We start from the raw sequence: 115,343 nt of genomic DNA on the forward strand, positions 1-115,343 counted from the left end.
GACCGTGAAACGACTCTACGCCGATGATAGTGCGGATTCCCGTGTGAAAGTAGGTAATCGTCAGGCTCCCTAAGCCAAGAACCCCCGCCCGAAAGGCGGGGGTTTTTGCATTTCGGCGGCGGAAATGCGCGATGTGCCCGGCATGGGTTGCAGCTCGTGCTGAAAGGCTCGCGGCAGCGGGCCTGAGTGACCGGCCGGCTGCAATTGCAGAACACTCGTTGCTTGTCACAGTTACTAACGGTGCTGAGTATCGGGCACCAAGCTACCTAGACGGATGGTGGCGTGCTGACCTGCCCCCGGTTTTAGTCCGAACTGCAGTTAGAGTCCGAGGTTAAAAACTGCTGCTTTGCATCGTGCGCCCGCGCGAACTGCGCAGGCGTCAGATATCCCGGGATGAACACCTCGTTTGCTTGCGCTACTGTTGGCAGCCTACGAGAATGCGATGCGCGGTATTGTGAATTTCGGGGATTTTGGACTCTTCAAAACACTGCGAGAATGTTCTCGATTTCCTATAGATGAGGCTGCGCCCTCGGATCTTTTGGGATGGACGAATATCGAGCACGTTGCAATCGCTCGAGCGTTGTACCGCGAGATTGTTGCGCTAGTTTCACAGACTTTGTAGCTTCCTTTCTTTGCGTATCAAGTCACTGTGTCGGTTCGTGCCACTACCGAACGCCGGGCGGTCGCGTACGTCCGCATGTCCACGGAGCATCAACAGTATTCGACCGAAAATCAGCTGGACGTCATTCGCGTATTCGCGGAGACACGAGTCGCACTTACTCTGGCGCCCTACGTCTGACGCCACTGGAATTATGTCGGGTGTCGTAAATGTTGAAAAGTCGCCCCATTGAATTTATTGGAGTTTTTCACTAACTCTGTCACGGCGTTTCGAGCTTTTTGACGCGAATAGTGAAAAAACTCGGCAGTCACGCCACAAAACGTGAAAATTTTTGCGGGTGGACCGCAGAGGCTCGCGGCACAAGGCTCTGCGCCGCGCGAACTGAGAGTCGAACTGATAGGCGTGAATCGCACGAGCATCGCGAGCGGCGGAAAATCTGCGAGGGTGGGACGCCGCGTCCCGCGAGCTGGCTTCAACTGACCCTGGCCCCGAACACGGCCGACCCCATTGTGAATCCTCTGTGGAGTACGGCCATGAAATCGGATCGGATCTGTGCCGCCTGCGGCACACCCTTCACTCCGCTCTCACACATCCCTCATCAACGCTTTTGCTCGGCCAAGGCATGCCAGCGTGCTCGCCGGCGTGCATGGCAGCACCAGCGCATGCGAGTCGATCCCGACTATCGCGAGAACCAGATCCGCGCCCAGGCCAGCTGGCGGGCCCGACATCCTGACTACTGGCGGCACTACCGCGAGACGCACCCGGCCTATCGCGATCGCAATTGCGCGATGCAGCGACGACGAAATGCACGGCGGACTGCTGGTGCCATTGCAAACATGGACGTGTGGCCGGCCTGTCGCCCGTTGGCATCTGGGTTCTACATCCTGCGCAACGCGGTTGAGGCAGGCGTTGCAAAGATGAACGCGTGGACGGTGCACATCGCCGTGCTATCTGAGCCAAGGCCGGTTCCGGCGTGATTGCAAAGAGATGACGTGTACGAAAAGAGTCTATGGCCTGCTACCTTGGCTGTGTACTCGCTCGCATTCGACGTCATTGCAAGGCGCGACGCGTTCGCCGATACAAATCCCCTAATCGATGCCGGGGATGGCGCAGCGAGGGGCGGTTGCCAGTCGGAGCTGGATCGTGGACCTCGATTGCACATGCGAATCCGTTGACGAGCAGGCCTGCAGGATGCGGGCTGCTGAATACGTTCGGATGTCGACGGAGCACCAGCAATACTCGACGGAGAATCAACGTGATCGCATTCGCGACTACGCTGCTCGTCGCGATCTTGAGATCGTGCGGACCTACGCCGACGAAGGTAAAAGCGGTTTGCGTATCGATGGGCGCCAGGCGCTGCAGCAACTGATCCGGGACGTGGAAACCGGCATGGCCGATTTCCAGGTCATCCTCGTCTACGACGTAAGCCGCTGGGGACGATTCCAGGATGCAGACGAAAGTGCCTATTACGAGTACATCTGCAGGCGTGCAGGCATCCAGGTCGCCTATTGCGCTGAACAGTTCGAGAACGACGGCTCGCCAGTTTCGACGATCGTCAAAGGTGTGAAGCGTGCGATGGCCGGTGAGTACAGCCGCGAGTTGTCAGCGAAGGTCTTCGCAGGTCAATGTAGGTTGATCGAGCTCGGTTTCCGGCAAGGCGGCCCGGCAGGCTATGCGTTGCGCCGGATCCTGGTCGACGAGCATGGCCTCATGAAAGGGGAATTGCAACGCGGTCAACACAAGTGCCTGCAGACGGACCGCGTCATTCTGATGCCGGGCCCGGATAGCGAGGTGCGTATCGTCAACCTCATTTACAGCTGGTTCATCAATGAGTCACTCAATGAGCACGAGATCGCCGCACGCCTGAACGGCATGAATGTTCAGACGGACCTTGGGCGTCCCTGGACTCGGGCAACTATTCGGGAGGTGCTGACCAACGAAAAGTACATCGGCAACAACGTCTACAACCGTGTGTCGTTCAAGCTGAAGAAATCGCGCGTCACGAATCCGTCGGAGATGTGGATACGCAAGGAGGGGGCGTTCGAATCCATCGTGCCGAGCGAAACGTTCTATACCGCGCAGGGCATCATGCGGGCGCGCGCGCGGCGCTACTCGAGTGAGGAGCTTATCGAGCGTCTGCGAAACCTGTATCGAAGCCGAGGCTTTCTATCGGGCGTCGTGATCGACGAAACGGAGGGCATGCCGTCCACCTCGGTTTATGTGTATCGCTTCGGTAGCTTGATTCGTGCGTATCAGACGGTTGGCTTCACGCCAGGACGTGACTATCGTTATATCGAAACGAATCGCTTCATTCGGCAACTGCACCCAGAGATCGTTGCCGAGACGGAAAAGAAGATCGCAGATCTCGGCGGATCCGTGTCGCGTGATCCGGCGACAGATCTGCTGACCGTGAATCGGGAGTTCACTGCCTGCATCGTGCTGTCACGGTGTCAGGTGCGCAGCAGCGGCCGTAACCGCTGGAAGGTCCGGTTCGACACGAGCCTACTGCCGGATATCACCGTGGCAGTCAGGCTGGACCAGAGCAACTCGACTGCGCTCGACTACTACCTGCTGCCGCACATCGACTTTTGGCAACCTCGTATCAGTCTCGCGGACTGGAATCCGATCGAGTTCGAGAGTTATCGCTTCGACACGCTGGACTACTTATACGGTATGGCACAGCGAGCTCGGCTGAGGAGAAGAGCATGACTCAGCGTGAACAGCCCGGTGAGGTTCGGATGATCCCCATCAGCCAGATCGAGGTGATCAATCCTCGCGAGCGTAATGGTCGAGTTTTCGACGAAATCGTCACCAACATCAAGACAATTGGCCTGAAGAAACCGATTCTGGTCACGCCACGGGCAACGGCAAGTGGCGTGGAGAAGTATCTCCTCGTGTGTGGTGAGGGGCGACTGAAGGCGTTCCGATCGCTCGGAGAAACGACGATACCAGCGCTGGTGGTGAGCGTGAGCGACGAAGATGCGTTCATCATGAGCCTGACGGAGAACATCGCGAGACGACAGTGCCGACCGCTCGAGCTGCTCGCCGGCATACGCGAACTGCAGGAGCGCGGATACGCCCCGAAGGCGATCGCCGAGAAGACGGGCCTCACGCAACACTATGTGCAGGGCATCTTGACGCTGCTGCATCAGGGTGAAGAACGCCTTGTGATCGCCGTCGAGAAAGGTCGGATTCCGCTGAACGCGGCGCTTTCGATCGTCGGTGCCGGCGACGACGATGAGGCGATCCAGGCCGCACTGCAGGAGGCATATGAATCGGGGAGATTGCGTGGGCGCCAGCTGATGGACGCTCGGCGCGTCATCGAGCGGAGGAAAGCGCTCGGCCGCATGGCGAATCGAAACATGACGCGTAAGGTGATGGACGTGACCACATCGAGCCTCGTTCGAACGTATCAGCATGAAGTCGAGCGGCAGAAGACGATGGTGCGGAAGGCCGAGTTTACGCAGCAGCGATTGCTCTTCATCGTCGGAGCCCTCAGGCAGCTATTTGCCGATGAGAACTTTGTCAATCTGCTGCGCGCGGAGGAACTGGCGACGTTGCCGAAGTATCTGGCAGAACGTGTATGGCCGAGCGGGAGCCCAGCATGACCGGCGTAGCACTTGGGTTCATTCCGGAACCACTCTCTGTTCCGATCGCGAGCATCCTGCCATCACGACGCACGCCTGCCGGCATGATGAACTCGCGAAAGTTCAAGCAGATCAGAAGCTCCATCGAAGAGGTGGGCTTAATCGAGCCGCTTTCGGTGACGCCGGTCGACCAGGCGTCGGGCAACCACGTCCTGCTCGATGGGCATCTGCGACTGATCGCGTTGCAGGAGCTCCAGTTCGACACCGTGTCGTGCCTCGTTGCCACGGACGATGAGAGCTACACGTACAACAACCGCGTCAATCGACTATCGACCATCCAAGAGCACTTCATGATTCGTCGGGCCGTTGAACGAGGGGTGTCCCCGGAGCGACTCGCGAAGGCTCTGTCCGTAGATGTGTCGCAGATCATCAAGAGGATGGCATTGCTGGATGGGATTTGCACCGAAGCGACTGAACTCCTGAAGGACCGGCAGTTTTCGCCGGAACTCGCGCGAGCTCTGCGGAAGATGAAGCCGACGCGGCAAGTCGAATGCGTCGAGCTCATGGTGGCAGCGAACAACCTGTCTGTCTCGTACGCTGAAGCGTTGCTCGTTGCGACGCCGGCTTCGCGGCTGGTCGAAGGGAAGAAACCGAAGAAGCTTGCCGGCGTGAGCCCCGAGCAAATGGCGAAGATGGAGCGGGAGATGAGCAATCTGCAGGGGCAGTACAAGGTGGTCGAGCAGACTTATGGACAGGACGTGCTCAACCTCGTGCTCGCAAAGGGCTATCTTGCGAGGCTGCTTGAGAACGAATCCGTGCGCCAGTACCTGCAAGCCCAACAAGCGGATTTGCTATGCGAACTGCAGTCCGTCGTCGATACGATCGCCTTAGAGCAGCCGGCCCTCGATCCCACTGTCTGAGCTCAGATAGTTTGGCGGAGTATCGTTTCAAAAATCGGTCTGCTGATCACGAAAATTGCGTGATCCAAAATTCGTATGTTGAGACGTTGCGAATTCGTCTAAAGAATTTTACCTTTATGTCGTTATGCGCTTAAAGGGGCTCACTGCGTGTTGCAGTCGAGTGGTTCTATAGCCTAGATCGTGAAAATAATGAGCAATATGACTTGTACTCACTGCCGCACTGGGGTTCCGCGCGGCGCGACGGTTTGCACCGGGTGTCAGGCTGAAGTTGAGTATGGGCCCGCAAGAGGACTTTTCGGCGCGGCGCTACTTGCTGCCGCGTTCGCGGGCTATCAAGCGCATCGCCACCTGCCCGAGTCCATGTCAGTAGGTGGCTGGGTTGCAGGTGCAGTGGTGTTTGTTGGGCTTAGCCTGCTCATACAAAAGATGTTCGGCGACCGCGTCGTGTTTAAGCGCGTGTACAAAACCCGGCGATAGCTGCAGAGCATCACGATTTCTCAGTCGGCCATGTATCGGTGAGGCCGCTCATATGTGCCTGTCATGGTTCGGAATGAATGCCCTCTTCTAACTACTGCCGGCAAGTAGACCGAGCGCCTCACGAAGTAGCGCTATCGACATTTCAATTTGCGAGGCGGATGCATCGCTTCGTCCTGCGAGCGACAAATACGCTTCGTGCACTGCATTCGAATGTTTGGCCAGAGCTACCAGATGTGGGCCGCTTGGTCCCCGAACCGCAGAGAGCCAGTTCTGTACGGTGCGCTCGCTAGCACCCGTCCACCGCGCCAGTGTTTTTATCGCGCGCCGTGAACCTCCCACTTCTCCTTTGAGCGCAAGGGCGATGACGAGTGGGTATTCGCTTCCCACCTTTGATGTCTCGTTGTCGTGCAACTTCTTGCTTGTTTTCGGCAACATTTTTCGCGTCTCCAAAACTATAGTCGTTTGACGGAGTGTCTTGACGCAGGCGGGCGTGGGGTAGCTTGCCGGAGGGAGGCAGCGTGGTCCGCTCGACGCGACAGGCAGCGCATGAGGGCTCGGATACCGAACGCCGGGCGGTCGCGTACGTCCGTATGTCCACGGAGCATCAACAGTATTCGACCGAAAATCAGCTGGACGTCATTCGCGTATTCGCGGAGACACGAAACTTCGAGGTCGTTCGTGTGTATGCCGATGAAGGGAAAAGCGGTCTACGTCTCGACGGCCGGGATTCGCTTAAGGCATTGCTGCGCGATGCAGAGTCAGGCAACGCGGACTTCTCTGTCGTATTGGTCTACGACGTTAGCCGATGGGGGCGATTTCAGGACCCGGACGAAAGTGCCAGCTACGAGATTCGATGCAAGCATGCGGGGGTGAAAGTTCTCTATTGCGCCGAGCAGTTCGAAAACGACGGGAGCCCTGTCTCCAGCATCATCAAGAGTGTGAAACGGACTATGGCGGGGGAGTACAGCCGTGAGCTCAGCGTGAAGGTTCATGCTGGGCAAAGTCGGCTGATCCGTTGCGGAAATCGACAGGGTGGTCCTGCCGGCTATGGTTTACGCCGCGTGCTGGTCGACCACGCTAGAGAAATCAAAGGCACGCTCGAGCGCGGCCAGCAGAAATCCATCCAGACTGATCGAGTCATCTTGTCTCCCGGACCGGCAGAAGAAGTGGATACCGTTCGCGGTATCTACAGTGCCTTTGTCGAGGACGGACGAACCGAGACCGAGATAGCTGCGTCACTGAATGCCGAAGGCCTTCGGACAGATAGGGGGAGATTGTGGACGCGTGGCACGGTACATCAGATTCTCATCAACGAAAAATATGTCGGGCACAACGTTTGGAACCGCACCTCGTTCAAGTTGAAACAACAGCGGGTTAAGAACCCACCCGAGCAATGGGTGCGAGCGGACAACGCGTTCAAGCCAATTGTCAGTCCCTTGTTGTTCGAAGCTGCACGGCAGATCATCATGGCACGCTCATATCGTATGAGCGACGCCGAGATGCTCGAGCGCTTGCGTCAGCTTCTTCTGAAGAATGGTTTTCTGTCAGGCATCGTCATTGACGAAGCTATCGGCTGCCCGTCCAGCAGCGCGTACATGCACCGCTTCGGGAGCCTGCTGCGAACCTATGATCTGATCGGCTACTTGCCGAGTAGAGACTATCGCTACGTGGAGATTAATCGGCAACTGCGCCGACTTCATCCTCAGATCGTCGCTCAGGCGATACACGCTATGACGGAAGCCGGAGCAGATGTCGTGAAGGATGCGCGATCCGATCTGCTATGGGTCAACGACGAGTTTCGTGTTTCTCTCGTTCTTTCCCGTTGCCGGCCGACCGCAGTCGGAAGCAATCGGTGGGTGATCCGCTTCGACAATGCGCTACTGCCCGACATCACTGTCGCGGCGCGTATGGAGTTCGATGCCAAGTCGATCCGCGACTACTTCTTACTGCCTGCAGTCGAACTGCGGGTTGATATGGTGCGCCTTCAAGACTACAACGACTTTGGGTTCGAGGCATATCGCTTTGACGATCTTGATGTGCTCTGCCAACTCGGGCGTCGTGCGGCACTCAAAGGAGTTGAGTATGAATGATCGACTGGACAGAGTCGGGTCAACACTCGCGCGTAGCGACGCGATTGTGCAAATTCCGGCGAACCAACTTCGAGTGCTGAACCCGCGTACACGAAACCCATATTTCTTCTCCCAGCTAGTCGAGAACATTGCCACGGTTGGACTGAAGCGGCCTATCACTGTGGCCAACGGAGGTAAGAACGAGGAAGGAGATTGGTACGAGGTGCTATGCGGGCAAGGGCGACTCGAGGCGCTCAAGGCCTTAGGCGAGACGATGATTCCGTGTTGCATCGTCGAGGCCAGTCAGATCGATCGCTTTTTGATCACACTGACCGAGAACATTGCCCGGCGGCGGCACTCCGCAGTGGAACTCATGAACGGCCTGCAAGTACTTCGAGCCAAAGGCTACACAAATGACCAAATCGCAAGAAAGACGAACTTGGATCCCGCTTACATAAGCGGAATTCTTGTGCTGCTCGAAAGAGGCGAGCAGCGGCTGCTACAAGCCGTCGAGAAGCGTGACATGCCACTGTGGCTCGCCGTTGAAATTGCGCGCTCGTCTAGCGAGGATGTGCAAGCAGCTATGCTTTCCGCCTATGAGTCGAAGACGCTGAAGGGCGAACAACTGATTCGAGTGCGGCGAATCATAAGTAAGCGGGAGGCCACCGGAAAGAAGATGAGCGGCCGACTGCATTCCAGGGACAATACGACACCGCAGAAGCTACTCCGAACATATCAGACGGAAGTGCGAAGGAAAAAAATCGTGCTCCAGAACGCGAGAATTCAGGATCAGCGTCTGCTGCTCATCATCTCTGCAATCAAGCGCTTTTTGTCCGACGAACATTTCCGAACATTGCTCCGCGCGGAGGGAATAAAGGACATCCCCGAAGCGGTTGCGACGCGACTACCGCAGGAACTGCTGCCATGACGACCGTCAAGCGAGCCTTCGAGGAACGAATCATTGAGGTGTCGGTTGAACTGATCCACTCAGGCTCACCCCTGTCAAAGGGTATGGTCCTGACGCGCAAGTTTGGCTCGATCATGACCTCGATTGAGAAGTTGGGCATCATCGAACCGTTGGCTGTTTTCCCGTCAACTGAGCGCCTGGGACACTATGAATTGCTGGATGGGCGTTTGCGGCTTGAAGCGTTGAAGCAGCTTGGTCGCGCTGTAGCACCGTGCATGATTTCGACGGACGATGAGGGATTCACGTTCAATCGGCATATCAACCGCCTGTCCGCAGTGCAGGAACACAAAATGATTCGGGCCGCTCTCACGAAAGGCGCGTCCGAAGAGCGCATTGCAGAAGTCTTACGGACCGATGTTCGTAGTATTCGTGAGCGAGCGACGATGCTCGACGGCGTCGCGCCTGAAGCTGTTTCTATCCTCAAGAACCGGCAGGTACTGCCCAAGATATTCATTCTGCTCAAGAAAATGAAGCCGTATCGGCAGATCGAGGCGGCCGAAATGATGGTGGCGGCGAACAAGTTCACAGTCCCATACTTGGAGATGATCCTCGCGACAACCAGGCCTGAAGGATTGAATGACTTCGCGAAGCCGAAGAAAAAGAGCGAGATATCGCCGGAGGATCTAGCTCGCATGGAAGCGGAGATGGAGCGCCTGCGTGAAGACTGCCAAGCTGTTGAGACGGAAGTGGGCGATACCATGCTCGCGCTGGTCGTCGCCAAAGGGTTCATGAGCCGCTTGCTCCGTAACAACAATATCCACGGGCATCTGAAACGGTATCACGGCGACTTGCTGGACAGCCTCGTCTCGACGATGGACGCCATAGCAGCCGACAATCGGGCATCGGAACAGGAGTAGCCCTACACGGACTCCCTCACTTCATCACCATTGTGCCTAACGCGCATGTGAATGTGGAAGCGGTCGGGCCGAGCCGCTTACGAAAATGATAGAAGTTATGCAAAAATTTGCGACGCAATTCGAAGATGCCAAGTCACTTGCGGGTGAGTTCGATCGAGATATATTCGGCTGGTATAAAACTCAACGGAAGCAACGTACGGAAACGAGAGCGGTCCTTCCTGAGGGGATCGTGGTGCCATTGGGATAGCGATGATTGATCGAATTTTGATGGCCCATGCTTGCTCGGGCGACAAAGGAAATTTGTCAATTTAATTTGTCGCCGTGATATTTTGATGGGCGAAATTGATCGTAAGTTAATTCACGGTCGTTTTTGAGGTGGCGTGGTTACATGGGATTACTCCCTCTAGAGTCGGGAGAATAGCCTTTCGTTCGTCCACGTTTAAAAGGCGTATCGGCCGTGCTTTCGTGCTTGAGCTATTTTTTGAGCCCCAAATGCTAGTGAAAATATACGCTTTCGATTGATCTGGGCCAACAAATACAATTTTCCTCAATGGGCCAGAAGCGGGATCTTCTCCAGTGCATGCCTTCTCATCCAGCATATCGAACTCCCATGCCAATTTAGAAATTGCTAGTGTTTCAATGTCTGACATTCCTATTGCGTTTTGGGCGCCGTACGAGAGACAAGTTGTAAAGAAAGCTGCTATTGCGGTCGCGGCAGCAATGATGCGTACCTTGACGGGAGCTCTCTTGTTCTTGATTTCAAATAGGCCAAAAAGTGGAAAGATAAGGGCTTGAAGTGCTAGGAGGAATAGTGCTGTCCAAAGCGACAAAATGCCAATTGACGACATGAATACACCCGCACTGAAGGCAATGGGAAGGTGCATTGATGCTCCAAGGAAGTGCGCAGAAATCCGACTGGTCGCGTCGGAGTGCCCAATCCATATTAATATTGCCAACCCTGTCCATCGAATCCAAGCACAGAACGGACAATTTAGTGCTTCGACTAGAGTGTCTCTTCTGCAAAAATGAACCGCGAGTGCTGCTAACGGCAGCATGCTCATTGCGATCAGTGTAATCATGGCGTTGAAGACATCGGTTTCTTTGTAATATAGAAAAAATAGTTTAAGGGCAGATGCGAAGAGGATCGTGTACAGTAGGACTACACGAGGCATAGAGAACTCTTTTGTAATGGATTCACTGAAGGCATCCATCTTTTGACGAATATAGTTTCTCTCAATAAACAGCCTAATTCTCTTTCCGATAAAAATCGCACAGTGCGTCATGCTGGTGATGATCCAGCTGCGTCTGATAAATTGTAAGAACTTGTTCAGTATCAGTATCGTTGAAATTGCGGCGCCTGGTGTGGCCAACACTAGAAGAGCGCCGATTATAATTTTGATGGCATAGGCAATCATTTTGTTTTAAATGAATTGTGTGTGATGGTATCGTCGGGTTGCTGATTCAAATATCGTTTCCGAGATGCAGGGGGCAACCCCTAACCTTTGGTAAGCATACGTTGTGCGTGGGCAACATAGGCGAGCGGGCGATTCATCGGAGCACGATTGCCTCGAATGCTGTTGATCGCTTGATAGGCGGCACCTGCGAGCGACAGTGCGGCACCCGCATATGCAGTTACGTTACCTGAGTCTGTTGCCTGAAGTGTCAGACCGGCACCACATAATGGGATTAATGCTCCAAGGGCTACCGATCCGAACGACGGGCGCATAGCATCCTCGATTTCAGCGATATCGGATTTGCAGTTCCGCAAAAATGCTTCGTTAGCACCAACACGATCGTCAGCATCCGGAAGAGTTGCAACATAGACACAATGCGCTTCGATCCGAGCGCGCAGAGGGGGGAGAAGATGGCCGTATTGACTCTTGAATCGCAGAAGCTTGTCCAACTGCACGGGGCCAGTTGGCGTCGGAAGTAGGTGCTGCAACACGACTTCTCGAGCTTTTTGGCGATGAAGGTCCCGTGCCGACGACTTAGGGCGAGCCAGTAACCCGGCGGCAAAAGTCATCTTATTGGTCACGGGCGTTGCATTGACCTCAGGGATCGCCCCCAAGCATGCAGCCAGATAGGACATGAACATGGTCGCTGTGGCTGTCTCCACGTCGTACCATGGCCAGTCGACTTCCTTGGCCAGGCCAACCTCCACTAAGAAGCGAGGTATTTCACCAAGCTTCTCTGCATGAATTCGGGTGAACGTGTGTCGGGGGGGATGTTCTGGGGTGCGCAGGCGGAGCCACTTCAGCCGGTGTTCAATCAATGCGATGAAGCTGTCATCGAAGCGGTCTAAACGATGGATGTACGCAGCAGGTATTACTGGTTCCACAAGGCCTTCGTTGAGTAACACCCTCATGAACCAGTTCATCTGTTCGGGATGGTTCATATGGTCCATCGGAACGATGGATGATAGTTTGTCCCAATACAAGAGCGACTTCACTGTCCACGCGTCGTCAGGAAGCGTGATGTAGGGAAAATAGAGTGCGTTGGCGCGCATGTGGTTCTTGTGACCTATAGTTGCGTCGATTTGCAACGAGGTGGTATGTCTTGCGACTAGCGCAAGCCGATAGCACGCTCTATTGCTTCTTGGCGGGCCTGGAGAATCTGCCGTCGCTCCGCTTCGGAATCAACTGCAAATTGAAGCAGATATTCGAAGGGATCGATGCCCAAACTTTTCGCAACTTCCCCCAAGGCGGTAGCAGCTTCGATTCGGCGGAGTTCGTCAAGATCAGCACCAATGATATTGGCAACTTCTTGAGATAACTTGTCGACACGTGCCCTGGCCGCAGGAAATTGTGACAAGAATCGTTCGTAGCCGACGGCGATTTGTTGAGCTGATAGCAATGGTGAACTCATAGATGTATGTTCAGTGTCGAAGAGGTATTCCGAGAAAGATTCGATCCCAGTTGATAGAGTGCATCGAGATGCCGGAGCACGAAACAGTCGAGGCCAGCTCAAGAAAACATGTCTAACATATATTCAAGTGGGTGACTGTAATGTGGCGTGCTCCGTACGGGGTTGACTCATCTATTTTGACTCGAGTTAATGAGAGCGTCCTGAGGAAACGGTAGGTAAATTTCATCCGAGGACGTCTTCATTCAGTTTTCACGATAGCAGATTGCGCCAAAGACGAACATAAAGGCGGCCGTAGCCACCAGCCAGGGAAAGACCTGGGTTCCATGTATGGCCGGCCACTTACCAATTAAGAGAACCAACGTTGCTGCCGAACAGTGAGTCAAGATCGAAGATACTTCGTCCGATATCTTGCCCGAGAAGCGGACGGCCCATTGCTCCATCTTAATTGGACGTCCTCTGCCAAAGCAGCGACTTAATTTAATGCAGACGTAAAGGAAAATGATGAAAATTGTGTCGACCAGGATTGCTGCGGAGCCGATCAGAAAGACGGCCGTTATGTCGATCGGTTGGTCGGTGCCAATGTTTCCTACCACGAGAAACGGAGAGGTAAAGCTGCGTCCGAGCTCGTTGAACGCGCTGATGAACAGTGAGGTTCTCAACAGGACTGCGACGACGGCCCATATTACAAGAACCTGTGGCACCCTCCTCTTCATGAACTGACTGACTCTCGAGAGAGTAACGAAGTTCTTCATGATCTGCCGCCCGTCGATTATCTGCCACTCGTCTTTTTTGGGCTTTGTGCTGTTCATTTTTGGTTGGTCCCCGATTCGTATGGATTTTTGCATAGTACACCCAGCAAGAACTTTATTTTCACTGTTCTGGACGTAAATCGAACGGATATCACATACCTTTGTACTTCCTCAAGGCGCAAATTATCAACATATCAAGCGTTACGCTGTTGGTACTCGTTGATCGAACACGCCGCGGCGGTCCAAGGGCATCGGGTGCGCCACTCGGGGAAAGCGACCAAAATATGGCCATCGCGTACGACGGCACGACCGGTTTCAGGGTCATCGAGAATTTCCGCCCGCGCGTCGCCATCCTCGAGATTGATTTATCTGGTATGAACGGCTTTGTCCGCATTCGCGTCCACCGTGGGGTGCGCTCCGGTGATATTTTCAGGGCCGCTCAGGTGGACGACCTGAGCCGTGTTGCGAGGACATCAACTGCGAGTGGCGGGTCCGAGCGATGAATCATCGCGTGACAGTTGGCGCACAAAGGGATCAAATCCTTAATCGGATCGATGACGTACGAAGCGCCGACCGAACTCAGCGGCCGCAGGTGGTGCACGTGAATGTAACCGCGTCCGATGTCGCCGTAGACTGCCTCGAAGTCAAAGCCACAAGCAGCACACCGATAGCCGTGGAAGGCTAGACAGGCCTTGCGCGCGACGGGGTTACGTTCGTAAGCGTTTACCGTCACGCGCTTCAGCGCACCTTCGAGGATCGTGGGTGGTACGGCGGCAGCCACGTCTGTCGGAATTTCCTCAGCCGAGGTGCCTTCACCTCCATGGGCGGCGTTCGTAAAGCGCCAGCGCACTCGAGCGGGTATATCGTCCAATACAGATATGGCGCGGCCCAGACCGGCGTACGTGAAGCTGTCGCGATCATTCTGGCGCCAGAAAATGTGAACTTCCGCGCCAGGCGCAGTCATCTTGGCAATCATCGGCTGAGTTCGATGACTCCTGGTTTTGCCGCTCCAAACCAACTCATCGCCCTCGAAGCGGTTACCGTAATCGTGCCCAGTCCGGCCCGGCGTCCCAACGCCGCAAAAGACGAGATAGGTTCCATCATGTTGGACGTATCCCGTGAGCCAACTTCCGCCGCTCGGCAGATCGGGAAGTCCAACTGCCAGCGCGACATCACGACGGCTATAGCTGCCTCCCACATCGAACTGAAATTTCATAGATTATCGTTCCCCGGACACGCCTCAGTTTGGTGTCATGCTACCGCATAGGCTTTCAGGCGACCGCCGGTGCATTGCGATGTGTGCAACTGGCATTTGAAAGGTGCAATCCAGCACAGATGCTTTTCGGGGCGTCTTTGGACACGAGACGGAGCCGGAACGAAAGTCAGCCGGAATCGTAGAGCGGTAGTCTCACCGTTGATCAAACGGACGTCGGCAAAGGCCCAAACCGTGCCCGTCGCTATGGACTCAATGTCGTTTGCGATAATCCGTTAACTATATACACACAGACGGTCGCCAAAAGCCTCGAACAATAACGACAAGAGGAGAAACAGATGAACGAAGCATTCAAGTCTGCCAGCACGGGGTTGCCCATGTGGACGTCGAAGGAAGACAAGCGTGGCCTTGATCCGCTGGGCATGCAGACCACCAGCATCGCCCTTTATCAGGAACTGCTTCCGGGCATTAGCAACGTGACGTTGCGCATGCGTTATTACGGCTTCTATGCGTGGATCGCGCAAAACTACGCTGAACGGATCGGAGAGACATCGGTGGAGCGCTGGTGCATTTGTCTGCGACGTGCTGAAGCGCTGTACGCTCTCGTCGCGGCGGTGGCGGACAGCGAGCGTGGCGTGGCAGGCGTCATCTGGGCGAGCAACAAGTTGGCGCAAACCGCGTCGGGAGATCTGGTGTTTCACCCGAACACAGATCGGGGCAGCCATCCGCAGTATCTGAAGCAGAAGTTCGGTGCCTTTGGTGCGGCTTATGGCTCGCAACTTATCGAAATCGGGGCGCTTGAGTACGTCGACGCGCATCAGGTGCCGGTACCGACAGCGGATGTCGGCGACCAGCTTGCGAAGCTGTTCAACGCGTCGGTCGGCGACGCCGCCGAAGTCTTCTGGCATGCCGCTCAAGAGGGCACGGTCTCGCGGCAAGAGCTTGTAACGCTGGCGATCATGCTGCCGTCGCACATCGAAGCGGGTAGCGAGGAATGCCGTTTGTACCAGGACTTGCTGTTCGCCAAGCTTCACCCGAAGCGGCCTGCAGCGGTCGTGCGCAGCCAGACCTTGCGCCTGATCCTGCGCGCGGCGCAGGCGAATGCCTCTGGCATCGACGTGGAGCAGGTGCGCTGGACGCTTTATGCCGGACGAAACGCGGATGGCGAAGCATTCGATGACGTTCCCTCGACCGAGGACGAACGCTGTTTCGCGTGGAGCGTATATCACGCCAACGATCTCCTGCACGTCGCCTACGAGGCGATTCTCAGGTTCGTGCTCGATGTGCTTGCACTTACGCCCGCTGGCCTGCCACTGGAACACCTGGTCGTAAGAGTAGCCGAACGGCTGACTGACGCGCTGGCGCACCATGAGGCTGGCACGTGGGACTTGCTCCTGACGAACATCCGGCTCGCCACCGACCCGTGGTCTGACAGCGATGCACTCTCCGAATATCGGCTTCACAACGACGTGCTCGCCATCAGCGATTCGGACGAAACCGATGGCGATGCCATCGCCGCGCGGGCGGTCTTGCTGCTGGCCGTTCTGCACAAGCGGTGGGAGGACCGGTTGGAGCGCGTCAAGCTGTGTTGCCCGGTCGTCACGGAAGGCGAGTTCGTACAGTCAATCGTGACTGAGCTGTCCGACCTGCGCGCGCATGCACATCTCCCTCTGCCCGAACTGCTCATGCGGTTGGTTCGGTGCAGGATCGTCGAGCGGCACCTTTGGGTGGCGATTCAGAAGTTCCGTGGACAGGGCGATTACACTTTCCTGCTCGAATGCGATGACGGACGCGTGCGGCTGCGTCAGGGTACGGGGCCGGTACTGACTAATCCGCGTCTGTCGTCCGCAATTACTTTTCTTAGAGACCTGCACCTATTGAACGATGCAGGTCCGACTACCGCCGGCCTTGAGGTACTCGCCGCATGAAGCTCTTCAACTCCTTTGCGGAAACTGGCTATCACACCACCATCGTGACGACCTTCGGCGTGGACTTTGCCGCCTACGAGTCGATCGCGCTGCCGCGCTTACGCGAGGCGGGCAGCAGCAACAATGTTTTAGTCGCCGATGCGCGGATGGTCGCGCAGGCCATGGAAGGCGGCCTCCGGCGACCGCGGTTCGCTGGCCGCCGCTATTCGGTTGTAGGCATTCAGCCGGCTGGCGTCTTTCATCCAAAGCTAATCCTTCAGCTCGGGAATGCGTCGGGACGGCTGATGGTCAGTTCCGCGAATATGACCGCGGCAGGCCTCGCGGGAAATCTCGAGGTCATCGGGGAAGTCAGGACCGATGAAGCCGATCCGTCTGCCGTGCCGATCCTGCGCGCTGCACTCGACTACCTTGAGCGTTTGCTGCCTGAGGTGTCGGTGGCGCGACGTCAACTGGATTGGGCTTTGAAGCGGACACGCTGGCTGGCGGAGGCAACGCCTGGCAATGGCACCGTGATGTCCGACGACGGTGGCGTGCTGGCATTTCTCGCCAGCGGCGGGAGCCGCGGCATCGGCGCGCGCTTCATCGAGCGGATCGGCGCGCGACGGGTCACGCGCTTCATTGCGGTCAGTCCATACTGGGACGCGGACCTCGGCGCGCTCGATCGCTTCAGGCATGAACTTACGCCTGCTAGGACGGCAGTCCTGCTGCGCCCCAACACGCGGCTTTTTCCCGTGCATCGATGGCGGAACGACTCGAACGTGAGCCTACACGACCTCAAGGACGTAAAGAACGCAGGCTCCAGCCGCTTCGCGCACGCTAAGATTTTTATCGCCGAAACGGAGACGGCCGACTGCATCCTGTTCGGCAGCGCCAATTGCACGACGGCGGCCCTGGGCGCGGAAGAAGGGGACGGTGTCAATGAAGAAGCGTGCTTGTATCGCGAGACCGCGCCGGGCCGGGCGGCCGAGTTGCTCGGGCTGGATAGTGCACTGATCGATGCGACGGCCATTTCACCGGAGACGGTCGCTTCATACCAGCCCGCCGACGATATCCCGATGGCAGAGTTTCAACGCCGCCTGCCAGGACGCTTCGAACTCGTCGGCGACCGGCTGTACTGGTGGCCGCCAACTGGGCTGGATGCAACTCACGCGGAAATCGCCCTGTTCGACAGCACTGGCGCGCGCCTGACGGTTAGCCTTGAGCGCGTTGGAAGCGGTGCCGAACGTTTTTGCTATCGATGCCGTGCTGAGGCAGTACCGCACTTCGCGCAAGTGAGCGCGGACGGCTTTGAGTCGTCGCTCGCTATCGTGACCATCGAGCAAGCCCTCAAGGAAGCGCAACGCCGCTCTAGGAGCCGTGCCGTCGATAACGCGCTCGCGTTACTGGACGACGAGGATGCCATCGAAGGGCTGTGGCTGCTTGAAGTGATTCAGAAACTTCAAGCAGCGGAGCGCGAGGCCGAGGCCACAGCCGGAGGTCGGGCATCCGGTCACGAAAGAGAGGAGCGCGACCGGCAGGGTGAAAAGGATGAAGGCGTTTCGCGCACGCTGAGTTACGAGCAGTTTATCGCTGGCCGCAGAGAGGCCGCTGCCGGAGAAGACGATGCATTGGTCAGCCATCTGACATCGTCGCATCAGGAGTCGGTGCGCGGGTTCCTGAATGCGCTCATCGGGCGCGGACGGCTGCCCGTTGAGACCGGCGACGAAGACGACGCGGCGGGCCAGAACTGGTCGCTTGGCGATGAGACGGCGAATGGCGACGGCGCGCTGGATAACGACGACCGGTTCGGCTCGGACGATCTGGTGTCGTCAATTAATGTCGATGCCGCCACGCAGCGTTTGCGACGTCAGCGCCAGTACGTCAACGACACGCAGAAGAGTCTCATCGAAGCCGTTGAAGACTTCATCAAACTGCTCCAGAGCGAGGCCTCGAAGCGTGATCTAGATGTGGTGGACTTACTGCGTTTGCGTGCGCTGCTCGTCGTCGTGTTGGGCGCCGGCAGCCGGAAATCCAACTTGATGCCCGGGGATACCAATGCGAAGGTGTCGCGGCAGCAAGTGCTGCCGAGTGCGGGCGATGCAAGCTGGCAGCGACGTGTCACCCGGCTGCTCTATGAGCTGTTCCGCACGAGGAGCGGCGGACAGCCACTGATTGCGCGAGTTGTCGTAGATCCCGGCCTCGGCGGCGGACTGCCTGAGGATGTGCTCGAGTGCTGGGCGACGTGCTTCTGGGCCCTGTGCGCAATGCGCGTCTTTGTTAGCGAAGAGGGAGTCCCGGTACAGAACGGGCACCGAGAGGATCGATTGGCTGCGGCCCTCTATCGCTTCGCCTCTCTGCTGCCAGAAGAAGCACTTGGCGATGCAGTGAGAGAGGTCTTCGCAGGCATGTCCCATCGTTACGGAGCGCGCCTCGGTGTAAACGAAGCGGCGGTGCTTGAGGAGCATGCCCGCCTTTGCACACAAGCGCAGGAGGTAGCTCAATTTGCGTGACGACCAAGGACACTAGCGAGAATTGTTCGTCGGCGACACGTCAGTATTGCTTCAGCGGGGCGAGGACCTACGAAGACTAAGTGCGGTCGCCTAGAATGCTATTGGGTACCAGCCCAAGTGGTGATGGCGTAATCTCGATCCGTTTCTGCGAAGTTGAGTCTAGCCATGAGCAAGAGGACAACGATATTCCTCGACATCGATGGAGTTCTACATCCAAATTCTGTGGGCGAGCTCGAATACGGGCCCAACGGACCGGTGGTGGTCGGGCAGGGAGTTTGTTCACTGCAGACCAAGCTGGCCGAACGGGTCAGCGGGAAAGCAGTCGACATCGCAATCCACAGCACCTGGATCTATATGTTCGACCTCAAACGCTTGCAAGATGAGTATCTGCGCGAGCTGAGCGCAGCTACCAAAATTTATCTCACGAACCGGCGTATCGAGAGCCGCTCGCTACGGATAACGGACTATATGCGAAGGCATCGGCTGACTTTAGCCGATGTCCTGATTCTGGATGACGCCCCCAAGGAATTCGCATCCGCCCCGGAACTACTATCCCGCCTCGTCGTATGCGATCCGGCCCGCGGGATAGACGATCCCGCCGTACTTCGACAGATTGATGAGTTCGTTTCCTAAGCGATACTGATCTCTGTCAGTCGGGGCTCGATTTCGCAGGATGCGTAGACGCAGGTCTATCTTGCATCGCGTAATGCAGAGCGCGGGCATCGTGTAGTGCATGGTGGCGACCGCCGAACTGTTTGTAGTAGGACTCCAACCGAACCTGGTCGATCTGGTCACGTATGAGAAGCCCCTGCCAGCCACTGGGGACACCATCGAGGATATCTACAAGAAGATCCCAGTCTCCTGCGAAGTCCATGCAGAAGATGCCGCCCTTGAATGGGTGCAGCCACTCGTGAAGCACCCGCTGGAGATCTTGGCGAGAGAACACTCGGTCAGGATATTGACCTAGTTGCGGCAGCACCGCTTCATGGACAAATGCACTACAGGCGCGTCGATCGAAGTCGTTGCACTCGGCGTAGAACTCCTGGCCATCATCGGCGACCAACGCAACGCTGATTAGATGGCAGTCGATGAAGTCGGTGAACTCTGTATCAACAAAGATTCGCATTGTCCCCCCTTGGTGTTGAGCACCAGATTGGTAACGACATAAGGATGACGTTTCGCGTTCGCCATGTAGGCTCGCGTTACTCTGTCGGCGCAGGCGCGAGCCGTGACTCGACGATCGAGAGAAACTCTACAATCGAAAAATCAAGTCCTCTGCACAGCGCCACGACGGTGTCGAGCGTTGGCGAACGGCGGCCCTGCTCCAAGAGCGATATGTACGTCCGGTCTAGGTTTACAGCAAACGCCAGCGTTTCTTGCGTGAGATTTTGCGATGTTCGGAGCTTTCGCAATGTGAGGCCGAATGCGACGTTATGATTGCCGCGAGCTGGATAGGTGTCTGACTTAAGACGATAAGGAGTATCGCTTTGAGATGCACTGCTTTGTATTTTCTCAAGATCGATAGGTTCGATTTTCATTGGATGTGAAATTGTAGGTCCGATTCTCAACTGCGCGAATCGTTGCCGGGCGAGATCGCCCAGCGACGATTCGTGCTCTTGCCGGTTCCTGCAGTAGTACGCGGCTACTTGTTAAGTGGCAGAGACGTCCGCAACGCGATAGAAATACTGCCGTGAGCGATCCACGGACGGCCCCGTGATCGCGTCGACCCCCCGTTCGCTGAGGCGGCGCAGAGCCGCCTTCGGAGAGACGTTCCAACGTTTGGCAATATCGACCAGTGAGACGTAGGTTGATCGGAACTTCACAACGTCATCTTTAGTGACCAGATCTATCGCTCGACCATTGACCCGATACACATCATGAGGCAATAGACCAGATCGGATCAGGTGATACGCAACCTCCTCCTTTATTGAAAGCACCTGTGCGACTACCTGGGCGCTCATCGTCGATGGTGGAAGACGCTTTGCACCGCAGATAACCGAGCGGACGTCGTCCTTGTGCACCAGATATGCTCCAATTCCGCGGACGCCTGAGGCCTTCCCGAAGGATCGTACTGCACCGCTAAGCAGCGACTCAATGACGCTCACGAACACCGCATTATCTCTACACATGTGCCGGAGTACATGCCTGAGCAGCAGGGCCTCCTCGGGCGAATGGTCCGCGCGGTCGCATGTTGGAAGGTCAAGCAGGCGGCGCACTTCGTGCACAGATATAGACCACTTGCTCCTATGATAATTCGGAGCTTCCCCGATCAAGCCGGCGCTCAGCAAGATGCGAATGCGGCGACGACTTATGCCGAGTAGTTCACTAGCTGCGTGTAGATCGATGACATCGCGAAGAGCGGCCCTCGTCTGCGCAACACTATTCGCGTCCGCGACAGCAAAGCGTCGTCCCATAGGACTACGTAAAATACGAGCATTGAGTCCGCCAGTCGAAATCAACCGCCAGATCACGCCACGCGAGCACCCCAATTCTCGACGAATATCGGCTGCGGAAAGCACGGTGTGCCACTTTCGCTTGCTGAATGCGCGATGCCGTCCATCGATTGCCCCATACCAGTGGCCATCGAGGTAAGCCTCGAACTCTCGCCTCATGAAGTCGAATTCATTGCCCGCGAGTGTCTTGTAGAGTAAGCGATAAAGGCCGGAGTATTTTCGACGAATGCTCGTTTCTGTCGTGGTCTTTTCATCGTACTTGGCCATCATAGTCTGGAAGCTATATGGCCAGTGCAGCAAAAGTTGAGCGCATTGATCCACATAGTTTGCGGCCGTGCTCAAATTCTGAAGCCCGGGTGTCCGACCATGACGATGTGTAGGGCGAGCGGATATGTGCGGCGCCAACGCATGGAGCAGGCGCAAGAGTTGAGTCTGTGAAAGGCGTGCAAAAGGCGTGACAAGACGGCGCGACGCTCGTTGCTCGGAACTGACTAGCTGCCTCGAGCCGTTACCGCTGTACCACTGCATTAACGTCGTATGCGTTTCCGGTGCTCGCTCCATTGTCATCTCGGTAAACCTCCGACCACACGTGCACTGCATGTGGGATCCGCTCCTCCACGTCAGCACCTTGCCGCATGCATCGCACGACTCTCTTAGCATCGTGTTGTGTGTTGGGCATGCTACGAAAATGCTTAGCGACCATGCTGACCTCATGTAGTGGTCTTCGGCCAGGCATGCTGGGCACCAGCGCATACGGATTCTATTGAGCCACGACTCCTTCTCAGGCGAAGCGGTATTGCCCTCCCGTTTAATCCATGAAGGCCACGGCTCCGGCAGGCAGTTCAGTTGTTTGGTCGAAATGAAGGTTAGATCGGTAAGATCTTCGACAGTGACGGGATTTTTTTGAAGGATGTCCTTGACGAAATCGAAGCTTCCTGGGTATCCATTGATACCCAGGAGCCGGCGCAGATATTCAGTGAGATTCTCGTCTTTGTGAGGTGGATCGCGGAGTAAGAGAGGTGCGCGGCTCATCTTGCCCCCCTCCTCGACTGACGGCTCGTCTTGGGTTTCACATCAATGCTCTCTGCCGCAAAGGGTTCCAGCCGTCTGTCTAAGCGACGAAGACAGAAGTCCTTGTTAAACGGATTAAGTTGGCCATAGCCAGCCTCCCAAATTTGTTCGACGAAGGATTGTTCTAGGATGGCTTCTGAAACTGTTGTCGAATCGGAGCGGAATGCAAGCATCAGCGCGCGTTGAAATAGCGAGACCAGATACCCGATCCGACCATCGGTCGCGTAGTACAGTCGCTCGAGTGCCTCATACGACGATAGCTGGAGTGCACATTGAATTGGTAGCGCGTCGAATAGCGTCGACACAAGAGTCACAAATTCCTGAACCCGTGTCTCGTTGTCGAACGTCATCGGGTTCATGGGTAGAGCTGCCGAAAATCGACGTCGAAGCTGCCCGTTCGTAGCGACAAGTACCTCAGCACGACGAATGCCGACGAGAACGACGGGCTTCGCGATTCGATCCGCAAAGTACTTGATCCAATCACCCACCTTGTAGATCGTCGGTGATTGCCCTCGATCGTGGACATGCTGCAATTCGTCAAGTATGACCATGTCGACCGAACATGCGTGAATTAGGCCGATCAACCGCTCGGTCTTCGACGAGTTGGTCCCTTTGGACGGAGCCGGGTCTCCGATTTTTGTCAGCAGGCACTCGGCAACCGAGCTGATAGTCGCAAGCGCCGGGATGGAAGCATAGAGAACAGGTACGACGTCTCGGTGGGGTTCAGAGTAGCGCTGATTTTCGCCCTCGATAACTTTGCATACCGTAGTTTTTCCACATCCAGTTTCGCCGTACAGCGCCATACATTCGACGAGCCCAGTTTTTCGGTACAGGGACAGCGATTCCGATATGCTGCGATAGGCGGTCTCGAATTGTGGAAACATGAGGGTTTCACGGCGAAACCGATCCAAGGCATCCAACTGCTTCGCAGACAAGGCTGAGATTTCCTTCATTTTTCCACCCGTTAGATGATGTTTCGCTGGATTCGATTTAGCTTTGCAGTGGAATCCAGGGTGTTTACTGGGGAGGTCATCACAAGGGATTTTTGAGGAGGCGGAGGGCTCGGCGTTGCGTTTCCGGACGGGTTTTCGTTGCTCACTCCTAGCGCCTTTGCCGCCTTTCGGCGCTGCCGGAGATGCTTCGAGTTTGCGAGGCCAGATAGGGCCTCGGCAATCTCGATGCGCGCTTCCATTAGGCTTGTAGCGTGTTCGCCGCTTTCCTCGCTATCGCGACAGTACTTCCTGATCAATCTATGCTGTGCCAAGCGAAGTCCGTTCGCGTAGTCTGCTTGGACGGCCGGCACGCGAATTTTCTCTTGCCCGTCGGGCGCCCAAAGCCATATAGAGCCGAGGTCTTCTGGGTCGTACGCAACTCGAACACGTACGCCTATGCCGTAGGTCGAGATGATGGGTAATAGATCGTCGCTAGCGTAGTAAAGGCCGTTGAGCAACACGCCGTCATGGCGTAGGCTGCGCCTTTTGTAGATTCCAAGGTGCAAAGCGATTTCTTCGGCTGATGCGGGAAGTTTCTGAGATACACCGACGATTCCCTCTTCCCACTTTTTGCTCGGAGTAGTACCGATACCCTTGTGTACGGTTTGTGCGTAGACGTCAAGAAGCCACTTCTCAAACAGATGGGTGAATTCCGAAATTGTCAGGACGGCGCAGGTAAGCGGATCGTAGTCGCCGCGAGCTGAGAAATGTGCGAGGCTGGTACCCGGCAATCTATGGGCAAAGGAATAATTGCAAGTTTTTAGAAAGCGCTCTATCACACCTTTGAACTGCGGTTGTTTCTTTGGACAAAACAACAACTGCATTTGCAAATCGAAGCAGGCGGCGGCCAGTGAGTCGCTGTGAAATTCGAGGCCGTTGTCGCACACCAGCATTTCGAACCGACCGAAGCAAGGCCAAGGGTTCTGTACAGTCAGGTTTGGGACGACGGCTCTAGCTGGCTTCTTTGGGAGAAGTGCATGTCGGACTGCGCGCATGACCGCCAGCGTCGACGTGTCATCAAAGCTAATGTAATAGCCTAACGGCATTCGGCTGAAGACGTCGATCAGCATTGTCAAGGTTGGTCGACCACATGGAAGCCATGTTCTTTCGTCTACGAGAAATACGTCGAATGGTGTATGGTCGACTTCTACCCGCTCAAGGACGCGGGACACCTGTACACCTCGTCGAACTATTCGATATCGTCGGTCAGCGGCAGATTTTCCTTCATTGAGTAAAGTGATGTCATACTCAGGTACTCTGTCGAACAATCGGTACAGAGTTCTCGTATTGGGAATCTGAAGATGCTCGTTTGCCGGGAGAAAGTGATTGGTTTGGGAAATCTTTTTCGACAGGCGATCCTCAACGTTCTTTATCGCAAGTTTGCAAGCGATGGCTGCTTCCTCAACAATGCTTTCCATGAAGAGGTCAATGACTTTCTGGTTCGTTCGGGGTTTGCGCGGGCCTTTGAGATCGTGTCTGGGTATTAGCCTACGTGGATCGTTTGAAACTCCAATAGCTTCGCACCAGCGATAAACAGTTGTGGGACTCGGAGGTTTTTTATCGTTGAGCGTCTGGGCTACTTTCAGTATGAATGGACGTAAAATTTTTGGTGTGTATGATGGGCGGCCATTTGATAAAATGAGATCTACGTAGGCTTTGCGCCGGAGTGCAGCTACTTGCACTGACTTTTTAAGCTCGCAAAACGGACGGCCATATCGGGATCGCAAAGCGCTTTCGTTAGATGGGACATCTGCTTCTGTGAGGCGTCGGGGTACGGCCACCACTCGTCCCTCCGCGTAGGCCTCCAAAATCTCCTGCCTTGTCTTACGAACGAGATCCAACGTCTCGCAATTCTCAAGTGTGATACTTCCGTTATCGAGTGTGCGATCGATACGAAATTTCGCGCCATCGATCTTAAAAACCTGTCCTGTCGTCAATGAGAAACCATTCATGATTACTCTCCAGAGATAGGTTGACGGGCGTGTCATGGCTGAGTGGACGATCGAGGGGACATGTCGCATGTCCACGCATAAGAAGATCGACGACGGCGCTCGAACCCAGAATTTTGATTAGTTGTTCTAATGTATAGATTTCAGGACGAGGTATCGTCCCTAGGCCGCGGCGAATCGCATCGTAGTCGACTGTAGTGAGCGGCGCTTCATATCGCAGGCGCCTGAGGTTTGTCAATCGTGGTTGCGCGCGGATGACCTCATCCGTCAGAACTAGGAAGGGCAATCCGAGTCGATGCATGTGTTCTTCGATGTGATCGAATTTGGCCCGGATCTCCGGGGCAGCCAGACGACGCGCTGGCTTGATCTCGACAAGGAATTGCCGGCCATCCTTCAGTTCTAGCTGATAGTCGGGGGTGTAAAGGCGGCTCCGGTCTCCATCGGGAAAGGAGATGCGTATTGGCTGTTCCCGATAGGACGCGATTTGGGGGGACATCTCGAATAGGACACATGCATCTGCTTCAAGTAAGTGTTCATATCCGACCATTCGGTTGTTTTTGCGACTCGGGAAGAGTCCACGTGGAATTCCGCCAGACCGCGTCACGATTTTGCGGACCGGTTCGTGTCCAGCGGCCCATGGAAGCGGTATCGAATACCTCGTTTTCACTGCTGCTCCTTTTCAGGCGTGAGCTACCCCCTCGACAACCAACCGTTGTCGAGAATTGCGCCAACGATGGGCGAGCGCTATCCACGACTCGACAAAGGTTGCTCGAATCGCATGGGGTGGCGGATCGACAGGAAAAAGAAGGGCTTGACTCTGAGGGCGGAACGGAAGAGACTCGGCGGTGACTAAGCGACGGATCTCTATAGGTCCCGACCAAAGAGCGCTGCAGGCCCTTCCGGTCTGTGGCGCTTTTTCTTTACATGGCCCCTCCTTCGATCACGTCGGCATTGTGTAGAGCGTCTGGTTTTCGGTTTCGCACCAATGCCGCGTGAACGCTTGCGATAACCTCTACGTCTTCAGGACTCAGCTGCGGTAGGTCCTCCGCGATTGCCATGAACACTGCGTGCTTGCGGGGTGACAGCTCTTCGGGCAGGCGGAAAAATCGCTGAGATCTGCGCGCCACGTTGAATAGCTGGTGAATTCGATCGCTGTCGAACTCCAGGGCTCGACCTAGCATCTCCAAGAACGGCGACCCGTCTGGCGTCCGCCGTCCAGTCTCTACTGCGCTGATGTAGGTGTCGTCGACGCCGATACGTGCCGCAAGCGCGGCCTGCGTGAGACCGAGCTCGATTCGACGATCTCGAACGAAGTTTCCGAGGGCGGTCATTGGTCGACTACATTTGGAAGGTGGGACGGTAACCTAGGATAACTAGCCCTTCATTCGCCAGCAATCGATGGGCATTGGCACGGGCCATTGATAATGAAGCGGACAGAATGTGATGGTCGTCTTTGTTGAGGCAAATTAAATATTTGTTTTTGTTCCAAAGATGAATCTTCCTGCCAATATTCCGACGGCGGAGCTTGTCTTTTGTTAATTGTGATGTCCGCCAGGCTGTGACATCTTCAAGTGAATTTGCGGGTACAACTCGTGACCCTTCGCACGCGAAGGTATGCTCCATGGGCGATAATATTTTTCTATCGTCACTCGATTTTGTTAGGTGTATTCGTGGTGCTTCATGCGTTGCTTCACCGTCAGTTGATCGACGACGTATGCGTCGAATAGGGAAATGATTCGAACGGAAAATGCGGCTTAGTAGCGGGGCCGAAGCTCGCGCACCGACGACAGCGTGGCGGTTCGAAGTGTCCTCAAAATCTGCCGGTAACTTGTGCGTTTCGGCGAACTCAGCGGGGCGGGTCGACGCAGCAGCTTTAGCCAAAATGCTTAATTTTTGTGCGGTGATAGCCTCGCATCTTCCAAGTGTCGTCATCGGAATAGATATGCGAGCGAGGCGCCAGCATGACTGGCGGCGGACAGAGGTTTTGATCGTTGCGTGATCGCACGTCTTCTGGAATCGCCCCATCGCCTGCAGCACGGATCAGGGTGCAAATGGAAGCGTACGTATCCGTCAACGGTGCCCCGTGCCCAAGGGTATGTGCCGAAGTCTCGATGTACGGCGTTGCGTGCTCGTACTGGTCTTGCAGCTATCCTTTCTGGGAATCGTCCGCGTGCACATCTGTACCTTGAGTCGGTACTTGCCATCGATCGTTGATTTCCCGATGGTTTTCCCCACCGGTTCTTCTTCGTTCCGCCCGGGCTCGCTGCACCGGCAGAACGGTCTCGAAGAGGCATCAGTGCTCTGTCGCTGGCTCTGCCCGCAAACCGGGGCCAACCTCAGGTCTGACGGTCTGCTCAGCCGGTCTCGGAAAGATGACCGTCGAGCGACAGTCAAAGCGCTGATTGCCCCGATTGTGCCGGGCTGTACCGATATAATCCGAGGTCTGCAACACGCGGAAGCAGGCATGCTGCGTGTCGTTGATCCAATTGGATCAAGGAGAGCTTGAACGAAGCAGCCAATGGGCGCGCCTGACGTGGTTTTGATGAACTACCCGTGGCGGGCTGTCCGCCAAACCAACGGGCCATCTACCGCAGGAACAAATTCATGACCTCGACAGAAAATCAGGTCGAACAGGACCTGATCACCAAGCTCGGTGATCTCAAGTATAGCTACCGGCCCGAAATCCGCGACCGCGCTGCTCTCGAAGCCAACTTCCGTGCAAAATTCGAGGCGCTCAATCGGGTGCGACTGACTGACAGCGAGTATCACCGCCTGCTCGATAGCATCACCACTCCCGATGTCTACAGCGCTGCTCAGACGCTGCGCAACGTCAATAGTTTCGAGCGCGACGATGGAACGCCGCTGAACTACACCCTCGTCAATATCCGCGACTGGTGCAAGAACGATTTCGAGGTGATCAACCAGTTGCGTATCAACACCGACAACAGCCATCACCGGTACGACGTGATGCTGCTGATCAACGGTGTGCCCGTGGTGCAGATCGAGCTGAAAACCTTGACCGTCAGCCCACGTCGAGCCATGCAGCAGATCGTCGACTACAAAAGTGACCCCGGCAACGGGTACGGCAGGACGCTGTTGTGCTTCATCCAGCTCTTCATTGTTAGCAACCGCACCGATACTTGGTACTTTGCCAACAATAACTCGCGCCACTTCAGCTTCAATGCAGACGAACGATTCTTGCCCGTTTACCAGTTCGCGAGCGAGGACAACAAGAAGATTACGCAGCTGAACGGATTTGCCGAGAAATTTCTTGCCAAATGCACGTTGGGGCAGATGATTAGCCGCTACATGGTGTTGGTGGCCAGCGAGCAAAAGCTGCTCATGATGCGGCCGTACCAAATCTATGCTGTCAAGGCCATCGTGGACTGCATCCACCAGAACTGCGGCAACGGCTACATCTGGCATACCACTGGCAGTGGCAAGACCCTTACGTCGTTCAAGGCCTCCACCCTGCTCAAGGACAACCCGGACATCGACAAATGCTTGTTCGTGGTTGACCGCAAAGATCTGGATCGCCAAACCCGCGAAGAATTCAACCGTTTTCAGGAAGGGTGCGTCGAGGAGAACACCAACACGGAAACGCTGGTGCGTCGCCTGCTGTCTGATGACTACGCGGACAAGGTCATCGTCACTACCATTCAGAAGCTAGGTTTGGCGCTCGATGGCTCCAACAAGCGCAACTACAAGGAGCGCCTTGAGCCACTGCGCAACCAGCGAATGGTGTTCATCTTTGACGAATGCCATCGCTCGCAGTTCGGCGAGAACCACAAAGCCATTAAGGAATTCTTTCCAAACGCCCAGTTGTTTGGCTTCACCGGCACGCCCATCTTCGAGCAGAATGCCAGCTATCAACAGGTCGAGGGGCAACAGGCCAGCTACCGCACCACAGATGACTTGTTCCAACGCTGTCTGCACCAGTACACGATCACCCATGCCATCGAAGACCGTAATGTTTTGCGGTTCCACGTGGACTACTTCAAGCCAGAAGGCAGGAGCCTGCCCAAGCCAGGCGAAGGCTTGGCTAAGACTAGGGTCATCGAGACGATCCTCGCCAAGCATGATGCGGCCACCAATGGGCGCAAGTTCAACGCGGTATTGGCCACTGCTCGTATCAACGATGCCATAGAGTATTTTGACGCTTTCAAAACGCATCAGGCCAAGAAGCTGGAAGAGGACGACACTTTCCAGCCGCTAAACGTGGCTTGCGTGTTTTCCCCTCCCGCCGACGGCAACAAAGATGTGCAACAGATTCAGGAAGACCTGCCTCAGGAAAAGGAAGACAACCAAGAGGACCCAGAAGGCAAGAAAGCCGCGCTAACCCGCATCATTAGCGACTACAACGCTTGCTTTGGCACCAATCATCGCATCAGCGAATTTGACCTGTATTACCAGGATGTGCAAAAGCGCATCAAGGATCAGCAGTACCCCAATGCTGACCTGGCGCACGCGCAGAAGATTGACATCACCATCGTGGTGGATATGCTGCTCACCGGCTTCGACTCCAAGTATCTCAATACCCTATACGTGGACAAGAACCTCAAGCACCACGGGCTGATTCAGGCGTTCTCGCGTACCAACCGCGTGCTCAACGACAGCAAGCCCTACGGGAACATTCTGGACTTCCGACAGCAGCAAAAGCCCGTGGAAGAAGCCATTGCACTCTTCTCTGGCGAGAAGATCGACAATCCGCGCGAGATCTGGCTGGTGGATTCTGCGCCCAAGGTCATCGATGGTCTGCAGTCCGCTACCCAGAAGCTGGCCGACTTCATGCGATCGCAGGGCTTGGCCAATACACCCGAAGACGTGGTCAATCTCAGGGGAGATGCCGCGCGCAGCCAGTTCGTCAACCTGTTCAAGGAAGTGCAGCGCCTCAAGACCCAGTTGGATCAATACACAGACCTGAACGGGGAGCAGAAGGAGCAAATCGCCCGGATTGCACCACCTGACCAGTTGCAAGGCTTCAAAGGGATGTACCTAGAGACTGCCAAGCAGCTCAAGGAACAGCAGGACAAGCAAGGTGACCAAGCTTCGCCTGAAGTACAGCAGCTCGATTTCGAGTTTGTGCTGTTTGCATCCGCAGTCATCGACTACGACTACATCATGGGGCTGATTGCCCGCATGACGCAGCAAAAGCCGGGCAAGGTCACCCTGAACCGCGAACAACTCATCGGCTTGATCCAGTCCGATGCCAAGTTCATTGACGAGCGAGAGGATATCGCCGAGTACATCCGTCGCCTCCCAATAGGGCAGGCGCTCGACGAAGCCACCATTCGGGCCGGCTATGAGCGCTTCAAGGCCGAGAAGAAGGCCAGCGAACTTACTGAGATCGCCGCCCGATACGGGCTGGCTGCCGAGGCGCTGCAATCCTTTGTCGACGAGGTACTTCGACGCTGCGTCTTCGACGGGGAAGCTCTGAGCGAACTAATGGTGCCTCTGGGTTTGGGCTGGAAGGCGCGCACGCAGAAAGAATTAGCGCTGGTGGAGGAGTTGACGCCGCTACTGCGCAAGCTGGCGCAAGGGCGAGAGATTTCCGGATTGAGTGCATATGAGCAATGAGGACACGGGCGCAATGAACGAAGCGAACAACGAGAAACGCGCGTTGGTGCCACGACTGCGTTTTCCTGAATTTCAGCAGGCGGGGGAGTGGGCGGAGAAGCTTCTGAGCGATGTATGCGAGATTAATCCCGTCAAGACGACGAAGCATGACCATGACTCGGTAAGTTTTGTTCCTATGGCCGCGGTTTCCGAGGACGGTGGAATTAGCTGGTCAGAAATTCGAGCTTACGGTGATGTAAAAAGAGGCTATACATCCTTTGTCGATAAGGATGTGATTGTGGCAAAAATTACGCCGTGCTTTGAAAACGGAAAGGCGGCACTGGCCATTAATTTGGAAAATGGGGTGGGATTTGGAAGTACGGAGTTCCATGTTTTTCGCGCACGAAATAAATGCCTCCCGGAATTTTTGTTCTTTCAAATTTATCGCGATGAGGTAAGGAGGATTGGAGAGAGAAATATGGTTGGGAATGCCGGGCAACGGCGTGTCCCATCATCGTTTTTTGAATCTCTTCCGTTTTATTTGCCATGCAGCGCGGAGCAGAAAAAAATCGCCGATTGCCTGTCTTCACTTGATGGGCTGATCGTGGCGGAAGGCGAGAAGCTGCGGGCTCTCAAGGTTCATAAGGATAGCCTGATGCAGCAGCTTTTTCCGCGCGAAGGCGAGGCTGTTCCCCGCCTTCGATTCTCGCTGTTCCACGGGGCGGGGGAGTGGAAAAAACGAAAGATATCCGCCTTGCTCGCAAGATCGATTAATCCGGTCGATGTGGATGACGATGCGACGTATCAGGAGATCGGTATTCGCTCGCATGGGAAAGGGATATTCCACAAGGAATTTGTGAGTGGGAAATCTCTTGGGGCAAAAAGGGTTTTTTGGGTTAAGGAAAATGCTTTTGTTGTAAATATTGTTTTTGCTTGGGAGCAGGCTGTTGCAGTAACGTCGGCGGCAGAAGGCGGAATGATTGCCTCACATCGGTTTCCTATGTATGTGGCGAAGACGGGTAAGGCGAATGTTGAATTTATAAAATACTTTTTCCTGACAAAAAGAGGAAAGGAATTATTGGGAATTGCGTCGCCGGGCGGCGCCGGTAGAAATAAGACTTTGGGGCAAAAGGAGTTCGAGAATTTGGAATTTATGTTGCCACCCACGGTGGCTGAGCAAAATGAAATCGCGAATTTTCTATCTTCACTGAACGCCCTGATTACTACCCAAGGTCAGAAGGTCGACGCACTCAAGATACACAGGAAGGGCTTGGCGCAGCAGCTGTTTCCAGTGTTGAACGAGGTGCAGGGATGAGGCCGGACCAAGCCTACGCCAATCTGCCAGCGCTGGCCGCGCAGCTGCGGCAAGTATTGGAAGACAAGAAGACCATTCTGCTCTATGCCTACAACGGTACAGGCAAGACACGGCTGTCGATGGCATTCAAAGACATCGGCAAGGAGGGCGACGCTCGCGACACGCTCTATTTCAACGCATTCACCGAAGATCTGTTCCACTGGGACAACGATCTGGACGGCGACAGCGACCGCAGGCTCACGCTCAACGACGCCTCGCGTTTCTTCGCCGGCTTGGCTGAGCTTGAGATGGATAACCGTATCCGCCCGTTATTACAGCGCTATGCTGACTTCGATTTCCGAATCGACACGCAGGAATGGGCGGTGCGCTTTTCGCGCACTATGGCCGGACAGGTTATCGACAACATTAAGGTTTCGCGGGGAGAGGAAAACATTTTTGTCTGGTGTTTCTTCCTTGCCGTCGTCGAGCTGGCTATGGACCCTGAAATCGAGGCTTACCGCTGGGTCAAGTACCTCTATATCGACGATCCGATTTCATCACTGGACGAGCACAACGCCATTGCTGTGGCCAACCACCTGGCTCAACTGCTCAAACGGCCCGATAGCAAGCTCAAGACCGTTCTTTCGACGCACCACACGCTGTTCTTCAACGTGCTGTGCAATGAGTTGAAGAATGCTAAGCGGTATTTCATCAACAAGAACTCAACCGGTGGCGGCTACGTGTTGCGGGAGGAGACGGGGGATACACCGTTTTTTCACCACGTTGCTGCCTTGGCCGAGCTGTATCAGGCCGCGCAGGACGACCGTCTGTTCACCCACCATTTCAATATGCTGCGCACGATCCTGGAGAAGACGGCGAGCTTTCACGGGCACAAAAACTTCTCGGCGTGCATTAAGCAAGAAGATGACGATCAGGATGGCATCTTGCATGCGCGCCTGATCAATATCCTGAGCCACGGCAATTATTCGCTCTACGAACCCCAGCAGATGCTGGACGAGAACAAAGCCTATTTCAAGAAGATCCTGCATGACTTCTTGAGCCGCTATCCCTTCAATTCAGAATTATTCCCTCAGGCCGCTGAGGCAGCAGACACGCAATGACCGAATTCGAAAAAGAGAAACTGGGCAAGATCCTCTGGGCAATCGCCGATCAACTGCGCGGAGCGATGAACGCGGACGACTTCCGCGATTACATGTTGGCCTTCTTGTTCCTACGGTATCTATCTGACAATTACGAGGCCGCGGCACAAAAGGAACTAGGGCCTGACTACCCCACCCAGTGTGATAGCTCAGTTTCCACGCCGCTGCAGCTTTGGTATGAGGGCAATCGAGAGGACGTGTCCGAGTTCGAAAAGCAGATGCGTCGCAAGGTGCATTATGTGATTGAGCCGCAATACCTGTGGGGCAACATCGCGAAGATGGCGCGCGAACAGGGTAAGTACCTGCTGGACACGCTTCAAAAGGGCTTTGAACACATCGAAACAAAGTCCTTCGCCAGCACCTTTCGGGGACTATTTTCCGAGATCAATCTAGCCTCGGACAAGCTCGGGAAGAGTTATGACGAGCGTAATGCGCGTCTGTGCAAGATCATCAGCGAGATTGCCAAGGGGCTGATGCAGTTTTCCACTGACAGTGACGCGCTGGGCGATGCCTACGAATACCTGATTGGCCAGTTTGCCGCTGGCTCCGGCAAGAAAGCGGGAGAGTTCTATACGCCACAGCCCATTTCCAGCATCCTCTCGGCCATCGTTACGCTAGATGGGCAGGAGCCGGCGACCGGTCAGCGCAAACATATGGACAGCGTGCTGGACTTTGCCTGCGGCTCGGGGTCGCTGTTGCTAAATGTGCGCCACCGCATGGGGCTACATGGTATCGGAAAGATTTACGGGCAAGAAAAGAACATTACGACCTACAACCTGGCGCGCATGAACATGCTGCTGCATGGGGTGAAGGATTCCGAGTTCGAAATCTTCCACGGCGACACCCTGCTCAACGAGTGGGACATGCTGCGTGAGACCAACCCAGCCAAGATGCCGAAATTCGACGCGGTGGTTGCCAATCCGCCATTCAGCTATCGCTGGGAGCCGTCCGAAGCACTTGGTGAGGATGTGCGCTTCAAGAACCACGGCATGGCGCCGAAATCGGCAGCAGACTTTGCTTTTCTTCTGCACGGCTTCCACTTCTTGAGGCAGGACGGCGTGATGGCCATCATCCTGCCGCACGGTGTGTTGTTTCGTAGCGGGGCAGAGGCACGCATCCGAACTAAGCTGCTCAAGGACGGTCACATCGACACGGTGATCGGGCTGCCGGCCAACCTGTTTTTCTCCACCGGTATTCCGGTGTGCATCCTTGTGCTGAAGAAGTGCAAGAAGCCGGACGATGTGCTGTTCATCAACGCGGCTGAACACTTTGAGAAGGGCAAGCGGCAGAACCAGCTGCTACCTCAGCACATCGACAAGATCATCGACACCTATCAGTTCCGCAAGGAAGATGCACGCTACTCGCGGCGAGTGAGTATGGAGGAAATCGAGAGGAACGATTTCAATTTGAACATCTCGCGCTATGTGAGCACGGCGGAGATCGGGGAGGAGATCGACCTCACGGCAGTGCATGCTGAATTGGTTTCGCTGGATAAGAAGATCAGGAAGGCCACCAAGCGGCACAACGAGTTCCTCGCAGCCTTGGGACTGCCTTTGCTGCCATGACTATCCAAGGGCCGATGCTTAGTCTGCGGTGGACCGGGCTAAATCTGACCTGCTCCACTCGACAATGGGGTTTTCGGTGCGATATGAAATCCCGGCGTGTAACCGAATCTATCGAAATTCGTGTGCGGCCCGAGATGACGGACTAGTAATTGATTTTCAGGGGTTTTGATCCGTTGCCGAAGAACTCTTCGGAATCGAGAGCATTGATCGGGTGGGCCTAGGTAGATAGAAGCTTCATTCGCAATGCGAAGGCTGAAAATTTGGTCTTCCTCTACAAGAAAGGGCTACAAGCGTTAGCTTGTAGCCCTTTGCATTTGTCGACGAGTGGGACGAATTCAGACTCGCACACAACGGCATCAAAATGCCGGCTGACGCGCCACATCAGCTCATTTTCGACCTGTTCAGGCGCCGTCAGAGAATGCTATACAGCGATCGGACCTCTCTCTCGAGGATTTTCATTTATTCCGTCGTCAATTTTCAACATTTGTGGCATATTTTTCACTTAATGTGTCACTCGACAAATTAATATGCGTCAGACGTCGATGTTACCCGCGCGCAACGCGTTGGACTCGATAAATGCTCGCCGCGGCTCGACCTCATCCCCCATAAGGGTAGTAAAGATCCCATCTGCCGCAATCGCATCCTCGATCTGCACACGCAGCAGTCGCCGCACCGCCGGATCCATCGTCGTTTCCCACAGCTGCTCAGGGTTCATTTCGCCGAGACCCTTATAACGCTGTTTCGACACGTTCCGCTCTGCATCTGCAAGCAACCACTTCATCGCATTCTTGAAATCTGTAACGGCCATGCTGCGCTCACCGCGCTTGATGACCGCACCTTCTCCAATAAGCCCCTTGAACGTATTCGCGGTGGTCACAAGCTGCTGATAATCCGCCGTGTGCTGGAATTCCTGGTCGATGACCGAAACCCGCACATTGCCGTGATGTGTCCGTTCGACATGCAGCGCCCGCTGTTCGCGAACCGGGTCATACGAAGGCACAACCCGCACTTCGTTCTTCAGCGCTTCATCATGCAATGCAGCATGCAGCGCCTTAGCCGAAGCCTCAGTCGACTCCTCATTGGAAAGATCAATCACCACGCCGTCCATGACCGCTTCCAGCGCGGCCGGGTCATACAACCGGCTCAACCGCTCGATCACGCTCTGCGACAGCAAATACGACCGCGCCAACTCCCCAAGCGCATCGCCCGAAATCGCCGCCGCATTCTCACCCGGCACCAGCTCCGACCCTTGCAGCGCCAACCGCAGCATATGCGCGTTGAGCTCCACGTCATCCTTCAGATACCGCTCGTCCTTGCCCGCCTTGATCTTGTAAAGCGGCGGCTGCGCGATATACACGTACCCGCGCTCGATCATGTCCGGCATCTGGCGATAGAGGAACGTGAGCAGCAGCGTCCGGATGTGCGCACCGTCGACGTCCGCGTCGGTCATGATGATGATGCGGTGATAGCGGAGCTTCTCGAGGTTGTAATCGTCCTTGCCGATCCCGCACCCAAGTGCGGTCACGAGCGTGACGATCTGTTCCGACGACAGCAGCTTGTCGTAGCGCGCCTTCTCGACGTTCAGCACCTTGCCGCGCAGCGGCAGGATCGCCTGGAACTTGCGGTCGCGCCCTTGCTTGGCCGACCCACCTGCCGAGTCACCCTCGACGATGTAGATTTCGCACTTCGCCGGGTCTTTCTCCTGGCAGTCCGCGAGCTTGCCCGGCAGGCCGACGCCGTCGAGCACGCCCTTCCGACGCGTCATCTCACGCGCCTTCCGAGCAGCATCACGCGCACGCGCGGCCTCAACGATCTTCCCGCAGATGATCTTCGCGTCGATCGGCGTTTCCAGCAGGAACTCTTCCAATGCCTTCGCCACAACTTCCTCAACCGGCGCACGAACCTCGGAAGAAACCAGCTTGTCCTTCGTCTGCGAGCTGAACTTCGGCTCCGGCACCTTCACGGAGAGCACGCACGACAGCCCTTCGCGCATGTCGTCGCCGGTCGTCTCGACCTTCGCCTTCTTCGCGATTTCGTTGTCGGTGATGTACTTGTTGATGACGCGCGTCATCGCGGCCCGCAGGCCGGTCAGGTGCGTGCCGCCGTCGCGCTGTGGAATGTTGTTCGTGAAGCACAGCACGTTTTCGTTGTAGCTGTCGTTCCACTGCATCGCGACTTCGACGCCCACGCCGTCCTTCTCGCCGTTGGCGAAGAACACGGTCGGGTGCAGGTTGGTCTTTGTCTTGTTGATGTACTCGACGAAGCCCTTCACACCGCCGGCGAACGCGAAATCGTCTTCCTTGCCGGAACGCAGGTCGGTGAGGCGAATCCGCACGCCGTTGTTCAGGAACGAAAGCTCGCGCATCCGCTTCGCGAGGATGTCGTAGTGATACTCGACGGTCCCGAAAATGGTCGGATCGGCCATGAAATGCACTTCGGTGCCGCGGTTCTCGGTGTCGCCGGTCACGAGCATCGGCGACACTTCCACGCCGTCCACCACTTCGATCACGCGATCCTGCGCGACGCCGCGGTGGAACTCCATGAAACGCTTCTTGCCGTCGCGGCGCACGGTGAGGCGCAGCCAGCTCGACAGCGCGTTCACGCACGACACGCCCACGCCGTGCAGGCCGCCGGACACCTTGTAGCTGTTCTGGTCGAACTTGCCGCCGGCGTGCAGCTCGGTCATCACGATCTCGGCGGCGCTGCGCTTCGGCTCGTGCTTGTCGTTCATCTTCACGTCGGTCGGAATCCCGCGGCCGTTGTCGACCACGGAAATCGAGTTGTCGGCGTGAATCGTCACGTGGATGTCGTTGCAGTACCCGGCCAGCGCTTCGTCGATCGAGTTGTCGAGCACCTCGAACACGAGGTGGTGCAGACCGGTGCCGTCCGACGTGTCGCCGATGTACATCCCGGGGCGCTTGCGCACCGCTTCCAGACCTTCGAGGATCTGGATCGACGAGGCGCCGTAGCTGCTGTTATCGGGTTGCGAATTGTGCTGTTCACTCATGGATATCTTCCGGTTCTGCGGGGCCACTCTCGTGGCGGCGCGGTGCGTTTCAGCGAGAAATCGCCGGGCCGCTCCAGTTTCCTGGCCCGCCCCAGGTGCCGAAACGGCATCAAAAGGGCGGGTTGTCGGTTCGCCATAAAAACGCCAAAGGGGCTTGCCGCCCCCTGGTGTGTGTCGCGATGTCGAGCGCGTCAGATGCGCATCGGCATCACGACATACTTGAACTCGTCGTTCTCGGGCACGGTGATCAGCGCGCTCGAGCTGGCGTCGCCGAGGCTCACCTGCACGGTGTCGACCTTCAGGTTCGCGAGCACGTCGAGCAGATACGTGACGTTGAAGCCGATGTCGACGGTATCGCCCTGGTAGGCGATTTCGAGTTCTTCCTGCGCCTCTTCCTGATCGGCGTTGGTCGACATGATCTTCAGCTGGCCCGGCGCGATGATGCAGCGCACGCCCTTGAACTTGTCCGAGGTCAGGATCGCCGCGCGCTGCAGCGAACGCTGCAGCTCTTCACGGCCGATCTCGAACGTGTTCTTGTGCGCCTTCGGGATCACGCGCTGGAAGTCGGGGAACTTGCCCTCGACGAGTTTCGACACGAGCTCGACCTGGCCGAACGTGAACTTGGCCTGGGTTTGCGCGATGTCGATGGTGACGGTGTCGTCGATGTCTTCGAGCAGGCGCTGCAGCTCGAGAATCGTCTTGCGCGGCACGATGACTTCCTGGCGGCCGAACGTGCCGCCTTCGAGCTTCATCGACGAGAACGCGAGGCGGTGGCCGTCGGTGGCCACGGCCATCAGCTGGTCGCCGTCGACGACGAGCAGCATGCCGTTCAGGTAGTAGCGGATGTCCTGCTGCGCCATCGCGAAGTGCACCATGCCGAGCAACTGGCGGAACGACTTCTGCGGGACGGTGAGCGTGGCGCCGAAATCCTTGGCCTGCGCGACGGTCGGGAACTCGTCGGCCGCCAGCGTCTGCAGTGCGAAGCGGCTCTTGCCCGATTGAACGGTGAGGCGCTTGTCGGCGAGCGACAGCGTGACCTGGCCGTCAGGCATCGCACGCAGGATGTCGAGCAGCTTGCGCGCCGCGACGGTGGTCGCGACCTGGTCGCCGCCGACGCCGAAATCGGCGCGCGTGGTGATCTGCAGCTCCAGGTCGGTCGACAGGAATGAAACGTCCGGGCCGTTCTTGGTGATCAGCAGGTTGGCGAGGATCGGCAACGTATGGCGGCGTTCGACGATGCCGCTGACCGTTTGCAGCGGCCTGAGGAGGGTGTCTCGTTCGGTCTTGACCAGTTGCATAGAGTTCCTTCGTTGAGTAACGGCCTGCAGCGCAGCAGCCACGCAGCGCCCCGCCGGCCGGGCTCTTGGCCCGCCACCACCGGGGCGGTCAAACCAGTATTGTGCCTCAAAACCGAACCGCCCCCCTTAAATTGGGGCGGAGGCCGAATTATCAAGCGCGGTGCGCGCGCTCAGCCCTTCAGCGTCTGTTCCAGCACGTGCAGCTCGTGGTTGAGCTGCGCGTCCTTGCTGCGCTCGTCGGCGATCTTGCGCACCGCGTGCAGCACGGTGGTGTGATCGCGCCCGCCGAACAGCTCGCCGATTTCCGGCAGGCTCTTCTGCGTGAGTTCCTTCGCGAGGTACATCGCAATCTGCCGCGGCCGCGCGATGTTCGCGGGGCGCTTCTTCGAATACATATCCGCGACCTTGATGTTGTAGAAGTCGGCGACGGTCTTCTGGATGTTCTCGACCGAAATCTGCCGGTTCTGCACGGTCAGCAGGTCCTTCAGCGCTTCCTTGGTCAGCTCGATCGAGATCTCGCGGCCGTGGAACTTCGAATACGCGAGGATCTTGCGCAGCGCGCCTTCGAGCTCGCGCACGTTCGAGCGCAGGTGCTTCGCGACGAAGAACGCGACGTCTTCCGACAAATTCACGCCTTCCGACTGCGCCTTGCGCATCAGGATCGCGACGCGCATCTCCAGCTCCGGCGGCTCGATCGCGACGGTGAGGCCCGAGTCGAAGCGCGAGATCAGGCGATCGTCGATGCCCGAGATTTCCTTCGGATACGTGTCGCTGGTGATGATCACCTGCGCCTTGTTCGCGACGAGCGCCTCGAACGCGTAGAAGAATTCCTCTTGCGTGCGCGACTTGCCGGAGAAGAACTGGATATCGTCGATCAGCAGCAGGTCGAGCGAATGGTAGTAGCGCTTGAAGTCGTCGAACGCCTTGCGCTGGTACGCCTTCACCACGTCCGACACGTATTGCTCGGCGTGGATGTAGCGGATTCGCGCGCCGGCCTTGTCGAGCAGCAGCTGGTTGCCGATCGCGTGGATCAGGTGGGTCTTGCCGAGGCCGACGCCGCCGTACAGGAACAGCGGGTTGTACGAGATGCCCGGGTTGTCCGCGACCTGGATCGCGGCGGCGCGCGCGAGCTGGTTCGCCTTGCCGGTCACGAAGTTGTCGAACGTGAGCACCGGGTTCAGCTTCGAACGTTCGTACATCGAATCGGCTTCGCCGCCGTTTGCGGGTGCGGCGCCCGGGCCCGGACGCCACGTGCGGCGGCCGGCCGCTGCTTCATGCGCGGGCAGGCTCGGCAGGTCGATGTCGGCGTCGTCGGCGTTCAGGTGGTGTGCGGCGGCCGCCGACGGCGTCATCGGCACGTCGGCCGGCGCGCTGGGCGCGGCGGCGGCATTCGCGGTCAGGTTGGCGGCGATCGCGGCGACCGTCGCGGCCGGGCCGCTCGGCGCCAGCGGCGCACGCGGCGCGGCCGGTGCGGCGCCTGCCGCGGCGCTGCGCATGCCGGCCTTTGGATCGAGGACGAACTGGACTTCGATCGGCGTGTTCCAGAATTCACGGGCCAGATCGCTGATCCGGCCCGAAAACTGGCTCTTGACCCAGTCCAGCTTGAAGCGGTTCGGCGCGGCGATGGACAGCGTGTTCGCCGACGCATCGAAGGCCACCGGGGCCAAGGGTTTGATCCACGTCACGTACTGCTGGGGCGTCAGCTCGCGCTCCAGCAGTGCGGAACAGTGTTGCCAGAAATCGTTCATCAAGTAACTGTCGTTTTTTGCGTGCACAGCGCGGCTCGCCGGCGCCCTTGTCGCGGTCGCGCAACAAGGCCCGAAGCGGTCGTGCGAGCGTGCGTCGGACGCCTGCGTCACAGTCTTGGCGGGGCAGGCGCGAGCCGAAGCGGCGTGCGGGATTCTTGGAGATAAGGCGAGATTCTAACGCCAAACGCGGCCACAGCGGGACTTATCCACAGGCTGTGTTTGTGGGCCGCGGGGCCGGATCGGGGCGGGCCGGCACAGGCGAACGACGCGTAAAGTATTGACCGTCAACGGAAAAACGGTTTAAATAGCGGGTTCCGCGAAAACCAATCCTGTATTCTCGGCGATTGCGTTCGCCCGAATGCCTCCGGTTAAGGGCACGCGGTCCCCTGAATTTCGACATTCTCGAACAAGTGAGAACATCATGAAACGTACTTACCAACCGTCCGTGACGCGCCGCAAGCGCACCCATGGCTTCCGTGTCCGCATGAAGACGGCAGGTGGCCGCAAGGTCATCAACGCTCGCCGCGCGAAGGGCCGCAAGCGCCTCGCCATCTAAGGCAGGTTGCGCGCTGTGTCCGCCGTCCGCAGTCCTGCGGAAGGTGCCGTCGAGCCGGGTGCGAATCCGTCGCAGACGAAAGCCGCCTTCCCGAAAGCTGCGCGACTTCTGAAAACGGATGAATTTTCATCCGTTTTTCGTTTGCGCCCCTGGCGGCGCTCCGCGCACTTCGTGATTTACGGCAAGCCGACCGGTCAGCCCGCACGCCTGGGGCTCGTCATCGGCAAGAAGTATGCGCCGCGGGCAGTCACACGTAACCTCGTGAAGCGGCTGGCGCGCGATCAGTTCCGCCTGCGCCGCGCCGAATTCGCCGGTTACGACCTGCTGCTGCGGCAGCACACGCGCTTCGACAAGAAAGCGCTGCCGAGCGCGGCTTCCGCCCCGCTCGCGGCGATGTGCGCGGCCGAGATCCGCGAGCTGCTCGACAGGGCAGCCCGGGAAATCGCCCGCCGCGCGTCGAAGCCCGCGTCCGAGTGACGCATCCGTGCCCGGTGCGGCGTTCGCGCCCGCCCGGCCGGTTTTGACGCGGCGTCGTACGGCGCCGCCCAAGGTATGGAAACGGTATTGATCGCCTTGCTGCGCTTCTACAAGGTTGCCGTGAGCCCGATGCTCGGCAACCGGTGCCGTTTTTATCCTTCCTGTTCGGATTACGCGCGCGAGGCAATCCAGTATCATGGCGCCGCGCGCGGCACGTATCTCGCCGTCAGGCGCGTGTGCCGATGCCATCCGTTTTCCGCGGGCGGCATCGACCTCGTCCCGCCGCCCAACTCCGACACTCGCGCTCGCGGCGAAGCCGACGCGCGGTCCCATCGACTCTGAGACAACGCATGGATATCAAACGCACCGTCCTATGGGTGATCTTCTTCATGTCAGCTGTCATGCTGTACGACAACTGGCAGCGGGACCATGGACGCCCGTCGATGTTCTTCCCGAGCGCCACGCAGACGGCCCCGGCCGCCGCCGGCGGCGCATCGGGCACGGGCGCGACGACGACCGCAGGTGACGTGCCTGCCGCCGCGGCCGGCGCCGCACCGTCGACGACGGCACCGGCCGCGCAGGCGCAGCTGGTGAAGTTCTCGACCGACGTGTACGACGGCGAAATCGACACGCGCGGCGGCACGCTCGCGAAGCTGACGCTGAAGAAGCAGGGCGACGGCAAGCAGCCCGACCTGTACATCACGCTGTTCGACCACACGGCCGGCCACACGTATCTCGCACGTACGGGCCTCGTCGGCGGCGATTTCCCGAATCACACCGACGTCTACACGCAGCTGAACCCCGGCTCGACGTCGCTGACGGGCGACCAGAACACGCTGAAGCTGTCGTTCGAATCGCCGGTGAAGGGCGGCGTGAAGGTGATCAAGACCTACACGTTCACGCGCGGCAGCTACGTGATCGGCGTCGACACCAAGATCGACAACGTCGGCACGGCGCCCGTCACGCCGAGGCTCTATATGGAGCTCGTCCGCGACAACACGCCGGTCGAAACGCCGATGTTCTCGCATACGTTCCTCGGACCGGCGGTCTATACGGATGCGAAGCACTTTCAGAAGATCGACTTCAGCGATCTCGACAAGAATAAGGCGAACTTCGAGACCTCTGCCGACAACGGCTGGATCGCGATGGTGCAGCACTACTTCGCGTCGGCGTGGATTCCGCAACAAGGGGCGAAGCGCGACATCTACGCGAAGAAGTTTGACGGGTCGCTCTATCGCATCGGTGTGGAGCAGCCGGTCGCCGCGATCGCGCCGGGCCAGTCGGCCGACGTGCAGGCGCGCCTGTTCGCCGGTCCGGAAGAAGAGCGCATGCTCGAAGGCATCGCGCCGGGCCTGGAGCTCGTGAAGGATTACGGCTGGGTGACGATCATCGCGAAGCCGCTGTTCTGGCTGCTCGAGAAGATCCACGGCTATGTCGGCAACTGGGGCTGGGCGATCGTGCTGCTGACGGTGCTGATCAAGGCCGTGTTCTTCCCGCTGTCGGCGGCGAGCTACAAGTCGATGGCGCGCATGAAGGAAATCACGCCGCGCATGCAGGCGCTGCGCGAACGCTTCAAGAGCGATCCGCAGAAGATGAACGCCGCGCTGATGGAGTTGTACAAGACCGAGAAGGTCAATCCGTTCGGCGGCTGCCTGCCGGTCGTGATCCAGATTCCGGTGTTCATCTCGCTGTACTGGGTGCTGCTCGCGTCGGTCGAAATGCGCGGCGCGCCGTGGATTCTGTGGATTCACGACCTGTCGCAGCGCGATCCGTTCTTCATCCTGCCGGTGCTGATGGCCGTGTCGATGTTCGTGCAGACGAGCCTGAACCCGACGCCGCCGGATCCGGTCCAGGCGAAGATGATGAAGTTCATGCCGATCGCGTTCTCGGTGATGTTCTTCTTCTTCCCGGCCGGCCTCGTGCTGTACTACGTCGTGAACAACGTGCTGTCGATCGCGCAGCAGTACTACATCACGCGCAAGCTCGGCGGCGTGAAGAAGAAGCCGGCCTGACGCCAGTCGTACTCGCGGGCGGTTCGCCGCTCGCGATGCACGCAAAAAAAAGCCGCATGGTTCATGACCGTGCGGCTTTTTGCTTTTCTGGTCCGATCCCGGCTCAGCCCTTCTTCGATTCGCCCACGTCGCCGTAGAACTGCTCGACCAACTCCTGCACGAGGTAGCGATGATGCGGCGACAACGCTTCGATCTTTGACGCGAGTTCGATCGTCTCGGGCGTCGGCGGATAGTGCTCGTCGCGCGGCAGCGGTTGCGGCGTCGCGTGTTCGATCACGCTCGGCGACGGGCCGTAATGCAGCCAGTGGACTTCGACGCGCAACCAGTCGGCGAGCGTCGCGAGTTTGTCCGGCGTCGGAATCGTGCGGCCCGTCAGCCATTTGTGCGCGGTTTGCGGCGAAACGGGCTGGGCTCCGCGATGGCGCAGATTGAATCGGTTCGCCAGTTCCGTCGCGCCGGTGACCTTCTCCGGGCTGCGCCGCAGGGCGAACTTCAGGCGTTCCGAGAACGCGGCTTTTTCTTCGGGTGTCGGCATGGGAGAGATTGTGCAATTCGGCCGACGTTTCTAAGACAACCATATAGGATAAACGTATCCTGTTCAGACGAATCCCGGCCTCGTACGGGCACATTGGCGGAATTGAGGGGCAAATCGTCCGCCCCCGCCAGCAGGCATACTTGTCCGAAACGAAGAGTATGCCAGCACGGGGTACTGATACTCGACTTATCCCCGTCGGGATAAATTCGGGCGAGTCCGAATTCGGCGTCGCGTCCGGTGGCGCGGGTGCCGACACGCTACAATGCCGGCGTTCCGATCCGCGAACTGTTGCGCCGGCGCACCGACTACTCGCCGATTTCCCAGACTCCCCAGATTCGTCCGATTCCCATGCTCGCTACCGATTCCGATCCGATCGTCGCCATTGCCACCGCCGCCGGCCGGGGCGGCATTGGCGTTGTCCGCGTGTCGTTCGGGCGCGGCGGCGAGGCGGCCGCACTGCCGCTGATCGACGCGTTGTGCGGGCAGAAGCTCGCGCCGCGTCATGCGAGCTACGTGCCGTTTCTCGACGCGCATGGTGCGCCGCTCGACCGCGGGATCGCGCTGTATTTCCCGGCGCCGCATTCGTACACGGGCGAATACGTACTCGAGCTGCAGGGGCACGGCGGGCCGATCGTGATGCAGTTGCTGCTGCAGCGCTGCCTGGACGCGGGGCGCGGCTTCGGGCTGCGGCTCGCGGAGCCGGGCGAGTTCACGCGGCGCGCGTTCCTGAACGACAAGCTCGATCTCGCGCAGGCCGAAGCCGTCGCCGACCTGATCGAGGCGAGCACCGAGGCGGCCGCGCGCTCGGCCGGGCGTTCGCTCGACGGCGCGTTCTCGCGGCAGATCCATGCGCTCGTCGACGACGTGATCACGCTGCGGATGCTGGTCGAGGCGACGCTGGATTTTCCGGAGGAGGAAATCGACTTCCTCGAGGCGGCCGACGCGCGCGGCAAGCTCGCGAAGATCCGCGCGCAGCTCGCGCACGTGCTCGGCGATGCGCGGCAGGGCGCGTTGCTGCGCGAAGGGCTGTCGGTCGTGCTCGCGGGGCAGCCTAACGTCGGCAAGTCGTCGCTGCTGAATGCGCTGGCGGGCGCCGAGCTGGCGATCGTCACGCCGATCGCCGGCACGACGCGCGACAAGGTGGCGCAGACGATCCAGGTCGAAGGGATTCCGCTGCACATCATCGATACGGCCGGGTTGCGCGAGACGGAGGACGAGGTCGAGCGGATCGGCATTGCGCGCACGTGGAGCGAGATCGAGCGCGCGGACGTCGTGCTGCATCTGCTCGATTCGCGCACGGGGATGACGCCGGACGACGAAACGATCGCGGCGCGGTTTCCGGCCGGCGTGCCGGTGGTGCGCGTGCTGAACAAGACGGATCTGACCGGCGTGCCGGCGTGCGTCGAGCATCCGGCGGCGGAAGGCGATCTGACCGAGGTGCATCTGTCGGCGAAGCGCGGCGACGGGATCGACATGCTGCGCGCGGAGCTGCTGCGGATCGCCGGGTGGCAGGCGGGGGCCGAGGGCGTGTATCTCGCGCGCGAGCGGCATCTGATCGCGCTGCGGGCCGCGCAGGAACATCTCGCGCAGGCGGCCGATCATGCGGAGCAGCGCGCGCAGTCGCTCGATCTGTTTGCCGAAGAGCTTCGGCTCGCGCAGGAGCAGCTCAATGCGATTACCGGGGAGTTCACGTCGGATGATCTGCTGGGGGTGATTTTCAGCAGGTTTTGTATCGGGAAGTGACGCTCGCGCATTTGAAGTTCGAGAGTCCTTCGTGGCGCGTCATGCGTCTTTGAACGAGAAACGCGCTCATGATCGCTTCCCCGTTTGCATTGCTCGGCCTGTCATAAAATCCGCTGGCCGGTAAATATCACAACGTCGAATCCGCGCGTCAAAACAAATAGACGGCGCGCACTGGATCCGGATCTGGCACACGCCGTGAGCCTGGGCATCGTATGGCGCATACGGCGATCTCAACGATGTCGATCACGCCGGCTGGATCGCACGCAGGCCCGGATCGCTATGTCCGGACCTTCGCCCGCATCAATCCCAATGACGATGATGGTGATAATACCCACCCCCACCGTAATACCCGCCACCGTCAGGCACCACGATACAGCCGCTCAACAACACGGCGACGCCGGCAATCAGCAAAAGGGCCTTCTTCATCGCGTTCACCTGCTCGGATTCAATATGAAACCCAGCATAGCGAGCGGCTCCGGCCGAGGCTGTAAGCGATCGTATCCCCGCGCCGCAATCCGTAACGGCGGATTATTCCGGTCAAAATGACCGTAACAATTAGCCAAACAGCAGACGTTTCAGGCGACGACGACCCGGTTTCGCCCCGTATCCTTCGCCCGATACAGCGCGGCATCGGCGGCCTCGATCAACGCGTCGGGCGTCGACAGGTCGTCGGCCGACACAGTCGCGCAGCCGATGCTGACGCTCACGCGCCCGGCCGGCGAATCGGGCATCGCGAGGTCGAGCCGCAATACGGCTTCGCGCGCTTCGTCGGCCACCACCCGCGCACCGTGCGCGCCGGTATTCGGCAGCACGATCGCGAACTCCTCGCCGCCGTAGCGCGCGACGATATCGGTGGGCCGCCGCACCGCGCCGACCAGTGCATTCGCGACGGCGATCAGGCACGCATCGCCCTTCACGTGACCGAACGCATCGTTGTACGCCTTGAAGTGGTCGACGTCGACCATCAGCAGCGACAGCGGTTCGCCCTGCCGCCGCGCCTGCAGGAACAGCGTATGGAAATGGTCGTTGAAGTGGCTGCGGTTGAACGCACCCGTGAGCCCGTCGCGCGCGGACGAGCGAATCAGCGTCGCGTGCGCTTCGAACAGTTGCTGATACAGCATCGTCACTTCCCATGCGAGCACGCACACGAGCACGCCCGGCGTGAACATGCTGAACACGCGCGCGACATACCAGCCGAGCGTGAAGCGATGGGTGGACAGCAGGTTCAGCGTCGTATCGGTGAGGCACGCGAGCACCGCGATCGCGAGCCACAGGTCGAGCGTCGTGCGCAGCCGGCCGGTGACCAGCACGGCCACGAGCGCGAGCACGTTGAGGATCCACACGACGAGCGCGGTGCCGTTGACGGGCAGCACGGCCGCGTCGCGAGGCGGATGGAACGCGGGCGGCAGCGACACGTTCAGCGCGAGCACGCACAGGAGCGCCGCCGCGACGGCCGGGCCGCCGACGAGCGCGAGCGTCCAGCGGCGTGTTTCTTTTGCACCGACCGGCGCGCGCGTCAGCCGCTCGCGCGCGAACAGCGCGGCCATCACGAAGCACGGAAAGCCGGCATGCCAGAAGACCCACATCCATGCGGCGCTTTGCGGGCGCGCGCCGAGCAGGCCGTGCGGCGCGAACACGCCGGGAAAGGTCAGCAACTGCAGCGCGACGGCGAGCGCGGTGAACGCATAGGCGCCGCCGAGCGCACCGAGCATGGGCTGGCGCGTCACGGTGAACTGCGCGCCGAGGAAGAACGCCGCGATGCTCGCGGTCGTGAACACGGTGAGCGCGCACATCGGCATGAACGGCTCGACGGCCGGCAGCGCGACGTTCGCGTGCGGCACGGCGATCCCGAGCGTGAGCAGGATGACGAGCGCCGTCAGCGCGCCGAACCACAGCTGACGTTGCGTCGTGTGCTGGATCAGGATGCCTTCCATGGAGTCCCCCGGGCACGCGCGCGAAACGCCCGATCTTGCGCCGGGCGGCGCGCTCCCCGATCGCGGCGCGACCGGTGCGGCCCGATCCTATCGCGTTATTGGCATCCGCTCAAATGCCGAGCCCCGGGCCGAAGTTGCCGGCAATCCAGCGCGTGACGGCGTCGACGTCCGCGTAGTCCTGTTCGGGCAGGCCGTCGAGCATCGCCAGCACTTCGTTGCTGGCGCCGGCGTCGCGTGCGGCATCGACGATCGCATCCTTGTTCGCGGGATAGCAGACGGCCGCCAGCACATCGGCGATCTGCAGGTCGATCGTTTCGTTCGGGATATCGTGCGGAGGAAGGGCGGGCTTGTCGTTCACGTCGGTGTCTCGCGGGTGGGGCGGTAATCGGATCGAAGCGCAAGGGTCGTGCCCGCATGTTACCCGGCCTGGGGTGGCCGGCCCTGCGCATGCGGCGGATCGACGATGATCGAAGTCAATGCCCGCGTCGCACGCGGCGCCACGGATGCTTCCAGTCGATGTGCGGTGCGTTCTCGTCGCGCGGATGCTGGCGACGATGCTCCTGCCAGAGTTCGTCGGAAAACAGCGCAGCCACGATGACGAGCGGCAGCACGAGGAAAATTCCGAGGATGACTTGCTCGATCACGATAGCCTCCTTGCGGTGGCAGGAACCCTTGTTCCCATTCTAGGCTCTGAACTTCGCCCGCGTTCAATTTCTTACAGTGCGAAACGGGCCGGAACGCGGCCGCGCCGCAGGCATTCCGCGCATGCGGCGACATCAAAAAGGACACCAACATGCAACTTCAGAACGATACCCACACGCTCGCGCTACGGCCGCTGGAACGCCAGGATCTGCGCTTCGTCCACGAGCTGAACAACGACGCGAAGATCATGCGCTACTGGTTCGAGGAGCCGTACGAAACCTTCTCGGAACTGTCGCAACTGTACGACCGTCACGTGCACGATCAGCGCGAGCGCCGTTTCGTCGCGGTCGATGCGCGGGACGAACTGGTCGGCCTCGTCGAGCTGATCGAGCTCGACTACATCCACCGCCGCGGCGAGTTCCAGATCATCATCGCGCCGCAGTGCCAAGGGCGCGGCTATGCGGGCCAGGCGACGCGCCTCGCGATCGAATACGCGTTCAAGGTGCTGAACATGCGCAAGCTGTACCTGATCGTCGATACGTCGAATGCGGCCGCGATCCACGTGTACGAGAAATGCGGATTCCAGCACGAAGCCGAATTGAAGGAAGAATTTTTCGGAAATGGCGCGTATCACAACGCTTATCGCATGTGCATCTTCCAGCGCGATTATTTCGAGCGCCAGCAAACCGGATTGAATAAAGCAGGGTAAACACCACACGGACGAAATGCGCTTGCGACGGGGCACCGAGCGCGCCGAATAGAGGCGGCGACCTACGGATAAATACGGATGCGCCTATATCTGGCATTTTTCTTGTATCGGGTAAAGGCGCTGCCGCGCTGCGGTAAAAGTCGAATCATTTTGGATGACTTTATGTGCAACGCATCAAAATGAGCCGAATAGCGAAATGGATTATCCAAACCGTTCAATCGCCGCATTGTAACTTCGCTGAAAGCCTTGTCGGATAACGCTTTCCGCCGGGCGGCGCGGGCCCGTCCGCGATTCGGCAGCGTTTGCCGGACGCGCGCCGCCCGCGAAAAGCGGGCCGCGCACGGGGTGCGACAATCCGCCGCTATTGCGGTCGCACAACAAATGTGCTTGCTATCGTTTGCCGGTCTTCTAAAGTGAAAAACGCGGGTTCACGATCACCTTTAAACACATAGCTAACCCAGCCTGGTGCCCGCAAGCCTGGAGACAGAACATGATCAAGCGTACCGGTGTCCTTTTTGCCCTTGTCGGCGCGTTTTGCGCGGTGTCGATTGCCCAGGCCGGCGGCGATTCGGCCGTCAAGCCGAAGCAGGAAATCCAACTGACGAAGAACGCATGGGGTTGCCTGTCGAAAGACAATCTGGACTCCGTACTGAGTCACGAACGTGACGGCAAGTCGCAGGCGAAGCAGCAGTATTTCGACGACTTCCGCTGCCTGTCGGTGCCGGAAGGCCAGCGCTTCCGCGTGGTGTCGGTCGATCAGGGCGACGTGCAGTTCGTCAGCGCCGACAACAGCGACCAGCAAGGCCTCTGGGCCGATTCACGCTTCGTCAAGCAGTAACCGTCCATTCCCCGCGCAGTCGCACGACGCGCGAGCGCGCCGGCCCGACGAGCCGGCGGCGCGAACCGAACGCGGCCCGGCCCAATGCCGGGCCGTTGCGCTGTGGGGCGCGCATGACGCGCGCCGGACGGCCCGCATTCGGTATCATCACGGCCCGACCGAACCGAATGCCCGCCCGGGCCGTATCCGCATGGCGCTGAAATCCACGATCTACAAAGCCGAATTGCAAATCGCCGACATGGATCGGCATTACTACGCCGATCACGCGCTGACGGTGGCGCGCCATCCGTCGGAAACCGACGAACGGATGATGGTGCGCATCGTCGCGTTCGCGCTGTTCGCGCACGAGCGGCTCGAATTCTGCAAGGGGCTGTCGGACGTCGACGAGCCCGACTTGTGGCAGAAGGACCTGACGGGCGCGATCGACGTGTGGATCGAGGCCGGTCAGCCCGACGAACGGCGCATCTCGAAGGCGGCCGGGCGTGCCGGGCAGGTCACGGTGATCGCGTACGGCGGCAAGACGTCGGATATCTGGTGGCAGGGCGTGCGCAGCAAGGTCGAACGGCTGCGCAACGTGCAGGTGCTGTCGCTCGCCGACGGCGTCGCGGCCGCGCTCGGGCGGCTCGCGGCGCGCACGATGCGCCTGCAGTGCACGGTGCAGGACGGCGCCGCATGGATCTCGAGCGCGGACCACGATCCGGTCGCGGTCGAGTGGGCGGTGCTGAAGGCGCGCGCGGACGCGTAACGGCTCGCGCGTCGGCCGCGTTCAGCCGAGCGCGGCCGGCGGCCCCTTGAATTCGACCATGTTGCCTTCGGGATCGAACAGGTAGATCGACGGCCCGTAGCCGCCGGCGCCGTAGCGTTCGGCCGGCGCGCCGGGCCGCGCGCCATGCGCGGCGAAATGGGCGATCAGTGCGTCGGGATCGAACGGCTCGACGCGCAGGCACAGATGGTCGAGGTTGCGCCCGGCGCCGGGCGGGCCGCTGTCGGGGCGGTCGATCGGGCCGCCGACCGTCAGCAGGTCGATCAGCGCATCGCCGGCTCGCAGTTGCACGAGGCCCAGATCGGGCTGTTCCTTCTCCACATGGCAGCCGACGGCGTCGCAGTAAAAGCGCGTCATGGCCGCCATGTCGGTCACGCGCAGCACGATGTGATCGATTCCGCGGATGGTGGGCTTCATGGGCGGGACTCCTTCGCAGTCGACGAGCATCGAGTGTAGACGCATCGCGCCTGCGCTGCCGGCCGGAACGCGGCACAATCGACGGACGAAAAAAAGCCCGTTCGCGCAGAGCGGAACGGGCTTAATCCATATCAGGAGGAGACATGGAGGAGACAGTTCCAACTATACACACGGCGATGGTGCGACGCAATATTCCGATTGCAAAAAAACGTCAGGACGGCGATTTGTCGCATCCGCACTGCAGCAAAACGGTGACGGGACGATGACGGAAACGGCGCGCGAGCAGCCGCCGCGCGCGTTTCGTCGCATTTATCCCTATGGATGTGGCCCCGATTCGCCGACACGAATCACAGAGCAAGATCCAGGGCGCGACGGCATGTGCCGATGGCTAGAGTAGGCACCATCTACACTAGAGAGTGCGAGGTTCAGATGAAAACCGCCTATCCGACCGACGATGCCCGCTGGGGCGCCGTGACCGAGCGCGATCCGCACGCGGACGGCGCGTTCTTCTATGGCGTCAGCACGACCGGCGTGTTCTGTCGCCCGACCTGCGCGTCGCGGCAGCCACGCCGCGAGAACGTGTCCTTTTTCACCGATCCGGCGGCCGCGCGCGCGGCCGGTTTCCGGCCCTGCAAGCGTTGCCAGCCGGAAGGGCTGCCGCGCGAGCTGGAAATCGTCAATCGCGCGTGCGCGGTGCTCGACGCGCACGCCGAGCGGCTCACGCTGCAGCAGTTGAGCGACGCCGTGCACGTGAGCCCGTTCCACCTGCAGCGGCTCTTCAAGCGCGTGGTCGGCGTGTCGCCGCGGCAGTACCAGGCCGCGCAGCGCGGCGCCGCGCTGCGGCAGGCGCTCCAAGACGGCCAGCCGGTCACGCAGGCGGCCGTCGACGCGGGGTTCAACTCGCCGTCGCGGCTCTATGCGTCGGTGTCGCGCGAGCTCGGGATGGCGCCGTCCGCGTTTCGCCGCCAGGGCGCCGGCCTGCGGATCGACTACGCGACCGCGTCGACGTCGCTCGGCACGGTGCTCGTCGCCGCGACCGAACAGGGCATCTGCCGGATCGCGTTCGGCGACGACGCGGCGTCGCTCGTCGTCGAGCTGAAGAGCGCGTTCGCGCGGGCCGAACTCGTCGAATCGTCGGCCCGGCTCGCGCCGTTCGTCGCGCAGATCCGCGCGTATCTCGACGGCACGCGGCACGCGTTCGACCTGCCGCTCGACATCGCGCCGACCGCGTTCCAGCAGCGCGTGTGGGAAGCGCTGACGCATATCCCGTACGGCGAAACGCGCAGCTATTCGGAGATCGCCGAGGCGCTCGGCTCGCCGCGCGCGGTACGGGCGGTCGCGTCCGCGTGCGCGTCGAATCCGGTTGCGCTCGCGATCCCGTGCCACCGCGTCGTGCAAAAGGGCGGCGTGCTCGCCGGCTATCGCTGGGGCGTACGCCGCAAGGCGACGCTGCTCGCGGCCGAGGCGCGCCATGTTCACAACGATGAAGCCAAAGCCGAGACGGAGGGCAGTGCGGTTTGAGCATCGACACGATAACGATCACGTCTGTCGCGAACGGCGGCCCGGTGCCGCCGTCCGCGCAGATGGAACTGCGCTACAAGGCGCCGTACGACTGGGCGCGCGTGCTGCGCTTCTTCAGCGGGCGCGCGATTCCGGGCGTCGAGCAGGTGGCCGGCGGCGCGTATCGCCGCATCGTCGATCTGCACGGCGAGGCCGGCCGGCTCACCGTCACGAAGCACCCGCGCAAGCACTGCCTGATCGCGACCGTCGAAGGGGCGGTCGCGCGTCACGTCGACGACGCATTCGCCGCACGTGTCGCGACGATGTTCGACCTCGGCGCCGATCCGGCCGCGATCGGCGGCGGGCTCGCGCGCGATCCATGGTTCGCGCCGCTCGTCGAGGCCGCGCCGGGCTTGCGCGTGCCGGGCGCATGGTCGGGGTTCGAGCTGGCCGTGCGCGCGATCGTCGGCCAGCAGGTGAGCGTGAAGGCCGCGACGACGATCGTCGGCCGGCTCGTCGAACGGGCCGGCGAACGCGTGATTCATGAAGGCGACGGCGCGCCCGCGTGGCGTTTCCCGACGCCCGACGCGCTGGCCGCGTGCGATCTCGACAAGATCGGGATGCCCGGCAAGCGCGTGGCGGCGCTGACCGGCGTGGCGCGCGCGGTGGCGGCCGGCGACGTGCCGGTCGATCGCGCCCATGCCGATCTCGCGACGCTGCGCCGCGCGTGGCTCGATCTGCCCGGCATCGGCCCGTGGACCGTCGAATACATCGCGATGCGCGCGTGGCGCGACCCCGATGCGTGGCCGGCATCCGATCTGGTGCTGATGCAGTCGATCGCCGCGCGCGACCCGGCGCTCGACCGGCTCACCAGCCAGAAGCGCCGCACCGAAGGCTGGCGGCCATGGCGCGCGTATGCGGCGCTGCATCTGTGGAACGAAGTGGCCGACCGGGCGGGCGGCGCGCGCGGCGGGTAACTGCGGCGGCCGGCCGGGTGCGACCGCCAGCAGGCAGTGCCGCAACCCGTTGCGCACGCGATGCCGGCATGCGGCGAGTGCAGGCGTGACGCGGCCCGTCATGGCGATGCCACGCATTCGGCGCCGCCCCGATGCTGCGCGTGCGATGTCCGCGCACGCGTCGCTTCCCGATCCATTCAGCGGCATGGTTGCACCCGCGCGCCACGCGTTCGCCGTTCACGGTCCGTCAGACGAATTCCGCTGACCGGCGTGCCGACCGGCGTTGTCCGGAACCGGCGATGGAGGCCGGGACTGGCGCGTCCGGCCCGTCCGGTGGCCCGCTCAGGCCCGTGCGCCGGACCCGGCGCCACCTCAAGCGCGGGTTCCGGCGAGATGTTAAAGTGCCCGCTACCAACGAAGCGACCAACAATCCAGCCGGCCGCGCGCGGCGTTCTGCGCGCGGCCGTCACGCACTTGCGTCTCCATGTCGAACACCATGACTTACCGCCAGTCCGAACTGCTGCTGAAACGCCTCGACGCGCTGAGCTCGGGCCCGACGCGGCAGCATCTGCCCGACGGCCTGCGCGGCATCGAGAAGGAAAGCCTGCGCGTGACGCGCGACGGGATGATCGCGTTCACGCCGCATCCGCGCGCGCTCGGTTCGGCGCTCACGCATCCGGCGCTGACGACCGACTATTCCGAAGCGCTGATCGAACTGATCACGCCCGCGGAGCGCGACGCCGCGCTCACGCTCGAACGCCTCGACGATCTGCATCGCTACGTGTATGCGTCGCTCGGTGACGAGATCCTGTGGAACGACTCGATGCCGGGCCTGCTGCCGGCCGACGACCAGATCCCGATCGCCGACTACGGCACGTCGAACATCGGTCGCCTGAAGACGGTGTACCGGCGCGGCCTCGCGTATCGCTACGGCCGCACGATGCAGTGCATCGCCGGCATCCACTACAACTACTCGCTGCACGAGGAAGTGTGGCGGCGCCTGCATGCGGAAGAGGAATCCACGGCGACGCTCGTCGATTACCAGTCGGAACGCTATCTCGCGCAGATCCGCAACTTCCGCCGCCGCAGCTGGCTGCTGATGTACCTGTTCGGCGCGTCGCCGGTGCTCGACACGAAGTTCCTGCGCGGCAAGCCGCACAAGCTCGACACGTTCGACGCCGATACGCTGTACCGGCCGTATGCGACGAGCCTGCGGATGAGCGATCTCGGCTACTCGAATACGACGGCCCAGGCCGCGCTGCACGTCGACTACAACACGCTGCCCGGCTATCTCGACGCGCTGTCGAAGGCCGTCAGCGAGCCGTATCCGGCGTACGAGGCGATCGGCACGCATCGCGACGGCGAGTGGATCCAGATCAACACGAACGTGCTGCAGATCGAGAACGAGTTCTACTCGACGATCCGGCCGAAGCGCGTCACGTATTCGGGCGAGCGGCCGCTGCATGCGCTCGCGTCGCGCGGCGTGCAGTACATCGAAGTGCGCTGCCTCGACATCGATCCGTTCGAACCGACCGGCATCGCGCTGGAGACCGCGCGCTTCATCGATGCGTTCCTGCTCGCGTGCGCGCTCGACGAAAGCGCGCCGCTTGATTGCGACGCGTACAAGGAAGCGAACGCGAACTTCGGCAGCGTGACGCTGGACGGCCGCAAGCCGGGGCTCACGCTGACGCGCGACGGCCAGTCGGTCACGCTGCAGCAGTGGGCCGACGAGCTGATGGCCGATATCGAGGTCGTCGGTCGCCGGCTCGACGAAATCCGCGGCGGCGACGCGCATGCGCGCGCGATTGCCGCGCAGCGCGAGAAGCTCGCCGATCCGGAGCGCACCCCATCCGCGCGCGTGCTGCGCACGATGCGCGAGAACGGCCAGTCGTTCCTCGCGTTCGCGCTCGCGCAGAGCGAAGCGCATGCCGCGCATTTCCGCGCGCGCCCGCCGTCGGCCGAGACGCTGCGTACCGAGCAGGCGCTCGCCGCGAAGTCGCTCGCCGAGCAGGCCGAGCTCGAAGCGAAGGAGGCCGGATCGTTCGACGCATTCGTCGCCGCCTATCGCGCCTATACGCTGAACCGCTTCAGCGTGTGACGATCGCGCACGCGGCCGGCGCAGAATGCTGCGCCACGCCGCGATGCGACGGCCATCCGGTTCCATCGGCGATCAGTGATGGGCGTACGTGCCGCGATCGACCACGTGCGGCAGCGCCGGCTTGCCCGATTCCGTGCGGGCCCGGGCAGCGCCGCCGTAACCGGCCACGTCGCCTTCACCGCGCGCCTGCGCGGCACGCTGCAGGATCGCCTGCATGTTGCCCGGAAAGTCGGGACTGCTTGCGAGGCTCGCCCGGTAGCCGGCAGCCTGCAGCTCCACGAGTTCCTGGCGGACCTGCGCGCGCGTGAGCGTCGACGCGGCTTGCGCGTGAGCGGCGAACGCCGCGCCGATCAGCACGAATGCGCATGCCGCGTGTTTCATCGTCTTCATCGTGTGTGCTCCGTGAGGTTCCGGCGCCGCGCCATCGCCGGCGCGGCCGGAAACGATGCAGCCAGTCTAGGGTCCGGATGCCCAACGAAACATCGTCGCGGCTGGCAGTCACCTTTTCCGGTCGCGCAACATTGCGCGCACCGGTGAGCCGGCCGCGACGGGTTTCCTGTCGAGCGCGACAGCGGCGCGCCATCTGCCGGCCATCGTGCGGCGGGCCGCCCGCATCGGGCTTCTCCCCCTTGTACAAGCGTGCCGCGCCTCCTAACCTCTTTTAAGCGACCGATCGGTTGGCCGCGCAACGTCGTTGCGCATGCAAGCGCCCGATCGCGGCCGTGACTGCAGGACATCGCCTTGTACCGAACCCGGCGCATCGACATGCGAATTCGGGTCGACTCTGGAGACACGATGAATCCCACCGACGCCCTACCGCCCGGCATCGTCTTCGCGCAACCGTTGACGCCCGTCGCGCACTCGCTGCTCCTGTCGTTTCTCGTCGCCGTGATCCCGATCGCGGTCGCGCTGATCGCGCTCGGCGTGCTGCGCCGCCCCGCGTGGCAGGCGTCGCTCGCGGGGCTCGTCGCGGGCCTCGCGGTCGCGATCGGCGCGTGGGGGATGCCGGCCGGCCTCGCGTTCAACGCGGTCGGCGCCGGCATGGCGCTCGCGGTCGTGCCGGTGATGTGGATCGTCTTCAACGCGCTGCTGCTGTACAACATCGCGGTGAAGTCGGGCCGCTTCGATCAGTTCCGGCAGTGGATGCTCGACAACCTGCCCGACGACCGCCGCCTCGTGCTGCTCGTCGTCGCGTTCTCGTTCGGCTGTCTGCTCGAAGGGATTTCCGGCTTCGGCACGCCGGTCGCGATCACGAGCGCGCTCCTGATCGCGCTCGGCTTCCCCGCGCTCGAAGCGCTCACCTATACGCTGCTGTTCAACACGGCGCCGGTCGCGTTCGGCGCGCTCGGCGTGCCGATCACCGTGCTCGGCGCGGTCACGTCGCTGCCGCCCGCGACGCTCGCGCAGATGGTCGGCCGCCAGTTGCCGTTCTTCGCGCTGCTGCTGCCGTTCTACGTGGTCGGCGCGTATGGCGGGCTGCGCTCGATCTCGAAGCTGTGGCCGGCGCTGCTCGTGTCCGGCGGCAGTTTCGCGCTTGCGCAGTTCGTCACGTCGAACTACCTCGGCTACCAGCTCACGGACGTGCTGTCGTCGCTCTCGTCGCTGATCGTGACGATCGGCTTCCTGCAGGTGTGGAAGCCGCAGCCCGATCCGCAATACGCGCTCGCGCGCAGCGTGCCGGCCGCCGCCGGCGCCGCGCGCGCGGGCTTCGGCGGCTGGCTGCCGTGGCTCGTCGTGTCGGTGGTCGTGATCGTGTGGGTGCACGCGAACATCGCGGCGATCGGCGACGTGAAAATCAAGTGGCCGGGCCTGCACAACGCCGTGTACGTGTCGCTGTACCACAAGCCGTATGCGGCGATCTGGGATTTCCAGCCGCTCGGCACCGGCACCGCGATCCTCGTGTCGGCGATCATCACGGCCGCGCTGACGCGCACCGGCCCCGGCGCGTTCGTCGAATGCGTGGTGAAGACGTGGCGGCAAACGTGGATCGCGATCGTCACGGTGATGATGATCGTCGGGCTCGCGTACCTGCTGAACTACTCGGGCATCAGCTACACGCTCGGCACCGGCGTCGCGTCGACGGGCGCGCTGTTCCCGCTGGTGTCCGCGTCGCTCGGCTGGATCGCCGTGTTCCTGTCCGGCAGCGACACGTCGGGCAACGCGCTGTTCGGCAACCTGCAGGTCGTCGCCGCACGGCAGCTCGGCCTCGATCCGGTGCTGATGGCCGCGACCAATTCGTCGGGCGGCGTGATGGGCAAGATGATCTCGCCGCAGAACATCGCGACGGGTGTGTCGACGACGGACCTGAAAGGGCAGGAGGGCGTCGTGTTCGCCCGCACCTTCTGGCACAGCGTGATTCTCACGCTGTTGCTCGGCGTGCTGGTGTTCCTGCAGCAGCACGTGCTGACATGGATGATTCCGGCGCTGCCGAAGTGACGCACGGCGCCGCGACAGAAGGAAGGCACGAGGAAAACAACGAGGGAAGGCGCGGGAAAAGCGCCACGTACCATGCGGGAACGGCGAGCGCGCGGCGGCTCAGCGCGCGTTCGCCCGCCGCGTACCGCACGGCGGCGGCGTGCCGGTTGCAGGTTGGTTGCGCTCCGGCGCGCAGGATGGGCTTTTGGCGACTGAAAACTGTGGACAATATGCCGGGGCGACGGTATACAACGATCATTCGCCGATACGGCGCCCCCGTTTTCACCGACAGCTCCGCCGCCTGCCCGACCATGACTGCCCCGAACGCGCTCAGCGCCATCGAACTCCTGCAAAGCCAGTCGCTCGCGATGATCGTTCAGGACATGCTCGAGCGCGCGATCGTCTCCGGCGAATACGCGCCCGGCGAAAAGCTCAACGAAGTCGATATCGCGACGAAGCTGAACGTGTCGCGCGGCCCGGTGCGCGAAGCGTTCCGCGCGCTCGAACAGGCCGGCCTGCTGCGCAACGAGAAGAACCGCGGCGTGACCGTGCGCGTCGTGCCGCTGCGCGAGGCCGAGGAGATCTACGAAGTGCGCGCGATGCTCGACGAGTCGGTCGCGCGCGCGCTGGCGAAGCGCATCTCGCCCGACACGCTGAAGGTGCTGAAGGGCATCGTCCAGTCGATGAAGGACGCCGCGAAGGCGCACGACGTCACGCGTTATACCGAGCTGAACGTGCAGTTCCACGACGCGATGGTGGTCGGCGTCGGCAATACGCATCTCGTCGATACCTACCGGCGGCTCGTGCGCCAGCTCGGCCTGCTGCGCCAGGCGGCGATCGAGGCCGAGGAGGATGCGATCGCGGTGTCGGCGGCCGAGCACGACAGGATCGTCCAGGCGCTCGCGGCCGGCGACGAGGAAAAGGCCGTCGCGCTCGTGCGCGAGCACGTCGCGCATGGTCTCGCCCGGATGCGCCGCATGCATGAGCAGGGGTTGCCCGCGACGGGCAAGGCGGCGCGGGAGAAGGCGGGCGCGTGAATTGCCGCGTTAGCGGTTACCGCACATTGACGACGCACGGAGTGGGCCAACTGAATCACGGTCTTCGATAGAGATGCCGGCTGGCGCATCCCCGTTGCAGGGCAGAGCCCGACGGCCAGCTCTGCGCAGGACATCGATGATGTTCGTCCGAATGCGATGATCGCTCGCCGCCGATCATTGGCCGCGCTGCTTATCAAAGAAGTCGTCGAGTACCCAACCCGTTCCGGATTCGCAGCGCACTTGCGTGTACGCGTAAATCTTCGCAGCCCGATCCGTCACCGGGACGCAGGATTCGCCTTTCCTGACCGTGAAGATCGGATGCGTTCTGTCGTCGTTTGGCTCGGCGAAGGCTGGCATGTCACGAAGTGCCGCCCATTTCTCGTCTTTATATTTCGAGCACGCACCGATCATCATCGTGAGCGCGACAACTAGCAGCAGGCGTGTCATTTTTTCGGATACCGTCGGATTCCAATCAGGCGTTTCGAATGGCGCAGACCGGTCATCAAATCCGCAGGCGCTATGATACTCGGGAGTTGCCATCTCGGGTCGTGAGCCAGAATTCCCGCTTTGCCAAGTACTTCGGCTATGTTCGAGGAGCAATTGTTGTCGACGAGAGAGTATGGTTTGTTTTCGTGTAGCCGGCGTTTTATCTCGGAAACGATGATCCTTTTCTCATCCCTGGATGTATGAAGGAGATAGCCGATCGTATCGCGTTGCATCTTGGTCTGCTGGCGATTTAAGTAGTTCAGGATGCTATCTACGTCCCATCCCGGGTGCGCTCGGCCATATACGACCCCATCGACTGCAATCGCGACATGTCCGAACTGCGACCCTCTCGAGACGGATCGGGAATCGCTAATCAAGATTTCAATGGTTGTTGATGAGTGCATGAAAGAAAAGGCGGGATTCTATTTTTCGGATTGTTTGAATCCTATCATGCTGTTTTTGATAATAAAATCGAGATAATGAAATGACAAAAATAAAGCGTATGGATTGGTGCGCCGTTTTATAAGTTTTATTTTAGCTGGGACATGTCTTGTCGATGCGTGATTGTCCTCATGGGGGATTTTGCGTTTCGAAACAAAAGCGGCGCCTGGAATCGGACTTTTTCTATTAGCGGGATTTCCCCACCTGTTGTTCGGTCGATGTGCGGATTCGACAGAGGCTGGCGACATGATGGTGCCGGGGAGCCGCCGGCCTCTCCCGTTTCTCGCCGCATTCGCCCCGCCCGTTACGCCTTGTCCGCCTTCCCCGCCGCACTCGCCAACTTCGCGAGCCACGTATCGACGACCGACGGCTGCCGGTTCTCGTCTTCCGCGCGCTCCTTGCGGCGGATCGCATTGCGCACGACATGCGCGCCGACATAGCGAATCGGCTCCGGCGGAAACCGGCCGAGCGGGCCGCGCACGAGCGGGCTGCGCGTCCACGCGTTGTCGAGGCCGAGCACGAGCGACGACAGGATCTGCCCGCCCATGTAGGTCGGCCCGACGCCGTTGCCCGAATAGCCGAAGCCGTAGAACACGTTCGGCGCGTCGTCGAGGCGGCCGAAGAACGGGAAGCCCGTTACCGAGCGGTCCGACGGCCCGTTCCAGCTTGCGGTGATCGGCACGCCCGCAAGCGACGGAAAAAATGCGCGCAGGCTCTGCGTGAGCTGCGCCTCGTACGGCGAGCGCCGGTCGAACACGGGCGCGATGCGGCTGCGCCACGAGAACGTGTTGCCGCCCTTGCCGAGCATCAGCCGCCCGTCGGCCGTCGTGCGGTAGTAGTAGACGAAGATCCGCGAATCGAGCACCGACACGCCGTCCACGAGCCCCGTCCGCTCCAGCAATGCCGGGCATTTCTCGGTCATCACCATGTCGCTCGACACGACCGCGATCGTGCGTTCGAACTGCGGGAAGCGGCTCGCCATCCACGCGTTGATCGCGAAGACCAGCTTGCCTGCGTGCACGCTGCCGGACGGCGTCTGCACGGCGGCCGGCTGCCCCGGCGTGAAGTCGACGAGCGGCGTGCGCTCGTAGATCCGGATGCCCATATCGAGCGCGACGCGGCGCAGGCCGCGCACGAGCTTGCCGGGATGCACGGTCGCGGCGATCGGCGAGTACACGCCGTCGAGATTGCGTGCGGAGCCCGAGCGGCGCGCGACTTCGGCGGGCGGCAGATGTTCGTAGCTGTGGATGCCGCACGCGGCGAGCGCGTCGAGCACCGGCGCGAGCGTGCCGACCTGCGCGCGCGACGTCGCGGTGTACAGCGTGCCGTCGAGCCGCAGTTCCGCATCGATGCCGTGCGTGCGGCAGAAGTCGGCGATGTGCTGGACGGCCGCTTCCGACGCCCTCACGAGCCGGATCGCCTCGGCTTCGCCGAACAGGCGCCGCAGCGTCAGGAATTTCGCGGACCACGTGAGCAGGCAGCCGCCGTTGCGGCCGCTCGCGCCGGCGCCGCACAGGTCGGCTTCGAGGATCGCGATATCGAGCGCGGGGTTGTGCCGCTTCGCCTGGATCGCGGTCCAGAGGCCCGTGAAGCCGCCGCCGACGATGCACACGGCGGCCTGCGTCGCACCTTGCAGCGCGGGGGCGAGATCGCCGTCGTTGAACAGTGCTTGTTCGATCCAGAAGGGGCGCATCGGAGCATTCGTCGATAAAGGGCCGTGCGGCGCACAGCCGGAAAAACGGGCGGCCGCATGCGTATGCGGTCGGTACGTCGCGTCACATCGTCATGCAGCCGCTTCGGCCGATAGGCGGCTGCGGCGCACATCCATCGCCTTCAGCGTGTCGGCGATCGCCGCGACAGCGCGCGGAATCGCGGCTTCGCCGACGCGACCGATGCAGCCGACGCGGAGCGTCTGCACCTTCGGTCCGCTTGCCCGGATACGGAATGTAGTCGCCCTTTTTGACCTCCTGATAACACCGCTTGAAGTCGTCATTCGGATCGTCCGGGCGCCATCGCCTTGCTTCCTGCTTTTTGCATGTTGTTGACAATCTACAAATCGTCCATTTTAATGTCAAGCATCGAAACACCCCTTCGGCGCGGCTCGGGCGCCGACGGCTCACAGCTTCGACAGGAAAAGGAATGAACGTCATGACTGAAACGCCCGTCTCCGTGGAAGTGAACGGCCGTCGCTACAACTGGATGAGCCGGCCCGTGGTGGTCGTCTGCGTCGATGGCTGCGCGTATGAATATCTGGAAGAGGCCGCCGAGGCGGGCGTCGCGCCGTTCCTGCGCACGCTGCTGAAGCCCGGCACGGCACTGAAGGGCGAATGCGTGGTGCCGAGCTTCACGAACCCGAACAACCTGTCGATCGTGACCGGCGTGCCGCCGGCGATCCACGGGATCAGCGGCAACTACTTCTACGATCGCGACACCGGCGCCGAGGTGCTGATGAACGATCCGAAGTACCTCGTCGCGTCCACCGTGCTCGCGGCCTTCGCCGAGCGGGGCGCGCGCGTCGCGGTCGTCACCGCGAAGGACAAGCTGCGCCGTCTGCTCGGCAAGGGGCTGAAGGGCATCTGCTTCTCGTCGGAAAAGGCCGACGAAGCGAGCGTCGAGGAAAACGGCATCGACAACGTGCTGGAGCTGGTCGGCAAGCCGGTGCCGAGCGTGTACAGCGCGGCGCTGTCGGAATTCGTGTTCGCGGCCGGCGTGCGCCTGCTCGAGACGCGCCCGATCGACCTGATGTACCTGTCGACCACCGACTACGTGCAGCACAAGTGCGCGCCAGGCACGGAAGGCGCGAACGCGTTCTACGCGATGATGGACACGTACCTGAAGCGCCTCGACGAGCTCGGCGCGATCGTCGCGATCACCGCCGATCACGGGATGAACGCGAAGCACGACGACGCGACCGGCGAGCCGAACGTCGTCTACCTGCAGGAACTGTTCGACGAATGGCTCGGCCACGATGCGGCGCGCGTGATCCTGCCGATCACCGATCCGTACGTCGTGCACCATGGTGCGCTCGGTTCGTTCGCGACCGTCTATGTGCCGGCAACGGCCGATGCCGAAGCGCTGCGCGCGCGGCTCGCCGCGGTCGACGGCATCGACGTCGTGCTGACGGGCGCCGAAGGCTGCGCGCGCTTCGAGCTGCCGCCCGCGCGGATGGGCGACCTGATCGTGATCTCCAGGCAGGACGTCGTGCTCGGCACGCGCCGCATCAAGCACGATCTGTCCGGCCTCGACGTGCCGTTGCGCTCGCACGGCGGGATCTCCGAGCAGATCGTGCCACTGATCTTCAGCAAGCCGGTCGCGACCGACGTCGCGGGCCGCGCGCGGCTGCGCAACTTCGACATCATCGATATCGCGCTCAACCATCTGCAGTGATGCACGCGCATCCGTGGGGAGATACAGGCATGAACGCCTTTGCAGCATCGACGGCGGTGCGCGAGATTCGTCGCGAGGCACTGCGAATCGACGGCGAGCGGATTCAGCGGGATGCGGTGATCGACGTGCGCAACCCGTACGACGGCGCACTGGTCGGCACCGTGCCGAAGGCGACGCTCGACGACGTGCGCCGCGCATTCGCGGTCGCGCGTGCGTACCGGCCGACGCTCACGCGCCACGATCGCGCGGCGATCCTGCGCCGCGCGGCCGACATCGTGCGTGCTCGCACCGCGGAGATCGCGGCGCTGATCACGGCCGAGGCCGGTTTGTGCATCAAGGATTCGACGTACGAAGCGGGCCGCGTGGCCGACGTGCTGACGTTCGGCGCCGGCGAAGTGCTGAAGGACGACGGGCAGATCTTCTCGTGCGATCTGACGCCGCACGGCAAGAAGCGCCGCGTGTACACGCAGCGCGACCCGCTGCTCGGCGTGATTTCGGCGATCACGCCGTTCAACCACCCGATGAACCAGGTCGCGCACAAGGTCGTGCCGTCGGTCGCGACCAACAACCGGATCGTCGTGAAGCCGTCGGAGAAGGTGCCGCTGTCGTGCTACCTGTTCGCGGACATCCTGTACGAAGCCGGCTTGCCGCCGCAGATGCTGCAGGTGATCACCGGCGACCCGAAGGACATTGCGGACGAATTGATCACGAACCCGGCGATCGACCTGATCACGTTCACCGGCGGCGTGTCGATCGGCAAATCGATCGCCGCGCGGATGGGCTATCGGCGCGCGGTGCTCGAACTCGGCGGCAACGATCCGATCATCGTGATGGAAGACGCTGATCTCGACGAGGCGAGCACGCTCGCGGTGTCGGGCTCGTACAGGAATTCGGGGCAGCGCTGCACGGCGATCAAGCGGATGCTCGTGCACGAGGCAGTGGCCGATCGCTTCACGGAACTCGTCGTCGAGAAGACGCGCGCATGGTCGTACGGCAACCCGTCCGATCCGTCGGTCGACATGGGCACCGTGATCGACGAAGCGGCCGCGCGGTTCTGCGAGCAGCAGGTGAACGACGCGATCGCGCGCGGTGCGCGGCTGCTGGTCGGCAACGTGCGCGACGGCGCGCTGTATTCGCCGACCGTCGTCGATCGCGTGACGCCCGACATGCCGCTGGTCAAGCATGAAACCTTCGGGCCGGTGTCGCCGATCCTGCGCTTTCGCGACATCGACGAAGCGATCCGGATGTCGAACAGCACCGACTACGCGCTGTCGTCGTCGGTGTGCACGAACCGCTTCGACCACATCACGCGCTTCATCACCGAGCTCGAAGTCGGCAGCGTGAACGTGCGCGAGGTGCCCGGCTATCGGCTCGAGCTGACGCCGTTCGGCGGCGTGAAGGATTCGGGGCTCGGATACAAGGAGGGTGTGCAGGAAGCGATGAAGAGCTTCACGAACACGAAGACGTATTCGTTGCCATGGTAAGCGACGTGTAAGGGGCCCGGGCCGGCATGGCAGCTGGTGCGGGCGTTATTCGATCGGCTCATATCGTTAGCCGATTTGCGTTTTTGCCGGGCCTTCCCGCATCGGTAGAATTCGCGGACCTCTCGAACGGCGCAGGCGTGCCGGCGGGATGATTCTCTCCAATCATTCGGGGTCCGCACCATGAAATTCCTCCGCTCCATCCTGGTCGTCGCGCTGCTGCAGGCCGCCGCGGCCACCAGCGCGCTGGCTGCCGACGACCTGTCGCAGATCAAGTCGGCCGGCGTGTTCCGCATCGGTACCGAAGGCACCTACGCGCCGTTCACGTACCACGACGAGACGGGCAAGCTGACGGGCTTCGACGTCGACATCGCGACCGCGATCGCGCAGCGTCTCGGCGTGAAGCCGCAGTTCGTCGAAGGCAAATGGGACGGGCTGATCGCGGGTCTCGACGTGAACCGCTACGACGCGGTCGTGAACGAAGTGTCGATCACCGACGCGCGCAAGGCGAAATACGATTTCTCGACGCCGTACATCACGTCGCACGCGGTGCTGATCGTGCGCGCGGACAACACGACGATCCGCTCGTTCGACGACCTGAAGGGCAAGAAATCCGCGAACACGCTGACCAGCAATTTCGGCAAGCTCGCGGCCGCGCACGGCGCCGACGTGGTGCCCGTGCAGGGCTTCAACGAATCGATCGACCTGCTGACGTCCGGACGCGTCGATGCGACGATCAACGATTCGCTGTCGTACCTCGATTTCCGCAAGCACAAGCCCGACGCGAAACTGAAGATCGCGGCGACCGACACGAGCGGCGCGGGCGACGCGTCCGGCGTGCTGCTGCGCAAGGGCAGCCCCGCGCTGGTGGCCGCGATCGACAAGGCGCTCGCGGACATCAAGGCGGACGGCACCTACGCGAAGATCTCGCAGAAGTACTTCGGCCGCGACGTGTCGCAGCCGTGACGCGAGGCTGAACGATGCCGGCCTGGCTGCACCTGATGGCGGAATCGCTGCGCCCCCTGCTCGTTGCAGGGCTCGTGTTTACGGTTCCGCTCACGCTCGCGTCGTTCGCGATCGGCCTTTTGCTCGCGTTCGGCGCAGCGCTCGCGCGGCTGTTCGGGCCGCGCTGGGCGCAGGCCGTCGTGCGTTTCTATATCTGGCTGTTCCGCGGCTCGCCGTTGCTCGTGCAGTTGTTCGTGATCTTCTACGGGCTACCGAGCGTCGGCATCGTGCTCGATCCGCTGACGGCCGCCGTGATCGGCTTCTCGCTGAACGTCGGCGCGTACAACGCGGAAGTGATTCGCGGCGTGATCGAATCGATCCCCAAGGGGCAATGGGAGGCCGCGTACTCGATGTCGATGACGCGCGCGCAGGCGCTGCGCCGCGCGATCCTGCCGCAGGCCGCGCGCGTCGCGCTGCCCGCGCTGTCGAATTCGTTCATTTCGCTCGTGAAGGACACGTCGCTCGCGGCCGTGCTGACGGTACCCGAGATCTTCCAGGCCGCGCAGCGCATCGCGGCCGTGACCTACGAGCCGCTGATTCTCTATACCGAAGCCGCGCTGATCTATCTGCTGTTCAGCTCGGTGCTGTCCACGCTGCAACGTCGCCTCGAAACCCGCTTCGGCCGGCATGCGCTGTTCCACGCGGAGTTGCGATGATCCGTCTCGAGCGCATCGACAAGTCGTTTGGCTCGCATCGCGTGTTGAGCGGAATCGACCTCGCATTGCAGCCGGGGAGCGTAACGGCGCTGATCGGCCCGTCCGGCAGCGGCAAGAGCACGCTGCTGCGCTGCGTGAACCTGCTCGAAGTGCCGGAGGCGGGCGCGCTCGCGGTCGGCGATGCGCGCATCGCATTCGTGCCGGGGCGCCGGCCGTCGCGCGACGCGGTATTCGCGGTGCGCAGGCAGACCGGCATGGTGTTCCAGAACTTCCAGTTGTTTCCGCACCTGAGCGTCGTGCAGAACGTGATGGAGGGGCTCGTGACCGTGCAGCGCTGGCCGCGCGAGCAGGCGCGCCAGCGGGCGCTCGCGCTGCTCGACAAGGTGGGCATCGCGGGCAAGGCCGACGCATGGCCGGCCACGCTATCGGGCGGACAGCAGCAGCGCGTGGCGATCGCGCGCGCGCTCGCGCCGTCTCCGCAGGTGCTGCTGTGCGACGAGCCGACATCGGCGCTCGATCCGGAACTGTCCGTCGAAGTGGTCGAGGTGCTGCGCCAGCTCGCGCGGGAAGGCACGACGATGCTGATGGCCACGCACGACCTGCGCCTGGCCGCGTCGATCGCGCATGATGCGGTGTTCCTCGCCGATGGCCGCATCGTCGAAGCCGGCGCGTCGCGCGACCTGTTCGGCCGGCCGCGCGACCCGCGTACCGCGAAGTTCGTCGCGACGCTCGCGCAAGGCGTGCCGGTGTTCTGACGACGCGACGCGAGGTGGCTGGCGGTCAGCGTGGCGCGTGCGCGTCGAGCACCGCGGCGACGATCGCCTCCGGCGCATCTTCCTGAACCAGATGGCCCGCGTGCGGGACGCGGATCAGCTTGCCGTTCGCGACGCGATCGGCGAGCGCCTGCCCTTGCTCGAGCGGAATCCATGCGTCGTCCTCGCCCCACACGATGCGCACCGGAAAGTCCGGCGGCGCGTAGCGGGCTTCCGCTTCCTCGATGTAGCGCTGGCGCATCTGTGCGATCTGACGGTAGAACGCGGCCTGGCCGGCCGGCGTGAGCCACGGTGCACGGTAGATCGACAGTGCTTCGTCGCTCAGCGGTCGTGCGACCGCCTGGCCGATATAGGCCGACACGAGCGCACGGTGCGCGTACGCGGGCAGGCCGGTGAACGCGGCTTCGTGCTGCGCGACGTGACGCACGAACGGCGACCCTTGCGGCGCGATCGCGACCGGGTTCACGAGCGTGAGATCCGCATACGCGATGCCGTCGAGGAAGTGCGCGCGCAGCACCGTGGCGCCGCCGTAGTCGTGCGCGAGCACACGCGGCCGCGCGAGTGTCCATTCGTTCAGCAGTGCGCCGAACAGCGCGTTCTGGCGGCCGAGCGACACGTCCGCGTCCGGCATGTCGGACTGGCCGTAGCCGAGCAGGTCGTAGACATACACGCGATGGCGCCGCGCGAGCCACGGCGCGATCCGGCGCCATACCTGCGACGAAAACGGCGTGCCGTGCACGAGCACGAGCGGCGGGCCTTCGCCGAGCGTGCCCCATGCAATCCGGTGGCCTTCGAAATTGAAGCGGTTCGGGAGTTCGAGCATCGGCTTCTCCGTGCTAACCTGTTTTGGTTGTTAACAGGTTACGCCGGATTTTCCGGATATGAAACCGATAGGTGCAAATAAATGGTTACTCGATCCGACCCGGCACGGCACGGGCACGAATGGCGCGCGGCCGATTTCGTCGGCGGCCATCCGGCGCTCGACTTCCTCAACACGGTGGCCGACACGGGCAAGACGCGCGACGAGGACAAACTCGTCGACTGGCCGGCCGTGCGTGCGTGGGCCGGGAAAGCGGGGTTGCTGGCGCCCGACGATCTGGCGCGGCTGCTGCGTCATCCGCGCCAGGATGGCCCCGAGGAGCTGGCGGCGCTGCACCGCTTTCGCGACGACGCGTACGCCGCGATCGTGCACCTGACGGCCGCGGGCGGCGGCGGCGCGGGCGCGCGCGCTGCCGAGCGGCTTGCGCTGGCGATCCGCGAGGCGATCGGGCGGAGTGCGTTCGATGCGGTTGGCGGCCGCTTCGCGTGGCGACCGGACGCGCGCGCTGCGTCGCGCTGGATCGATGCGGCTGCGCTCGGTTTCGAGGATCTGATGCGCAGCGACGATTTCGCGCGCGTGCGGCAATGCGGCCGGTGTACGTGGTTCTTCGTCGATCGCGGCCGCGGCGTCGGGCGGCGGTGGTGCGACATGCGCACGTGCGGGAACCGCGCGAAGGTGGAGGCGTTCAGGGAGCGGTGACGCGCGGCGCGGCGGTTGCCGCACCGCGCCGCGCGTGGGTCATCGAGCGGCCTCGGCTTCGTGCGGCCGATGGTCGGGCCATAACGTCGCGGCGGCGAACAGCCCGGCCGCCAGGAATGGCGCGCCGATCGCGAACAGGATGGCCGTGAGGCCCCAGCGATCCCAGAAGCGATCGACGAGCGCACGCTCGGGCGTGACGGGATCGTACAGCACGTCGACCGCATCGCCTTTGTGGAGGCCCGGAGGCGACGCCGCGGAGCCCTGGGCGAATGTGATCAGCCGCCCGCTGTCGGTCGTGAACGCGACGATGGCCGAATACAGCGACGTGCGCGACCGCGACGGCCGCCCGTTTTTCGCGATCTCGACCACATGGCCGGTCGAACGCGCATAGTGGTGGACGATTTGCCACTGACGCAGCCCGGCCGCGCCGGCGCCGGCGAGGAAACCCGTGCCGATCGCGATCGGAATCAGCGCGATCGCGACATCCCAGCGGCGCCGTGCCGGCTTGCGTTCGACGTGGCGCGGCGCCGGGCCCGACTGCCGGCGGCGTCGCTCGCCCGCGAGCAGCAGGCCGCCGATGGCGAACGACGCGACGGCGAGCAGCGCCGGCACGGCCACCGGAAGCCAGCGTTGCGCAAAATCGTCGATCAGCGCGGGGCGCTCCGGGTGGTCGGGGTCGAGCAGGATGTCGACGTTCTCGCCGATGTCGTACGCGGGCACCGCGGATGCAGTATTGCCGGCGACTTCGCGGCGCCGGCCGTCGTTCGCGAGATACGCGACGATCGGCCGGTACGCGCGCATTGCATCGCTGTCCTGGACGATGCGCACGACCGTGCCCGGCGCGCGGACCAGGCGGTCGGGTTCCCGGCCGGCCGTGACGGCGAGCACGCCGGCCAGCACGAACAGCACGACACCGATCATCAGTGCGACCAGCGCGTCCTTACCCGGCATGACGCGATCCGGTTCTGGCGTCGCGCGGATCGGGGCCGGCCCGGGTGAGCGGCCCATCGCGACGGACAGGCCGATATCGGCGCAACCATGCCCTCTGAATGGTCGCGTCTCGTTCACATGCTTCCATGTCTGACGTCCCATGTTCTCTCAGTGCCGGCGGGCAAATGACGAACCCCGCGCCGGTCGTGTGATATTTGTCGGACGATTCTAGCGGAAACGATGCGCGACGGGCGTGCGGCGGCGTACCGCGAAAGGCGCGCGCTGCGAATACGGCGCGCCAAAACGGAAAAGGCCGGTCAGCTTTCGCTAACCGGCCTTTGAAATTCCTGGTGGGGCGTGAGTGACTCGAACACTCGACCTACGGATTAAGAGTCCGCTGCTCTACCAACTGAGCTAACGCCCCCAACAGAAGAAAGATTATGCCGGGGTTTTCGGGACATGGCAAGCCCTTTCTGCGAATTTCCCGAAAATATTTCGTCACGCCGGCGGCGGTTGCCGGCGCAGTAACGAGCGGTCGCAGTTTGCGCGCTCCCGGTATGATGACGCCACACGCGTTGCGCGGCGGTCGCGCAACGTTTTCTGGACATTCGAAGATGGACGAAAACGCAGTCCGCGAATTGCTGGATCGCCTGCTGGCCCCGTGGGTCCGCTCGCTGGGTCTGGTCCCCGTGTCGATCGGCGACGACAGCGTCACGTTGCGCCTGCCGTTTTCCGGCGAGTTCCGCCATTCGGGCGGCGTGATCTGCGGCCAGGTGTTCACGGCGGCCGCCGACACCGCGATGGTGGTCGCGATCTCGGCTGCGCTCGGCGAATTCCGGCCGATGACGACGGTGTCGCTGAACACGAACTTCATGCGTCCCGTGCGCAAGGGCGACGTGCTCGTCACCGCGCGCGTGCTGCGGATGGGGCGCAACCTCGTGTTCGGCGAAGTCGAGCTGTTCGACGAGGACGGCAAAATGGCCGTCCACGCGACGTCGACCTACGCGCTCCTCAGTTGAGCGGCGCGATGTTCGACCAGATCGTCTTTGCGGGCGGCGGCAATCGGTGCTGGTGGCAGGCCGGCTTCTGGGACGTCGCGCAGCCGGCCCTCGGCCTGCGCCCGCGGGTGATCACCGGCATCTCGGCCGGCGCGGCGACCGCCTGCATGCTGTATACACGCGACGCCGCATGGGTGATGCGCTATTACGAGGAGGCGCTGCGCCACAACCGGAAGAATGCGTACTGGGGCAACCTGTTCGGGCGTGAGCCGGTGTTTCCGCATTACCGGATCTATCGTCAGGCGCTGCTCGACATCTACGGCGAGCCGTTCGCGAAGCTCGCCGCGGCGCCGGAAATCCGCATCGGCGTGTCGCACGTGCCGCGCTGGCTCGGTGCGCGCAGCGCAGTCGCGGCCGGCCTCGTCGCGTACAACATCGAGAAGTACGTGCGCAAGACGCTGCACCCGACGCTCGGGCGCACGCTCGGCTTTCGGCCCGAATTCGTGCGCGCGCAGGCCTGCGCGCACGTCGACGAACTCGCCGACCTGATCCTCCAGTCGTCCTGCACGCCGCCGTTCACGCCGGTGCTGCGGCGCGGCGGCCGGCCGGTGCTCGACGGCGGGATGGTCGACAACGTGCCGGTCGATGCGCTCGATCCGTCTCCGGGCGACGTGCTGGTGCTCGTCACGCGGCTGTATCCGCGTCCGCAGATGTTCACGGTCGCGCATGGCGACCAGCGGCGGCTGTACGTGCAGCCGTCGAGCAAGGTGCCGATTTCGAGCTGGGATTACACGAGCCCGTCGCAGATGCGGCATGCGTACGATCTCGGGCGGCGCGACGGCGAGCACTTCCTCACGCGCGTCGACGCGATGACGGGCGGCCGCGTGGCCGCCTGACGGCGGGAATCGGGCAACGGGGCCACGCGACGCGCGCGGCCCGCGCGATCAGCGCTTGCGGATCGGCGTCAGCGCTTCGGGGTTGGCGACGCTCGACATGTCGCCGTCGTCGAACGCGAGAATGTTGCGGAATGCGGCACTGAAATACAGTTCGTAGCTTTCGCGTTCGACGTAGCCGATGTGCGGCGTGCAGATCACGTTTTCCATCCGCAGCAGGCTGTAGCCCTGCAGGATCGGCTCGCTTTCGAACACGTCGATCGCGACCATCCCCGGCCGGTTGTGCGACAGCGCGTTGACGAGCGCGTTTTCCTCGAGCAGCTCGGCGCGGCTCGTGTTGACGAGCAGCGACGTCGGCTTCATCCGCATCAGGTCTTCCTGCTTCACGATCCCGCGCGTGTCGTCGTGCAGGCGCAGATGCAGCGACAGCACGTCGCTCTGCTCGAACAGCGCTTCGCGGCTCTCGGCGGCCGTGTAGCCGTCGGCGCGCGCGGCCTCGAGCGAATGCTCGCGGCCCCAGATCAGCACGTTCATCCCGAACGCCTTGCCGTAACCGGCGACGAGCCGGCCGATCTTGCCGTAGCCCCAGATGCCGAGCGTCTGGCCGCGCAGCACCTGGCCGAGGCCGAAGTTCGGCGGCAGCGCCGACGTCTTCAGGCCCGACTGCTGCCAGGCGCCCTGCTTCAGGTTCGCGACGTACTGCGGAATGCGGCGCTGGGCGGCCATCACGAGCGCCCAGGTCAGCTCGGCCGGCGCGACGGGCGAACCGGTGCCTTCGAGCACCGCGATGCCGCGGTCGGTACACGCGTCGAGATCGATGTGGCTCGACACGCGGCCGGTCTGGCTGATCATGCGCAGGTTCGGCAGCTTCGAGAGCAACTGCGAGGTAATCGGGGTCCGTTCACGAATCAGCACGAGCGCCTCGACTTCCGCCAGACGGCTGGCGAGCTGTCCCAAGCCGCGCACCGTATTGTTGAAGACCTTTACGTCGTGGCCGGCGAGCATCTCGAAGCAGTTCAGTTTGCGGACGGCGTCCTGGTAGTCGTCGAGGATGGCAATTTTCATGGTGAACGGGGTGTCGCGCGTTGAAAGCGGGCACGGGCGGCGGCGCATCTTGCGCACCTGTTCCGCCCGGCCGGGGCCGACATGATGCTACGCCGGCCGCCTTCGTGGGGTCTTTTTAACAGGTTGTTACGCTCCGCCGCAATGGGCGCCAGCCACCCCCGGCACTGCTCGCGCGCCGTGCGCAAGGGTGCGCTGTTGTGTCGCATCAAACACGTCCTTCCTGATTCGGCCGTTTACTCGACGAGGTTCACCCAATTGTTGCTCGCAGCAGAATAATTGGATCAACTATCCGCGGAAGGCGAGGATTTTTGACTATTTTTATCGTCAACCGGCCCGTTGTTGAGCAACTCTGCATCATTTCCGCTGTCGTAGGAGAATTACGCATTTGCTTCATCTTTTTGAAGTTGTAACAGCGGCAGGAGTCGTTTATGGATCATTTGCAGTCGATGCGCGTGTTCGTCAAGGTTGCAGATCTCGGCAGTTTCGCGCGGGCCGCGAGCGCAATGGATATCTCCAACGCGGTCGCGACGCGCCATGTCGCCGATCTGGAAGGCCGGCTCGGCACGCGTTTGCTTAACCGCACCACGCGCAGCCTCTCCCTGACGGAGTCGGGTCAGGTCTATCTGGAGCGTGCCCGCCAGATCCTCGACGAGCTCGAGGACGTCGAGCAGATGGTCGTCGCGCGCAATCACGAGCCGGTCGGCACGCTGCGCATCGTGGCGCCGGTCGTGTTCGGCCTGCACAACCTCGCCCCCGTACTGCAGTCGTACACGGAGAATTTCCCGAAGGTGGTGCCGGATCTCACGCTGGTCGACCGGCAGGTCGATCTCGTCGAGGAAGGCTTCGACGTCGGCATCGTCGTCACGCGCCAGATGCGCAGCGCGAGCATCGTCACGCGGCGCCTGACCACCGGCTGCATGACCGTGTGCGCGACGCCCAGCTATCTGGAGAAGCACGGCGTGCCGACGCATCCGGAACAACTCGCCGAACACCCGGCGCTGAGCCTGCCGACCGAATACTGGGGCGACGAGCGCGTGTTCACGGGGCCGGACGGCGAAGTGCGCGTGCGCCCGACCAACGTGATCGTCGCGAACAACACGGCGATGCTGCGCCAGTTCGCGTTGCTCGGGATGGGCGTCGCGATCCTGCCGAGCTACCTGATCGGCAGCGACATCGCGCGCGGCGCGCTCGTGCGGCTGCTGCCGGATTTCCGGCTGCCGCAGGTCGAGATCAACATCGCCTACCCGAGCCGGCGCCATCTGCCGGCGAAGGTGCGTACGTTCATCGATCATCTCGTCGAGCATTTCAGTCACTCGACCGACGCGACGATGGGCGAGCAATGGGCCGCGCAGGGCGCGACGCCGCCGCCGATCGGCGTCGAGATGCGTGCCGAGCAGCCCGAGACGACCGATCCGAACCTGCAACCGCGTCTTGCGCGCTCGCCGCGCACGCGCGTGGCGATGCCGTCGCCGCTGTAACGGCCCGGCGCCCGCCCGGTAGCAAGACGGCCGGCACGAAGAAAAAACGCGGATCGATCGATCCGCGTTTTTTATGGGTGCGCGCCGGAGCCGGACGCGCCGCAAGCGGCGCGCGGCGGCCGGGCCGTCACGAACCCGTCTTGCGGGCCGTCGTCTTGCGTGCGGCGGTCTTGCGGGCCGGCGCCGGTTTCTCTTCGGCGCCTTCGGTCACGGTTTCGGCATCCTTCGTCGCCGATTTGGCCGTCTTCTTCGCGGCGGCCGCCTTCGGCTCCTTCTTCTCGAACTCGAAGCCGATCTTGCCGTCCGGCTGCTTCACAAGGAACGCCTTGAAGTTGCGGCCGGTACGCGACGACTTGAAGTTCGGCAGCAAGTCCGTGCGGCCGTCGGCCAGCAGCTTGCCCATCTGCTCGCGCGTGATTTCCTGCTGCAGGATCACCTTGCCCGAGCGGAAGTCGCAAGTCTTCGGGTTCGCCACCGAGTGCTCGCACACGTAGCTCATCCCGTGTTCGAACACGCGGCCCTTGCACTTCGGGCACGCGCCGACCGGTTCCTGCGCGGAGAAGTCGGGCGCTTCGCCTTCCTCGCCGCCCTGGTCCTGGCCGAAATCGAACTCGAGCTTGTAGTTCTTCGTCTCGTCGTCGAACGACAGCTTCAGGATCGCCGAGAACGGGCGGCCCATCTTGCTGCGGAACCCGGACAGCGGCCCGATTTCCTTCTTCTGCAGCAATTCCTCGACTTCCGGGATCTCGAACTGCCGGCTGCCCGGGATCTTCGAGATCGAGAAGTCGCACTTCGTGCACGCGAAGCGGCGATAGTTTTCCTTCACCTGGCCGCCGCAGTTCGGGCACGGCGTCTGAAGGGTCGCGTAGTCGCCGGGGATCGTGTCGGAATCGTATTCCTTCGCGCGCTTGACGATCTGCTGCGTCATGCGGGCGATTTCCTGCATGAACGCGTCGCGCCCGAGATTGCCGCGCTCCATCTGCGACAGCTTGTATTCCCATTCGCCGGTGAGCTCGGGCGCGGTGAGTTCCTTCACGCCGAGGCCGCGCAGCAGCGTCATCAGCTGGAATGCCTTCGCGGTCGGGATCAGTTCGCGGCCCTCGCGCAGCAGGTACTTCTCGCCGAGCAGGCCTTCGATGATCGCCGCGCGCGTCGCCGGCGTGCCGAGACCCTTCGCGGCCATCGCCTCGCGCAGCTCGTCGTCCTCGACCAGCTTGCCCGCGCCTTCCATCGCGGACAGCAGCGTCGCTTCCGAGTAGCGTGCGGGCGGCTTCGTCACGAGCGCGACGGCGGCGATTTCGTCCGTCTTCACCTTCTCGTCCTTCTGCACCGGCACGAGGTTCGCGTCGGCGCCTTCGGCATCGCGGCCGTACACCTGCAGCCAGCCCGGCTCGACGAGCACCTTGCCTTCGGTCTTGAAGTGATGGCCCGCGACTTCGGTGATCCGCGTCGTCACGCGGAATTCGGCCGCCGGGAAGAACACCGCGAGGAAGCGCTTCACGACCATGTCGTACAGCTTCTGCTCAGGCTCGGACAGCGACTTCGGCGCCTGCAGCGTCGGGATGATGGCAAAGTGGTCGCTGATCTTCGAGTTGTCGAAGATCCGCTTGTTCGGCTTCACCCAGCCCTTGTCGAGCACCTGCTTCGCATGCGGCAGATAGTTGTGGCTCTCCTTGAGCATCTCGAGCGTGGACTGGACCGTCGAAAGATAGTCTTCCGGCAGCGCGCGCGCATCGGTACGCGGATAGGTCAGCACCTTGTGCTTTTCGTACAGCGCCTGGGCGAGGCCGAGCGTATTTTTCGCGGAGAAGCCGAAGCGGCTGTTCGCCTCGCGCTGCAGGCTCGTCAGGTCGAACAGCAGCGGCGAGAGTTGCGTCGACGGCTTCGATTCCTCGGACACCGTGCCGATCTGGTCGCGGCAGGCGGCGACGATCGTTTCGGCGGCCGGCAGGCTCCAGAGGCGGGAGTCGCGCTTTTCCGGATCGAATTCGTCGCGCTTGAATTTCGGGTCGAACCACTTGCCTTCGTAGAAGCCGCCCGCGCACGCGAATTCGGCCTTCACTTCCCAGTAGTCGCGCGGGACGAAGCGGCGGATTTTCTCTTCACGTTCGACGACGATCGACAACGTTGGCGTCTGAACGCGGCCGACGGTGGTCAGGAAGAAGCCGCCGCCCTTGCTGTTGAACGCGGTCATCGCGCGCGTGCCGTTGATCCCGACGAGCCAGTCGGCTTCCGAGCGGCAGCGTGCGGCGTCGGCGAGCGGCTGCATGTCCGAGTCGCTGCGCAGATTCGCGAAACCGTCGCGGATCGCCTGCGGCGTCATCGATTGCAGCCACAGACGCTGGACCGGCTGCTTCGCCTTCGCGTGCTGCGCGATCAGGCGGAAAATCAGCTCGCCTTCGCGCCCCGCGTCACATGCGTTGATCAGGCGGTCGACGTCCTTGCGCTTCATCAGCTTCGTGAGCACCTTGAGGCGCGACTCGCTTTTTGCGATCGGGTTCAGGTCGAAATGCGGGGGAATGACGGGCAGATGCGCGAAGCTCCATTTCCCGCGCTTGACCTCGTACTCCTCCGGGGCGGCGATTTCCAGCAGGTGGCCGACAGCGGACGAAAGGACGTAATCGTCGCTCTCGTAATACTCGTCATGCTTGGTAAAGCCGCCCAAAGCGCGTGCGATGTCGTTCGCGACAGAAGGCTTTTCCGCAATGATCAGTGCTTTGGACATGACAGGTGTGTGTTGGTAGACCGGGTTCGCCGGCGTGGGTCCCTTTTACGACCGCTTTATAGCACACGCGGCAGCGACGGCGGCTCGGCGTGTAAAAAGCGGCTCATCATAGAGGGGGGCCGCAACGGCGGCAAGCGTCCGGCGCGGCGGAGCGCGCGAACCTGCGCGAAACCTGCCGCGCCGGCCCGCGAATTCAGGCTTCGACGGTCAGGACGTCGCGCAATTTCGGTGCGTGCGGCGTACCGGGCACCGCGCTCAGGTCGGACAGCATGCGCTCGACGATCGCCGCGTGCGGGAGTACCGTGCCGAAGAAGCGCGCGGTGTGGGCATCCTCGATCAGGATGGTCGGGAAGTTCTCGACGTCGAGATCGTCGAGCCGGTCGGCATGGGTTTCGATGTCGATCCAGGCGAAGCAGGCATCCGGATGCGCGTCGGCGAGCTGGTCGAAGGCGGTCCGGTAGTCGCGGCACGTGCCGCACCACTCGGCGCACAGGCAGGCGACCAGCAACGTGCCGGGATCGGCGAGGCGCTCGGCGATCCGATCTGCGTCGGTGTCGAGATTCAGCGCGGGCATGGCATTCCTTGGGTAGCGTCGGCGGCCGGGCCGCCCCTATGGCGGGGAATGTAGCACGCCCCGCGCGGACGGGGTGGGCGCCGCGTCAAGCCGCGCGAACCGTCCGCCGGCGACGCTCGCGACGCGGCCGGCCAGTTCCAGCGCGAGCAGCGCGCCATGCAGCACGTCGTCGGACAGGCCGCTGTGCTCGGCCAGCCATTCGTACGTCACGGGGCCGTATCCCAGGGCAGCGAGCACCGCCTGTTCCGACGGGGTGACCGGTGACGCGGCTTCGATCCGGGGCGATGCGGCGGCCGCGACGGCGCGATTCGCCGGCGCGCCGCCGGCCGTTTCGGGTTCGCCGCTTTCGCCGGCGTTCGGGCCCGGGTCGGCGGCCCGCACCGTGCCGGCCGGTGCTTGCGCCGCCGGCTCGCCCAGCCCGTATTCCTCGAGCACGTCGAACGGCGCCGCGGTGAGCTTCGCGCCGTCGCGGATCAGCGCGTGGCAGCCCTGCGCGAGCGGCGCGTGGATCGAACCGGGCATCGCGAACACGTCGCGCCCCAATTCGTTCGCGAGCCGCGCGGTGATCAGCGAGCCCGAGCGCGGCGCGGCCTCGACGACGAGCACGCCGAGCGCGAGCGCGGCGATCAGCCGGTTGCGCTGGGGAAAATGCGCGGCGCGGGCCGGCGTGCCGAGCGGCCATTCCGACACGATCGCGCCGTGCGTGGCGATCTCGTGGGCGAGCGCGCGGTGCCGCGCCGGATAGACGAGATCGGCGCCGGTCGCGATCACCGCGACCGTGCCCGAGCGGCCATCGAGCCCGCCACGATGCGCGGCGCTGTCGATGCCGAGCGCAAGGCCCGAGACGATCGTGAGGCCCGCATCGGACAGCCCGCGTGCGAAAAGCGTGGCGTCGGCGAGCCCCTGCGGCGTCGCGTGGCGGCTGCCGACCATGGCGAGGCCGCGGGCGTGCAGCAGATCGAGCCGCCCCTTTACATATAGCAGCGGCGGCGGATCGTGCAGATCACGCAGCCGCGGCGGGTAGGCCGGATCGCTCAGCGTGACGAGCACGTTGCCCGGCCCGTCGAGCCAGGCGAGTGCGGCGTCGGTGCGCGTATCGAGATCGTCGCGCTCGCTCGCGCGCACGGCCTGCGCGGCGGCGGGGCTGGCCACGGCGGCGATCGCCTCGTGGGACGCGCGCAGCAACGCCGCCGGCGAGCCGAACGCGGCGAGTAAAATCTGCAGCACGGCGGGCGGGAGGCCGGGCGCATGCGCGAGTTGCAGCCAGGCGCGCAGCGCGGCGGGCGTCAGCGCTTGCGGCGACATGAGACGGCCCTCGAATGCGGCGGCCAGCGCAGCGCGTGACGCCATGATAAAATTTTCATCATCCGAAATACTCGACAGGGCCGTGCGCGCAGGCGCCCGGCCGATTGCAGGAGGCGCGATCCGCGGCATTGATATGCCACGCATCCGCCTCATCTTCATTGCATCGCGGCGGCGGCGCCAGCCGGCCGGATGGCCGATGCGGCGCGCCGCCCCATCGAATACCGAACACCGAACACCATGGCTTTGCTCAATATTCTTCATTACCCCGACAAGCGGCTGCACAAGGTCGCGAAGCCCGTCGACAAGGTCGACGACCAGATCCGCAAGCTCGTCGCCGACATGGCCGAGACCATGTACGCGGCGCCCGGGATCGGCCTGGCGGCCACGCAGGTCGACGTGCACGAGCGCGTGATCGTGATCGACGTCTCCGAGGAGAAGAACGAACTGCGCGCGTTCATCAACCCGGAAATCGTGTGGTCGAGCGACGCGAAGCAGACCTATGAAGAAGGCTGCCTGTCGGTGCCCGGCATTTACGACGAAGTCGAGCGGCCCGACCACGTGCGCGTGCGCGCGCTCAACGAGCACGGCGAGGCATTCGAGCTCGACTGCGAAGGGCTGCTCGCCGTGTGCGTCCAGCACGAGATGGATCACCTGATGGGCCGCGTGTTCGTCGAATACCTGTCGCCGCTCAAGCAGACGCGTATCAAGACGAAGATGAAGAAACTCGAACGCGCGATGTGATGCGCGCACGCCCAGCCCGACCCCGAACGCTGTCATGACCCATACGTTGCGCGTGATTTTTGCCGGCACGCCGGAATTCGCCGCGGCTGCCCTTGCCGCGATCCACGAGGCCGGTTTCCCGGTGCCGCTCGTGCTCACCCAGCCCGATCGCCCGGCCGGCCGCGGGATGAAGCTCCAGGCGAGCGCCGTGAAGCGCTACGCCGTCGAGCACGGGATGACCGTCGCGCAGCCGCCGTCGCTGCGCCGCGCGGGCAAGTACCCGGTGGAGGCGGCCGACGCGATCGAGCTGCTGCGCGCGACGCCGCACGACGTGATGGTGGTGGCCGCGTACGGCCTGCTGCTGCCGCAGGAAGTGCTCGACATCCCGCGCGCCGGCTGCATCAACATTCACGCGTCGCTGCTGCCGCGCTGGCGCGGCGCCGCGCCGATCCATCGCGCGATCGAGGCCGGCGACGCCGAGACGGGCGTCACGCTGATGCAGATGGACGCCGGCCTCGACACCGGCGCGATGATCGACGAGGCGCGCACGGCGATCGCGCCCGACGATACGACCGCGACGCTGCACGACCGTCTCGCCGCCGACGGCGCGCGGCTGATCGTCGACGCGCTCGTGCGGCTCGAGCGCGATGGCACGCTGCCGGCGACGCCGCAGCCGGCCGACGGCGTGACCTACGCGGAAAAGATCGGCAAGCACGAAGCGGCGCTCGACTGGCGCAAGCCGGCCGACGTGCTCGCACGCCAGGTGCGGGCGTTCGATCCGTTCCCGGGCGGCGTCGCGACGCTCGACGGTGCGGCCATCAAGCTGTGGGCGGCCGAGCCCATGGCGGCGCGCGGCACGATTGCCGACGCGGCGCCCGGCACGATCGTCGAAGCCGCGCCGGAAGGCGTGGTGGTTGCGTGCGGCAGCGGCGCACTGCGCGTGACCCAGTTGCAGAAGCCGGGCGGCAAGCGGCTGCCCGCGCGCGAATTCCTCGCCGGTTCGCCGCTCGCCGCCGGCCAGCGTTTCGCGCTGCCCGACGCCGACTGACACGGCCCGAGCGCCATTCGACCCGGTCTGCCGGCCCGGCGCAACTGGCCGGACGGCCGAGTCGCGCGGTGCGGCAGGCGCGCGTAGAATTTCCCTGCGCTTTCCGGTTTCGAGGTCTTCATGTTCGGCATCACCCATTTCGGCTTCTTCGTGTTCGCGGTTTTCCTGCTGAACATCACGCCCGGCCCCGACACGGCCTACATCGTCGGCCGCAGCGTCGCACAGGGGCGCGGCGCGGGGCTGATGTCGGCGTTCGGCATTTCTGCCGGCTGCTGCGTCCACGCACTTGCGTGCGCATTCGGGCTGACCGCGCTGCTGGCGGCGTCGGCAACCGCGTTCACGGTGATCAAGCTGGTCGGCGCCGCGTACCTGATCTATCTCGGCGTGCGGATGGTTATCGCGAAGCCGGCCGCCGCGCCGTCGGGCGCGGAAGCCGTGCAGGTCCCGGCCGCCAGGCCGCTGCGCCAGCTGTTCATGCAGGGCTTCTGGACCAACGTGCTCAATCCGAAAGTCGTGCTGTTCTTCGTGTCGTTCTTCCCGCAGTTCGTATCGGCCGACGGTCCGCACAAGGCATGGGCGTTCCTGACCCTCGGCGCGGTGTTCGTCGCGATGAGCACGGTCTGGACGAGCCTGGTCGCGTGGGTGGCGGGCACTGTCACGCAGCGCTTTTCCGGCAAGCCGGGCGTCAAGAAGTGGCTCGATCGCACGGTCGGCAGCGCTTTCGTCGGCCTCGGCCTGCGTCTGGCCGCTTCGCAACGCTGAGATTGAATTTTTCCGGCGAGACCTTATCTAACAAATCGCTTACAATTTTCCGCCGTGCGCTGTGAAGCGCGGCGGGTCCCCTGACGGATAAGGAGTGGGTATGTTCAATTGGGTCAAAACGGCGATGCTGATGGCCGCGATCACGGCCCTGTTCATCGTGATCGGCGGGATGATCGGCGGCTCGCGCGGCATGACGATCGCGCTGCTGTTCGCGCTCGGCATGAATTTCTTCTCGTACTGGTTCTCGGACAAGATGGTGCTGCGCATGTACAACGCGCAGGAAGTCGACGAGAACACGGCGCCGCAGTTCTACCGGATGGTGCGCGAGCTGGCCACGCGCGCGAACCTGCCGATGCCGCGCGTCTACCTGATCAACGAGGACGCGCCGAACGCGTTCGCGACGGGCCGCAACCCCGAGCACGCGGCGGTCGCCGCGACGACGGGCATCCTGCGCGTGCTGTCGGAGCGCGAGATGCGCGGCGTGATGGCGCACGAGCTCGCGCACGTGAAGCACCGCGACATCCTGATCTCCACGATCACGGCGACGATGGCAGGTGCGATCTCGGCACTCGCGAATTTCGCGATGTTCTTTGGCGGGCGCGACGAGAACGGCCGGCCAGCCAACCCGATCGCGGGTATCGCGGTCGCGCTGCTTGCGCCGATCGCAGGCGCGTTGATCCAGATGGCGATTTCGCGGGCGCGCGAGTTCGAGGCCGACCGCGGCGGCGCGCAGATTTCCGGCGATCCGCAGTCGCTCGCCACCGCGCTCGACAAGATCCATCGCTATGCGGCGGGCATCCCGTTCCAGGCGGCCGAGGCGCATCCGGCCACCGCGCAGATGATGATCATGAATCCGCTGCACGGCGGCGGCCTGCAGAACCTGTTCTCGACGCACCCGGCCACCGAGGAGCGCATCGCGCGCCTGATGGAGATGGCGCGCACCGGCCGCTTCGATTGACCTCCGGCATACCGCGCGGCCGTTGCCGCGCGGAGGCCGCCCCGCCACCCCGCATGCTCCGCGCTGCGGGGTGTTTCATTTGCGTGCGCCGTAAAGGGGCCAAAGGGGCGGCATGGCCGCACGCTACAATGCGCGGTTTGGGATCGCCAGGCCGTCTGGCGGCTGCGATCCCGCCGTTTGCCGCATTTGTTTGCCGCAGCTGATTGCCGCGCCTGTTTGCCGATTCCGCACCGATGACACGACCCCGTTCTTCCGCTTCGACTCCTTCCGGCCGCCCGGCGCGCCTGGCCGCGCTGCATCTGGCGCCCGATTCGCTCGGCTTCGCGCTCGACGCGGCCGCGCAGGCGGTCGATGCGGTGCGGCGCGGCACCGCATTGCCGGCGGCGCTGTCGGCGGTGTTCGCGCAGATGCCGTCCGGTGCGCAGGCGCTCGCGCGCGGCGCGACGCAGGACGTCGCCTACCGGACGATGCGTCACCTCGGCAGCGCGGACTGGCTGATCGGCCGGTTCGTCAGCAAGGCGCCGCCCGCGCACGTACACGCGGTGCTCGCCGGCGCATTCGCGCTGCTGCTCGACCCGGCGGACGAGGCCGCGTACCCGGCGTTCACGGTGGTCGACCAGGCCGTTACCGTCATCGGTGCGCGGCGCGAATTCGCATTCGCGAAGGGGATGGTCAACGCGGTGCTGCGCCGTTTCCTGCGCGAGCGCGACGCGCTCGTCGCGGCGATGCAGGACGACCCGGTCGCGCGCTGGAACTACCGCGCATGGTGGGTCGATGCGGTGAAGCGCGCATGGCCCGACGCGTGGCAGGCGATTCTCGCGGCCGGCGAGCGTCAGGGGCCGCTGACGCTGCGCGTGAATGCGCGCCGCGCGAGCGTCGACGCGTATCTCGACACGCTGCGCGCGAGCGGGATCGACGCGACCGCGATCGGCCGGCATGCGGTGCGGCTCGCGTCGGCGCTGCCGGTGGATCGCATTCCGGGATTCGCCGACGGCGTGGTGTCGGTCCAGGACGCCGGCGCGCAACTCGCGGCCGAATGGCTCGGCGCGCGCGACGGCATGCGCGTGCTCGACGCATGCGCGGCGCCCGGCGGCAAGACGGGCCATATTCTCGAACTCGCGGACGCGGAAGTCGTGGCGCTCGAAAGCGACGCGACGCGCGCGGCGCGTATCGGCGAGAATCTCGTGCGGCTGTCGCTCGCGGCGGAGGTGCGCGTCGGCGACGCGGGCGCGCCGGACGCGTGGTACGACGGGCGCCCGTTCGATCGCATCCTGGCCGACGTGCCGTGCTCGGCGTCCGGCATCGTGCGGCGGCACCCCGACATCCGCTGGCTGCGCCGCGAGGCCGATATCCCGGCGCTGGTCGCGGAGCAGCGCCGCATCCTGTCGGCGCTGTGGCCGCTCGTGAAGCCGGGCGGCGAACTGCTGTACGTGACCTGTTCGATCTTCCCCGAAGAAGGCGAATTGCAGGCCCGCTGGTTTGAAGCGGCCTGTGAAGATGCGGTACGATTGGACGCCCCCGGCCAGCTGCTGCCGGGTGGCGCGCACGGACGGGCGGCCGCCGGCGCACTCGACCAGAACACCGATCACGACGGATTTTTCTACGCGCGGTTTCAGAAACGGTGACGATCAAACACCTTTTTCCCTTTCGGCTCGCGGCCGTCTTGCTGGTTGCGTTGACGCTATGCGTGGCCATCGTCCGGCCGGCGCATGCCGAATCGATCGCCGTGCAGCGCGCGTCGCTCCAGGCCGACGGAAGCGGCTGGAGCCTCGACGCGCGTTTCGACTTCGAGCTGAATCCGAACCTCGAGGATGCCGTCAACAAGGGCATCCCGCTCTACTTCACGACCGACTTCGAGCTGAGCCGCGCGCGCTGGTACTGGTTCGACGAGCAGCCGGTGTCCGTCACGCAGACGATCCGCCTGTCGTTCCAGCCGCTCACGCGCGAGTATCGCGTGTCGACGGGCGGCCTGCAGCTCGGTTTCCCGTCGTTGAAGGATGCGCTCGCGGTCGTCCGGCACATCACGTCGTGGCACGTGATCGATCGCAACCAGGTGCGCGTGGGCGAAACCTACACGGCATCGGTGCGGATGCAGCTCGATACGGCGCTGATGCCGAAGCCGTTCCAGGTCGATGCCGTGAACAACCGCGACTGGACGCTCGGGTCGGACTGGAAGCGCTTCAATTTCACGGTGACCGAACGTGCTAAATAAAGTACGCCGCGCGGCCAGCGGGAAGAGCCTCCTCGTGCGCGTGATCGTCTCGACCGTCGCGCTGACCGCGCTGCTGCTGCTCGTGCTGCTCGCGGCCGCGAGCGCGAACACCGAATTCTTCGACCGCTATTACTCGTGGCTGTACGCGACCAACATCGTCGTCGCGCTCGTGTTCCTGCTCGTGGTGCTCGGGCTGATCGGGATGATCGTCGCGCGCCTGAGGAAAGGCAAGTTCGGCACGCGGCTGCTCGCGAAGCTCGCGGTGTTCTTCGCGCTCGTCGGCGTGGTGCCGGGCGGGATCATCTACATCGTGTCGTACCAGTTCGTGTCGCGCAGTATCGAGTCGTGGTTCGACGTGAACGTCGAGACGGCGCTGACGGCCGGCCTGAACCTCGGCCGCGGGATGCTCGATGCGTCGCTGTCCGATCTGCAGACGAAGGCGCGGCTGATGTCCGACCAGCTCGCGAGCGTCGACGCGAACACGAACGGCACGACGCTCACGCTGCTGCGGCTGCGCGACCAGTTCGGCGTGCAGGACGCGACGATCGTCGAGCCGAGCCGCGGCGGCTCCGGCGCGGCGCCCGACCTGCACATCGTCGCGCAGGCGTCGGGCAATTTCGCGGCGCTGATTCCGGACGACCTGCCGACGCCGCTGATGCTGAGCCAGGCGCGCGAACACGGCGCGTATGCGGCGATCGAGGGCGAAGTCGACGGCGACCCGCGCGCGCACGGCGCGAAGGGCGCGCTGCGGCTGCGCGTCGTGCGGCCGATTCCCGATGCGACGACGTCGCTGCTGCAGCCGGCGGAGCGGTTCCTGCAGCTCACGCAGCCGGTGCCGCCCGGGCTCGCGCACAACGCGGACGCCGTGCAGCGCGCGTACCGCGAGTACCAGGAAAAGTCGCTTGGCCGCACCGGCCTGCGCAAGATGTACATCGGCACGCTGACGCTCGCGCTGTTCCTCGCGACCTTCATCGCGATGATGCTCGCGCTCGCGCTCGGCCAGCAGCTCGCGCGGCCGCTGTTCCTGCTCGCGCAGGGCACGAAGGAGATCACGGAAGGCGACTACACGCCGAAGCGCGAGATCAAGACGCGCGACGAGCTCGGCTTCCTCACGCAGTCGTTCAACGCGATGACGCGCCAGTTGTCCGAGGCGCGGCTCGCGGTCGAGAAGAACCGCATCGCGCTCGAGCATTCGAAGACGTATCTCGAGAGCATCCTCGCGAACCTGACGGCCGGCGTGTTCGTGCTCGACCGCCAGTTCCGGTTGACGACGGCCAATCGCGGCGCCGAGCGGATCTTCCGGCAGCCGTTCAACACGCTGATCGGCACGACGCTCGACCGGATCGGCGTGGCCGCCGGGTTCGGCGCGATGGTGCGCAAGGCGTTCGCCGATCGCGAAGCGGCGTCCGACGGCGGCAGCGGCGATCGCGGCCACTGGCAGCAGCAGTTCGCGATCGAGGTGCCGGGCGAAACCGATCCGCTGACGCTGCTCGTGCGCGGCACGCGGCTCGTGTCGACGGTCGAGGGGCAGGCCGACGATCCGCAGACGTCCGGTTACGTCGTCGTGTTCGACGACATCTCCGACGTGATTTCCGCGCAGCGGTCGGTCGCGTGGGGCGAGGTCGCGCGGCGGCTCGCGCACGAGATCAAGAATCCGCTGACGCCGATCCAGCTGTCGGCCGAGCGGCTGCAGATGAAGCTGTCGGACAAGCTCGCGCCGTCCGACGCGGACGTGCTCAAGCGCGGCGCGACGATGATCGTGAACCAGGTGGCCGCGATGAAGCGGATGGTCGACGATTTCCGCGAATACGCGCGCACGCCGCCGGCGGTGCTCGCGAACCTGCAGTTGAACGACCTGGCGAGCGAGGTGCTCGGGCTGTACGGCGTCGGCGAAGGCAAGAGCCCGATCGTCGCCGAGCTCGCGCCGTCGCTGCCGGTGATTCGCGGCGACGCGACGCAATTGCGCCAGGTGATTCACAACCTGCTGCAGAATGCGCAGGATTCGGTCGCGGAGTCCGCGCATCCGCGTGTGTTGATCGAAACCAAGACAGTAGAATATGGCGACCCCGACGCCGAAGGCAAAACGCGCGTCGCGGTACGTCTGACCGTGTCCGACAACGGGCCCGGTTTTCCGGCACGCATCCTGACCCGCGCGTTCGAGCCTTACGTGACGACGAAGGCGAAGGGCACGGGGCTCGGGCTGGCCACGGTCAAGAAAATCGTTGACGAGCACGGCGCGCGGATCGATCTGCGCAATCGCATGCACGGCGAGACCGTCGAGGGTGCGCAGGTGTCGATTCTCTTCCTGCAGATGGCGAGCGATACGCCAGGCGCCGAACCGGGCGCGCAGGACGGGGCGACGCCCGCCAAGACAAAAGCAAGTGAGCAGACAAAGGCAGCGTAAATGGCAACCATCCTGGTGGTAGATGATGAAATGGGCATCCGGGAATTGCTCTCGGAGATCCTCAGCGATGAAGGACATGTCGTCGAGGCGGCGGAGAACGCGCAGGCCGCGCGGGAATACCGGCTGAAGCAGGCGCCCGATCTCGTGCTGCTCGATATCTGGATGCCCGATACCGACGGCGTCACGCTGCTCAAGGAATGGGCGGCGCAGGGGCTGCTGACGATGCCCGTGATCATGATGTCCGGGCACGCGACGATCGATACGGCCGTCGAGGCGACGAAGATCGGCGCGCTCGATTTCCTCGAGAAACCGATCGCGCTGCAGAAGCTGCTGAAGTCGGTCGAGCATGGTCTCGCACGCGGCGCGGCGCCCGTATCCGCGAACGCGGCGGCGAAGGCGGGCGGCGGCCAGCCCGCAGGCCCGGCGGCGGTCGCGTCCGCGGCGGCGCTGCCGACGCTCGGCGACGACATGGCGTCGGCGCTCGGCCTCGCGGGCCAGACGGCCGCGATCCCGTTCGACATCCCGCTGCGCGAAGCGCGCGATGCGTTCGAGCGCGCGTACTTCGAATATCACCTCGCGCGCGAGAACGGCAGCATGACGCGCGTCGCGGAGAAGACGGGCCTCGAGCGCACGCACCTGTATCGCAAGCTCAAGCAGCTCGGCGTCGAGCTCGGCAAGAAGCCGCCCGAAGGCGCGCTGTAAAATTTTTTGCGAAAGCACTTGCTCAGGGATGAATAGCTCGATATACTTTCATTCTTCGTTGGCCCGGTAGCTCAGTTGGTAGAGCAGCGGATTGAAAATCCGCGTGTCGATGGTTCGATTCCGTCCCAGGCCACCAGCATTCAAAACCCCAAGAATCGGAAGGTTCTTGGGGTTTTTCGTTTGTGGTGGGTATGGCGTGTCGCGGGCCGCGGGCCCGGCAGCATTCGCCGGGGCATGATAAAATCCGTGCCCGCTCAATGACTTAGCGCATCGCTTCATGCGCATGGTCGGCCGCCCGCGGCGCGCCTGCCGTGGCGCGCGGCAACGATGCCGCGCGATGAGCGGTATAAGCGCGCCGCCGCATTCTCGGCCGACCGCGCTGCCTATACTGGTCGAGCCGGCGCAGGCCGGCCGTGTCGGGCCGCCCGGCGGCAGCCGGCCTCAGGGCGCAGCGCGACGCGAGCCTACACATTCACGGAGTATCACGGTGATTCGGACAGACGCTAAAGACGGCGCGCTCGTGTTGTTTTCCGGCGGGCAGGATTCCGCCACGTGCGTGGCATGGGCCCTCGAACGCTACCAGACGGTCGAGACGCTCGGCTTCGATTACGGCCAGCGTCATCGCGTCGAGCTCGAGTGTCGCGAAGGCGTGCGCGAAGCGTTGAAGCGCAAGTTTCCGGCGTGGTCGGACCGGCTCGGCGACGATCACATGATCGACCTGTCGGTGCTCGGCGCGATCAGCGATACCGCGATGACGCGCACGATCGAGATCGAGACGGCGGCGAACGGCCTGCCGAATACGTTCGTGCCGGGCCGCAACCTGATGTTCATGACGATCGCCGCGGCGATCGCCTATCGCCGCGGGCTGCGCGTGCTGGTCGGCGGGATGTGCGAGACCGATTTCTCGGGCTATCCGGACTGCCGCGACGACACGATGAAGGCGCTGCAGGTCGCGCTGAATCTCGGCATGGATACGCGCATCGTGCTCGAGACGCCGCTGATGTGGCTCGACAAGGCGCAGACGTGGCAACTCGCCGAACAGCTCGGCGGCGACGCGCTCGTCGAACTGATCCGCGTCGAGACGCACACGTGCTACGTGGGCGAGCGCGCGGAGCTGCACGACTGGGGCTTCGGCTGCGGCGAATGCCCGGCCTGCAAGCTGCGCAAGCGCGGCTACGAAGCCTACCTGAAGGGCGAGCGGGTGACCGAAGCGCCGCTGTGACGCGGCTCGCGCGGGCAGCGCTTGATGGACAACGGATTCTGATCGACAACGAGCGGCGCGAGCCGGACGAAGCACGATGACTTACGCGGTCAAGGAAATTTTCTACACGTTGCAGGGCGAGGGCGCGAACGCGGGCCGGCCGGCCGTGTTCTGCCGGTTCGCCGGCTGCAATCTGTGGTCGGGCCGCGAAGAGGACCGTGCGGAGGCCGTGTGCCGCTTCTGCGATACCGACTTCGTCGGCACCGACGGCGAGAACGGTGGCAAATTCAAGGACGCCGCCGCGCTCGTCGCGACGATCGCGGGCCTGTGGCCGGAAGGCGAAGCGCACCGCTTCGTCGTCTGCACGGGCGGTGAGCCGATGCTGCAGCTCGACCAGCCGCTCGTCGACGCGCTGCATGCGGCCGGCTTCGAGATCGCGATCGAGACCAACGGCTCGCTGCCGGTGCTCGAATCGATCGACTGGATCTGCGTGAGCCCGAAGGCCGATGCGCCGCTCGTCGTCACGAAAGGCAACGAACTGAAGGTCGTCGTGCCGCAGGACAACCAGCGGCTCGCCGACTACGCAAAGCTCGATTTCGAGTATTTTCTCGTGCAGCCGATGGACGGCCCGTCGCGCGACCTCAATACGAAGCTCGCGATCGACTGGTGCAAGCGTCATCCGCAGTGGCGGCTGTCGATGCAGACCCACAAATATCTGAACATTCCCTGAGCCACGGCTTTTGACATCGTGCTGATTACCCGAAAACTCGAATTCGACGCGGGCCACCGCATCCCCGATCACCGCAGCCAGTGCAGGAACCTGCACGGCCATCGCTACGTGCTCGAAATCACGCTGCGCGGCGATCTCGTCGATACGGAAGGGGCGCCCGACCGCGGCATGGTGATGGATTTCGCCGATGTGAAGGCGCTCGCGATGGAGCACCTCGTCAGCAAGTGGGACCACGCGTTCCTCGTCTATGCGCGCGACGAGGTCGTGCGCTCGTTCCTCGAGCAGATGGCCGACCACAAGACCGTCGTGATCGACCGGATCCCGACCGTCGAGAATCTCGCGGCGATCGCGTTCGACATCCTCGCGAACGTGTACGACGCGCACTACGGCGTGAACCTGCGCCTCGAGCGCGTGCGGCTGTACGAAACGCCGAACTGCTGGGCCGACGTCGAGCGCCAGCCCGGCCGCTGATCCTGCCTGCCCCGGCAGCCCCGCCGTGCGGCGCGGGCTGCCCGTCGATGCGCTTTCGCGCGCCCACGCCCCCGCGGTCTCGCCGCCGCCAGTCCCGCGCCGGTACGGCTTCCCCCGTCGGTTCCCGCATCGAGCACCCCGCCGCGCTATGATCGTCGTGCGGCGCCGAAAAACGCTCGCGTGACCCATTGCGCGGCCCGCGCTGTCAGATCGGCCGTCCCGGGCCGACTCACGTTCTCGGGCGCGCGATCCGCCGCCGCCGTGCTTCGCTTGCCCGGCGGCGGGCGTTTCGCTTCGCCTGTTGCTTGTCCCGTTCGATTGCCGTTCCGCTCCGGAGGCCGTATCGATGAGCACGCTCACCAATTCCCTCAAACAACGCCTGCGCGACGGTGACGAGCCGCTGTACGGCCTGTGGCTGTCGCTCGGCAGCGACTCGGCCGCGGAAGCGCTCGCGCACGCCGGTTACGACTGGCTCTGCATCGACATGGAGCATGCGCCGAACGACAGTCGCGACGTGGCGTCGCAACTGCGCGCGATCGCCGCCGCGCACCTGCCGAGCGAGCCGGTCGTGCGCGTGCCGGCGCGCGAGCCGTGGCTCGTGAAGCGCGCGCTCGACGCCGGCGCGCGCACGCTGATGTTCCCGTGTATCGAGACGCCCGACGACGCCGCGCACGCGGTGCGGCTCACGCGCTTCCCGTCTCCCGAAACGCCCGACGGGCTGCGCGGCGTCGCGGGCATGGTGCGCGCGGCGGCGTTCGGCATGCGACGCGACTACCTGCAGACGGCGAATGCGCAAGTCGCGGTGGTCGTGCAGGTCGAATCGGCGCGCGGCGTCGACGAAGTCGAGCGGATCGCGGCGACGCCGGGCGTCGATTGCCTGTTCGTCGGTCCGGCCGACCTCGCGGCGAGCCTCGGGCATCTCGGCGATATCCGCCATCCGGACGTCGAAACCGCGATGGCGCGCGTGCTCGCGGCCGGCAAGCAGGCGGGCGTCGCGGTCGGCATCTTCGCGGCCGATACGGCGGCCGCGCGCCAGTACCGCGAGGCCGGCTATCGGATGATCACGGTGTCGGCCGACGTGAGCTGGCTGTTGCGCGCGACGCGACAGGCGTTGCAGGAGGTACGGTCATGAATGGCGCAGACGGTGCGTGCCGCAGGCACGCGCGGATCGGGACGATGGTCGGCCTGTGGGCCGTGTGGGCGGCGGCCGCCGCGCAGGGCGCGCCGCAAGCGAAGCCCGATCCGTCGCGCGAGACGCAATCGGCGGTCGCCGACTACAACGCAGGCGACTATCGCGCGGCGCTGGTGCAGTTCCACGATGCGGCCGAGCGCGGCGATCGCCTCGCGCAGTTCAATTACGCGATGATGCTGCTGACGGGCGAAGGCGTGACGGCGAACGTCGACGAAGGGCTGCGCTGGCTGAAGCGCGCGGCGGAAGCGAACATGTCGCATGCGCAGTACGTGTACGGCCGGATGTTCGACGACGGCGAGTTCGTCGCGCGCAATCCGGCCGAAGCGCACCGCTGGTTCCTGCGGGCCGCGAAGCAGGGGCACGTGCAGGCCGCGCTGTCGCTCGCGAACCAGTTTCTGGACGGGCGCGGCACGCCGCGCGACAACCGGCAGGCGTTCACGTGGTACAAGCAGGCCGCCGACGCCGGCGAGCCCACCGCGCAGTACGTGACCGCATCGTTCTACGAGCGCGGCGGCGACGGCGTCACGCAGAACCTGAACATCGCGCGGGCGTATTACGCGGCGGCCGCCGCGCAGGGCGACGAGACGGCCGGCCTGAAATTCAAGGAGCTGAGCGCGCGGCTGAAGGCGCCGGCATCGGGCGCCGGCGCGGGGCAAGACAAGCCGCGCGCGCCGCCGCAGTAAGCGGCCGCATTCGGCGGGCCCGATGCAAAACGGCGCGTCGCGGCGCCGTTTGCGTGTGCTGCGCGGTATACGGTGCCGGCTGCGCGATCAGCTCTTCATCAGCCGCCGCTGCCGGCCGACGCTCATGATCATCCCGATCGCGATGCCGAGCGTCGTGAGCGCGGTGCCGCCGTAACTCATGAACGGCAGCGGCACGCCGACGACCGGCAGCACGCCGCTCACCATCCCGATGTTGACGAACGCGTAGACGAAGAACGCGAGCGTGAGCGAGCCCGCGAGCAGCCGGCCGAACTGTGTCGCGCCCTGCGCGGCGATGTAGAGGCCGCGCGCGATCAGCGCCATGTACAGTGCCAGCAGCACGAGCCCGCCGGCGAGCCCCCATTCCTCCGAGAACACCGCGAAGATGAAGTCGGTGTGCTTCTCGGGGATGAATTCGAGGTGGGCCTGCGTGCCTTTCAGGTAGCCCTTGCCGAGCACGCCGCCCGAGCCGATCGCGATCACCGCCTGGATCGTGTGGAAGCCCTTGCCGAGCGGGTCGGACGTCGGGTCGAGCAGCGTGCACACCCGGTGCTTCTGGTAGTCGTGCATCAGCGGCCACTGCACTTCGGGCTGGCAGATGCGTTCCTCGAACACGGCGATCGAGCCGACCGCGATCACGCCCGCGACGAGCACCGGCACGATCAGCTTGAACGACAGGCCGGCCAGATAGATCACGAAGAAGCCGGCCGCGAACACGAGCAGGCCGGTGCCGAGGTCGGGCTGCTTCGCGATCAGCCCGACCGGCACCATCAGGATCCCGAACGCCGCGACGAAGTCGTACCAGCGCAGCCCGCCTTCGCGGCGCTGGTAGTACCACGCGAGCATCAGCGGCGTCGCGATCTTGAGGATTTCCGACGGCTGGATCACGACGCCGACGTTCAGCCAGCGCTTCGCGCCCTTCTTGGTCATCCCGAACAGCGCGACGGCGATCAGCAGCGTGACCCCGAACGTGTAGAGCGGGACCGCGAAGCGCATCAGCGTGGTCGGCGGGATGTTGGCGATCACCCACATCAGCACGAAGGTCAGCAGGATGTTGCGCAACTGGTCCTCGACGCGGCCCGGCACGTCGATCGACGCGCTGTACAGCGTGACGATGCCGACGCACAGCAGCAGGAACACGATGAGGGCGAGCGGGCGGTCGAAGCCCGCGAACATCTGCTTGATCTTGTCGAGCCAGGCGCGCTTGTCGAATTGCATGCCTTTCTCCGTTAATGAGCGGTGCCGGCGTCCGCCGCTTTCGCGGGGGCCGTCGCACGATGGTTGTCGTCCCGCGGCGCGGCGACGGCAGGCTGCGCGTCGCTGGCGGGCCGGCGCGGGCGGTGCGGGCGCCGGATCGGCGGCAGGCTCGCGGCCATCGGCGCCGCGGCGCTCGCGTCGGCCGGCGCCGTGGCGCTGGCGCCTGCCGCGCCCGAGGCGCCTGAGGCCGCGTCGGCCGCGCTGGCTGCCGACGGCACGACGGGCTGCGGCAGCGCGGTGAAGCCGGCCGCGATCGTGGCCGGCTTCGATGTGTCGCCGACCACGGGCGCGCTCACCGGCTCGGTGGCCGACGCCGCGGCGGCCACGGCCGCGGCTTCGTTCTTCGGGTTCTGGCGCTCGACCAGGTAGTAGTCGAGCACGCGACGCGCGACCGGGCCGGCGGCCTGGGCGCCCCAGCCGCCGTTTTCGACGACCAGCGCGACGGCGATCTGCGGGTGGTCGACCGGCGCATATGCGATGAACAGCGCGTGGTCGCGCAGGTGCTCGGCGAGCAGGTGGCCCTTGTAGTTCGAGCCCTGCAGCGAGAACACCTGCGCGGTGCCGGTCTTGCCGGCGGCGAGGTACTGCGCGCCGCGGAACACCTTGTACGCGGTACCGGACGGGTTCTCGATCACGTTCTCCATCCCGCGTTTCACGACGTCGATGTCGGCTGCCTTCAGCGGGATCACGTCGCTTTCCTTCGGCACCGTCAGGTGGCGCGCGCGCGTGATCGGATCCTCGACTTCCTTCACGAGGTGGGGCTTCATCACGACGCCGTTGTTCGCGAGCGTCGCGGTCGCGTGCGCGAGCTGCAGGATCGTGAACGAGTTGTAACCCTGGCCGATCCCGAGGCTGATCGTCTCGCCGTCGAACCACTTCTGCTGCGCCGGCTTCTTGAACGCCTTCTTCTTCCAGTCGGTCGACGGCAGGATCCCGCGCGCCTCGCCCTGGATGTCGATGCCGGTGATCTGGCCGAAGCCGAACGGCTTCATGAAGTTCGCGATCGCGTTCACGCCGAGGTCGCGCGCGAGCATGTAGAAGTAGGTGTCGTTCGACACCATGATCGCCTTGTTCATGTCGACCCAGCCCTGGCCCGAGCGCACGTCGTTGCGGAACGTGTGGCCGCCGAACGTGAAGTAGCCCGGGTCCTGGAAGCCCCAGCCCGGCGTGCGCTTGCCGAGCGTCAGGCCCGCGAGCGCCATGAACGGCTTGTACGTCGAGCCGGGCGGGTAGGTGCCGTGCAGCGGGCGGTTCAGGAGCGGCTTGTCGGGCGAGTTGTTCAGCTCGTCCCAGGTCTGCTGGTCGATGCCGTCGACGAACGAGTTCGGGTCGAAGCTCGGCGACGACACGAACGCGAGCACGTCGCCCGTCTTCGGCTCGATCGCGACGAGCGCGCCGCGCTTGCCGGCGAACGCCTGCTCGGCGACCTGCTGCAGCCCGATGTCGAGCGACAGCACGAGATTGTTGCCGGGCGTCGCCTGCGTGCGCGACAGCGTGCGCACCGGCCGGCCGCCGGCCGTCACCTCGACTTCCTCGAAGCCCGTGAGCCCGTGCAGCTCGGTTTCGTAGCTCTGCTCGACGCCGATCTTGCCGATGTAGTCGGTGCCCTTGTAGTTGTTCGCGTCGCGACGCGGATCGTAGTGTTCCTGGTCGCTGTCGTTGTCGTCGCTCATCGCATCGATGCGATCCTGGTCGCGCTTCGAGATCCGGCCGATATAACCGATCACGTGCGCGGCCGTCATGCCGAGCGGGTACTGGCGGAACAGCCGCGCGCGCACGTCGACGCCGGGGAAGCGGAAACGCTGCGCGGTGAAGCGCGCGACTTCGGCGTCGGTGAGCCGCGTGCGGATCGGCAGGCTCTCGAAGTTCTTCGAGTCTTCCTGCAGCTTCTTGAAGCGGCGGCGGTCGCGGGCGTCGATCGGGACGATCTCGGACAGCTTGTCGATCGTGTTGTCGAGCGTGTCGTCGAGCTTCGACGGCGTGATCTCGAGCGTGTACGCCGAGTAGTTCTTCGCGAGGATCACGCCGTTGCGGTCGGTGATGATCCCGCGGTTCGGCACGATCGGCGCGACCGAGATGCGGTTTTCCTCGGCCTGCAGCGCGTATTTGCCGTGCTGCATCAACTGCAGATAGAAGAAACGGCTCGCGAGCAGCCCGAAGCAGACGAACACGAACACGCCCGCCGCCGCGACGCGCAGGCGGAACCTCGAGAGCTGCTGTTGGGTGTCGTTGAATTCGGTCATTTACTGGCAATCTGGCCCGCGCGCGGGCGAGGGCGAGGTGCCGCCCCGGAGCGCGGCGCGCGGCGGGCGTGGGGGCGGCGGGTATTCAAGGTCGGTCCGGCTCAGATCGGGCGCGTATCGTCCGGGTCGACCGGGCGGCGTTGCGGCATCAGTAGCAGATGGCTCGCGATCGGCCACAGCGCGGCTTCGACGAAACCGTCGACGAGGTAGCGCCAACCGGGGAACGCGGCGCCCATCAGCAGGCGGATCACGAACGGCACGAGCTGCGCGGCGACGAGCAGCGGCGTGACGTACAGCACCTGCACGCCGATCGGCATCCACAGCACGCGGCGGTGGATCGTGATCGCGCCGTACGACAGCAGCGTATAGGCGAGCGCATGCTCGCCGAGCAGCCCCGCGTCGTGCACGTCCATCAGGATGCCGAGCGCGAACGCGACGCCCATCCCGACCTTGCGCGGCTGGTGGATGTTCCAGAACAGCAGCACGAGCGCGACGAAGTCGGGCACGCCGGGCAGGCGGCCCCACGGCATCAGGTTCAGCAGGAACGCGGCGGCGAGGCTGAAGACGATGAAGTACGGATTGACCGGCTGCAGGATGTATTGCGGGCGGTTCATCGCTGGGCTCCAGATTGCCCGGCGGCGGGCTTCGCGGGCGCGGCGGCGGGCTGGGCCGGCGCCGGCTTCGCGCCGGGCTGGGCCGCGGCGGCCGGCTTCGCGTTCGCGTCGGCCTTGTCGGTTTTCTCGGCCTTCTCGCCCTTTGCGGCGGCTTTCGCGCCCTTCTTGCCCTTCGCGTTCTTCTCGGCGGCGGGATCGGGCTCGGCCGGGCGCGGCGGGATGTCGTTCCGGTAATGCAGCACGAGCATCTGGCGCGCGCCGCGCACGGCCGCGACCGGTGCGCAGGTCACGCGCGCGAACGCGGTATCGGCGAGCTTGTCGACGCGCACGACCTTCGCGACCGGCAGGCCGGGCGGATAGACGCCGTCGAGGCCGCTCGTGACGAGCTCGTCGCCGGCGACGAGATCCGCGCTCGTCGGCACGAAGCGCAGGTCGAGCGAATCGCCCTTCGGCGTGCCGTAGATCACGCTGCGCAGGCCGGTGCGCAGCACCTGCACGGGAATCGCGAGATCGCGGTCGGTGACCAGCGTGACTTCGGATTGCAGCGGGAACACGCGCGTGACCTGGCCGACCACGCCGTCCTCGCTGACGACGGGCGAGCCGTCCTGGATGCCTTGCTGCGAGCCTTGGCCGATCACGATCTTCTGCGTGAACGGGTCGCTCGTGTCGTACTGGATCTCGACCGGCGTCGATTGCGTCGCGATGTGCTGGCGCAGCTCGAGCACCGCGCGCAGATGGATGTTCTCCTGCGCAAGCACCGCGGCCTGGTTGGCCTGCGTGGACAGTTGCAGGTTGCGTTTGCGGAGGTCGTCGTTCTCGTGGCGCAGCGACGCGCCGGTGACGGCGATGTCGGCCGCGCCCATGAACAGGTCGCGCGGCACGAGCGCCGCGCGTTGCAGCGGGTACAGCACGGTGCCGAGTACGCCGCGCACGATTTCGAGCGTGCTGAAGCGCGCGTCCGACACGAGGAGCGCGATGGCGAGGGCGACGAAGAAGATGAGCCGCGCGAGCGCGGGCGGACCTTGCTTGAAGAGGGGCGGCGGACTGTATTCCATGGTCGGCGCCGGGCGCGTGTGATCGGTTAAATAATGCTCAGACGCGCAAACGGCGCGGCGGTTCGTTCTGAACGAGCGATCCGGCCACGCCGCGGGTGCGTCATATCAAACGGGACTGCCTAGGCGATCACTGGGCGATCACTCGTACGAGAAGATGCTGCCCAGCTTGTCCATGCGCTCGAGCGCCATGCCCGAACCGCGCACGACGCAGGTCAGCGGATCTTCCGCGACGAGCACCGGCAGGCCGGTTTCTTCCGCGAGCAGGCGATCGAGGTCGCGCAGCAGCGCGCCGCCGCCCGTCAGCATCATCCCGCGTTCGGCGATGTCGGCGCCGAGTTCCGGCGGCGTCTGTTCGAGCGCGATCTTCACCGACGACACGATCTGGTTCAGCGGATCGGTCAGCGCTTCGAGGATTTCGTTGCTGGAGATCGTGAAGCTGCGCGGGATGCCTTCCGACAGGTTGCGGCCCTTCACTTCCATTTCCTTGACTTCGGAGCCCGGGAACGCGGAGCCGATTTCCTTCTTGATCGCCTCGGCGGTCTGCTCGCCGATCAGCATCCCGTAGTTGCGGCGGATGTAGTTGACGATCGCCTCGTCGAACTTGTCGCCGCCGACGCGCACCGAGCCCTTGTAGACGATGCCGCCGAGCGAGATCACGCCGACTTCGGTCGTGCCGCCGCCGATGTCGACGACCATCGAGCCGGTGGCTTCCGATACCGGCAGGCCCGCGCCGATCGCGGCCGCCATCGGCTCCTCGATCAGGTAGACCTGCGATGCGCCGGCGCCGTGCGCGGCTTCCTTGATCGCGCGGCGCTCGACCTGGGTCGAGCCGCACGGCACGCAGATGATGATGCGCGGCGACGGCGAGAACATGCGCGACTCGTGCGCCGTCTTGATGAACTGCTTGATCATCTGCTCGGTGACGGTGAAGTCGGCGATCACGCCGTCCTTCATCGGGCGGATCGCCTCGATGTTGCCGGGCACCTTGCCGAGCATCTGCTTGGCTTCCTTGCCGACCGCCTGGATCGTCTTCTTGCCGTTGGGGCCGCCTTCCTGGCGGATCGACACGACGGACGGCTCATCGAGCACGATGCCCTTGCCGCGCATGTAGATCAGGGTGTTTGCGGTGCCGAGGTCGATCGCGAGATCGTTGGAGAAGTAGCTGCGCAAAAAACCGAACATTCAGAATCCTGTTTCGCTCTGGGCCGGCCCTGCATAGCGAGCGCTGAGGGCGGCAGCGGAAAAAATAACAGCCTCGGGAAGCGTGGCGGAAGCGGCCGCCGCGGCGCACGAAGCTGCGAGTGATGTCTACCGGGGATCGCACGAAGCACGCACGGCTTGCCGAAACAGGGCGAAACGGTGCGGGAAAAGGCTGCCGGGTTTGGGTCGAACGCGTAATGATACCTTATAATTTCGCGGTATTTGAATCGAAACGGGCGGTATTTTTGCCGCTTCGGCCCCGATTTTTGAGGGTGGGATCGCACCCTCCAACCCCCCGCCGCAGTGCTGCTTCGATGCACTGCGCAGCCTTGTTTTTCCGGTGATCGCATGGCCCTGACCCTGACCGATGTGAAACGCATCGCGCACCTGGCGCGACTCGAAATGGCCGACGCCGACGCCGAGCACATGCTCGGCCAGCTCAACGAATTCTTCGGCCTCGTCGAGCAGATGCAGGCGGTCGACACCGCCGGCATCGCGCCGCTCGCCCACCCGATCGAACAGATCCAGGCAGTCGCGCAGCGCCTGCGCGACGACGCCGTGACGGAGCTCGTCAATCGCGACGACAACCAGCGTCCGGCGCCGGCCGTCCAGGACGGCCTCTATCTCGTGCCGAAGGTGATCGAGTAAGCATTCGATGACAAGCGCGCCGGCCGTCCAGCGCCGCGCGCCACCCAGAATTCCCAGGAAAACCACTCAATGCACGCAAAAAGCCTGACCGAACTGCGCGCCGCGCTCGCCGCCAAGGAATGCTCGGCCGTCGAGCTCGCGCAGCACTATCTGAAACGGATCGACGCCGCGCGCGACCTGAACGCGTTCGTCCACGTCGACGCCGACCTCACCCTCGCGCAGGCGAAAGCCGCCGACGCGGAGCTCGCCCGCGGCGCGGGCGGCGCGCTCACCGGCCTGCCGATCGCGCACAAGGACGTGTTCGTCACGCGCGGCTGGCGCTCGACCGCCGGCTCGAAGATGCTCGCGAACTACGAGAGCCCGTTCGACGCGACCGTCGTCGCCCGCCTGCAGGCGGCCGGCATGGTCACGCTCGGCAAGACCAACATGGACGAGTTCGCGATGGGCTCGTCGAACGAGAACTCGGCGTTCGGCGCGGTGAAGAACCCGTGGGACACGGACGCGGTGCCGGGCGGCAGCTCGGGCGGCAGCTCGGCCGCCGTCGCCGCGCGCCTCGCGCCGGCCGCGACCGGCACCGACACCGGCGGCTCGATCCGCCAGCCCGCGTCGTTCGCGGGCGTGACGGGCATCAAGCCGACCTACGGCCGCGTGTCGCGCTACGGGATGATCGCGTTCGCGTCGTCGCTCGACCAGGGCGGCCCGATGGCGCAGAGCGCGTCCGACTGCGCGCTGCTGCTGAACGCGATGGCCGGCTTCGACGAGCGCGACTCGACGAGCCTCGAGCGCGACGACGAAGATTTCACGCGTCACCTCGGCCAGCCGTGGGCGGCCGGCAACGACGCGGGCAAGCCGCTCGCCGGCCTGCGCATCGGCCTGCCGAACGAGTATTTCGGCGCCGGCCTCGCCGACGACGTGCGCGCGACGATCGATGCGGCGCTCAAGCAGTATGAAGCGCTCGGCGCGACGCTCGTGCCGGTGTCGCTGCCGAAGACGGAACTGTCGATCCCCGTGTACTACGTGATCGCGCCGGCCGAGGCGTCGTCGAACCTGTCGCGTTTCGACGGCGTGCGCTTCGGCCACCGCGCCGCGCAGTACGGCGACCTGCTCGACATGTACAAGAAGTCGCGCGCCGAAGGCTTCGGGCCGGAAGTGAAGCGCCGGATCCTCGTCGGCACCTACGTGCTGTCGCACGGCTACTACGACGCGTACTACCTGCAGGCGCAGAAGATCCGCCGCATCATCGCGAACGATTTCCAGGAAGCGTTCAAGTCCTGCGACGTGATCATGGGCCCGGCGTCGCCGACGGTCGCATGGGATCTCGGCGCGAAGGGCGACGATCCGGTGCAGATGTATCTCGCGGATATCTACACGCTGTCGGTGAGCCTCGCGGGCCTGCCCGGCATGAGCGTGCCGTGCGGCTTCGGCGCGGGCGCGAACGCGAAGCGCCCGGTCGGCCTGCAGATCATCGGCAACTATTTCAACGAAGCCCGGATGCTGCAGGTCGCGGACGCGTTCCAGCGCGCGACCGACTGGCACAAGCAAGTTCCGGCGGGGGTGTAAGCACATGGCTACTCAGTGGGAAGTCGTCATCGGTCTCGAGACGCACGCGCAACTGTCGACCGTCTCGAAGATTTTCTCGGGCGCATCCACGCAGTTCGGCGCCGAGCCGAACACGCAGGCGTGCCCGGTCGACCTGGCGCTGCCGGGCGTGCTGCCGGTGCTGAACCGCGGCGCGGTCGAGCGCGCGATCCGCTTCGGCCTCGCGATCGGCTCGACCATCGCGCCGCGCAGCATCTTCGCGCGCAAGAATTATTTCTACCCCGATCTGCCGAAGGGCTATCAGATCAGCCAGTACGAGATTCCGGTCGTGCAGGGCGGCCGGATCACGATCCAGGTGCCCGCCAACGAAAAGGCCGGCAAGCCCGCGTACGAGAAGACGGTCAACCTGACCCGCGCGCACCTCGAGGAAGACGCGGGCAAGTCGCTGCATGAAGACTTCGCCGGGATGACCGGGATCGACCTGAACCGCGCGGGCACGCCGCTGCTCGAGATCGTCACCGAGCCGGAAATGCGCAGCGCGGCCGAGGCCGTCGCGTACGCGAAGGCGCTGCACGCGCTCGTCGTGTGGCTCGGCATCTGCGACGGCAACATGCAGGAAGGCTCGTTCCGCTGCGACGCGAACGTGTCGGTGCGCCCGGTCGGCCAGGAGAAGTTCGGCACGCGCGCGGAAATCAAGAACCTGAACTCGTTCCGTTTCCTCGAGGAAGCGATCAATTACGAAGTGCGCCGTCAGATCGAGCTGATCGAGGACGGCGGCGAAGTCGTGCAGGAAACGCGCCTGTACGATCCGGACAAGCGCGAGACGCGTTCGATGCGCAGCAAGGAAGACGCGCACGATTACCGCTACTTCCCCGATCCCGACCTGATGCCGCTCGTGATCGGCCAGGACTGGATCGAGCGCGTGCAGTCCGGCATGCCCGAGCTGCCGGCCGCGATGCAGCAGCGCTTCGTCGACGAATACGGCGTGTCCGCGTACGACGCGGGCGTGCTGACGTCGAGCAAGGCGATGGCCGCGTACTTCGAGGCGGTGGTCGCGAAGGCCGGCGCGGCGAACGCGAAGATCGCCGCGAACTGGCTGATGGGCGACGTGTCGTCGCAGCTGAACCGCGACGGCATCGAGATCGACGCGATTCCGGTGTCGGCCGCGCAGCTCGCGCTGTTGCTGCAGCGCATCGCCGACGGCACGATCTCGAACAAGATCGCGAAGGAAATCTTCGCGACGATCTGGGACGAGAAGGCGACCGACGAAGGCGCGGCCGATCGCATCATCGACGCGAAGGGGCTGAAGCAGATCTCCGACACCGGCGCGCTGGAAGCGATCATCGACGAAGTGCTCGCGGCGAACGCGAAGTCGGTCGAGGAATTCCGCGCGGGCAAGGAAAAGGCGTTCAACGCGCTGATCGGCCAGGCGATGAAGGCGACGAAGGGCAAGGCCAATCCGCAGCAGGTCAACGAACTGCTGAAGAAGAAGCTCGGCTGAGCATGCGCGCGCGCCTGACCCGCGCTTGACGACGGGCCGCACCGGACGCGTTCGGGCGGCCCGTCGCATTTGGCGGATGCGTTATCGTATGCATCGCACCGCCCAACGGAGGAACGAATGGCGAAACAACCGTCGCTCGACGATTTCCGCGTGCCGTACAGCACGCGCGAGAAGGAAGCCGCCGCATTCACGCTCGACGCGTTCGACCCGGCCGCGAAGCCGTTTTCGTCCGGATCGAAGGAGGCCGACCGCGAACGGCTGTCGGCGGTGTCGACCGAGCTCGACGTGCAGCAGGAGCGCCTGCACACGCAGCAGAAGAAGCGCGTGCTGCTCGTGCTGCAGGGGATGGATACGAGCGGCAAGGACGGCACCGTGCGCGCGGTGTTTCGCGAGGTCGATCCGCTTGGCCTGCGCATCGTGCCGTTCAAGGCGCCGACGCCGATCGAGGCCGCGCACGACTTCCTGTGGCGCGTGCATGCGCAGGTGCCGGCCGCGGGCGAGCTCACGATCTTCAACCGCAGCCACTACGAGGACGTCCTCGTGCCGCGCGTGCTCGGCGCGATCGGCGACAAGGAGTGCGAGCGCCGCTACCGGCAGATCCGCGATTTCGAGACGATGCTGTTCGAGAACGGCACGACCATCGTCAAGTGCTTCCTGCACATCTCGAAGGACGAGCAGCGCGAGCGGCTCCAGGCGCGCATCGACGATCCGACCAAGCACTGGAAATTCGACATCGCCGACCTCGACGCGCGCAAGCACTGGGACGCCTACCAGTCCGCGTACCGCGACGCGCTCGCCGCGACCTCGGCCGAGCATGCGCCGTGGTACGTGATCCCGGCGAACTCGAAGACGCACCGCAACGTGATGATCGCCGAGCTGCTGCTGCGCACGATGACCGACATGAAGCTGGAATTCCCGCCGCCGAAGCCCGAGCTCGAAGGCGTGAAGATCCGATAACCCTGTAAAAACATCGAACTGAACGGAACCCGACATGATGCGAGTGATTACCGCCAACCTGAACGGCATCCGCTCCGCCGCGAAGAAGGGCTTCTTCGACTGGCTCGGCGAACAGAACGCCGATTGCGTGTGCGTGCAGGAAATCAAGGTATCGGCCGACGACCTGCCGGCCGAGTTCGTCGAGCCGCACGGCTTCAAGAGCTATTTCCACCACGCGGAGAAGAAGGGCTACAGCGGCGCGGGCGTGTACAGCCGACGCGAGCCCGACGACGTGATCATCGGCTTCGGCAGCAGCGAATTCGATCCGGAAGGGCGCTACGTCGAGGCGCGCTACGGCAAGCTGTCGGTCGTGTCGGTGTACGTGCCGTCCGGCTCGAGCGGCGAGGAGCGCCAGCAGGCGAAGTACCGCTTCATGGCCGAATTCATGCCGCACCTCGCCGCGCTGAAGAAGAAGCGCGAGGTGATCCTGTGCGGCGACGTGAACATCGTCCACAAGGAAATCGACATCAAGAACTGGAAGAGCAACCAGAAGAACTCGGGCTGCCTGCCGGAAGAGCGCGCGTGGCTCACGAAGCTGTTCGACGACGTCGGCTACGTCGACGTGTTCCGCACGCTCGACCCGCGTCCCGAGCAGTACACGTGGTGGAGCAACCGCGGCCAGGCGTACGCGAAGAACGTCGGGTGGCGGATCGATTACCAGATCGCGACGCCGGGCGTGGCCGGCACCGCGAAACGCACGTCGATCTTCAAGGACATCAAGTTCAGCGACCATGCGCCGCTGACGATCGACTACGACTATACGAAGTGATGGCCGGCGCCGCGCCTGGCGCGCAGCCGCCGAGCCATTCGTCCGGTCGCCGGACGCAAGACGGGCCGCCTGTCCGACAGGCGGCCCGTTTCGTTTGCCGCGGCGCTTACTGCTTGAGCGACGCCATGTCGATCACGAACCGGTACTTCACGTCGCTCTTCAGCATCCGCTCGTAAGCGGCGTTGATCTGCTGCATCGGAATCGTCTCGATGTCGGACGTGATCCCGTGCTCCGCGCAGAAATCGAGCATTTCCTGCGTTTCCGCGATCCCGCCGATCAGCGAACCCGCGAGGCGGCGGCGCTTGAAGATCAGGTTGAACACCTGCGGCGACGGATGGTCGTGCTCCGGCGCGCCGACGAGCGTCATCGTGCCGTCGCGCTTCAGCAGGTTCAGGAACGGATTCAGGTCGTGCTGCGCGGCGACCGTGTTCAGGATGAAGTCGAAGCTGTTCAGGTGCGCGTTCATCTGCGCTTCGTCCTTCGAGATCACTACTTCGTGCGCGCCGAGCCGCTTGCCGTCGTCGATCTTCGACGGCGACGTCGTGAACAGCACGACGTGCGCGCCCATCGCGCGCGCCAGCTTCACGCCCATGTGGCCGAGGCCGCCGAGGCCGACGATGCCGACCTTCTTGCCGGGGCCGACGTTCCACTGCCGCAGCGGCGAGTAGGTCGTGATCCCCGCGCACAAGAGCGGCGCGGCGCCGGCCGGGTCGAGCGTGTCCGGCACGCGCAGCACGAACGCCTCGTCGACGACGAGCTGCGTCGAATAGCCGCCGTACGTGATGTCGCCCGTCACGCGGTCCTGACCGTTGTAGGTGCCGACGAAGCCGTTCTCGCAATACTGCTCGAGGCCTTCTTCGCAGCTCGCGCAGGTGCGGCACGAATCGACGAGGCAGCCGACGCCGACCAGCTCGCCGACCTTGAAGCGCGACACCTGCGGGCCGGTCGCGGTCACGCGTCCGACGATTTCATGGCCCGGTACGACCGGGTAGATCGTGTTGCGCCATTCGTTGCGCGCCTGGTGAAGATCCGAGTGGCAGACGCCGCAGTAGAGGACGTCGATCTGGACGTCGAGGTCGCGCAGCGCGCGACGCTGGAATTCGAACGGGGCGAGCGGCGATTGCGAATCGGTCGCCGCGTAGGCATAGGTCGTGCTCATGCAATGGGCTCCTTGTCCGGAAAACATCCGGCGAAACAGACTGCCGCCGCACCCTGTGGCGATGCGGCGAGACAGGCCCTCATCGTAAGGAGCGCGGCGCCGCGGCGAAATACACGAAGGTCTGGAAGATTTGCCTATTCCTCTCGAATTGGCCGCGAACGGCCGTCAAAATACGTTCCAGGTGCTACATTGCGAGCCAGATTCTCTTGCCGGACAGGACCACGCCGATGAGCTTCCAGCCCCTTTTGGCCGACGCGGGCGAACGCCTGCAGCGCCGCATGATCGAGCTGCACACGCGCCTCGCGCCGAACGAGGGCGACACGCTCGCGGCGCTCGACGGCGTGCGCTTCATCCGTGTGACGCATCCCGTGCCGCGCATGCCGGTGCTGTACGAGCCGAGCATCATCGTCGTGTGCCAGGGGCGCAAGCTCGGCTATCTCGGCGACCGTTCGTTCGTGTACGACGCGCAGCAATACCTGGTGCTGTCGGTGCCGCTGCCGTTCGAATGCGAGACGTTCGCGAGCACGGACGAGCCGTTTCTCGCGATCTCGATCCGCGTCGATCTCGCGGTGATCGCCGAGCTCGCGATCCTGCTCGACGAGACGCTCGGCGCGGCGGTCAGCGAGCCGCTCGGCGTGTACTCGACGCCGCTCGATGCGCCGCTGGCCGATGCCGTCGTGCGGCTGCTCGAAGCGCTCGCGTCGCCGCACGACACGCGCGTGCTCGGGCCGGCGATCATGCGCGAGATCGCGTATCGCGTGCTGACGGGCGAGCAGGGCGACGCGATGCGCGCGGCGCTCGTGCAGCAGCATCATTTCGGCCGCATCGCGAAGGCGCTGCGGCGCATTCACGCGGAGCTGAAGGCCGATCTCGACGTCGAGACGCTCGCACGCGAAGCCGGGATGAGCCTCGCGGTGTTCCACGCGCAGTTCAAGCACGTGACGGCGACGTCGCCGATGCAGTACGTGAAGACCGCGCGGTTGCACCAGGCGCGGCTGATGATGGTGCGCGACGGGCTCGGCGCCGGCGCGGCGGCCGCGCGGGTCGGCTACGCGAGCGCATCGCAGTTCAGCCGGGAGTTCAAGCGGCTGTTCGGCCGCAGCCCCGGCGACGAGGTGCGCTGGATGCGTGACAGCGGCGTGCGCCCGGCGATGGCCGACGCGCACGCGTAGCGCGCGGCGCCGTGCGGCCGCTCAGCGCCGCACGACCTTGCGCCGCTGCGCGCTGATGCCCGCGTAGTCGGGCAGCGATTCGACGCGCTTGCCCGTTGCTTTCGCGTACAGCGGCATCAGGTCCGGCAGCCGGTTCAGCAGATCCTGGCGGCGCGCGGCGCCGTACGGATGCGTGTAGATGAAACCCGTCGCCTTGTTCGCGCGCGTCGCGGCCGCGAGCTTGTCCCACAGCGTGATCGCCGCGCGCGGATCGAAGCCCGCGCGGGCGGCGATGTCGCCGCCGATCACGTCGGCTTCGGTCTCGTCGGTCGGATCGTAGTGGAGCGACTGCAGGCGCTCGCCGAGGTTCAGCGCCTGCGGCAGCGGATCGCCGACGCCGAACAGCGGCGGCAGCGCGGCCGCGCGCAGTGACGTCTGCGAGGTCGCGCCGAAGTTGCTGCGCGCGTGTTCGCGCAGCGCATGCGCGATGCCGTGCGCGAGCAGCACGCCGAGCTCGTCGTCGTTCAGGCGCACACGCTCGAGCATGCCGCCGTACACGAGCACCTTGCCGCCCGGCAGGCAGGTCAGGCGAATGTCGCGCGAACGGATCGCATTGACGTCCCATGCCCAGCTTTTCACGCGGTCGTTCCACTTCACCGAATACGGCGCGAGCTTCGCGACGATCGCACGCAGGCGCTTCACGCGCGGCTGGTTCGCGGGCAGCAGGCGGTTGCTGTCGGCGGCCGTCTGCACGATCTGCGCGTATTCGTTCGCGGTGAGCTGTTCGAGCAGCGGCGACGGAATCAGCGTGCGGAACGCGATCGCGTTGCCGTAGCGGACCTGCTGCGGCGTCGGCGTATAGGCCTTCGCCGGCACCGCGGCGCCGGTCGGCTGCGCGCCTTCGGCGGCGGACGGCGCGGCGGGCGCGGCAGACGTGGCGGCGGCGGGCGGCGTGGCTTGCGCCGCGGCCGGCGCGGAGCCCGCGGCCGTCGCGCCGGTGTCGGTCGCGTGCGCGGCGAGCGCCGCGGCGCCGACGCCCAACGCGGCCGCCACGCGTGCGAGACGGCGCAGGCGGTTACCGCGCACGGCTCGCCTCGCCGTTGCGTGCGGCACCGTTCCACGGCGCGATCCGAAACAGTAGCAGCATGCCGGGAATCGCGAGCGCGGTGCACACGATGAAATAGTCGAACCAGCCGATCTTCGCGACGATGAAGCCGCTCGCCGCCGACGCGAGCGTGCGCGGCACGGAGGCCAGGCTCGTGAACAGCGCGAACTGCGTGGCCGTGTAGCGCGGATCGGTCGTGCTCGCGATGTACGCGACGAACGCGGCCATCGTCAGCCCGGTCGTGAAGGTTTCGAAGCCGTAGACGATCGCGAGCGCGACCGTCATCGGGCTGAATTGCGGCGTGACGGCGATGCCGAACACCGACAGCGCGGCCGCGATCGCGTGGCTGGTCGACACGGTGAAGTCGTACAGCATCGCGAGCACGGGCGAGCCGGGGCCGAGCTGCGCGAGCCATGCGAAGCCGAGCGTCGACACCATCTGCAGCGCGCCGAAGATCCACAGCCCGCGGCCGATGCCGATCTTCACGAGCCAGATGCCGCCGATGATGCCGCCGGCGACGCTCGCGACGAGCGCGGTGGTCTTCGCGACGATGCCGATTTCGGTGCGCGTGAAGCCGATGTCGAGGAAGAACGACGTCGACAGCGTGGTGGCCATCGTGTCGCCGATCTTGAACAGGAAGATGAACGCGACGACGAGCAGCGCGCCGGCCCAGCCGTCGCGCTGGATGAATTCGCGAAACGGCAGCACGATCGCGTCGCGCAGGTTGCGCGGCGGCGCGCCGGCCACTTCCGGCTCGCGCACGACGAGCGTCATCAGGATGCCCGGCAGCATGAATGCGCCGGTGATCGCGAACACGGCGTCCCACGGCATGTGGTCGGACAGGATCAGCGCCAGCGAGCCGGGAATCAGCGCGGCGAGCTTGTACGCGTTCACGTGCACCGCGTTGCCGAGGCCCTGCTCGGTGTCGCGCAGCAGTTCGCGGCGGTACGCGTCGATCACGATGTCGGCGCTCGCGCCGAAGAACGCGACGAGCGTCGTGAGCGCGGCGACCGTCCAGATCGAGTCGCGCGGCGACACGAAGCCGAGCGCGGCGATCGCGCCGGCGACCAGCACCTGCGTGAGCAGCAGCCAGCCGCGCCGGCGGCCCGGCCGCCAGCCGGGCAGCCGCGGGATGTAGCGGTCCATCAGCGGCGCCCACAGGAACTTCCACGTATACGGGAACTGGATCAGCGCGAACAGGCCGATCTCCTTCAGGTTCACGCCCTCGGAGCGCAGCCATGCCTGCACGAGGTAGACGAGCGTGAACAGAGGCAGACCCGACGTGAACCCCAGGAACACGCAGATCAGCATGTGCTTGTTCAGATAGGCGCGCCAGCCGGGGTGATCCTCGTGAGCGGTGAGTGCGGGCGCCTCGTGTGGCGTTTTCGACATGGACTGGAACTGGGTAGCGTTGACTGAAGGCGGCGGCAGCGCGGGCGGCGCGGCCGGCGAAGGTGGGGCGGCCGCGCGCGTGGGCGGGCCGGATCTTCCGTCAACGGCTCCCCGGCTCAGCTGCGCTTGACGCGATAGACAGCAAGACTACCACGCCAGTTCGCTCCCCATCGAATCGGCTGGCCTTCGTGCAGCACGACGCGGTCGAGGATCGTGACGCCGACTTCGGGCGCGAGCGCCTCGAAATCCTTGATCGTCAGCACCCGCACGTTCGGCGTGTTGTGCCACTGATAAGGCAGCGACTTCGACACCGGCATCCGGCCGCGCAGCACCGACAGCCGGTGCGCCCAGTAGCCGAAGTTCGGGAACGACACGATGCATTCGCGCCCGACGCGCGCGGTTTCGCGCAGGATCGCGGCGGTCTGGTGGATCGTCTGAAGCGTCTGCGACAGGATCGCGATGTCGAAGCTGTGATCCTCGAACAGGCGCAGGCCGTCCTCGAGGTTCTGCTGGATCACGTTGATGCCGTTTTTCGCGCTCGCGAGCACGCCCGCGTCGTTCAGCTCGATCCCGTAGCCGGTCACGTCCAGTTCTTCCATCAGCAGCGCGAGCAGCGAGCCGTCGCCGCAGCCGAGGTCGAGCACGCTCGAGCGCGGCTCGACCCAGCGGGCGATCGTGCGGAAGTCCGCGCGCGCGGACAGGGAATTCAGCGCTTGCTGGTTCATGCTCCCACCTCGATGGCGATTCGTTCGTAATACGCGCGGATCAGGTTGTGATAGCGCGCGTCGTCCAGCAGGAACGCATCATGGCCGTGCGGCGCATCGATTTCCGCGTAGCTGACCGTGCGCTTGTTGTCGAGCAGCGCCTTCACGATCTCGCGCGAGCGCGCGGGCGCGAAGCGCCAGTCGGTCGAGAAGCTCGCGATCAGGTACTTCGCCTGCGTATGCGCGAGCGCGGCCGTCAGGTTGCCGTCGAACGCCTTGGCCGGATCGAAGTAGTCGAGCGCGCGCGTGATCAGCAGGTAGGTGTTCGCGTCGAAGTAGTCGGCGAACTTGTCGCCCTGGTAGCGCAGGTACGACTCGACCTCGAACTCGACGTCGAAGCTGAAGTTGTACGCGTCGAGCGCGCCGTCCGCGCGGCGCAGCGCCCGGCCGAATTTCTCGGCCATGTCGTCGTCGGACAGGTACGTGATGTGACCGATCATCCGCGCGACGCGCAGGCCGCGCTTCGGCTTGACGTTGTGCGCGTAATAGTCGCCGCCGTGGAAATCGGGATCGGACAGGATCGCCGAGCGCGCGACCTCGTTGAACGCGATGTTCTGCGCGGACAGCTTCGGCGTCGACGCGATGTCGATGCAGTGCGCGACGCGCTCGGGATACATCAGGCTCCATGCAAGCGCCTGCATCCCGCCGAGGCTGCCGCCCATCACGGCCGCGAAGCGCTCGATGCCGAACGCGTCGGCGACGCGCGCCTGGGCGTGCACCCAGTCCTCGACGGTGACCACCGGGAACTTGGCGCCGTACGGCTTGCCGGTCGACGGATCGACGCTCATCGGGCCCGTCGAGCCGAAGCACGACCCGAGGTTGTTCACGCCGATCACGAAGAAGCGGTTGGTGTCGAGCGGCTTGCCCGGGCCGACCATGTTGTCCCACCAGCCGGTGCTGCGCGGATCGTCCGCGTAGACGCCGGCGACGTGGTGCGACGCGTTCAGCGCGTGGCAGACGAGCACCGCGTTCGAGCGCGCGGCGTTGAGCTCGCCGTACGTCTCGACGACGAGCTGATAGTTGCCGAGCACGCTGCCGCTTTGCAAGCGCAGCGGTTCGGCGAAGTGCATGGTCTGTGGAGCGACGATGCCGATCGATTCCATTCGTTCCGCCTTATGACTGGGCGGCTAAACGGTGTCGGCGATGCGCGGAGGCGAAGGTGCGCGGCTGACGACCTCTTTAGCCGCATTTGTAGTGAACCCACCGGGGGAGCGACGCATCGACGCATCAAACCCCGGCCGGTTCGCGCGCCCGCAATCGAGTCAGCAAATCGGCGCGCTTCCGACCTGCCGCCAGGGGCGGCAAGTCGGCAAAGTATAGCGGAATTCGGCGGGCGCGCGAATTCCGCCGCTCGTCGGCCGCCGCGGCCGTCACCAGCGATATTTCGCCGAAAGCTGCCCGGTTACCACCGAGTAGTCGGACAGATTGCCTTCGACGCCAAGGCTCGCCGATATCGAGAATTGGCGGCTCACCTGCCCGGTGGCGCCGAACCTGACCGCGACGCGGTCGCGCGGCACGTCGAACGAGAAGGCGTTGCGGTCGAGCGTCAGCGTACGTGAGCCGGGACCGTGCCACCAGTTCGCTTCGACGAACGGCCGAAGTTCACGCCCGTTCGGCATCGCGGTCACGCCGTGTACGCGCACGCCGAGCCGGGTCAGCACGTCGGTTGCACCCTGCCCGTCGAGACGGCCGCCGGCCGTGCCGTGCGCCTCCGCGCGGTAGTCCGACACGACGAGCTGCGCTTCGGGCTCGACGAAGAACCGCGTGTCGCCGCGCTCGTAGAATCCGAACGAATAGCCGGTCTCGATCGAACCCGTCACGGTGCGTGAGCGATACGAATCGGCCGCGAGGCTGCCCCCGACGCTGTTCGCGTAGGCGCCGTACATGAACCACGCATCGACGTAAGGGCCGGTCAGGATGTCGCGGCTGCCGTACCACGTGCCGTACACGCCCGCGTTGTAGCCCGACACGCTGCCGCGCGCGGTGGCGTTCATCACGCGATGCTCGATCGCATTCCACAGCGGGCGCGTCGACCAGCTGGTCTGACTACCGTACATGCCCATCGCGCCGATTCGGAAGCTGCCGCCGCGACCATCGTCGAAGCGGAGCAGATCGGCGCCCGCGTGAATCAGGCGACCGTTACCCGACACGCTGCGGCCATTGCCCGACATCGACGTCGTATTGCCCTCGGCGCGCAGCCACACGGCTCCGTCGAGCGGGCCGGCGGCCTCCGTGCGCAATGAGCGATCGTTGCGCTGATGCAGCGTATGGACTGCCATCGTCGATGCCGCATCCGCGTTCGCCAGATAGGCGTCCGGCTCCGGGGCGGTCGTGCGCGCAGGCGGCGTGGTTTCGGGTTCGATCGGCGGATCCGGGTTCACCGGGCCGGGCGGCAGCGGTGGTACGGGCCGTACGGGCGGTTCGGGCTTTGCCGCGGACACGAGATACCAGTCGTTGTCCCGCCCGCCGTCGCCGCCGCCGCCGCGCTTCAGCATGTAGTCATAGCCACCCGCGGACAACGTGCCGAATCCTTGCCGGTAGCCGTCGGAACTCGCGTCGAGCGTGAATGCCGACACGTCCGTCGTACCGCCGTTGCGCGTTTCGACGATCGGGATGCCGACGGTCGTCGGCGCACCGTTGCCGCCGGCGCGCTTGACGACGACCCCGGTGTCGCCCGACGCATGGCCGCCGTCGATCACGAGCCGGTCTGTCGGCGATGCATCGTCCTGCAGCGTCGTATGGAGAACCAGCTTGCCGTTGCGCGCGGCGTAGTCGCCGGATACGACGAGCGTGCGCGGCGTCGCCGGCGCGCCGGCAGCCGGATCGGCGAACGCGATCGTCGAGTCGTTCAGCGCGACGGAGCCGACCGACGAGTTCGCGGTGACGGTCCAGCGGCTGTCCGTGTCGAGCGCCAGCGTGCGCACCGCGTTCGTCGCGCCGGTCCAGGCCGACGCATTGGACAGCGTGACGTCTGTTGTCGCATGCGTCGGGCTGCCGTCGGCGGCGGGGTGATTCACGATGTCGCCGTTGGCATGCGAGCCGGTGTCGAGCGTCAGCCGCACCGGCGCGTCGGGTTGCGCATGCACGGACAGCAACGTGCCGTTGCCGCCACCGGCGCGCGTGCCGTTGCGCAGCACGATGGTCGCGCCGGATGCATCGATTGCGCCGTGCCGCTCGCTGACGAGCGAACCGTCGTCGATGGTCAGTGCGCCGTCGTACACGCTTGCGGCATAGGCATCGTCGCCGCTCGCGCGCGCGGCGGTGCGCACGAGGTCGATCCGGCCGCCGGCGCTCGCATGAAGTGCGCTCGCGCCGGGCCCGCGCGTGTCGACGGTCATGTCGGTGAGGGCGACGACGGAGTCCGTGCCGCTCGACATCGCGCCGCGTGCACGCTCGCCGTCGGTTGCGATGCTGCCGCGCGTCATCGCGATCTTGCCGCCGAGCCGCGCGATCGCGCCGATCGAGCGGTCGCCGGTGGTCGTCACGTGCGTATCGGTTGCGTCGACGACCGGCGTGTCGGCGTACTCCTTCGACGCATACAGCCCGTGCGCGCTGGTGCCGTGCGTGACGACGCGCGTGCGTGCGAGTGCGACGTCGCCCGCGCGGGTATCGACGCCGACGGCGGCGTCGCCGCCCGTTTCCAGGTACGAGTCGTTGAATGCGACCGTCGACGCGCTCGGCAGGTACAACACGGACGCGTAGTCGCCGTCCGTCCGGATATCGGTGCGATCCAGCGTGGCGTGCGCGCCGTCGTAACTGATGGACAGGCCGGTCGCGATCAGGCCGCTGGTTCTGATCAACGTATCGGCGACGTTGACGGTGCCGCCCGGCGCGCCATTCACCGCGATGCCGGAGCCTTCCTTGCCGCGCGTGACGATCACGCTGTCCGAGATGCGGAGCTGGCCGTTCGCGCCGTTGACGTACGCACCGTGCGCGAAATCGCCGTCGGTGTCGATCGACGAGCGTTGCGCGGACGCGCTGGCGCCCTGACGGACGTCGATGCCGATGCTGTTGCGGCCGCGCGTACGGATTTCGGTATCGCGCAGTTCCACGCTCGAACCGGCGCCCGATGCGGCGGCACCGGCCGCGACGTGGCCCGTCGAGAACGCGCGGGTTTTGCCGGCGGTCGTCAGGCGGCCGCCGTTGATCGCGGACAGGACGGACTGGCCGATTTGGGATGTCGAATAGTCGCCCGGCGCGACTTCGAGCTCGATGCCGTTGGCCTGTTGCGGGCCGCCGGTGACTTGCGCGGCGGACGGCCACGGTATCACGGCGCCGGCGATCAGTGCGGAATGCGCGAGATGGCGGCCGGTGCGTGCTCGGGAAAATGGAAAACGACGGTGGTTCACCCGTGTACCTCCTTGTTGCGACGGGCGAAAAGTAACTTTCCAGCGCGAGTTTGGAAATTGGACGAGTTCGAATCTTGCGGAATCCATGAGCAACGGCCCGGCAGTTGCATGAAGACGGTCAGGAACGGGCGACGGCCGGCGGCGGCATTTGCGTCGAATTGGTTCAAGCAGACGAGTCGCACGATCGCAATGGCCGGATGCGGCACGTTCGATCGGAACCCGACGCGCATTGCACCGAATGCCCGGGCGCCCAATCGCCGACTGCACCCGGCCCGCGTTGGCTTGCAGGCATGAGCGGCAGCGCCTTTCGACGGTTGATCCAACGCATGCGATCAGGGTGGGGCGGGGCGCTTTGTGTCGATAAATCAGACGTGTCTGCGTGTCTCGGTGTTGATTTCAAATATCTGTCCCATTGTTGATGCCGGTGCCCTTGGCTAGATTTGCGGCTTACCTCGAATGGACAAGGGCGCACACCGGCGGGCATGGGGCGGCCGATACGAGCATGACGAACGGAACGAGCAGGAAAGGCCGGCGCGCGCGAGCCGCAGCGGTGGAATGGGCGAAGCGAAGCGCGGGCGGCACCGGTGTCATGACGGCTGCGCTGATGGCCACCGCGCCGTATCTCGGTTCGTGCGCACCGGACGACTCCGGAGCGGCACGGGCGCCGGCGTCCGAGGTGCCGCGCAGCGTGCCGGCGCCCGCGTCGTCGGTGGCACCGCCGGCGGGCGTGCGCGATGTCGACGAGCGGACCGATCCGCCTGTGCAGCCTCGCGTCGACGAAGAGAAGGCCCCCCATCCCGTCCCGCCGCCATCCGCGTTTCCAGCGACCCCGTTCGCGCCGGTGCGGCGGCCGGCCATCGCCGCCGGACTCGACGATCGTCCGCTCGGCGGCCCGCTCGCGGCCGACAGCCTGGCCGACCGGCCGCCGCTGCCGAATGGTCCGCTGCCGGACGAACGTTTCGATCTGTTCCGGCCACATCGCGGCGGGCCCGTGCTCAGTTATACAGGCGCGGCCGAGCCGTTGCGCGCGCGGATGCTCGACGGTGAGCGTCTGGCCCGCGTCGCGTCCCCGGACCTGCCCCCATTGCCCGGCGTCGCCGTCGAACTGGCCGGCGCGACGGATTCCCCGTTCTATGCCGATCAGGTGGCCGACGCGCTCGCGCGCTACGCCGCGGCGGGCGGTGCGGCGGTGCACGACGAAGCCGGGGCGGTCCGCACGGCGAGTGCGGACCGCGGCGACGCATCGGGGCGCGGCCTGGCCGGAGAACCGTTTTACGCGGATCAGATCGCGTATGCGCGGACACACCCGTCGCCCGGCG

The 115,343-nt window shown here is 63.5% G+C and carries 97 protein-coding genes, 2 tRNA genes and 3 pseudogenes (1 of these 102 running past the window's edge); 58 read left to right on the forward strand and 44 right to left on the reverse strand.

Going from position 1 to position 115,343, the window contains the following annotated elements; translation table 11 throughout:
- Window positions 1-649 precede the first annotated feature (649 nt).
- The 8 genes and pseudogenes from C5F75_RS37015 to C5F75_RS01320 all read left to right on the forward strand — a co-directional run.
- Window positions 650-769 (forward strand): annotated as a pseudogene (locus tag C5F75_RS37015) (recombinase family protein); the annotation flags it as partial.
- 512 nt (window positions 770-1,281) lie between these two features.
- Complete coding sequence (locus C5F75_RS01285; protein ID WP_232357157.1) at window positions 1,282-1,596, forward strand: hypothetical protein; 315 nt, start codon at window positions 1,282-1,284, stop codon at window positions 1,594-1,596.
- Window positions 1,597-1,810: 214 nt separating this feature from the next.
- Complete coding sequence (locus tag C5F75_RS01290) at window positions 1,811-3,328, forward strand: recombinase family protein (protein WP_181035356.1); 1,518 nt, start codon at window positions 1,811-1,813, stop codon at window positions 3,326-3,328.
- Complete coding sequence (locus C5F75_RS01295) at window positions 3,325-4,227, forward strand: ParB/RepB/Spo0J family partition protein (protein ID WP_104011785.1); 903 nt, start codon at window positions 3,325-3,327, stop codon at window positions 4,225-4,227. The genes C5F75_RS01290 and C5F75_RS01295 overlap by 4 nt, the downstream gene beginning before the upstream one ends.
- Entirely contained in the window at window positions 4,224-5,126 is a 903-nt protein-coding gene (locus C5F75_RS01300) for a plasmid partitioning protein RepB C-terminal domain-containing protein (RefSeq protein ID WP_104011813.1), read from the forward strand. Before C5F75_RS01295 ends, C5F75_RS01300 begins: the two co-directional genes overlap by 4 nt.
- 995 nt (window positions 5,127-6,121) lie before the next feature.
- Window positions 6,122-7,693 (forward strand): recombinase family protein, encoded by a 1,572-nt coding sequence (locus C5F75_RS01310; protein WP_258048538.1) that lies wholly within the window; start codon window positions 6,122-6,124, stop codon window positions 7,691-7,693.
- Window positions 7,686-8,600: a ParB/RepB/Spo0J family partition protein gene (locus C5F75_RS01315; protein WP_104011787.1), complete on the forward strand. Its 915-nt coding sequence runs from the start codon at window positions 7,686-7,688 to the stop codon at window positions 8,598-8,600. The genes C5F75_RS01310 and C5F75_RS01315 overlap by 8 nt, the downstream gene beginning before the upstream one ends.
- Window positions 8,597-9,496, forward strand: coding sequence for a plasmid partitioning protein RepB C-terminal domain-containing protein (locus tag C5F75_RS01320; RefSeq protein ID WP_104011788.1), 900 nt, complete (start codon window positions 8,597-8,599; stop codon window positions 9,494-9,496). Before C5F75_RS01315 ends, C5F75_RS01320 begins: the two co-directional genes overlap by 4 nt.
- 353 nt (window positions 9,497-9,849) lie before the next feature.
- On the opposite strand, the gene C5F75_RS36125 is transcribed toward C5F75_RS01320, so the two are convergent.
- The 5 genes from C5F75_RS36125 to C5F75_RS01335 all read right to left on the reverse strand — a co-directional run bounded on the left by C5F75_RS36125 (window position 9,850) and on the right by C5F75_RS01335 (window position 14,326).
- Complete coding sequence (locus tag C5F75_RS36125) at window positions 9,850-10,911, reverse strand: hypothetical protein (RefSeq protein ID WP_146075158.1); 1,062 nt, start codon at window positions 10,909-10,911, stop codon at window positions 9,850-9,852.
- 80 nt (window positions 10,912-10,991) lie between these two features.
- Window positions 10,992-12,002 (reverse strand): hypothetical protein, encoded by a 1,011-nt coding sequence (locus tag C5F75_RS36130; RefSeq protein ID WP_146075159.1) that lies wholly within the window; start codon window positions 12,000-12,002, stop codon window positions 10,992-10,994.
- A gap of 56 nt (window positions 12,003-12,058) precedes the next feature.
- Complete coding sequence (locus C5F75_RS36135) at window positions 12,059-12,361, reverse strand: DUF6388 family protein (protein WP_141717145.1); 303 nt, start codon at window positions 12,359-12,361, stop codon at window positions 12,059-12,061.
- A 242-nt stretch (window positions 12,362-12,603) separates the two neighbouring features.
- Window positions 12,604-13,170, reverse strand: a complete 567-nt coding sequence (locus C5F75_RS01330) for a hypothetical protein (protein WP_104011790.1) — start codon at window positions 13,168-13,170, stop codon at window positions 12,604-12,606.
- 379 nt (window positions 13,171-13,549) lie between these two features.
- On the reverse strand, window positions 13,550-14,326 hold the full coding sequence (locus C5F75_RS01335; RefSeq protein WP_104011791.1) for an HNH endonuclease: 777 nt from the start codon (window positions 14,324-14,326) through the stop codon (window positions 13,550-13,552).
- Between the two features lie 335 nt (window positions 14,327-14,661).
- On the opposite strand from C5F75_RS01335, the gene C5F75_RS01340 reads away from it, so the two are divergent.
- The 3 genes from C5F75_RS01340 (at window position 14,662) to C5F75_RS01350 (ending at window position 19,373) form a co-directional block, all read left to right on the forward strand.
- Window positions 14,662-16,251 carry a hypothetical protein gene (locus C5F75_RS01340; protein WP_104011792.1) on the forward strand — a complete coding sequence of 530 codons (1,590 nt, stop codon included), beginning with the start codon at window positions 14,662-14,664 and terminating at the stop codon, window positions 16,249-16,251.
- Window positions 16,248-18,740: a phospholipase D-like domain-containing protein gene (locus C5F75_RS01345; RefSeq protein ID WP_104011793.1), complete on the forward strand. Its 2,493-nt coding sequence runs from the start codon at window positions 16,248-16,250 to the stop codon at window positions 18,738-18,740. The genes C5F75_RS01340 and C5F75_RS01345 overlap by 4 nt, the downstream gene beginning before the upstream one ends.
- 165 nt (window positions 18,741-18,905) lie before the next feature.
- Window positions 18,906-19,373, forward strand: coding sequence for an HAD domain-containing protein (locus C5F75_RS01350; RefSeq protein ID WP_104011794.1), 468 nt, complete (start codon window positions 18,906-18,908; stop codon window positions 19,371-19,373).
- A gap of 16 nt (window positions 19,374-19,389) precedes the next feature.
- Here the strand turns inward: C5F75_RS01350 and C5F75_RS01355 are convergent, their stop codons facing one another.
- From C5F75_RS01355 to C5F75_RS01385, 8 genes and pseudogenes are all read right to left on the reverse strand, one after another.
- A complete protein-coding gene (locus C5F75_RS01355) occupies window positions 19,390-19,866 on the reverse strand; it encodes a 3'-5' exonuclease family protein (RefSeq protein WP_104011795.1) in 477 nt (158 codons plus the stop codon).
- 76 nt (window positions 19,867-19,942) lie between these two features.
- The gene (locus C5F75_RS01360) at window positions 19,943-20,278 is read right to left on the reverse strand and encodes a helix-turn-helix domain-containing protein (protein ID WP_104011796.1); all 336 of its coding nucleotides are present in this window, start codon (window positions 20,276-20,278) and stop codon (window positions 19,943-19,945) included.
- A gap of 111 nt (window positions 20,279-20,389) precedes the next feature.
- On the reverse strand, window positions 20,390-21,460 hold the full coding sequence (locus C5F75_RS37065; RefSeq protein WP_258048539.1) for a hypothetical protein: 1,071 nt from the start codon (window positions 21,458-21,460) through the stop codon (window positions 20,390-20,392).
- A 399-nt stretch (window positions 21,461-21,859) separates the two neighbouring features.
- Window positions 21,860-22,225 (reverse strand): annotated as a pseudogene (locus tag C5F75_RS37580) (TniQ family protein); the annotation flags it as partial.
- Window positions 22,222-23,217 (reverse strand): TniB family NTP-binding protein, encoded by a 996-nt coding sequence (locus tag C5F75_RS01370; RefSeq protein ID WP_104011798.1) that lies wholly within the window; start codon window positions 23,215-23,217, stop codon window positions 22,222-22,224. The gene C5F75_RS01370 and the pseudogene C5F75_RS37580, both read right to left, overlap by 4 nt.
- Window positions 23,218-23,228: 11 nt before the next feature.
- Complete coding sequence (locus C5F75_RS01375; RefSeq protein WP_181035350.1) at window positions 23,229-25,208, reverse strand: Mu transposase C-terminal domain-containing protein; 1,980 nt, start codon at window positions 25,206-25,208, stop codon at window positions 23,229-23,231.
- Window positions 25,171-25,701 carry a TnsA endonuclease N-terminal domain-containing protein gene (locus C5F75_RS01380; protein WP_181035352.1) on the reverse strand — a complete coding sequence of 177 codons (531 nt, stop codon included), beginning with the start codon at window positions 25,699-25,701 and terminating at the stop codon, window positions 25,171-25,173. Before C5F75_RS01380 ends, C5F75_RS01375 begins: the two co-directional genes overlap by 38 nt.
- A gap of 424 nt (window positions 25,702-26,125) precedes the next feature.
- Window positions 26,126-26,536 carry a helix-turn-helix domain-containing protein gene (locus C5F75_RS01385; RefSeq protein WP_104011801.1) on the reverse strand — a complete coding sequence of 137 codons (411 nt, stop codon included), beginning with the start codon at window positions 26,534-26,536 and terminating at the stop codon, window positions 26,126-26,128.
- A 1,273-nt stretch (window positions 26,537-27,809) separates the two neighbouring features.
- Here C5F75_RS01385 and C5F75_RS01390 point away from each other — a divergent pair.
- The 4 genes from C5F75_RS01390 to C5F75_RS01405 are packed head-to-tail and all read left to right on the forward strand — an operon-like array spanning window position 27,810 to window position 34,780.
- Window positions 27,810-30,782, forward strand: a complete 2,973-nt coding sequence (locus tag C5F75_RS01390) for a type I restriction endonuclease subunit R (protein WP_104011802.1) — start codon at window positions 27,810-27,812, stop codon at window positions 30,780-30,782.
- A gap of 13 nt (window positions 30,783-30,795) precedes the next feature.
- The gene (locus C5F75_RS01395; RefSeq protein WP_181035354.1) at window positions 30,796-32,076 is read left to right on the forward strand and encodes a restriction endonuclease subunit S; all 1,281 of its coding nucleotides are present in this window, start codon (window positions 30,796-30,798) and stop codon (window positions 32,074-32,076) included.
- The gene (locus tag C5F75_RS01400; protein WP_104011804.1) at window positions 32,073-33,176 is read left to right on the forward strand and encodes an AAA family ATPase; all 1,104 of its coding nucleotides are present in this window, start codon (window positions 32,073-32,075) and stop codon (window positions 33,174-33,176) included. Before C5F75_RS01395 ends, C5F75_RS01400 begins: the two co-directional genes overlap by 4 nt.
- A complete protein-coding gene (locus C5F75_RS01405) occupies window positions 33,173-34,780 on the forward strand; it encodes a type I restriction-modification system subunit M (protein WP_104011805.1) in 1,608 nt (535 codons plus the stop codon). The genes C5F75_RS01400 and C5F75_RS01405 overlap by 4 nt, the downstream gene beginning before the upstream one ends.
- Window positions 34,781-35,312: 532 nt before the next feature.
- Here the strand turns inward: C5F75_RS01405 and gyrB are convergent.
- The 3 genes from gyrB to dnaA form a co-directional block, all read right to left on the reverse strand.
- The gene (gyrB, locus tag C5F75_RS01410; RefSeq protein WP_060010871.1) at window positions 35,313-37,787 is read right to left on the reverse strand and encodes a DNA topoisomerase (ATP-hydrolyzing) subunit B; all 2,475 of its coding nucleotides are present in this window, start codon (window positions 37,785-37,787) and stop codon (window positions 35,313-35,315) included.
- 191 nt (window positions 37,788-37,978) lie between these two features.
- A complete protein-coding gene (dnaN, locus tag C5F75_RS01415; RefSeq protein WP_006756934.1) occupies window positions 37,979-39,085 on the reverse strand; it encodes a DNA polymerase III subunit beta in 1,107 nt (368 codons plus the stop codon).
- Between the two features lie 170 nt (window positions 39,086-39,255).
- A complete protein-coding gene (dnaA, locus tag C5F75_RS01420; RefSeq protein WP_053524377.1) occupies window positions 39,256-40,833 on the reverse strand; it encodes a chromosomal replication initiator protein DnaA in 1,578 nt (525 codons plus the stop codon).
- 421 nt (window positions 40,834-41,254) lie between these two features.
- Between dnaA and rpmH the strand changes: the two genes are divergently transcribed.
- The 4 genes from rpmH (at window position 41,255) to yidC (ending at window position 43,878) form a co-directional block, all read left to right on the forward strand.
- Complete coding sequence (gene rpmH, locus C5F75_RS01425; protein ID WP_004198824.1) at window positions 41,255-41,389, forward strand: 50S ribosomal protein L34; 135 nt, start codon at window positions 41,255-41,257, stop codon at window positions 41,387-41,389.
- 15 nt (window positions 41,390-41,404) lie between these two features.
- Window positions 41,405-41,866, forward strand: a complete 462-nt coding sequence (gene rnpA, locus C5F75_RS01430) for a ribonuclease P protein component (RefSeq protein ID WP_059573578.1) — start codon at window positions 41,405-41,407, stop codon at window positions 41,864-41,866.
- A 75-nt stretch (window positions 41,867-41,941) separates the two neighbouring features.
- A complete protein-coding gene (gene yidD, locus C5F75_RS01435; RefSeq protein WP_006750110.1) occupies window positions 41,942-42,208 on the forward strand; it encodes a membrane protein insertion efficiency factor YidD in 267 nt (88 codons plus the stop codon).
- A gap of 8 nt (window positions 42,209-42,216) precedes the next feature.
- Window positions 42,217-43,878 carry a membrane protein insertase YidC gene (gene yidC / locus C5F75_RS01440; protein ID WP_060010873.1) on the forward strand — a complete coding sequence of 554 codons (1,662 nt, stop codon included), beginning with the start codon at window positions 42,217-42,219 and terminating at the stop codon, window positions 43,876-43,878.
- 103 nt (window positions 43,879-43,981) lie between these two features.
- Here the strand turns inward: yidC and C5F75_RS01445 are convergent, their stop codons facing one another.
- A complete protein-coding gene (locus C5F75_RS01445) occupies window positions 43,982-44,413 on the reverse strand; it encodes a helix-turn-helix domain-containing protein (protein ID WP_060010875.1) in 432 nt (143 codons plus the stop codon).
- Between the two features lie 348 nt (window positions 44,414-44,761).
- On the opposite strand from C5F75_RS01445, the gene mnmE reads away from it, so the two are divergent.
- Entirely contained in the window at window positions 44,762-46,156 is a 1,395-nt protein-coding gene (gene mnmE / locus C5F75_RS01450; RefSeq protein ID WP_059646140.1) for a tRNA uridine-5-carboxymethylaminomethyl(34) synthesis GTPase MnmE, read from the forward strand.
- Between the two features lie 300 nt (window positions 46,157-46,456).
- On the opposite strand, the gene C5F75_RS37070 is transcribed toward mnmE, so the two are convergent.
- From C5F75_RS37070 to C5F75_RS36645, 4 genes are all read right to left on the reverse strand, one after another.
- A complete protein-coding gene (locus tag C5F75_RS37070; protein ID WP_256097665.1) occupies window positions 46,457-46,582 on the reverse strand; it encodes a hypothetical protein in 126 nt (41 codons plus the stop codon).
- 149 nt (window positions 46,583-46,731) lie between these two features.
- The gene (locus tag C5F75_RS01455) at window positions 46,732-48,090 is read right to left on the reverse strand and encodes a sensor domain-containing diguanylate cyclase (RefSeq protein WP_060010877.1); all 1,359 of its coding nucleotides are present in this window, start codon (window positions 48,088-48,090) and stop codon (window positions 46,732-46,734) included.
- 109 nt (window positions 48,091-48,199) lie between these two features.
- Complete coding sequence (locus C5F75_RS01460) at window positions 48,200-48,448, reverse strand: DUF2795 domain-containing protein (protein ID WP_060010879.1); 249 nt, start codon at window positions 48,446-48,448, stop codon at window positions 48,200-48,202.
- A 115-nt stretch (window positions 48,449-48,563) separates the two neighbouring features.
- Window positions 48,564-48,734, reverse strand: a complete 171-nt coding sequence (locus tag C5F75_RS36645; RefSeq protein ID WP_006489933.1) for a hypothetical protein — start codon at window positions 48,732-48,734, stop codon at window positions 48,564-48,566.
- A gap of 149 nt (window positions 48,735-48,883) precedes the next feature.
- Here C5F75_RS36645 and speG point away from each other — a divergent pair, with 149 nt between their 5' ends.
- The 3 genes from speG to C5F75_RS01475 all read left to right on the forward strand — a co-directional run bounded on the left by speG (window position 48,884) and on the right by C5F75_RS01475 (window position 51,024).
- On the forward strand, window positions 48,884-49,441 hold the full coding sequence (gene speG / locus C5F75_RS01465; protein WP_059573584.1) for a spermidine N1-acetyltransferase: 558 nt from the start codon (window positions 48,884-48,886) through the stop codon (window positions 49,439-49,441).
- Window positions 49,442-49,931: 490 nt separating this feature from the next.
- Window positions 49,932-50,279: a surface attachment protein Sap1 gene (sap1, locus tag C5F75_RS01470; protein WP_059573585.1), complete on the forward strand. Its 348-nt coding sequence runs from the start codon at window positions 49,932-49,934 to the stop codon at window positions 50,277-50,279.
- A 190-nt stretch (window positions 50,280-50,469) separates the two neighbouring features.
- Window positions 50,470-51,024, forward strand: a complete 555-nt coding sequence (locus C5F75_RS01475) for a YaeQ family protein (RefSeq protein ID WP_059573586.1) — start codon at window positions 50,470-50,472, stop codon at window positions 51,022-51,024.
- A 21-nt stretch (window positions 51,025-51,045) separates the two neighbouring features.
- Here C5F75_RS01475 and C5F75_RS01480 read toward each other — a convergent pair whose 3' ends face one another.
- On the reverse strand, window positions 51,046-51,459 hold the full coding sequence (locus tag C5F75_RS01480) for a VOC family protein (protein ID WP_059573587.1): 414 nt from the start codon (window positions 51,457-51,459) through the stop codon (window positions 51,046-51,048).
- Between the two features lie 429 nt (window positions 51,460-51,888).
- On the opposite strand from C5F75_RS01480, the gene ada reads away from it, so the two are divergent.
- The 3 genes from ada (at window position 51,889) to gshA (ending at window position 56,013) form a co-directional block, all read left to right on the forward strand.
- Complete coding sequence (gene ada / locus C5F75_RS01490) at window positions 51,889-52,980, forward strand: bifunctional DNA-binding transcriptional regulator/O6-methylguanine-DNA methyltransferase Ada (protein ID WP_099316939.1); 1,092 nt, start codon at window positions 51,889-51,891, stop codon at window positions 52,978-52,980.
- Window positions 52,977-53,936, forward strand: a complete 960-nt coding sequence (locus tag C5F75_RS01495) for a DNA-3-methyladenine glycosylase family protein (protein WP_060010883.1) — start codon at window positions 52,977-52,979, stop codon at window positions 53,934-53,936. Before ada ends, C5F75_RS01495 begins: the two co-directional genes overlap by 4 nt.
- Window positions 53,937-54,399: 463 nt before the next feature.
- The gene (gene gshA / locus C5F75_RS01505; RefSeq protein WP_060010885.1) at window positions 54,400-56,013 is read left to right on the forward strand and encodes a glutamate--cysteine ligase; all 1,614 of its coding nucleotides are present in this window, start codon (window positions 54,400-54,402) and stop codon (window positions 56,011-56,013) included.
- Between the two features lie 72 nt (window positions 56,014-56,085).
- Here the strand turns inward: gshA and C5F75_RS01510 are convergent, their stop codons facing one another.
- Window positions 56,086-56,403 (reverse strand): DUF4148 domain-containing protein, encoded by a 318-nt coding sequence (locus tag C5F75_RS01510; RefSeq protein WP_060010887.1) that lies wholly within the window; start codon window positions 56,401-56,403, stop codon window positions 56,086-56,088.
- 405 nt (window positions 56,404-56,808) lie between these two features.
- Here C5F75_RS01510 and C5F75_RS01515 point away from each other — a divergent pair, with 405 nt between their 5' ends.
- Both C5F75_RS01515 and C5F75_RS01520 read left to right on the forward strand, forming a co-directional pair.
- Complete coding sequence (locus tag C5F75_RS01515; protein WP_059573592.1) at window positions 56,809-58,449, forward strand: L-lactate permease; 1,641 nt, start codon at window positions 56,809-56,811, stop codon at window positions 58,447-58,449.
- A 290-nt stretch (window positions 58,450-58,739) separates the two neighbouring features.
- The gene (locus tag C5F75_RS01520) at window positions 58,740-59,465 is read left to right on the forward strand and encodes a phosphonate utilization associated transcriptional regulator (protein ID WP_059573593.1); all 726 of its coding nucleotides are present in this window, start codon (window positions 58,740-58,742) and stop codon (window positions 59,463-59,465) included.
- Window positions 59,466-59,639: 174 nt separating this feature from the next.
- On the opposite strand, the gene C5F75_RS01525 is transcribed toward C5F75_RS01520, so the two are convergent.
- The 3 genes and pseudogenes from C5F75_RS01525 to C5F75_RS01535 form a co-directional block, all read right to left on the reverse strand.
- Window positions 59,640-60,005 carry a hypothetical protein gene (locus tag C5F75_RS01525; protein ID WP_179231734.1) on the reverse strand — a complete coding sequence of 122 codons (366 nt, stop codon included), beginning with the start codon at window positions 60,003-60,005 and terminating at the stop codon, window positions 59,640-59,642.
- A 691-nt stretch (window positions 60,006-60,696) separates the two neighbouring features.
- A complete protein-coding gene (locus tag C5F75_RS01530) occupies window positions 60,697-62,085 on the reverse strand; it encodes an FAD-dependent oxidoreductase (RefSeq protein ID WP_060010889.1) in 1,389 nt (462 codons plus the stop codon).
- A 90-nt stretch (window positions 62,086-62,175) separates the two neighbouring features.
- Window positions 62,176-62,398: pseudogene (locus C5F75_RS01535) on the reverse strand (2-aminoethylphosphonate--pyruvate transaminase); the annotation flags it as partial.
- Between the two features lie 142 nt (window positions 62,399-62,540).
- Between C5F75_RS01535 and phnA the strand changes: the two are divergent.
- The 5 genes from phnA to C5F75_RS01560 all read left to right on the forward strand — a co-directional run bounded on the left by phnA (window position 62,541) and on the right by C5F75_RS01560 (window position 67,676).
- Window positions 62,541-63,779, forward strand: a complete 1,239-nt coding sequence (gene phnA / locus C5F75_RS01540; protein WP_059573646.1) for a phosphonoacetate hydrolase — start codon at window positions 62,541-62,543, stop codon at window positions 63,777-63,779.
- A 29-nt stretch (window positions 63,780-63,808) separates the two neighbouring features.
- Window positions 63,809-65,263, forward strand: coding sequence for a phosphonoacetaldehyde dehydrogenase (phnY, locus tag C5F75_RS01545; RefSeq protein ID WP_060010891.1), 1,455 nt, complete (start codon window positions 63,809-63,811; stop codon window positions 65,261-65,263).
- Between the two features lie 180 nt (window positions 65,264-65,443).
- Window positions 65,444-66,226, forward strand: a complete 783-nt coding sequence (locus C5F75_RS01550; RefSeq protein WP_060010892.1) for an amino acid ABC transporter substrate-binding protein — start codon at window positions 65,444-65,446, stop codon at window positions 66,224-66,226.
- 14 nt (window positions 66,227-66,240) lie between these two features.
- Entirely contained in the window at window positions 66,241-66,921 is a 681-nt protein-coding gene (locus tag C5F75_RS01555; protein WP_059573598.1) for an amino acid ABC transporter permease, read from the forward strand.
- Entirely contained in the window at window positions 66,918-67,676 is a 759-nt protein-coding gene (locus C5F75_RS01560; RefSeq protein ID WP_059573599.1) for an amino acid ABC transporter ATP-binding protein, read from the forward strand. Before C5F75_RS01555 ends, C5F75_RS01560 begins: the two co-directional genes overlap by 4 nt.
- 25 nt (window positions 67,677-67,701) lie before the next feature.
- On the opposite strand, the gene C5F75_RS01565 is transcribed toward C5F75_RS01560, so the two are convergent.
- The gene (locus C5F75_RS01565; protein ID WP_059573600.1) at window positions 67,702-68,517 is read right to left on the reverse strand and encodes an alpha/beta fold hydrolase; all 816 of its coding nucleotides are present in this window, start codon (window positions 68,515-68,517) and stop codon (window positions 67,702-67,704) included.
- Between the two features lie 81 nt (window positions 68,518-68,598).
- Here C5F75_RS01565 and C5F75_RS01570 point away from each other — a divergent pair, with 81 nt between their 5' ends.
- Entirely contained in the window at window positions 68,599-69,213 is a 615-nt protein-coding gene (locus tag C5F75_RS01570; RefSeq protein WP_060010894.1) for a CGNR zinc finger domain-containing protein, read from the forward strand.
- A 39-nt stretch (window positions 69,214-69,252) separates the two neighbouring features.
- Here C5F75_RS01570 and C5F75_RS01575 read toward each other — a convergent pair whose 3' ends face one another.
- Window positions 69,253-70,305, reverse strand: a complete 1,053-nt coding sequence (locus C5F75_RS01575; RefSeq protein ID WP_060010897.1) for a DUF3592 domain-containing protein — start codon at window positions 70,303-70,305, stop codon at window positions 69,253-69,255.
- Between the two features lie 186 nt (window positions 70,306-70,491).
- Window positions 70,492-70,567: transfer RNA gene (locus C5F75_RS01580), tRNA-Lys, on the reverse strand.
- Between the two features lie 190 nt (window positions 70,568-70,757).
- On the opposite strand from C5F75_RS01580, the gene C5F75_RS01585 reads away from it, so the two are divergent.
- Complete coding sequence (locus tag C5F75_RS01585; RefSeq protein ID WP_059573603.1) at window positions 70,758-71,162, forward strand: PaaI family thioesterase; 405 nt, start codon at window positions 70,758-70,760, stop codon at window positions 71,160-71,162.
- Between the two features lie 8 nt (window positions 71,163-71,170).
- Window positions 71,171-72,037: a patatin-like phospholipase family protein gene (locus C5F75_RS01590; protein WP_059573647.1), complete on the forward strand. Its 867-nt coding sequence runs from the start codon at window positions 71,171-71,173 to the stop codon at window positions 72,035-72,037.
- A gap of 48 nt (window positions 72,038-72,085) precedes the next feature.
- Here the strand turns inward: C5F75_RS01590 and C5F75_RS01595 are convergent, their stop codons facing one another.
- Window positions 72,086-73,099: a D-2-hydroxyacid dehydrogenase family protein gene (locus C5F75_RS01595; RefSeq protein ID WP_059573604.1), complete on the reverse strand. Its 1,014-nt coding sequence runs from the start codon at window positions 73,097-73,099 to the stop codon at window positions 72,086-72,088.
- A 428-nt stretch (window positions 73,100-73,527) separates the two neighbouring features.
- On the opposite strand from C5F75_RS01595, the gene C5F75_RS01600 reads away from it, so the two are divergent.
- Window positions 73,528-74,577 carry a LysR family transcriptional regulator gene (locus C5F75_RS01600; protein WP_059573605.1) on the forward strand — a complete coding sequence of 350 codons (1,050 nt, stop codon included), beginning with the start codon at window positions 73,528-73,530 and terminating at the stop codon, window positions 74,575-74,577.
- Between the two features lie 127 nt (window positions 74,578-74,704).
- Here the strand turns inward: C5F75_RS01600 and C5F75_RS01605 are convergent, their stop codons facing one another.
- From C5F75_RS01605 to dprA, 3 genes are all read right to left on the reverse strand, one after another.
- Window positions 74,705-77,302, reverse strand: coding sequence for a DNA topoisomerase III (locus tag C5F75_RS01605; protein ID WP_059573606.1), 2,598 nt, complete (start codon window positions 77,300-77,302; stop codon window positions 74,705-74,707).
- A 193-nt stretch (window positions 77,303-77,495) separates the two neighbouring features.
- Window positions 77,496-77,876, reverse strand: coding sequence for a thioredoxin family protein (locus C5F75_RS01610; protein ID WP_060010898.1), 381 nt, complete (start codon window positions 77,874-77,876; stop codon window positions 77,496-77,498).
- A 36-nt stretch (window positions 77,877-77,912) separates the two neighbouring features.
- Window positions 77,913-79,226, reverse strand: a complete 1,314-nt coding sequence (gene dprA, locus C5F75_RS01615; protein WP_060010900.1) for a DNA-processing protein DprA — start codon at window positions 79,224-79,226, stop codon at window positions 77,913-77,915.
- A gap of 192 nt (window positions 79,227-79,418) precedes the next feature.
- Between dprA and def the strand changes: the two genes are divergently transcribed.
- From def to C5F75_RS01685, 14 genes are all read left to right on the forward strand, one after another.
- Entirely contained in the window at window positions 79,419-79,922 is a 504-nt protein-coding gene (def, locus tag C5F75_RS01620) for a peptide deformylase (RefSeq protein WP_104011815.1), read from the forward strand.
- 34 nt (window positions 79,923-79,956) lie between these two features.
- Window positions 79,957-80,949, forward strand: coding sequence for a methionyl-tRNA formyltransferase (fmt, locus tag C5F75_RS01625; RefSeq protein WP_104011806.1), 993 nt, complete (start codon window positions 79,957-79,959; stop codon window positions 80,947-80,949).
- A gap of 120 nt (window positions 80,950-81,069) precedes the next feature.
- Entirely contained in the window at window positions 81,070-81,711 is a 642-nt protein-coding gene (locus tag C5F75_RS01630; protein ID WP_060010905.1) for a LysE family translocator, read from the forward strand.
- Window positions 81,712-81,811: 100 nt separating this feature from the next.
- Window positions 81,812-82,669 carry a zinc metalloprotease HtpX gene (gene htpX, locus C5F75_RS01635; protein WP_006485774.1) on the forward strand — a complete coding sequence of 286 codons (858 nt, stop codon included), beginning with the start codon at window positions 81,812-81,814 and terminating at the stop codon, window positions 82,667-82,669.
- Window positions 82,670-82,902: 233 nt separating this feature from the next.
- A complete protein-coding gene (gene rsmB, locus C5F75_RS01640; RefSeq protein WP_060010917.1) occupies window positions 82,903-84,294 on the forward strand; it encodes a 16S rRNA (cytosine(967)-C(5))-methyltransferase RsmB in 1,392 nt (463 codons plus the stop codon).
- Complete coding sequence (locus C5F75_RS01645) at window positions 84,291-84,881, forward strand: DUF4390 domain-containing protein (protein ID WP_059573648.1); 591 nt, start codon at window positions 84,291-84,293, stop codon at window positions 84,879-84,881. Before rsmB ends, C5F75_RS01645 begins: the two co-directional genes overlap by 4 nt.
- Window positions 84,871-87,285, forward strand: coding sequence for a sensor histidine kinase EsaS (esaS, locus tag C5F75_RS01650; RefSeq protein WP_059573612.1), 2,415 nt, complete (start codon window positions 84,871-84,873; stop codon window positions 87,283-87,285). Before C5F75_RS01645 ends, esaS begins: the two co-directional genes overlap by 11 nt.
- A complete protein-coding gene (gene esaR, locus C5F75_RS01655) occupies window positions 87,286-87,987 on the forward strand; it encodes a response regulator transcription factor EsaR (protein WP_059573613.1) in 702 nt (233 codons plus the stop codon).
- Window positions 87,988-88,047: 60 nt separating this feature from the next.
- Window positions 88,048-88,123 (forward strand) — tRNA-Phe (locus C5F75_RS01660).
- A 351-nt stretch (window positions 88,124-88,474) separates the two neighbouring features.
- Window positions 88,475-89,209, forward strand: coding sequence for a 7-cyano-7-deazaguanine synthase QueC (gene queC, locus C5F75_RS01665; protein WP_059573614.1), 735 nt, complete (start codon window positions 88,475-88,477; stop codon window positions 89,207-89,209).
- A gap of 76 nt (window positions 89,210-89,285) precedes the next feature.
- A complete protein-coding gene (queE, locus tag C5F75_RS01670; protein WP_006482565.1) occupies window positions 89,286-89,918 on the forward strand; it encodes a 7-carboxy-7-deazaguanine synthase in 633 nt (210 codons plus the stop codon).
- A gap of 18 nt (window positions 89,919-89,936) precedes the next feature.
- Window positions 89,937-90,389 carry a 6-carboxytetrahydropterin synthase QueD gene (gene queD, locus C5F75_RS01675; protein ID WP_059573615.1) on the forward strand — a complete coding sequence of 151 codons (453 nt, stop codon included), beginning with the start codon at window positions 89,937-89,939 and terminating at the stop codon, window positions 90,387-90,389.
- Window positions 90,390-90,735: 346 nt separating this feature from the next.
- Complete coding sequence (locus C5F75_RS01680; protein WP_099316932.1) at window positions 90,736-91,521, forward strand: HpcH/HpaI aldolase family protein; 786 nt, start codon at window positions 90,736-90,738, stop codon at window positions 91,519-91,521.
- Complete coding sequence (locus C5F75_RS01685) at window positions 91,518-92,264, forward strand: tetratricopeptide repeat protein (RefSeq protein WP_104011807.1); 747 nt, start codon at window positions 91,518-91,520, stop codon at window positions 92,262-92,264. The genes C5F75_RS01680 and C5F75_RS01685 overlap by 4 nt, the downstream gene beginning before the upstream one ends.
- Before the next feature lie 87 nt (window positions 92,265-92,351).
- Here C5F75_RS01685 and rodA read toward each other — a convergent pair whose 3' ends face one another.
- The 5 genes from rodA to C5F75_RS01710 form a co-directional block, all read right to left on the reverse strand.
- A complete protein-coding gene (rodA, locus tag C5F75_RS01690; protein ID WP_059573618.1) occupies window positions 92,352-93,500 on the reverse strand; it encodes a rod shape-determining protein RodA in 1,149 nt (382 codons plus the stop codon).
- A gap of 11 nt (window positions 93,501-93,511) precedes the next feature.
- The gene (gene mrdA, locus C5F75_RS01695) at window positions 93,512-95,782 is read right to left on the reverse strand and encodes a penicillin-binding protein 2 (protein WP_060312265.1); all 2,271 of its coding nucleotides are present in this window, start codon (window positions 95,780-95,782) and stop codon (window positions 93,512-93,514) included.
- A 101-nt stretch (window positions 95,783-95,883) separates the two neighbouring features.
- Complete coding sequence (gene mreD / locus C5F75_RS01700; RefSeq protein WP_006477476.1) at window positions 95,884-96,396, reverse strand: rod shape-determining protein MreD; 513 nt, start codon at window positions 96,394-96,396, stop codon at window positions 95,884-95,886.
- A complete protein-coding gene (gene mreC / locus C5F75_RS01705) occupies window positions 96,393-97,451 on the reverse strand; it encodes a rod shape-determining protein MreC (RefSeq protein ID WP_104011808.1) in 1,059 nt (352 codons plus the stop codon). The genes mreD and mreC overlap by 4 nt, the downstream gene beginning before the upstream one ends.
- 138 nt (window positions 97,452-97,589) lie before the next feature.
- A complete protein-coding gene (locus C5F75_RS01710) occupies window positions 97,590-98,633 on the reverse strand; it encodes a rod shape-determining protein (protein WP_004189550.1) in 1,044 nt (347 codons plus the stop codon).
- Between the two features lie 366 nt (window positions 98,634-98,999).
- On the opposite strand from C5F75_RS01710, the gene gatC reads away from it, so the two are divergent.
- The 5 genes from gatC (at window position 99,000) to C5F75_RS01735 (ending at window position 104,104) form a co-directional block, all read left to right on the forward strand.
- Window positions 99,000-99,299: an Asp-tRNA(Asn)/Glu-tRNA(Gln) amidotransferase subunit GatC gene (gene gatC, locus C5F75_RS01715; RefSeq protein ID WP_059573621.1), complete on the forward strand. Its 300-nt coding sequence runs from the start codon at window positions 99,000-99,002 to the stop codon at window positions 99,297-99,299.
- A 69-nt stretch (window positions 99,300-99,368) separates the two neighbouring features.
- Window positions 99,369-100,859 carry an Asp-tRNA(Asn)/Glu-tRNA(Gln) amidotransferase subunit GatA gene (gene gatA, locus C5F75_RS01720; RefSeq protein ID WP_104011809.1) on the forward strand — a complete coding sequence of 497 codons (1,491 nt, stop codon included), beginning with the start codon at window positions 99,369-99,371 and terminating at the stop codon, window positions 100,857-100,859.
- A 4-nt stretch (window positions 100,860-100,863) separates the two neighbouring features.
- Window positions 100,864-102,339, forward strand: a complete 1,476-nt coding sequence (gatB, locus tag C5F75_RS01725) for an Asp-tRNA(Asn)/Glu-tRNA(Gln) amidotransferase subunit GatB (RefSeq protein ID WP_104011810.1) — start codon at window positions 100,864-100,866, stop codon at window positions 102,337-102,339.
- A 117-nt stretch (window positions 102,340-102,456) separates the two neighbouring features.
- Window positions 102,457-103,296, forward strand: a complete 840-nt coding sequence (locus tag C5F75_RS01730; protein ID WP_104011811.1) for a polyphosphate kinase 2 family protein — start codon at window positions 102,457-102,459, stop codon at window positions 103,294-103,296.
- A gap of 34 nt (window positions 103,297-103,330) precedes the next feature.
- Entirely contained in the window at window positions 103,331-104,104 is a 774-nt protein-coding gene (locus C5F75_RS01735) for an exodeoxyribonuclease III (RefSeq protein WP_059573624.1), read from the forward strand.
- Window positions 104,105-104,210: 106 nt separating this feature from the next.
- Here C5F75_RS01735 and C5F75_RS01740 read toward each other — a convergent pair whose 3' ends face one another.
- A complete protein-coding gene (locus C5F75_RS01740) occupies window positions 104,211-105,263 on the reverse strand; it encodes an NAD(P)-dependent alcohol dehydrogenase (protein ID WP_059573625.1) in 1,053 nt (350 codons plus the stop codon).
- Between the two features lie 227 nt (window positions 105,264-105,490).
- Between C5F75_RS01740 and C5F75_RS01745 the strand changes: the two genes are divergently transcribed.
- Window positions 105,491-106,435 carry an AraC family transcriptional regulator gene (locus tag C5F75_RS01745; protein WP_059573626.1) on the forward strand — a complete coding sequence of 315 codons (945 nt, stop codon included), beginning with the start codon at window positions 105,491-105,493 and terminating at the stop codon, window positions 106,433-106,435.
- A 21-nt stretch (window positions 106,436-106,456) separates the two neighbouring features.
- On the opposite strand, the gene C5F75_RS01750 is transcribed toward C5F75_RS01745, so the two are convergent.
- From C5F75_RS01750 to C5F75_RS01775, 5 genes are all read right to left on the reverse strand, one after another.
- Window positions 106,457-107,500 (reverse strand): M48 family metallopeptidase, encoded by a 1,044-nt coding sequence (locus tag C5F75_RS01750; RefSeq protein ID WP_059573650.1) that lies wholly within the window; start codon window positions 107,498-107,500, stop codon window positions 106,457-106,459.
- Window positions 107,490-108,911: an AmpG family muropeptide MFS transporter gene (locus tag C5F75_RS01755; protein ID WP_059573627.1), complete on the reverse strand. Its 1,422-nt coding sequence runs from the start codon at window positions 108,909-108,911 to the stop codon at window positions 107,490-107,492. Before C5F75_RS01755 ends, C5F75_RS01750 begins: the two co-directional genes overlap by 11 nt.
- A 116-nt stretch (window positions 108,912-109,027) precedes the next feature.
- Window positions 109,028-109,636, reverse strand: a complete 609-nt coding sequence (gene metW / locus C5F75_RS01760; RefSeq protein WP_059573628.1) for a methionine biosynthesis protein MetW — start codon at window positions 109,634-109,636, stop codon at window positions 109,028-109,030.
- The gene (gene metX / locus C5F75_RS01765; RefSeq protein ID WP_059573629.1) at window positions 109,633-110,778 is read right to left on the reverse strand and encodes a homoserine O-succinyltransferase MetX; all 1,146 of its coding nucleotides are present in this window, start codon (window positions 110,776-110,778) and stop codon (window positions 109,633-109,635) included. The genes metW and metX overlap by 4 nt, the downstream gene beginning before the upstream one ends.
- A gap of 267 nt (window positions 110,779-111,045) precedes the next feature.
- Window positions 111,046-114,024, reverse strand: coding sequence for an autotransporter family protein (locus C5F75_RS01775; protein WP_059573630.1), 2,979 nt, complete (start codon window positions 114,022-114,024; stop codon window positions 111,046-111,048).
- Between the two features lie 502 nt (window positions 114,025-114,526).
- On the opposite strand from C5F75_RS01775, the gene C5F75_RS01780 reads away from it, so the two are divergent.
- Window positions 114,527-115,343, forward strand: partial view of a hypothetical protein gene (locus C5F75_RS01780; protein ID WP_146075161.1) — the 5' end (the start) only. Its footprint extends 1,073 nt past the window's final position; only the first 817 of its 1,890 coding nucleotides appear in the window; the start codon lies at window positions 114,527-114,529; the stop codon falls past the right edge of the window.

Origin of the sequence: Burkholderia anthinoferrum (assembly GCF_002925705.1) — a bacterium.
GTDB classification, from domain to species: Bacteria; Pseudomonadota; Gammaproteobacteria; order Burkholderiales; family Burkholderiaceae; genus Burkholderia; species Burkholderia semiarida.

What these genes read in the sequence shown, in the direction of transcription:
- C5F75_RS01400 (WP_104011804.1), top strand. Translation starts at nt 32,073, where the DNA reads ATGAGGCCGGACCAAGCCTACGCCAATCTGCCAGCGCTGGCCGCGCAG.
- C5F75_RS01610 (WP_060010898.1), bottom strand. Translation starts at nt 77,876, where the DNA reads ATGCCCGCGCTGAATCTCGACACCGACGCAGATCGGATCGCCGAGCGC.
- rpmH (WP_004198824.1), top strand. Translation starts at nt 41,255, where the DNA reads ATGAAACGTACTTACCAACCGTCCGTGACGCGCCGCAAGCGCACCCAT.
- C5F75_RS37070 (WP_256097665.1), bottom strand. Translation starts at nt 46,582, where the DNA reads ATGAAGAAGGCCCTTTTGCTGATTGCCGGCGTCGCCGTGTTGTTGAGC.
- C5F75_RS01290 (WP_181035356.1), top strand. Translation starts at nt 1,811, where the DNA reads ATGCGGGCTGCTGAATACGTTCGGATGTCGACGGAGCACCAGCAATAC.
- gyrB (WP_060010871.1), bottom strand. Translation starts at nt 37,787, where the DNA reads ATGAGTGAACAGCACAATTCGCAACCCGATAACAGCAGCTACGGCGCC.
- C5F75_RS01355 (WP_104011795.1), bottom strand. Translation starts at nt 19,866, where the DNA reads ATGCGAATCTTTGTTGATACAGAGTTCACCGACTTCATCGACTGCCAT.
- C5F75_RS01515 (WP_059573592.1), top strand. Translation starts at nt 56,809, where the DNA reads ATGAATCCCACCGACGCCCTACCGCCCGGCATCGTCTTCGCGCAACCG.
- C5F75_RS01340 (WP_104011792.1), top strand. Translation starts at nt 14,662, where the DNA reads ATGAACGAAGCATTCAAGTCTGCCAGCACGGGGTTGCCCATGTGGACG.
- C5F75_RS01680 (WP_099316932.1), top strand. Translation starts at nt 90,736, where the DNA reads ATGAGCACGCTCACCAATTCCCTCAAACAACGCCTGCGCGACGGTGAC.
- dnaA (WP_053524377.1), bottom strand. Translation starts at nt 40,833, where the DNA reads ATGAACGATTTCTGGCAACACTGTTCCGCACTGCTGGAGCGCGAGCTG.
- gshA (WP_060010885.1), top strand. Translation starts at nt 54,400, where the DNA reads ATGTCGAACACCATGACTTACCGCCAGTCCGAACTGCTGCTGAAACGC.
- C5F75_RS01605 (WP_059573606.1), bottom strand. Translation starts at nt 77,302, where the DNA reads ATGTCCAAAGCACTGATCATTGCGGAAAAGCCTTCTGTCGCGAACGAC.
- C5F75_RS01555 (WP_059573598.1), top strand. Translation starts at nt 66,241, where the DNA reads ATGCCGGCCTGGCTGCACCTGATGGCGGAATCGCTGCGCCCCCTGCTC.
- dprA (WP_060010900.1), bottom strand. Translation starts at nt 79,226, where the DNA reads ATGGCGTCACGCGCTGCGCTGGCCGCCGCATTCGAGGGCCGTCTCATG.
- fmt (WP_104011806.1), top strand. Translation starts at nt 79,957, where the DNA reads ATGACCCATACGTTGCGCGTGATTTTTGCCGGCACGCCGGAATTCGCC.
- C5F75_RS01560 (WP_059573599.1), top strand. Translation starts at nt 66,918, where the DNA reads ATGATCCGTCTCGAGCGCATCGACAAGTCGTTTGGCTCGCATCGCGTG.
- C5F75_RS01530 (WP_060010889.1), bottom strand. Translation starts at nt 62,085, where the DNA reads ATGCGCCCCTTCTGGATCGAACAAGCACTGTTCAACGACGGCGATCTC.
- C5F75_RS01345 (WP_104011793.1), top strand. Translation starts at nt 16,248, where the DNA reads ATGAAGCTCTTCAACTCCTTTGCGGAAACTGGCTATCACACCACCATC.
- metW (WP_059573628.1), bottom strand. Translation starts at nt 109,636, where the DNA reads ATGAACCAGCAAGCGCTGAATTCCCTGTCCGCGCGCGCGGACTTCCGC.
- mreC (WP_104011808.1), bottom strand. Translation starts at nt 97,451, where the DNA reads ATGGAATACAGTCCGCCGCCCCTCTTCAAGCAAGGTCCGCCCGCGCTC.
- C5F75_RS01585 (WP_059573603.1), top strand. Translation starts at nt 70,758, where the DNA reads ATGGACGAAAACGCAGTCCGCGAATTGCTGGATCGCCTGCTGGCCCCG.
- C5F75_RS01565 (WP_059573600.1), bottom strand. Translation starts at nt 68,517, where the DNA reads ATGCTCGAACTCCCGAACCGCTTCAATTTCGAAGGCCACCGGATTGCA.
- C5F75_RS01600 (WP_059573605.1), top strand. Translation starts at nt 73,528, where the DNA reads ATGGATCATTTGCAGTCGATGCGCGTGTTCGTCAAGGTTGCAGATCTC.
- mnmE (WP_059646140.1), top strand. Translation starts at nt 44,762, where the DNA reads ATGCTCGCTACCGATTCCGATCCGATCGTCGCCATTGCCACCGCCGCC.
- C5F75_RS01300 (WP_104011813.1), top strand. Translation starts at nt 4,224, where the DNA reads ATGACCGGCGTAGCACTTGGGTTCATTCCGGAACCACTCTCTGTTCCG.
- def (WP_104011815.1), top strand. Translation starts at nt 79,419, where the DNA reads ATGGCTTTGCTCAATATTCTTCATTACCCCGACAAGCGGCTGCACAAG.
- sap1 (WP_059573585.1), top strand. Translation starts at nt 49,932, where the DNA reads ATGATCAAGCGTACCGGTGTCCTTTTTGCCCTTGTCGGCGCGTTTTGC.
- C5F75_RS37065 (WP_258048539.1), bottom strand. Translation starts at nt 21,460, where the DNA reads ATGGCCAAGTACGATGAAAAGACCACGACAGAAACGAGCATTCGTCGA.
- C5F75_RS01330 (WP_104011790.1), bottom strand. Translation starts at nt 13,170, where the DNA reads ATGAACAGCACAAAGCCCAAAAAAGACGAGTGGCAGATAATCGACGGG.
- C5F75_RS01455 (WP_060010877.1), bottom strand. Translation starts at nt 48,090, where the DNA reads ATGGAAGGCATCCTGATCCAGCACACGACGCAACGTCAGCTGTGGTTC.
- C5F75_RS01590 (WP_059573647.1), top strand. Translation starts at nt 71,171, where the DNA reads ATGTTCGACCAGATCGTCTTTGCGGGCGGCGGCAATCGGTGCTGGTGG.
- C5F75_RS01630 (WP_060010905.1), top strand. Translation starts at nt 81,070, where the DNA reads ATGTTCGGCATCACCCATTTCGGCTTCTTCGTGTTCGCGGTTTTCCTG.
- C5F75_RS01405 (WP_104011805.1), top strand. Translation starts at nt 33,173, where the DNA reads ATGACCGAATTCGAAAAAGAGAAACTGGGCAAGATCCTCTGGGCAATC.
- htpX (WP_006485774.1), top strand. Translation starts at nt 81,812, where the DNA reads ATGTTCAATTGGGTCAAAACGGCGATGCTGATGGCCGCGATCACGGCC.
- rsmB (WP_060010917.1), top strand. Translation starts at nt 82,903, where the DNA reads ATGACACGACCCCGTTCTTCCGCTTCGACTCCTTCCGGCCGCCCGGCG.
- C5F75_RS36135 (WP_141717145.1), bottom strand. Translation starts at nt 12,361, where the DNA reads ATGAGTTCACCATTGCTATCAGCTCAACAAATCGCCGTCGGCTACGAA.
- C5F75_RS01475 (WP_059573586.1), top strand. Translation starts at nt 50,470, where the DNA reads ATGGCGCTGAAATCCACGATCTACAAAGCCGAATTGCAAATCGCCGAC.
- C5F75_RS01350 (WP_104011794.1), top strand. Translation starts at nt 18,906, where the DNA reads ATGAGCAAGAGGACAACGATATTCCTCGACATCGATGGAGTTCTACAT.
- C5F75_RS01730 (WP_104011811.1), top strand. Translation starts at nt 102,457, where the DNA reads ATGGCGAAACAACCGTCGCTCGACGATTTCCGCGTGCCGTACAGCACG.
- C5F75_RS01445 (WP_060010875.1), bottom strand. Translation starts at nt 44,413, where the DNA reads ATGCCGACACCCGAAGAAAAAGCCGCGTTCTCGGAACGCCTGAAGTTC.
- C5F75_RS01525 (WP_179231734.1), bottom strand. Translation starts at nt 60,005, where the DNA reads ATGGCAACTCCCGAGTATCATAGCGCCTGCGGATTTGATGACCGGTCT.
- yidC (WP_060010873.1), top strand. Translation starts at nt 42,217, where the DNA reads ATGGATATCAAACGCACCGTCCTATGGGTGATCTTCTTCATGTCAGCT.
- esaR (WP_059573613.1), top strand. Translation starts at nt 87,286, where the DNA reads ATGGCAACCATCCTGGTGGTAGATGATGAAATGGGCATCCGGGAATTG.
- C5F75_RS01510 (WP_060010887.1), bottom strand. Translation starts at nt 56,403, where the DNA reads ATGAAGACGATGAAACACGCGGCATGCGCATTCGTGCTGATCGGCGCG.
- C5F75_RS01595 (WP_059573604.1), bottom strand. Translation starts at nt 73,099, where the DNA reads ATGAAAATTGCCATCCTCGACGACTACCAGGACGCCGTCCGCAAACTG.
- rodA (WP_059573618.1), bottom strand. Translation starts at nt 93,500, where the DNA reads ATGCAATTCGACAAGCGCGCCTGGCTCGACAAGATCAAGCAGATGTTC.
- C5F75_RS01360 (WP_104011796.1), bottom strand. Translation starts at nt 20,278, where the DNA reads ATGAAAATCGAACCTATCGATCTTGAGAAAATACAAAGCAGTGCATCT.
- gatA (WP_104011809.1), top strand. Translation starts at nt 99,369, where the DNA reads ATGCACGCAAAAAGCCTGACCGAACTGCGCGCCGCGCTCGCCGCCAAG.
- C5F75_RS01390 (WP_104011802.1), top strand. Translation starts at nt 27,810, where the DNA reads ATGACCTCGACAGAAAATCAGGTCGAACAGGACCTGATCACCAAGCTC.
- C5F75_RS01735 (WP_059573624.1), top strand. Translation starts at nt 103,331, where the DNA reads ATGATGCGAGTGATTACCGCCAACCTGAACGGCATCCGCTCCGCCGCG.
- C5F75_RS01520 (WP_059573593.1), top strand. Translation starts at nt 58,740, where the DNA reads ATGACTGCCCCGAACGCGCTCAGCGCCATCGAACTCCTGCAAAGCCAG.
- gatC (WP_059573621.1), top strand. Translation starts at nt 99,000, where the DNA reads ATGGCCCTGACCCTGACCGATGTGAAACGCATCGCGCACCTGGCGCGA.
- C5F75_RS01370 (WP_104011798.1), bottom strand. Translation starts at nt 23,217, where the DNA reads ATGAAGGAAATCTCAGCCTTGTCTGCGAAGCAGTTGGATGCCTTGGAT.
- C5F75_RS01375 (WP_181035350.1), bottom strand. Translation starts at nt 25,208, where the DNA reads ATGAATGGTTTCTCATTGACGACAGGACAGGTTTTTAAGATCGATGGC.
- C5F75_RS01385 (WP_104011801.1), bottom strand. Translation starts at nt 26,536, where the DNA reads ATGACCGCCCTCGGAAACTTCGTTCGAGATCGTCGAATCGAGCTCGGT.
- C5F75_RS01685 (WP_104011807.1), top strand. Translation starts at nt 91,518, where the DNA reads ATGAATGGCGCAGACGGTGCGTGCCGCAGGCACGCGCGGATCGGGACG.
- C5F75_RS36130 (WP_146075159.1), bottom strand. Translation starts at nt 12,002, where the DNA reads ATGCGCGCCAACGCACTCTATTTTCCCTACATCACGCTTCCTGACGAC.
- ada (WP_099316939.1), top strand. Translation starts at nt 51,889, where the DNA reads ATGAAAACCGCCTATCCGACCGACGATGCCCGCTGGGGCGCCGTGACC.
- C5F75_RS01395 (WP_181035354.1), top strand. Translation starts at nt 30,796, where the DNA reads ATGAACGAAGCGAACAACGAGAAACGCGCGTTGGTGCCACGACTGCGT.
- C5F75_RS01755 (WP_059573627.1), bottom strand. Translation starts at nt 108,911, where the DNA reads ATGTCGAAAACGCCACACGAGGCGCCCGCACTCACCGCTCACGAGGAT.
- C5F75_RS01335 (WP_104011791.1), bottom strand. Translation starts at nt 14,326, where the DNA reads ATGAAATTTCAGTTCGATGTGGGAGGCAGCTATAGCCGTCGTGATGTC.
- phnY (WP_060010891.1), top strand. Translation starts at nt 63,809, where the DNA reads ATGAACGCCTTTGCAGCATCGACGGCGGTGCGCGAGATTCGTCGCGAG.
- speG (WP_059573584.1), top strand. Translation starts at nt 48,884, where the DNA reads ATGCAACTTCAGAACGATACCCACACGCTCGCGCTACGGCCGCTGGAA.
- C5F75_RS01745 (WP_059573626.1), top strand. Translation starts at nt 105,491, where the DNA reads ATGAGCTTCCAGCCCCTTTTGGCCGACGCGGGCGAACGCCTGCAGCGC.
- yidD (WP_006750110.1), top strand. Translation starts at nt 41,942, where the DNA reads ATGGAAACGGTATTGATCGCCTTGCTGCGCTTCTACAAGGTTGCCGTG.
- C5F75_RS01550 (WP_060010892.1), top strand. Translation starts at nt 65,444, where the DNA reads ATGAAATTCCTCCGCTCCATCCTGGTCGTCGCGCTGCTGCAGGCCGCC.
- C5F75_RS36125 (WP_146075158.1), bottom strand. Translation starts at nt 10,911, where the DNA reads ATGATTGCCTATGCCATCAAAATTATAATCGGCGCTCTTCTAGTGTTG.
- dnaN (WP_006756934.1), bottom strand. Translation starts at nt 39,085, where the DNA reads ATGCAACTGGTCAAGACCGAACGAGACACCCTCCTCAGGCCGCTGCAA.
- C5F75_RS01480 (WP_059573587.1), bottom strand. Translation starts at nt 51,459, where the DNA reads ATGAAGCCCACCATCCGCGGAATCGATCACATCGTGCTGCGCGTGACC.
- C5F75_RS01740 (WP_059573625.1), bottom strand. Translation starts at nt 105,263, where the DNA reads ATGAGCACGACCTATGCCTACGCGGCGACCGATTCGCAATCGCCGCTC.
- C5F75_RS01320 (WP_104011788.1), top strand. Translation starts at nt 8,597, where the DNA reads ATGACGACCGTCAAGCGAGCCTTCGAGGAACGAATCATTGAGGTGTCG.
- C5F75_RS01315 (WP_104011787.1), top strand. Translation starts at nt 7,686, where the DNA reads ATGAATGATCGACTGGACAGAGTCGGGTCAACACTCGCGCGTAGCGAC.
- mreD (WP_006477476.1), bottom strand. Translation starts at nt 96,396, where the DNA reads ATGAACCGCCCGCAATACATCCTGCAGCCGGTCAATCCGTACTTCATC.
- C5F75_RS01570 (WP_060010894.1), top strand. Translation starts at nt 68,599, where the DNA reads ATGGTTACTCGATCCGACCCGGCACGGCACGGGCACGAATGGCGCGCG.
- gatB (WP_104011810.1), top strand. Translation starts at nt 100,864, where the DNA reads ATGGCTACTCAGTGGGAAGTCGTCATCGGTCTCGAGACGCACGCGCAA.
- mrdA (WP_060312265.1), bottom strand. Translation starts at nt 95,782, where the DNA reads ATGACCGAATTCAACGACACCCAACAGCAGCTCTCGAGGTTCCGCCTG.
- queE (WP_006482565.1), top strand. Translation starts at nt 89,286, where the DNA reads ATGACTTACGCGGTCAAGGAAATTTTCTACACGTTGCAGGGCGAGGGC.
- C5F75_RS01285 (WP_232357157.1), top strand. Translation starts at nt 1,282, where the DNA reads ATGCGAGTCGATCCCGACTATCGCGAGAACCAGATCCGCGCCCAGGCC.
- C5F75_RS01295 (WP_104011785.1), top strand. Translation starts at nt 3,325, where the DNA reads ATGACTCAGCGTGAACAGCCCGGTGAGGTTCGGATGATCCCCATCAGC.
- metX (WP_059573629.1), bottom strand. Translation starts at nt 110,778, where the DNA reads ATGGAATCGATCGGCATCGTCGCTCCACAGACCATGCACTTCGCCGAA.
- C5F75_RS01380 (WP_181035352.1), bottom strand. Translation starts at nt 25,701, where the DNA reads ATGTCCCCCCAAATCGCGTCCTATCGGGAACAGCCAATACGCATCTCC.
- phnA (WP_059573646.1), top strand. Translation starts at nt 62,541, where the DNA reads ATGACTGAAACGCCCGTCTCCGTGGAAGTGAACGGCCGTCGCTACAAC.
- C5F75_RS01575 (WP_060010897.1), bottom strand. Translation starts at nt 70,305, where the DNA reads ATGGGACGTCAGACATGGAAGCATGTGAACGAGACGCGACCATTCAGA.
- C5F75_RS01710 (WP_004189550.1), bottom strand. Translation starts at nt 98,633, where the DNA reads ATGTTCGGTTTTTTGCGCAGCTACTTCTCCAACGATCTCGCGATCGAC.